At 47.2% G+C, this 93,512-nt stretch carries 76 protein-coding genes (1 of these 76 only partly in view); 9 read left to right on the forward strand and 67 right to left on the reverse strand.

What is annotated here, in order from left to right:
• The 27 genes from MUB35_RS07110 to MUB35_RS07240 all read right to left on the reverse strand — a co-directional run.
• Positions 1 to 188, reverse strand: the 5' end (the start) of a protein-coding gene (locus MUB35_RS07110) for an oxidoreductase (protein WP_033142365.1). The gene continues 1,774 nt to the left of window position 1, outside the view; the window shows 188 of its 1,962 coding nt (coding positions 1-188); its start codon is at positions 186 to 188; the stop codon falls past the left edge of the window.
• 417 nt (positions 189 to 605) lie between these two features.
• Positions 606 to 1,613, reverse strand: coding sequence for a GntR family transcriptional regulator (locus MUB35_RS07115; protein WP_033142364.1), 1,008 nt, complete (start codon positions 1,611 to 1,613; stop codon positions 606 to 608).
• Positions 1,610 to 2,608: a GntR family transcriptional regulator gene (locus MUB35_RS07120; RefSeq protein WP_197064119.1), complete on the reverse strand. Its 999-nt coding sequence runs from the start codon at positions 2,606 to 2,608 to the stop codon at positions 1,610 to 1,612. Before MUB35_RS07120 ends, MUB35_RS07115 begins: the two co-directional genes overlap by 4 nt.
• A 135-nt stretch (positions 2,609 to 2,743) precedes the next feature.
• Entirely contained in the window at positions 2,744 to 3,910 is a 1,167-nt protein-coding gene (gene dnaJ, locus MUB35_RS07125; protein ID WP_244805953.1) for a molecular chaperone DnaJ, read from the reverse strand.
• Positions 3,911 to 3,997: 87 nt separating this feature from the next.
• Entirely contained in the window at positions 3,998 to 5,869 is a 1,872-nt protein-coding gene (dnaK, locus tag MUB35_RS07130) for a molecular chaperone DnaK (RefSeq protein ID WP_033142361.1), read from the reverse strand.
• Between the two features lie 147 nt (positions 5,870 to 6,016).
• Positions 6,017 to 6,652, reverse strand: a complete 636-nt coding sequence (grpE, locus tag MUB35_RS07135; protein ID WP_033142398.1) for a nucleotide exchange factor GrpE — start codon at positions 6,650 to 6,652, stop codon at positions 6,017 to 6,019.
• Between the two features lie 47 nt (positions 6,653 to 6,699).
• The gene (gene hrcA / locus MUB35_RS07140) at positions 6,700 to 7,737 is read right to left on the reverse strand and encodes a heat-inducible transcriptional repressor HrcA (protein WP_181014503.1); all 1,038 of its coding nucleotides are present in this window, start codon (positions 7,735 to 7,737) and stop codon (positions 6,700 to 6,702) included.
• Between the two features lie 244 nt (positions 7,738 to 7,981).
• The gene (locus tag MUB35_RS07145) at positions 7,982 to 9,223 is read right to left on the reverse strand and encodes a DUF4179 domain-containing protein (RefSeq protein WP_244805954.1); all 1,242 of its coding nucleotides are present in this window, start codon (positions 9,221 to 9,223) and stop codon (positions 7,982 to 7,984) included.
• The gene (locus MUB35_RS07150) at positions 9,220 to 9,774 is read right to left on the reverse strand and encodes an RNA polymerase sigma factor (protein WP_225305378.1); all 555 of its coding nucleotides are present in this window, start codon (positions 9,772 to 9,774) and stop codon (positions 9,220 to 9,222) included. Before MUB35_RS07150 ends, MUB35_RS07145 begins: the two co-directional genes overlap by 4 nt.
• Positions 9,775 to 9,936: 162 nt before the next feature.
• The gene (locus MUB35_RS07155) at positions 9,937 to 11,448 is read right to left on the reverse strand and encodes a Na+/H+ antiporter NhaC family protein (protein WP_033142358.1); all 1,512 of its coding nucleotides are present in this window, start codon (positions 11,446 to 11,448) and stop codon (positions 9,937 to 9,939) included.
• A 266-nt stretch (positions 11,449 to 11,714) separates the two neighbouring features.
• On the reverse strand, positions 11,715 to 13,703 hold the full coding sequence (gene uvrB / locus MUB35_RS07160; protein WP_033142357.1) for an excinuclease ABC subunit UvrB: 1,989 nt from the start codon (positions 13,701 to 13,703) through the stop codon (positions 11,715 to 11,717).
• A gap of 604 nt (positions 13,704 to 14,307) precedes the next feature.
• Positions 14,308 to 15,270 carry an ABC transporter permease gene (locus MUB35_RS07165; RefSeq protein WP_033142355.1) on the reverse strand — a complete coding sequence of 321 codons (963 nt, stop codon included), beginning with the start codon at positions 15,268 to 15,270 and terminating at the stop codon, positions 14,308 to 14,310.
• Positions 15,270 to 16,784 (reverse strand): sugar ABC transporter ATP-binding protein, encoded by a 1,515-nt coding sequence (locus tag MUB35_RS07170; RefSeq protein ID WP_052099586.1) that lies wholly within the window; start codon positions 16,782 to 16,784, stop codon positions 15,270 to 15,272. The genes MUB35_RS07165 and MUB35_RS07170 overlap by 1 nt, the downstream gene beginning before the upstream one ends.
• The gene (locus MUB35_RS07175; RefSeq protein ID WP_033142354.1) at positions 16,781 to 17,752 is read right to left on the reverse strand and encodes an ABC transporter permease; all 972 of its coding nucleotides are present in this window, start codon (positions 17,750 to 17,752) and stop codon (positions 16,781 to 16,783) included. The genes MUB35_RS07170 and MUB35_RS07175 overlap by 4 nt, the downstream gene beginning before the upstream one ends.
• A gap of 15 nt (positions 17,753 to 17,767) precedes the next feature.
• A complete protein-coding gene (locus MUB35_RS07180) occupies positions 17,768 to 19,009 on the reverse strand; it encodes a sugar ABC transporter substrate-binding protein (RefSeq protein WP_033142353.1) in 1,242 nt (413 codons plus the stop codon).
• A 113-nt stretch (positions 19,010 to 19,122) separates the two neighbouring features.
• The gene (locus MUB35_RS07185; protein WP_054351926.1) at positions 19,123 to 20,700 is read right to left on the reverse strand and encodes a helix-turn-helix domain-containing protein; all 1,578 of its coding nucleotides are present in this window, start codon (positions 20,698 to 20,700) and stop codon (positions 19,123 to 19,125) included.
• A gap of 66 nt (positions 20,701 to 20,766) precedes the next feature.
• A complete protein-coding gene (locus MUB35_RS07190) occupies positions 20,767 to 22,125 on the reverse strand; it encodes an MFS transporter (RefSeq protein WP_033142351.1) in 1,359 nt (452 codons plus the stop codon).
• Between the two features lie 150 nt (positions 22,126 to 22,275).
• On the reverse strand, positions 22,276 to 23,052 hold the full coding sequence (locus tag MUB35_RS07195) for a MurR/RpiR family transcriptional regulator (protein WP_033142350.1): 777 nt from the start codon (positions 23,050 to 23,052) through the stop codon (positions 22,276 to 22,278).
• A 90-nt stretch (positions 23,053 to 23,142) separates the two neighbouring features.
• Positions 23,143 to 23,643 (reverse strand): DUF1097 domain-containing protein, encoded by a 501-nt coding sequence (locus tag MUB35_RS07200; protein ID WP_033142395.1) that lies wholly within the window; start codon positions 23,641 to 23,643, stop codon positions 23,143 to 23,145.
• A gap of 55 nt (positions 23,644 to 23,698) precedes the next feature.
• Positions 23,699 to 24,490 (reverse strand): DAPG hydrolase family protein, encoded by a 792-nt coding sequence (locus MUB35_RS07205; RefSeq protein WP_033142349.1) that lies wholly within the window; start codon positions 24,488 to 24,490, stop codon positions 23,699 to 23,701.
• 22 nt (positions 24,491 to 24,512) lie between these two features.
• On the reverse strand, positions 24,513 to 25,433 hold the full coding sequence (locus tag MUB35_RS07210; RefSeq protein ID WP_033142348.1) for a sugar phosphate isomerase/epimerase family protein: 921 nt from the start codon (positions 25,431 to 25,433) through the stop codon (positions 24,513 to 24,515).
• Between the two features lie 15 nt (positions 25,434 to 25,448).
• A complete protein-coding gene (locus MUB35_RS07215) occupies positions 25,449 to 26,558 on the reverse strand; it encodes a Gfo/Idh/MocA family protein (RefSeq protein WP_033142347.1) in 1,110 nt (369 codons plus the stop codon).
• 13 nt (positions 26,559 to 26,571) lie between these two features.
• The gene (locus tag MUB35_RS07220) at positions 26,572 to 27,537 is read right to left on the reverse strand and encodes a sugar phosphate isomerase/epimerase family protein (protein WP_033142346.1); all 966 of its coding nucleotides are present in this window, start codon (positions 27,535 to 27,537) and stop codon (positions 26,572 to 26,574) included.
• 12 nt (positions 27,538 to 27,549) lie between these two features.
• Complete coding sequence (locus tag MUB35_RS07225) at positions 27,550 to 27,966, reverse strand: C-glycoside deglycosidase beta subunit domain-containing protein (protein ID WP_033142345.1); 417 nt, start codon at positions 27,964 to 27,966, stop codon at positions 27,550 to 27,552.
• Between the two features lie 17 nt (positions 27,967 to 27,983).
• On the reverse strand, positions 27,984 to 29,045 hold the full coding sequence (locus MUB35_RS07230) for a Gfo/Idh/MocA family protein (RefSeq protein WP_033142344.1): 1,062 nt from the start codon (positions 29,043 to 29,045) through the stop codon (positions 27,984 to 27,986).
• A 9-nt stretch (positions 29,046 to 29,054) separates the two neighbouring features.
• A complete protein-coding gene (locus MUB35_RS07235) occupies positions 29,055 to 30,140 on the reverse strand; it encodes a Gfo/Idh/MocA family protein (protein WP_033142343.1) in 1,086 nt (361 codons plus the stop codon).
• A 15-nt stretch (positions 30,141 to 30,155) separates the two neighbouring features.
• Complete coding sequence (locus MUB35_RS07240) at positions 30,156 to 30,929, reverse strand: hydroxypyruvate isomerase family protein (protein ID WP_033142342.1); 774 nt, start codon at positions 30,927 to 30,929, stop codon at positions 30,156 to 30,158.
• Between the two features lie 356 nt (positions 30,930 to 31,285).
• On the opposite strand from MUB35_RS07240, the gene MUB35_RS07245 reads away from it, so the two are divergent.
• Positions 31,286 to 31,765, forward strand: coding sequence for a transposase family protein (locus MUB35_RS07245; protein WP_052099584.1), 480 nt, complete (start codon positions 31,286 to 31,288; stop codon positions 31,763 to 31,765).
• Positions 31,766 to 32,064: 299 nt separating this feature from the next.
• Here the strand turns inward: MUB35_RS07245 and MUB35_RS07250 are convergent, their stop codons facing one another.
• Positions 32,065 to 33,450, reverse strand: a complete 1,386-nt coding sequence (locus tag MUB35_RS07250; RefSeq protein ID WP_033142341.1) for an MFS transporter — start codon at positions 33,448 to 33,450, stop codon at positions 32,065 to 32,067.
• Between the two features lie 328 nt (positions 33,451 to 33,778).
• On the opposite strand from MUB35_RS07250, the gene MUB35_RS07255 reads away from it, so the two are divergent.
• The 3 genes from MUB35_RS07255 (at position 33,779) to MUB35_RS07265 (ending at position 36,322) form a co-directional block, all read left to right on the forward strand.
• Positions 33,779 to 34,744, forward strand: a complete 966-nt coding sequence (locus tag MUB35_RS07255; RefSeq protein WP_033142340.1) for a helix-turn-helix transcriptional regulator — start codon at positions 33,779 to 33,781, stop codon at positions 34,742 to 34,744.
• Positions 34,745 to 34,931: 187 nt separating this feature from the next.
• Positions 34,932 to 35,534 (forward strand): TetR/AcrR family transcriptional regulator, encoded by a 603-nt coding sequence (locus tag MUB35_RS07260; protein ID WP_033142339.1) that lies wholly within the window; start codon positions 34,932 to 34,934, stop codon positions 35,532 to 35,534.
• Positions 35,531 to 36,322: a class I SAM-dependent methyltransferase gene (locus MUB35_RS07265; protein ID WP_244805955.1), complete on the forward strand. Its 792-nt coding sequence runs from the start codon at positions 35,531 to 35,533 to the stop codon at positions 36,320 to 36,322. Before MUB35_RS07260 ends, MUB35_RS07265 begins: the two co-directional genes overlap by 4 nt.
• Positions 36,323 to 36,334: 12 nt before the next feature.
• Here MUB35_RS07265 and MUB35_RS07270 read toward each other — a convergent pair whose 3' ends face one another.
• The 12 genes from MUB35_RS07270 to MUB35_RS07325 form a co-directional block, all read right to left on the reverse strand.
• The gene (locus MUB35_RS07270) at positions 36,335 to 37,042 is read right to left on the reverse strand and encodes a hypothetical protein (RefSeq protein ID WP_033142393.1); all 708 of its coding nucleotides are present in this window, start codon (positions 37,040 to 37,042) and stop codon (positions 36,335 to 36,337) included.
• An 11-nt stretch (positions 37,043 to 37,053) separates the two neighbouring features.
• A complete protein-coding gene (locus MUB35_RS07275; RefSeq protein WP_103732829.1) occupies positions 37,054 to 37,968 on the reverse strand; it encodes an ATP-binding cassette domain-containing protein in 915 nt (304 codons plus the stop codon).
• Positions 37,969 to 38,060: 92 nt separating this feature from the next.
• Complete coding sequence (locus MUB35_RS07280) at positions 38,061 to 39,002, reverse strand: sensor histidine kinase (RefSeq protein WP_244805956.1); 942 nt, start codon at positions 39,000 to 39,002, stop codon at positions 38,061 to 38,063.
• Positions 38,999 to 39,703 carry a response regulator transcription factor gene (locus MUB35_RS07285; protein WP_304657673.1) on the reverse strand — a complete coding sequence of 235 codons (705 nt, stop codon included), beginning with the start codon at positions 39,701 to 39,703 and terminating at the stop codon, positions 38,999 to 39,001. Before MUB35_RS07285 ends, MUB35_RS07280 begins: the two co-directional genes overlap by 4 nt.
• Before the next feature lie 298 nt (positions 39,704 to 40,001).
• Positions 40,002 to 42,023: an FtsX-like permease family protein gene (locus MUB35_RS07290; RefSeq protein ID WP_244805957.1), complete on the reverse strand. Its 2,022-nt coding sequence runs from the start codon at positions 42,021 to 42,023 to the stop codon at positions 40,002 to 40,004.
• Entirely contained in the window at positions 42,013 to 42,780 is a 768-nt protein-coding gene (locus MUB35_RS07295; protein WP_244805958.1) for an ABC transporter ATP-binding protein, read from the reverse strand. Before MUB35_RS07295 ends, MUB35_RS07290 begins: the two co-directional genes overlap by 11 nt.
• A gap of 139 nt (positions 42,781 to 42,919) precedes the next feature.
• The gene (locus MUB35_RS07300) at positions 42,920 to 43,936 is read right to left on the reverse strand and encodes a sensor histidine kinase (protein WP_227210809.1); all 1,017 of its coding nucleotides are present in this window, start codon (positions 43,934 to 43,936) and stop codon (positions 42,920 to 42,922) included.
• A complete protein-coding gene (locus MUB35_RS07305) occupies positions 43,933 to 44,598 on the reverse strand; it encodes a response regulator transcription factor (protein WP_103731694.1) in 666 nt (221 codons plus the stop codon). Before MUB35_RS07305 ends, MUB35_RS07300 begins: the two co-directional genes overlap by 4 nt.
• A gap of 66 nt (positions 44,599 to 44,664) precedes the next feature.
• On the reverse strand, positions 44,665 to 45,582 hold the full coding sequence (locus MUB35_RS07310; protein ID WP_244805959.1) for a hypothetical protein: 918 nt from the start codon (positions 45,580 to 45,582) through the stop codon (positions 44,665 to 44,667).
• A 251-nt stretch (positions 45,583 to 45,833) separates the two neighbouring features.
• Complete coding sequence (locus MUB35_RS07315; RefSeq protein WP_033142330.1) at positions 45,834 to 46,787, reverse strand: calcium/sodium antiporter; 954 nt, start codon at positions 46,785 to 46,787, stop codon at positions 45,834 to 45,836.
• Positions 46,788 to 46,875: 88 nt separating this feature from the next.
• Positions 46,876 to 49,101 (reverse strand): thiamine pyrophosphate-dependent enzyme, encoded by a 2,226-nt coding sequence (locus MUB35_RS07320; RefSeq protein WP_244805960.1) that lies wholly within the window; start codon positions 49,099 to 49,101, stop codon positions 46,876 to 46,878.
• Positions 49,101 to 50,195: a 2-oxoacid:acceptor oxidoreductase family protein gene (locus MUB35_RS07325; RefSeq protein ID WP_103731693.1), complete on the reverse strand. Its 1,095-nt coding sequence runs from the start codon at positions 50,193 to 50,195 to the stop codon at positions 49,101 to 49,103. The genes MUB35_RS07320 and MUB35_RS07325 overlap by 1 nt, the downstream gene beginning before the upstream one ends.
• Before the next feature lie 217 nt (positions 50,196 to 50,412).
• On the opposite strand from MUB35_RS07325, the gene MUB35_RS07330 reads away from it, so the two are divergent.
• Entirely contained in the window at positions 50,413 to 50,802 is a 390-nt protein-coding gene (locus MUB35_RS07330) for a desulfoferrodoxin family protein (protein ID WP_033142327.1), read from the forward strand.
• Between the two features lie 110 nt (positions 50,803 to 50,912).
• Here MUB35_RS07330 and MUB35_RS07335 read toward each other — a convergent pair whose 3' ends face one another.
• From MUB35_RS07335 to rhaB, 7 genes are all read right to left on the reverse strand, one after another.
• Positions 50,913 to 51,968: a GNAT family N-acetyltransferase gene (locus tag MUB35_RS07335; protein ID WP_244805961.1), complete on the reverse strand. Its 1,056-nt coding sequence runs from the start codon at positions 51,966 to 51,968 to the stop codon at positions 50,913 to 50,915.
• A gap of 8 nt (positions 51,969 to 51,976) precedes the next feature.
• A complete protein-coding gene (locus tag MUB35_RS07340) occupies positions 51,977 to 52,906 on the reverse strand; it encodes a DUF2156 domain-containing protein (RefSeq protein ID WP_244805962.1) in 930 nt (309 codons plus the stop codon).
• Between the two features lie 140 nt (positions 52,907 to 53,046).
• Entirely contained in the window at positions 53,047 to 54,081 is a 1,035-nt protein-coding gene (locus MUB35_RS07345; protein ID WP_033142324.1) for a Gfo/Idh/MocA family protein, read from the reverse strand.
• A gap of 31 nt (positions 54,082 to 54,112) precedes the next feature.
• Complete coding sequence (locus MUB35_RS07350; protein WP_244805963.1) at positions 54,113 to 57,391, reverse strand: response regulator; 3,279 nt, start codon at positions 57,389 to 57,391, stop codon at positions 54,113 to 54,115.
• A gap of 253 nt (positions 57,392 to 57,644) precedes the next feature.
• Positions 57,645 to 58,472: a rhamnulose-1-phosphate aldolase gene (gene rhaD, locus MUB35_RS07355; protein WP_103731696.1), complete on the reverse strand. Its 828-nt coding sequence runs from the start codon at positions 58,470 to 58,472 to the stop codon at positions 57,645 to 57,647.
• Between the two features lie 79 nt (positions 58,473 to 58,551).
• On the reverse strand, positions 58,552 to 59,805 hold the full coding sequence (locus MUB35_RS07360) for an L-rhamnose isomerase (RefSeq protein ID WP_033142322.1): 1,254 nt from the start codon (positions 59,803 to 59,805) through the stop codon (positions 58,552 to 58,554).
• Between the two features lie 44 nt (positions 59,806 to 59,849).
• Positions 59,850 to 61,250, reverse strand: coding sequence for a rhamnulokinase (rhaB, locus tag MUB35_RS07365; RefSeq protein ID WP_244805964.1), 1,401 nt, complete (start codon positions 61,248 to 61,250; stop codon positions 59,850 to 59,852).
• A 162-nt stretch (positions 61,251 to 61,412) separates the two neighbouring features.
• On the opposite strand from rhaB, the gene MUB35_RS07370 reads away from it, so the two are divergent.
• On the forward strand, positions 61,413 to 62,387 hold the full coding sequence (locus MUB35_RS07370; RefSeq protein ID WP_103732494.1) for an AraC family transcriptional regulator: 975 nt from the start codon (positions 61,413 to 61,415) through the stop codon (positions 62,385 to 62,387).
• Positions 62,388 to 62,464: 77 nt separating this feature from the next.
• Here MUB35_RS07370 and MUB35_RS07375 read toward each other — a convergent pair whose 3' ends face one another.
• The 9 genes from MUB35_RS07375 to MUB35_RS07415 form a co-directional block, all read right to left on the reverse strand.
• Positions 62,465 to 63,517, reverse strand: coding sequence for an HD-GYP domain-containing protein (locus tag MUB35_RS07375; protein WP_244805965.1), 1,053 nt, complete (start codon positions 63,515 to 63,517; stop codon positions 62,465 to 62,467).
• A 234-nt stretch (positions 63,518 to 63,751) separates the two neighbouring features.
• Positions 63,752 to 64,621: a DegV family protein gene (locus MUB35_RS07380; RefSeq protein WP_148392662.1), complete on the reverse strand. Its 870-nt coding sequence runs from the start codon at positions 64,619 to 64,621 to the stop codon at positions 63,752 to 63,754.
• A gap of 70 nt (positions 64,622 to 64,691) precedes the next feature.
• On the reverse strand, positions 64,692 to 65,873 hold the full coding sequence (locus MUB35_RS07385; RefSeq protein WP_244805966.1) for a S41 family peptidase: 1,182 nt from the start codon (positions 65,871 to 65,873) through the stop codon (positions 64,692 to 64,694).
• Positions 65,874 to 65,991: 118 nt separating this feature from the next.
• Positions 65,992 to 66,903, reverse strand: a complete 912-nt coding sequence (ftsX, locus tag MUB35_RS07390; RefSeq protein ID WP_033142317.1) for a permease-like cell division protein FtsX — start codon at positions 66,901 to 66,903, stop codon at positions 65,992 to 65,994.
• Positions 66,893 to 67,579, reverse strand: coding sequence for a cell division ATP-binding protein FtsE (gene ftsE / locus MUB35_RS07395; protein WP_033142316.1), 687 nt, complete (start codon positions 67,577 to 67,579; stop codon positions 66,893 to 66,895). Before ftsE ends, ftsX begins: the two co-directional genes overlap by 11 nt.
• Before the next feature lie 40 nt (positions 67,580 to 67,619).
• A complete protein-coding gene (locus MUB35_RS07400) occupies positions 67,620 to 68,708 on the reverse strand; it encodes a PucR family transcriptional regulator (RefSeq protein WP_103732495.1) in 1,089 nt (362 codons plus the stop codon).
• Positions 68,709 to 68,901: 193 nt separating this feature from the next.
• Positions 68,902 to 69,774 (reverse strand): YitT family protein, encoded by an 873-nt coding sequence (locus tag MUB35_RS07405; RefSeq protein ID WP_244805967.1) that lies wholly within the window; start codon positions 69,772 to 69,774, stop codon positions 68,902 to 68,904.
• 1 nt (position 69,775) lies between these two features.
• Positions 69,776 to 70,477: a WecB/TagA/CpsF family glycosyltransferase gene (locus MUB35_RS07410; protein ID WP_033142388.1), complete on the reverse strand. Its 702-nt coding sequence runs from the start codon at positions 70,475 to 70,477 to the stop codon at positions 69,776 to 69,778.
• Positions 70,478 to 70,618: 141 nt separating this feature from the next.
• On the reverse strand, positions 70,619 to 71,611 hold the full coding sequence (locus MUB35_RS07415; protein WP_052099582.1) for an alpha/beta hydrolase: 993 nt from the start codon (positions 71,609 to 71,611) through the stop codon (positions 70,619 to 70,621).
• Positions 71,612 to 71,771: 160 nt separating this feature from the next.
• On the opposite strand from MUB35_RS07415, the gene MUB35_RS07420 reads away from it, so the two are divergent.
• Genes MUB35_RS07420 through MUB35_RS07430 form a run of 3 tightly spaced genes read left to right on the forward strand, consistent with a single transcriptional unit; the run spans position 71,772 to position 75,993 of the window.
• On the forward strand, positions 71,772 to 72,710 hold the full coding sequence (locus MUB35_RS07420) for an AAA family ATPase (protein ID WP_054351909.1): 939 nt from the start codon (positions 71,772 to 71,774) through the stop codon (positions 72,708 to 72,710).
• Entirely contained in the window at positions 72,707 to 73,795 is a 1,089-nt protein-coding gene (locus MUB35_RS07425) for a DUF58 domain-containing protein (RefSeq protein WP_033142313.1), read from the forward strand. The genes MUB35_RS07420 and MUB35_RS07425 overlap by 4 nt, the downstream gene beginning before the upstream one ends.
• Positions 73,792 to 75,993 (forward strand): DUF4129 domain-containing transglutaminase family protein, encoded by a 2,202-nt coding sequence (locus MUB35_RS07430; protein ID WP_244805968.1) that lies wholly within the window; start codon positions 73,792 to 73,794, stop codon positions 75,991 to 75,993. The genes MUB35_RS07425 and MUB35_RS07430 overlap by 4 nt, the downstream gene beginning before the upstream one ends.
• A gap of 18 nt (positions 75,994 to 76,011) precedes the next feature.
• Here MUB35_RS07430 and MUB35_RS07435 read toward each other — a convergent pair whose 3' ends face one another.
• From MUB35_RS07435 to rlmD, 11 genes are all read right to left on the reverse strand, one after another.
• Positions 76,012 to 78,513, reverse strand: a complete 2,502-nt coding sequence (locus MUB35_RS07435; protein WP_033142311.1) for an HD domain-containing phosphohydrolase — start codon at positions 78,511 to 78,513, stop codon at positions 76,012 to 76,014.
• Between the two features lie 123 nt (positions 78,514 to 78,636).
• The gene (locus MUB35_RS07440) at positions 78,637 to 79,272 is read right to left on the reverse strand and encodes an endonuclease III domain-containing protein (protein ID WP_244805969.1); all 636 of its coding nucleotides are present in this window, start codon (positions 79,270 to 79,272) and stop codon (positions 78,637 to 78,639) included.
• Between the two features lie 27 nt (positions 79,273 to 79,299).
• Positions 79,300 to 82,119, reverse strand: a complete 2,820-nt coding sequence (locus MUB35_RS07445) for an ATP-binding protein (protein ID WP_244805970.1) — start codon at positions 82,117 to 82,119, stop codon at positions 79,300 to 79,302.
• Between the two features lie 29 nt (positions 82,120 to 82,148).
• Positions 82,149 to 83,291, reverse strand: coding sequence for an aldo/keto reductase (locus MUB35_RS07450; protein WP_244805971.1), 1,143 nt, complete (start codon positions 83,289 to 83,291; stop codon positions 82,149 to 82,151).
• 32 nt (positions 83,292 to 83,323) lie between these two features.
• Positions 83,324 to 84,568, reverse strand: coding sequence for a GGDEF domain-containing protein (locus MUB35_RS07455; RefSeq protein ID WP_103731764.1), 1,245 nt, complete (start codon positions 84,566 to 84,568; stop codon positions 83,324 to 83,326).
• A 12-nt stretch (positions 84,569 to 84,580) separates the two neighbouring features.
• Positions 84,581 to 85,117: a V4R domain-containing protein gene (locus tag MUB35_RS07460; protein ID WP_244805972.1), complete on the reverse strand. Its 537-nt coding sequence runs from the start codon at positions 85,115 to 85,117 to the stop codon at positions 84,581 to 84,583.
• Between the two features lie 100 nt (positions 85,118 to 85,217).
• Entirely contained in the window at positions 85,218 to 86,096 is an 879-nt protein-coding gene (locus MUB35_RS07465; RefSeq protein ID WP_103732837.1) for an AraC family transcriptional regulator, read from the reverse strand.
• A 121-nt stretch (positions 86,097 to 86,217) separates the two neighbouring features.
• Complete coding sequence (locus MUB35_RS07470) at positions 86,218 to 88,629, reverse strand: ATP-binding protein (RefSeq protein ID WP_244805973.1); 2,412 nt, start codon at positions 88,627 to 88,629, stop codon at positions 86,218 to 86,220.
• Positions 88,630 to 88,751: 122 nt separating this feature from the next.
• Complete coding sequence (locus MUB35_RS07475) at positions 88,752 to 90,776, reverse strand: methyl-accepting chemotaxis protein (protein WP_244805974.1); 2,025 nt, start codon at positions 90,774 to 90,776, stop codon at positions 88,752 to 88,754.
• A gap of 286 nt (positions 90,777 to 91,062) precedes the next feature.
• On the reverse strand, positions 91,063 to 91,854 hold the full coding sequence (locus MUB35_RS07480) for an HAD family hydrolase (protein ID WP_103732445.1): 792 nt from the start codon (positions 91,852 to 91,854) through the stop codon (positions 91,063 to 91,065).
• Positions 91,855 to 92,086: 232 nt separating this feature from the next.
• The gene (rlmD, locus tag MUB35_RS07485) at positions 92,087 to 93,250 is read right to left on the reverse strand and encodes a 23S rRNA (uracil(1939)-C(5))-methyltransferase RlmD (protein ID WP_103732446.1); all 1,164 of its coding nucleotides are present in this window, start codon (positions 93,248 to 93,250) and stop codon (positions 92,087 to 92,089) included.
• Between the last annotated feature and the right edge of the window lie 262 nt (positions 93,251 to 93,512).

Below are 93,512 nucleotides of genomic sequence, written 5' to 3' on the forward strand. Positions count from 1 at the left end.
AGAGTCTCACCTCTTGTAACAATGGCTGCACCGCCTTTTGCACGGTTTTCAAATGCGGCAAGGTTCTGCTCGGATAAGAAGCCGGATGTATTAGGCTCTGATCCCATGGGAGCAGTTGCGATACGGTTTTTCAGAGTTACGTTTCCGATTCGTAACGGGCTGAATAAATGTGGATAGTTAGTTGACATAATAGCACCTCATTCCTCTTTAATTGGTATATATTAATTGTTGTAATACCTTGTCAACCTTTCCGATTGGCTTATATTGATACTAGCACAATTTATAAGTATAATCAATATTTTTTTTATTATTTCAGCATTAAAGTTAATTTTACGCTCACTAATTTGTGCATTTTTCACAGTCACAATATATTTTAAATAAAATTAATATATTCCAATTATATTTTTAATATATTCCAATTCTCCATAAAGTCTTTAGTCTATACCAAATCTATTTTATAACCGCTTATATGTCCTACAACATGTATATTCCGTAATCTCCAAAAAAGAAGACATAGAAAAAGCAGCGCGCCATAATCCGGCACACTGCCCTTCTCTCTTGCTTTCTGTTCTGTTTTTTGTATATCCCTGTATCATGTCAAATATTCAGCTATTCTCCGCAGCCATTCCCTCTTCCAGCCATCTTCTGAACACCAGCTCCCGCAGATGGAACAGGGAACCCTGGTCAGCATACTGGTGGAAAGGAAAACTGCTGATACCCTTTTTTCCGCACAAAAGCTGTATCTCCCTTATAAGCCCGTCTTTGTAGGAGAGATTCTGCGGCAGAATGACTGCCTGGTACCGGTCGTTTTTGCGTTCCAGTTCGTAAATACCGCTTTTTACAGGTATGTAGGCATAAGGGCTGACCACACCGAATTCCTTCAGGAAGCATTCCACGCTGAAACGGTACCACTCACTTCCGTAAATAACGGCAATGGGCTTTTCCCCCTGCAGCTTGGCAATATTGCTGATGGTCTCATTGGATACGGACAAGACCACCTTCTCCACCGGTATCCTGTCTCCGCCTTCCACCACATGCTTCACGGTTGCCCAGACCTCATCATGATGGTTGATGGTGGTGGCGAACAGGTCATATTTTTCTCTGTTTAATATGCCGGGCTTTTCCCTGATTTCATCTATGAGATACGCGTCCGCATGGACATTGCAGAAGTCTGCAATCTCCCGGGCTGTATCCTGCAGAAATTCCTCGCTGCAGTCTATCCAGGCAAGCTTCAGCCTCTCTCTGTCCGGGACATGCCTCCAGGCGCTTTCCATGAACATACGCTCAATCTCTTTCTGGCTTTTGCCCATGGATGCCAGCTTTTCTATGGCATCATCAATCACCCCGCATACTTTTTCGTCCATATCAGCTCTTCGGCTGGTGTCCACATAAGTACCGCTGCCTTTTTTCGTGGATGCATAGCCTTCCCTGCACAATTCCTCATATGCCTGCTTCACCGTGTTGCGGGCCACATGCAGATTCTCGCTCAGCTTCCGCTCCGGCATAAGCCGCTCCCCCTCTTTCAAGGTACCGTTCTCTATCTCTGCCATTAACTTCTGCGCGATCTGAAGATATACAGGTATCTTTCCGTTCTCTTCTAATGTCCAGCTCATATTTCGCCATTTCCCTTCTGTCTGTCCATCTTGCCTACCACTTCCACCATGTGCATCCAGGAACCCTGGTCAATCTCATATTCCATGGGAATGATCCTGCTCCTGCTTTTCCTTGCCCTTGCCACCACCTGCAGTGTCCACGCACTTGCATACTCTATGTAATCGGGAGAAATGATCAGGGGCATTCCCTGCCGGCAGCAGTTGTCAATAGCCTCACTCATCTCTTCCTCACTGGCACAGATCTGTTCATTTGTCTTGCCCAGATGCTGCAGGGTCCTCCTTGCATTCTTCAAAAATGTAGCGCTCCTGTACAAAATGCAGATGGGCTGGTCTTCCGGTATGGTGGCCAGACGCGCTATGGTCTCTCTGCTCTCCACCAGCGCAAAGGTCTCAGTGGGGATCCCCAGGGCATCCGCATACCCTATGAACTCCTGGTAATGGCTCTGGGAGATAAAGGCCAGATCACACCTGGAACTGATCACTCTGCTCCCTGAGAGCAGTTCCTCCAGCACATAGGTTTCCACCGTCAGATTGGGGATGGATTCCACCACGGGTGCAATGGAATGCAGGATCTCAATATTGCACTCCACCAGTGCTGCACAGATTTTCTGTTTTTCCTGAAAATGGCTGACCAGTTCCTGCTGTGCCAGCAGAAACACACGGTTCATGGGCAGACCGCTGGACGACACTTTTGAAAACATTTCCTCCACGATATCCGAAGGACTTTTCCCCCTGCTCTGTCCGTTTTCTGACTGCTTTTTCTGCACATAGGCACCTCCGCCGCGGATCTTCTGCACAACGCCTCTGTCCTGCAGCCAGGTATATGCTTTTTTCACCGTACCCACAGACAAACCGGAAACCTCGGCCATTCTGACCTCTGAGAGAAGCCGTTCCCCCGGAACCAGGATGTCATCCGCTGCCTGCTGCTCCAACTGCCGGGCAAGCTGAAGATACAGCGGTGTTCCGCTGTTCTTATCTATCTCTATTTTCTCCATCGCAACAACCTTAAACTTTCTTATTCTCTGATAAATCCATTGTATCATATCCCCACATCTAAAAAAAGAGACTGCCGGAGGGAAAATTTGTACATTCTCCCCGACAATCTCCTGATATGGCTGATTTCAGGCGAATCAGTCCTCAAAGGTCTCTTTCAGTTTGTCCATAAAGCCCTTTTTCTTTTTCTCTGTGCTGCCGGACGGGCGGTTGCCGCAGGCCTCATCGAATTTTCTGAGAGCCTCCTTGGCATCCTCATTCAGTTTGGTAGGTACCTGAACCACCAGTGTCACATAGTGGTCGCCGCGCACGCTTTTATTTCTGAGAGACGGCACACCTTTGCCTTTCAGACGCACTTTTGTGTCTGTCTGGATACCCGGCTTCACATCATACATTACATCTCCGTCCACTGTGCTGATGCGCACCTCGCCGCCGAGGGCAGCCTGCGCAAATGTAATAGGCGCTGTTGAGAATATGTTCATATCCTGCCTCTGGAAAATGGGATGGCGGGCAACAACAACCTCAACCAGCAGGTCTCCTCTCGGCCCGCCGTTTGTTCCCGGTTCTCCCTTATCTCTGATACGGATACTCTGTCCATTGTCAATACCTGCCGGTACAGAAACCTGGATTTTCTTTCTCTGGTTCACGTATCCGGTTCCGCGGCAGTCTGTACATTTGTCCTTGATCACCTTACCGGTACCGTGACACTCCGGACAGGTCTGTACATTTCTCACCATACCGAACATGGACTGCTGGGTATATACCACCTGGCCTTCCCCGTGGCATTTCGGACAGGTTTCCGGGGAAGTTCCCGGCTTCGCACCCGTTCCGTGACAGGTATTACAGGTCTCCTTCAGGTTCAGATCCAGCTCTTTTTCACAGCCAAAGACTGCTTCTTCAAAGGTAATGCGGACGGACGCCCTTACATTGGCACCCTTCATAGGGCCGTTGTTGGCTCTTCTTCTTCCGCCGCCGCCAAATAGATCGCCGAAAATATCGCCGAAAATATCACCCATATCGGCGCCGTCAAAACCGCCGAAGCCTCCAAAGCCTCCTGCTCCGCCGGCACCTCCGTTTTCAAAGGCCGCATGGCCGAACTGGTCATACTGTCTTCTCTTATCCGGGTCACTCAAAACGCCGTAGGCCTCTGTAGCCTCCTTGAATTTCTTCTCCGCTTCTTTGTCTCCGGGGTTTACATCAGGATGGTACTTCTTTGCCAGCTTACGGTATGCGCTTTTGATAGTGGCGTCGTCAGCGCCTTTGTCCACGCCTAAGACTTCATAGTAATCTCTTTTATCTGCCATTGGTCTTATTCCTTTCTAAACATACAGTCAGGCATGGAGTGCTGTAAACACCCCATGCCATCCAAGTCATTTACTGACAAAGCTATTTTATACTTCTCTGTAGTCTCCGTCAACCACATCATCACCGTATGCTTCATTTCCTCCCTGAGTGCCTGCGTCCGGGCCCGGACCTGCCTGTGTTCCCTGGGAAGCCTGTGCCTGCTCATACATCTTGGCGAAGAGTTTCTGTGCGCTCTCCATCAGTTTGTCTTTGCCGGCCTTGATGTCAGCCACCTGAGCATCTGTGATCTCGTCTGTATTTGCACAGCTGTTTAACAGTTCTTTTAATGCGTTCAGATCTGCTTCTACGGCAGTCTTGTCATTGGCATCCAGCTTGTCGCCTGCCTCTTCCAGAGCTTTCTCTGTCTGGAATACCATAGCGTCAGCATCATTCTTGGTGTCTACAGCTTCTTTTCTCTTCTTATCCTGTGCTTCGTACTCAGCAGCTTCTCTTACTGCTTTATCAATATCATCATCGGACATGTTGGAGCCAGCTGTGATGGTGATGTGCTGTTCTTTGCCTGTTCCCAGGTCTTTTGCAGATACATTTACGATACCGTTGGCATCAATATCAAAGGTAACCTCGATCTGCGGAACACCTCTTCTTGCAGGCGGAATTCCGTCCAGACGGAACTGTCCGAGAGATTTGTTGTCTCTTGCAAACTGTCTCTCACCCTGTACCACGTTGATATCCACTGCTGTCTGGTTGTCGGCTGCTGTGGAGAAGATCTGGCTCTTCTTGGTAGGAATCGTTGTATTTCTTTCAATCAGCCTTGTTGCGATACCGCCCATGGTCTCAATGGACAGAGACAGCGGAGTAACATCCAGAAGAAGGATATCGCCTGCGCCTGCATCGCCTGCCAGCTTACCACCCTGTACGGAAGCACCCAGAGCTACACACTCATCCGGGTTCAGAGTCTTGCTCGGCTCTTTGCCTGTGAGCTGTTTTACTTTGTCCTGTACAGCCGGGATACGTGTGGAACCACCTACTAACAGTACCTGGCCCAGTTCGGAAGAGTTCAGTCCTGCGTCAGACAGTGCGCGGCGAACCGGCTCTGCTGTTCTCTCAACCAGGTCATGTGTCAGCTCATCGAATTTGGCTCTTGTCAGGTTCATATCAAAGTGCAGAGGTCCGTTGCTGTTCATGCTGATGAACGGCAGGTTAATGTTGGTTGTGGTTGCGGAAGAAAGTTCTTTTTTCGCTTTCTCGGCAGCCTCTTTGATTCTCTGCATTGCCATTTTGTCTGCGGAAAGGTCTACACCTTCGGCTTTTTTGAATTCAGCGATCATGTAATCTGCAACTTTCTGGTCAAAGTCATCGCCGCCCAGACGGTTGTCGCCTGCTGTGGATAATACTTCGATCACTCCGTCACCGATCTCAATGATGGAAACATCGAAAGTACCGCCGCCTAAGTCGTATACCATGATCTTCTGCTCTTTTTCATTGTCCAAGCCGTAAGCAAGTGCTGCTGCTGTAGGCTCGTTGATGATACGTTTTACTTCCAGGCCTGCGATCTTACCTGCGTCTTTTGTTGCCTGACGCTGAGCATCGTTGAAGTAAGCGGGAACTGTGATAACTGCCTCTGTTACTTTCTCGCCCAGGTAGTTCTCTGCATCACTTTTCAGTTTCTGAAGGATCATTGCAGAAATTTCCTGCGGAGAATATTTTTTGTCGTCAATTGCCACTCTGTAATCCGTTCCCATATGTCTCTTAATGGAAGAGATTGTTTTATCTGCATTGGTAACGGCCTGACGTTTTGCCGGCTCACCTACCAGTCTTTCTCCTGATTTTGTAAAAGCAACTACGGACGGTGTTGTTCTTGCGCCTTCTGCATTGGCGATAACTACCGGCTGACCGCCTTCCATAACACCTACACAACTGTTTGTTGTACCTAAGTCAATACCTATAATTTTACCCATGATAAATTCCTCCTGAATTTAAAATCAATTACTTTTCCTGTTCTAAGCGGTTTAACGCTCCGCCAGAGCGTTTCATCTATGAGATATAATCCGAGCGGGCTGTCCCGCCGGAGAATTTGGGTTGCGCCTCCGGCGCACCATCTAAAACTAATTGGCAACCTTCACCATGCTGTGTCTCACTACGTGGTCTTTGTAAAGGTAACCTTTCTGAAACTCTTCTACAACTATATTCTCACCGGCTTCTTCATCCTCCACATGCATCACTGCATTGTGGTAATCCGGATTAAATTCCTGCCCTACTGCTTCGATGGCCTTTACGCCAATCTCTTCAAAAACGGTCATCATCTGCTTGTATATCTTTGTCATGCCGTCCGCAAAAGGGCTTTCCTTTTCATTTTCGGGAACTGCAGCCAAACCTCTTTCAAAGTTGTCAACCACCGGAAGAATCTTATCGATCACTTCACGCGCACCGATCTCATACATGGAAGCTTTTTCCTTCTCCGTACGCTTTCTGAAGTTGTCGAACTCTGCCATCTGGCGCTTTACCATATCGGTGAGCTCTTCTATCTTCTCATCTTTTTTATCTTTTTTCTTTTTACCGAACAGGCCCTTTTTCTCGGCTGTCTTTCCTTTTGCCTGCTCTTCTGTCTGGCCTTCTGCTGCCTCAGCAGCCTGGTCATCTTCCTCAACGGCCTCTTCGCAGGTGGCCTCCTCTGCCAGAGCCTTGTCGTCTTCCTCTAAGATTTCTTCTGCCTTCTCTTCAGAAGCCGCATCCGGCTGCATCTCTTCATATAATTCTTTTTCTTCTGACACGAATCCGTACCGCCTTTCTAGGTTTTCTTAAATATATTGTCCAACTGCGTCTTCAGCGTCTTCAAATTGTTCACAACATTCTCGTAATCCATACGCTTTGGGCCTATAATACCGATGGTTCCCTGCATACCGTCTCCCAAATCGTATGTGGCTGTCACAACGCTGCAGTCTTTCATAGTTTTAACAGGGGTTTCATTTCCAATGTATACCTGAATGCCGGTATTCTCTTCGGAATTCATAGTATCCTTTACCAGATCCACCAGCTCCTGCTTTTCTTCAAAAGCGGAAATCAGTTCACTGGCCTTGGAGGTGTCTGCCAGCTCCGGATATTTGAAAATATTCGTTGTTCCGCTGGTGTATATCTCCACCTCATCATCATCCACCGCAATGGCATTGGCCACCGCGTCAATGACGCTTCCCACAACCGCGCTGTGAATACCTGCCTGTTCTTTCATCTTAGTGATCATACCCAGATTGATCTCCTCAATGGTAAGGCCGTTTAGCTGGGTATTAAGAAGCAGGTTCAGCTTCAGCACTGTGTCATCATCCATAGGCTCCTGAAGGGTTATCATGTGATTCTTCACTATATTTCCTTCAATCACCAGAACTGCCAGAAGCTGCATCTCAGCCACTTTGGAAAGCTGGATGAATTTTAATTTGTTCCTGTGATAGGTCGGGCCGGTAATCATGGTCGCATAGTTGGTGTTGGATGCAAGAACCTTCACCACCTGTTTGAGCACCTTCTCCATTTTGTCGGTCCTCTCGATCATCAGTTCCTTGATCTCCGAAACTTCCTGTTCCTTCTCCCGCATCAGCTCATCCACATAGAGACGATAGCCCGCGTCTGAGGGAATCCGTCCTGCTGAAGTGTGGGGCTGTAAAATGTACCCCAGTTCCTCCAGGTCTGACATTTCGTTCCGGATGGTTGCAGAGCTGAGATTCAGGTCAGTGTATTTTGAAATCGTTCTCGATCCAACCGGTTCGCCGGTTTCCAGATACGTCTGGATAATGGCTTTTAATATCTTTTTCTTACGCTCATCCAGTTCACTGTCCATTATAATCTCCTTTCTGCTTCCGCATTGATGGCCCCGGATGTTGTTTCCGGTGTTGTTAGCACTCGTTTGTGTGGAGTGCTAACATCTATGTTCTTAAGATAGCACCAGCGTGTTTATTTGTCAAGGGCTTTATATTTTTTTTAGAAAGTTTCAGAATCCGCAATAATAGGAAAGAAAAGGGACGCAAAAAAAACAGAGGGGAGCCGTTCAATATTAACAGCATTCCCTCTGTTTTATTATAATATCAGTAATTTCTTCCCGCTGTCTTTTCATTTGCAGGGACTATATAAAAGTTTTCCTCTGTCAGAGGTTCTTCGTCCTCCGGAATGGATTTGAGAAATAAAAAGCTCTCAATCTGGGCAGTATCCAGTATCCTGTTGAGTCCGAATGTGTGAATATATTCTTCTCCCTCATCTGAGGAAAATCCACAGCTGCCCGGCCCGCCGTATAAATAGGAATATGTGGTGCCGTCCTTCATCTTTACACCTATCAGCTCCGGTGGTTCTTCTGTTAACTCCACATCAATCTCTTCCCCGGAGTCATTATACCCCTTCTCTTTCGTCTTGGTTCTGGGAAACCGGTATGTCACCTGCGCAGAAATCGGTGATATCTCTATCTTTTCTACCACAGCACCGGTGTCACCCAGAGCAATGTCCGGGCTGCATGCTCTTACCATGTCAGACCTTTCCAGGTTCCAGTCAAAGCTCCAGGTTCCTTCGATATTCGGTCTGTAGCCTTCCAGATACAGACCACCGAGTCCTGTCAGCTCCAGATGGATGGGCTTTTCCATAAAATAATCTTCACTCTCTGCGTTAAAAAGAACGATATTGTATTCCATACTGCCGTCTTCCAGCACATAAGAAATCTCCTGGTCTTCCGTAAAGGGCGTTCCATCCAGATTCACTGCCTTCCCATCCTCAGGACTCTGTACAATGTTATCAAAAAAATAAGATGAGAGGTTTACATAATCCTCCTCATTTTCTGCATCATCTATATTTTTCCCATCAATGGTAATCAATGTCCGGCCGAAATCAGGCTGTTCTCCCTGCGGCGGTTCATACCCCTCCACCTTTAAAGAGATGCGCAGAAAATGCTGATCCACAATTGTCTGTACCATCGTAACCGTAACCCCCTGGTCCGTCACAGACTGATCAATGGGAGCTGCCATATGGGCATCTTCCAGTTCACGCTTCTGCTCCTCCTCCACTGCCATTCCGTCGGAAAGGCTTTTGCTCCACTTCATATAAGCTGCTGCGCCCGCGGTAACCGTACCGAAGGCAAGAATGGCTGCCGCAGCCAGAATCCAAAGCTTTTTCCCCGGCATTCTGCCCCCTGTTCTTCTTTCTGCTGCTCTTTCCTCTGCCGCTCCTGCCCCAGCGTCCTTTTTTATAGAAGCAAAGGCTTCATTGGCTTTCTGCCGGACTTTATCAGGAATCTCTACCTCTTTCCTGAGTTTCTCTATCATCTCCTCTTCTTTCATGCTCATATCAATTTCCTCCTCTCTGCCTTCGGATAATACTCCTCTGACATCTTCTTTCTGGCCCTGGCAATCCTGGTCCGGACAGTTGCCTCCGGTATCTCCAGGATCTCAGCGATCTCTGACATTTTAAAGCCTTCCACATAGTACAGGATGATCACAGTTCTGTACTTCCCATCCAGCATATCAAGCGCCTCATTCCATTCCAGATTGCCGTAGCCCTCCTCTTTTACTTCCACCTCAGGCATCTCGTCTGTGAAGAAGAGGTTCTCTTTTTTCTTCCTTATGTCATTGCATTTGTTGATCAGTATTCTGGTCATCCAGGTACGGAAATACCTATCTTCCCTGAGCCGGTCTATTTTCTCCCAGCAGGTGAGGATTGTTTCAGAGATGGCGTCTGCCGCGTCCTCCTCGTTGGAAAGCAGAGAACGCGCAGCTTTGTACATGTTCTGCATCTGAGACTGCATCAGCTCCGTGAATGCGTCCGCATCCCTCTCCTTTGCTTTTTTGATCAGATTATTCATATCAGGTTCCTTTCTTCCGTACGTACGTTTCCACATGTTTTTCATGTTTCTGCTTATTAGACCTAAGGATCGCCGGAAATGTTTCAACACATTCTTAATTTCTTCCAGACCTCATTTCCAAAGCACGGCCGCCTGCTGTTATTATCTTTTATATAAAAATGGCCGGCGTCCCGTAATATCCGGTGCGCCAGCCATTTTTTATGCTGCTGCTTTTTTATTAAATACTTTATTGATCACAAATACCACAACGATCAGAGCCACAACTGCAAATCCCAATGATACAGCGCTCTTGGTCGCCCCTGCAATAATAAACGCAATAAGAGCGATCACACCGTTCACAAGCGCATAGGGCAGCTGGGTCCTCACATGTTCGACCAGATCACATTCCGCACCTGTGGAGGACAGGATCGTGGTGTCAGAGATTGGCGAGCAGTGGTCTCCGAACAGTCCTCCGGATAAAACCGCGCCTACGGCAATGGCAAACGGAATGGAGAATGCCTGCGCCATTGGTATGGCAAGAGGCATCATGATCGCAAAGGTTCCCCATGAACTTCCTGTGGAAAAGGACACGAATGCACCGAACAGAAAGATTGCCGCAGGAACCAGTGCCGCGGAAAAGCTCATGGATTTCAGCACATCCACAATAAACTGCGCCGTGCCCAGTTCACTGATCATGCTCCCCAGGGACCAGGCAAGAATCAGGGTGATTGCCACATCCGTCATCCCTTTCATACCGCCCACATACACCTTGAATGTCTCGCCGAAATTCATGACTTTGAAAAGACAGATCATTAGGATCAGAACCAGTGCCCCGAAAAAGTATCCCATAGTAAGTGCAACCCTGAACTCGTTGCCGTCCACCTTCTTAAACGGAAATCCCAGCGGTGCCAGCGTGGCAAACAAAGTGACAAATACAACTATGATGGGAAGGATCACCATGATCGGTTTTGCGTTCTTTTTGGAGTATACCCCGGTGTTTTCTTTTTCCTCCTCATGCTCTGTAAAGTTATAATCTGCCTTTTCTTTCTCTGCCTTTTGCTCCGCTTTTTTCATCTGGAAAAAATCGATCTTTGTAAATGCGATCAGCGGAATCATGATAATTGCCAGAATGGCATAAATCTGAAACGGAATGGCCTGCACAAAGGTAGTGTAATCTGATGCCTTTACGCCCAGATTGTCAAACTCTGACTGGATGAGTCCCATAATATACACACCCCAGCCGATAAACGGGATCAAAATAGCCACCGGAGAGGATGTGGAGTCCAAAATCCAGGCCAGTTTTTCCCTGGAGATTTTCAGTTTGTCAAACAAAGGCCGGAACACAGGTCCCACCAGAAGCGGGGTTCCCAGGTCGGAAAAGAAGATAATGATCCCGCCTGCCCATGCGCAGAGCTGTGCCTTTAACTTTGTGTTAACATAGCGGTATGCGCTCTGCCCGAAAGCCTGCGCGCCTCCTGACTTTTCCATCAGCTTGATAAATCCGCCGATGAACACCACCAGTACGATAACGCCCGCATTATAGCTGTCTGTAAGCTGTACGAATAAATAATCACCGATCATAGATTTCACCGCTAAGAACGGGTTACCGTGGCTGAATATCAATACACCTGTAAGTCCTCCGCAGAAAAGGGAAAGAATCACATTTCGGCTCTTGATTGCCAGGATAACAGCTATGATGGGCGGCAGTAAACTTAAAATACCGTAATTCATAGGTTTCCTCCCAATATATAATATTTTCACGCAGAAAGGGCCGTGACCGGTTATCTGAAAGCGGCCATGGTCCTGTATTTCTGCCCTTTTTATGGGCAGTCCATGAGTAATATTACATGATTCTGAATAAATTTACAAGAATTTTATTTCGTTACCGGGGAAATATATTTTCGGCAAAAGAAAACGGCGGAGTAAAATCCCCCGTAAGGGACTTTGCCTCCGCCGCTCATCTATGCTTGGGCTTGTGAAGATTAGCTTGTGAAGATTTAATTCTCTGATATCTCTTCCAGATTTTTTCTCAGCTCTATCATCTTGTCACGCAGCTCTGCTGCCATCTCGAAATTCAGATCCGCTGCTGCTGCCCGCATCTGTTTCTCCACGTCCTTTATCAGCTTCTGCAGTTCCTTTTTGTTCATGGATTCCGGGTCCTTTATCAGTTTCTTCTCCGTCTCGGCTACACTCTTGGAGATACTGATAAGGTCACGGACTGCTTTTTTGATGGTCTGCGGTGTGATGCCGTGGGCCTCGTTGTACTCCTGCTGCAGCTTACGGCGGCGCATGGTCTCGTCAATGGCAAGACGCATGGAGTCTGTTATGGTATCCCCGTACATAATAACACGTCCGTCTGAGTTACGGGCTGCACGGCCGATGGTCTGGATCAGGGATGTCTCGGAACGCAGGAATCCCTCTTTATCTGCGTCCAAAATGGCCACAAGGGTGATCTCCGGAATATCAAGCCCTTCACGGAGCAGGTTGATTCCCACCAGCACATCAAAGACATTCAAACGCATATCACGGATGATCTCCGTGCGTTCCAGGGTATCAATATCAGAGTGCAGGTATTTGACACGGATGCCCAGCTCTTTCATATAATCCGTCAAATCCTCTGCCATCCGTTTTGTCAGCGTAGTTATGAGTATCTTATTGCCTTTTTCCACTTCTTTATTGACCTCTCCCACAAGGTCATCAATCTGTCCTTCCACAGGCCGCACTTCCACCATGGGGTCCAGAAGCCCTGTGGGACGGATGATCTGCTCAGCACGAAGCAGTTCATGGTTTGCTTCGTAATCTCCCGGGGTGGCGGATACGAACATGATCTGGTCTATTTTGCTCTCAAATTCCTCAAAGTTCAGAGGACGGTTGTCAAGGGCTGACGGCAGACGAAATCCGTAGTCCACCAGAGTGCTCTTTCTGGAGCGGTCACCTGCGTACATACCACGTATCTGGGGGATGGTCTTATGGGATTCATCTACAATGATCAGATAGTCATCCCCGAAATAATCCATCAGTGTATATGGCGCCTCCCCGGGTTCCAGCCCGGAAAGATGACGGGAATAGTTCTCGATTCCGGAACAGAATCCTGTCTCCTTGAGCATCTCAATGTCAAAGTTAGTCCGCTCTGAAATCCTCTGGGCTTCCAGCAGCTTATCCTCACTGCGGAAGTATTCCACACGCTCCTTCAGCTCCTCCTCGATGCCAACAGCCGCCTTCCGTATCTGCTCAATGGGCACTACATAGTGGGAGGCCGGGAAAATAGCAATGTGATTGAGCTGAGATTTTATTTCACCGGTCAGGGTGTCAATCTGGGTGATCCGGTCAATCTCATCCCCGAAAAACTCCACCCGCACTGCCATATCTGTATAATCCGCCGGAAAGATTTCAAGAACATCCCCGCGCACACGAAACGTACCGCGGTGAAAATCCATGTCATTCCTGTCATACTGGATATCGATCAGCTCTCTCACCACATCGTCACGGTCTTTCTCCATACCCGGTCGGAGGGAGATGATCATGTTCTGGTAATCCTTCGGGCTTCCGATACCGTAGATACAGGATACACTGGAGATGATGATGACATCCTTCCGCTCACTCAGGGAGGAGGTGGCGGAGAGACGGAGTTTGTCTATCTCGTCATTGATGGATGAGTCTTTGGCGATATAGGTGTCGGATGAGGGGACATAGGCTTCGGGTTGGTAGTAGTCGTAGTAGCTGACAAAGTATTCTACTGCGTTCTCAGGGAAGAACTCTTTAAACTCACCGTAGAGCTGGGCGGCAAGGGTTTTATTGTGGGCAATGATAAGGGTCGGCTTCTGGATCTGCTGGATGACATTGGCCATGGTAAAAGTCTTTCCAGACCCCGTAACCCCTAGTAAAGTCTGGCATTGGTTGCCTTCTTTGAAGCCTTTCACGAGGGCTTCGATTGCCTGCGGCTGGTCGCCGGTGGGCTGGTATTCTGAGTGTAATTTGAACTCCATAATGTATGTTTACCTCCGTGGTGACCCAACAAAAAGTTCGCCTATAGACCAAAAATTCGTAAAACAGAGTATTCAGTACCGTGGTCTATAGGCGAACTTTTTCCATTTTACGAATAAAGGTCACCAAAACCTGTTTTGGGATACGTCGTAACACCAGATAATACCTGGTGGAAATAGTATTCTTTAAAGTCACTAAAAATTATAACATAGGCATATAAAAATGTATAGGTAAAAGCGGAACATTTGTTCTTTTTCTTTCTTTTCCCGGCTGAAAATGATGATTTTGGGCTTCGTCCTCTTATAAGATTTTGTTCCTGTAACAGGATTTATTTTAATATATCCGGAGATAACAGCCTCTTTTATAGCCAGATTCAGTATTTCCTGCCCGTTCTCTCCTGCCGATGGACTGGCTTTCGCAATACAGGCAAGCAGACTGTCCAAATATTCTACATTCGTATATTTCACTTTTACTTCTTAATAAACAAGCAGGATTTAATAGGAAGCAGACCAGATAATTTTTAAAACTTTACAAATATAAAAACCGGCATCTGCCGGCTTTTATATGTAACTTATTCTATTTTTTCGCATGCACGCTCTGCCTATGTCAATTTTCTGCTGCTGCTCTTTTTATATTCCGCATTTCATTTTTTTCTATGGCCACTCTTGTAATGATCAAAGCCAATATTAAAATAACACCTCTTATCAATTGATTTACATTTGACGTTCCACCTAATAATGTCAATCCGTTATCAAGCATGAAATAGGTCATAACACCAATGATCAATTTATAAATACGTGTACCAGAGCCTCCCTGTACCGGAATACTCGCCAAGAACATGCAGAGCATTACTTTCATCTCCACTCCTGCGCCCATTGTATTAGATGCCCCTCCAAGACGAACTACAACAAATATTCCTGCAATACCCGCAAGCAGGCCTGAAAGTGTATAAGCCACAATCTTTACAAGACTCACCGATGTCCCGGTAAATTCCATAGCAAGTTCATTTTCACCGATTGCACGTGTATATTCTCCAAAAGGCGTAAACCGGAAAATATATCCGAATATGATCAATACAACAAGGGCAATCAGCAATTTTATACCCAGGTTATCTAGCTTAAGCATCTGCTCATTGCAGATAAACACCTGAGACTGCAGCCACCAGTTTAATACAGCTCTGATTGCCAGCAGCATTGCCAGTGTACACATAAAGGAGGGAACTTTAAACTTTGATATAACAATACCATTTAGCAGACCTACTGCTGCCCCTACCAATATGGCTGCCGGAAACATGGCCCAGAAGCCAATGTTCAGAGCTGCATAAGCCCCCGCTGTTCCTGCCAGACCGATAATAGAACCACAGGTGATATCCGTTCCTCCCATAGCCACTGCAAAAATCATCCCCACTCCTGCCAAAAGATAAGGTACAGCCTGATTTATAATGTTCAGAATATTATTTACGGCAAATACCTGACCGCCTGTTAAAATGACAGCTGCTAATGTAATGACGAAAAAAATAATCAGGGGCATGACTGCGCCTATGTCAATATTCTTTTTACTCTTCTTCATCAGATCATCGCCTCCACTATTTTCTCTTCAGCAAATCCCTCATCCCTGCTCAGCATCCCAGAAACTTTTCCATCTTTCATAATGAGCACTCTGTCAGACATTCCCATCACCTCCGGAAGTTCATCGGATATCAAAAGGATTGCTCGTTTTCTTTCCTTCGCCTCTTTTTCCAGCAAATTATAGATATATGCCTTTACCCCGATATCCACTCCTCGTGTGGGACAATCCAGAATAATAAAATCCAAATCCTGGATCAGCCATCTGCTGAGATTCACCTTTTGCTTGTTTCCCCCTGACATGCTGTTTACCGGAGCATCTACACTGACACACTTTATTTCAAATCTTTTTTTTGCATCATCTGCCAGTTTTTTTAATTTTCGGGGGCTTACAAACCAGCAGGAGGATGCCATTTTGGACAGCGATGGAATCTGGATATTTGTAGAGATTTTAGCCTGCAGCATAAGCCCTTCTGAATCCCTGTCTTTTGAGAGATATGCCCCATGGTTCCCTGTAATGTCTTTTGTCCGCTTTACCGCCTTGACACCATCCTTTGAATAGATCAGAATCTCCCCGCTCCGGATATGTTCTTTGCCGTAAATAGCGCGTCCCAAATCATGAATACCGCCATCTGACAATCCGCAGACTCCAAGAATTTCTCCTCTGAACAGATCAAAACTGATACTCTGCAGCTTGTCTGTCGTTAGTTCCTTTACACTGAGCACCAATTCTCCGCTATTGGAAGCTTTTTTGTCTTCCCTGTAATAGTGGGCACTCACCTCCCGTCCAATCATGACCCGTTTTAATTCATCCAGATTAAATTCCTTCTTTTCCACAGTCATAACTGCACTTCCGTCGCGCAATACCGTAATACTGTCACAAAGTTCCAAGGTCTCTTCCAAGTCATGAGAAATCATAATGATCGAATGCCCATTCTTAACAAAGTCTGACATGATCTTATATAATTTCTGACGGTTATCATGTGACAATGCCTGTGTGATTTCATCCAATACCAAAATATCAGGCTCTATAGATAACGCTTTTACCAGTTCCACCAATTTTCTCTGTTCTATAGACAAATCCTGAGTCAATACTTTTAAAGGAATGTTCTCAAACCCGTATTTTTCCAAAATATCTGATGCAGCCTTTTCCATGGTTCTCACATTTAAAATTCCATATTTCGTAAACTGTTTTGTGTGTCCCATAAACATATTGACTGATACAGGAAGGGTTCCCAGAACTCCCAGTTCCTGTACTACCATTGCCACTTTGCAATTATTGGCATCAATCGGACTTTTAGGCGCATACTCTTTCCCGTTCAGAAACATGCGGCCGCTTGTAGGAATCTGAATCCCACAGATCTGAGAAGTCAGAGTGGATTTTCCAGACCCATTCTCTCCTATCAATCCCCTGATTTCTCCCCGCTTAAGCTGAAAATCCACATCAGCATTGGCATGGGTAACGCCATACCACTTATTTAATTTATCAATCTGTAATATCACTTTATCTGCCATCATTTCGATACTCCTTTATAATTGAGTTTTGAAATGACACCACAAAGGATAACGATCACACCAAGCAGGATATCCTGCCCTGTTCCGGAAGGTACACCGAGCAGTGTCAAACAGTTAAACAATCCGGCGATCAGCAGTGAACCAAACAATACCCCTGCCGGAACACCGATAATGGACTCAAAGGATGTGGCAAGCAAAAACACTGCCAGGGATTTAAATATCTGAGACACTGAGTTCATTCCCGTGACTGCTGTCAAATGGCCGTTAAAGCTGATATAACACATTGCGGCCACTCCGATGAACAGACCGCCGATCAACGTACCAATCAGCAGCGACTTATCTTTTTTGACCCCCATTGCGCCGGCTACTCCCGCATTACATCCCAGTGCACGTATATTCATTCCAATTGATGTATAATTATATAGAAAATAACATACTGCAAATCCGGCCAGCCAGACAATGATCATTCCCGGAATACGACCAAACCCTCTTGATGCTCCCATCTCCAGTACAGCCGTTCCCTGAGTTTTTGACATCCATTCAGAATACATTCCCATTACTGCCTCATACACCAGCGTCATTCCAAGGCCTGCGATCCATGAAGGGATTCTTGCTTTCAAACCAATGGTTACTGTCAATAATTCACAGCAGGCGGCACAGATGAGACAGCCTGCGATCAATCCTGCATAACCCAGGCCAAGTTCAGCGCTTAAGTATGCCCCCACATTCCCTGCTAAAATAACAGTAGCTCCAATTGACAGATCCACAATTCCCCCTGTCATGATAAACACCATTCCAAAACCGACTAATCCCGGAAATACTGCATGTGAAACTGTTGAAATGATATTTGTCGTGGAAAAGAATCGGTTCCCTGTCAGCACATTAGCAAGGACAAACAGCAGCGCATAACATACATAAAACACAGCCATCTTAAACCAGCGTTTGTTCTTTATTGAAGATTTCTCTGCCATAACATTCCCCTTCGCTTATTCTAATCCGGCTGCTTTCATCTCATCGGCCGAAATAGTGCCTTCCTGATACTTTGCGTTCAGTCTGTCTTCCAGAGAATAAGCGGTTACTATGTTGTCCTCAAAATCCTTTAATGACATACCAAGCATTGCCTGACATTCCTTGTCTGAATAGATACAATCCCCTGCGATATATGTATTAAACAGATCCATCTCCTCTACCGGAATACTAAAGGCAGGTACCATATCAACATAAGGCGCTGTACCATCTTCATTCAGCATAGGTGTACCATTTAATTTATTACACATCAGCGCTGAAGCATAAGAACCACACACTAAAAAATCGCCAATCAGGAATTGTACATAATCCTCATCCTTCATAGAAGAAAGAATCTTCTCATCAAAATCTGCTGTAATGATCTTCATATTCTTATCATTATATTTCTTAAGAGTTTCCAGTGCCGCAGAGCCAAATGTTGAAGCGCCTGTTGCCATAATGAAATCCGCATCCGTATGTGCAAGATACATATCTTCCGCCTGCGTCACCGCCTGGTTTGAATCATCTGTATGCTGTGTTCCCAGTATCTTTCCACCTGCCTTTTCAAAGGTATCAGTAAATCCCTCTATACGGGGAGTACCTGACGCATCTCCCACACCGGAAGCGAGGATAAAGCAGGTTTCATATCCCTGTTCAATGGCAAATTCTGCCATCTGTACACCGTAAGAATAGTTGTCCGGTGTGGTGGCACCGCAGTAGGTCTTATAGGTAGCTAATTTATCTGTGATTGCCTGATCTGTAGGAACTTTGTCTGCCAGAACAAACGGAACTCCTGCCTTTTCACAAAGCTCTGCAACCGACAGATACAGGGAATCATTTGGAATCCATAATACAAGTCCATCACAGCCAGACGCGATCATATTTTCAACATCAGTCACCAACTGATCCAGGGATCCGTTATCGCATACTCCCATTGCTTCATAGCCACAGGCTTCGATCACGTGTGACGTATTATTAGCCAGTGTATCAAGTGCATAATCACCAGCCGCAAAATAGTTGTACCCAATCTTTCCTTTTGAAGCTTCAGATTTTCCCTCCTCTGAAGCTCCGTCGGCTTCGCTCGCCGCTTTTGTTTCTTTTTTTGCTGTTGTTTCTGTTCCCGATTTGGAAGCCTCCGCCGGAGATGCCCCGCAACCTGCCAGACTCAGAAAAATTACAGATGCTACAGTTGCCGCAATTGCCTTTTTTAATCCTTTTTTCATACCGTTTTCTCCTTTTACTCTGTTAACTTGTGATCAAGTTACTTTATGACACAAAGTTTATCGAAAAACAGTATGTTTTTCAACGCACAAAACTTTTCATTTAGTGGAGAATATTATGATTTCTTGTTGCTGCATTTGCGGTAGCTTCCAGGTGAAACTCCTACATATTGCTTGAACACTCTGCTAAAATATTTCTCATCTGCATATCCGATCAGCGGAGCTATTTCATTTACTTTTAAATCTGTCTCTTCCAGAATTTCCTTTGCTCTCTCCACACGATAATAATTCATATATTGGACCAGGGTCTTCTGTGTTTTTTTCTTATAAAGGTCGCAGAGATAATTAGGTGTCAGATTAACTGCCTTTGCAATATCCTCCAGCGTGATTTCCTCTGAATAATGCTGATTGATATATTTTTGTGCCAGATATATACGTTCATCGGGACGCTGCATCAGAATCTTTATTTTACTAAGATACCGGCATGCAAAAAGATAAATCCAATCCAGCAGATCATTTAAGGTCCCATAAGAATCCTTTAATTCATAATACTCTTTGGATATCTCAGCCCATGTTTCTATGGAAATCAGATTTGACTTGTACATACGCCTTTCAAACTGTATATAAAACTCCTCCGCCATAGCATATGCAAAATCCACTGCTCCCTCTCCATACATCTGTATATTTTCCACCTTGTGTACATACCATATTCCGAACATTTCCATATCACAAACATCCAGAATATTGTTCAGTCTGCTCTTTTCCTCTACCGTATAATTATCATTCCAATGATCACTCTTATGATTCAAATCACTCCATCGAATGATCCGGTCTGTCCCAACCAAAATGCGGTTTCTGCAAATGTACAATGCTTCTTCTATATACTCGTCCAAACGGTAAATAGATGTACAGGTATGCGGAACTGTGATGGTATATTTCATTTCGGGATGTACTTCAATGACTGCTTCACATATTTTCTGTTCCATATCAAGAAATTCCTGAAAATCATATACATTATTTAGCACGACTAAAAAGTATTTTCGAAACTGATACACAGCAAACTCTCCGGCTGGTATACTGGAACTGAAAATATCCAGGATAATATGAAAAAGAACCGCGCTTGTCTCTTTTTCCTCACGCCCGTCCTTGCCATCTAATACTACCAGGCCAATATTAAACCTCCCCTCGCTCATATTCATTTCATACTCATCATTAATCTCCCATAAAAGCTTTGTCCTGAAATACGCATTGTTGCTGCTGATATTTTTAAGAAACTGCTGTTTTAGCTTATTAAGTCTCATTTCTGTAAACACTCTGAATTTCTGCTCTGCAAAGCTTTCCATACTTTCTCTTCTCAATATATTCAACAGCTTACTATCTTCAACCGGTCTGTAGATATATTCATACATCATATGATCCATTCTTCCATTATCTCTGAAAATCCCCGCATAGTCAGAGATAACAATGGTAATTATATTTTGTCTTATATTGAGTTCTTCCGCCAGTCTGTAAATTTCCCTGGCTCTTTCATCTATGATCACGACCTCCACAGATGCAGCGTCCAAAGACTCTATGGCCTTAATGACTGAATCTGTTTCATCAATAACTGCATATTCAAGCCTTTCTGAAGCAATCATTGTCTTTAGCTGTAGTATAAGCTGTGCGTCGGGCGATACGATCAACAGATTTTTCACGTTAATCCCTCCTGAGTATATGCAGCGAAAGCCAGCGCAAATACGCTGGCTTTACACACTTTGTCTTTAGTTATTGTTACTTCTCTTTTCTTCCAATTGTCTTCTGATCTCTTCACTGTCTGAATCGCTGAGGTCCCAGAAAAAGCACACCAGCGCGCCGAGGAAGAACAAAATAGCCGGAAGGAGATTGACTGTAAAGTTAATTCCCCTTAAAGTTTCTGCTGATTGCTGGATATTTGCCTGATAACCGAAGAATCCCAGAAGGAGGGCTCCTACAGCTCCGCCTACGGCATTACCTGCCTTGGTCGCCAATGTAAACATGGCATAGGATGTCCCATCCGTCCGCACTCCGCTTTTCAATTCCTGATAATCGATAGCATCTGATGTCATGGACAGTGTGATTGGAAAGGCCAGATTAAACGCTCCGAAAATAATGTGTCCAATGATCACTAATACAAGATTATCAAAGGGAGCCAGGTAAACGATCAGCAAGCCAACTCCCTGCATGGCAAGACCCGTCATCAGGGTTCTTTTCTTACCAAATTTGCGCATAAGCGGCGCCACAAAAAAGGATGCCAGCGTACCGCCTATTGCAGGAATCGTCATAATTACTGCGATCAATGTAAATGCCCCGAGACAATAGATCACATAGTAAGTTGTAATAGCAATCCTTCCCATAAAAGCAGTCATCTGAAGCAAAACAATGGCAAATACCAGAATCAAATATTTATTGCTGACGATATTCTTAATGGTCACCTTCAACGGTATTTTTTTGTCATTATTACCCGGCATGATCCTTTCTTTACATCCAAGGAAAACACACCAGAATAGAGGTACCGAAATAATACAATAAATCATTGCCGTCATGAAATAACCACGGCCTGTCGCTACTTTTGCACCATTGGAAAATGCAAGCATGATAAAGCTGGAACACACATTGATCAGTATCATACCAACACCCATACCAACTGAACGGCAGGCATTGATTTTGTTCCTCTCATCCGCATCTGTGGTCATAACGCCAGCCAAAGCGCCGTAAGGAATATTTACCAGTGTGTACAGCATACCGGCAATAATATACGTCACGGCAGCCCATGCAATTCCCTTCGTCCCATTTCCAAATGGAGCAGTAAATGTCAATATGATCGCCAGTGCCAAAAATGGACTGCCAAATGCTATGTACGGACGAAAACGTCCAAATCTGCTCTTTGTGCGTTCTGCAATCGCCCCCATCATGGGGTCATTGATTCCATCCCAGATCCGTGCGCACAGCATGATAGCAGAAACAGCAACCGGCGCGAGTCCTACAATATCCGTATAAAATATGGTAAGATACGAACCCACAAAAGTCCAGCCGAACTGGCTTGCCAAATCACCCAGTCCATAGCAGAACATACTCCATTTTGTAACCCTTTTTTCTTTCATTGCCTCATCCCTTCATCACTTTCTTAATTTTTTGATTTTAAATTGTTTTTATTGCAATTATCATAACATATTTCTCTTCATTTCGTTTTATCTGCAATATCAACATGTTGCCGGAATGAGCAAAAGTTTCTCTGCCAGAAACAAAAGAATTTACACCATTACTTTTTCTCTGAATCGGATAGACAAAAGATTAATGTACATGGCAAAACGATAGTCATCAATGATCCCCATATCACCCTCAAAACAATAAATATGATCTGCGTACTTTTTAAATTGGGGATAATAGGCATCCGTGAGCACAAACAGGGCCGCGCCCCGTTCTTTGATTTTCCTGATGATCTCGTTTACATCAACCGCATCAGATACAATGGGGGCAAGCATAATCACCATATCCTTTTCTGTCAGATTTTTGATATCCTCCAGTTGTTCCGATGCAGAATTTTTTATCTCACTCATATGGCCAGTCATGATCAAATCGCCCTGAAAACGGTATTCAGAAAACACGGTCCCATTGGTATAAAAATTAACCTTTTTACTGTTTTGGATTGAATCTATGATCTGATCCATTTTCTCAACACTGATATCCTCCCTCAGATTACTGACCTGTCTCTCCATCAATGCCAGATAAGCCACCAGGTCATCTTCATACTTTGCTTTTGCATTAAAAGAAACATATCTGTTTAGCATCTCATAGTTCTTTATCGTATTGATCAGGTTATTCTTAAAATCCTGAAACCCACGGTAACCCAGCTTTTTACTAAGTCGGCTAATGGTGGTTGGCGAAACATAGCAGAGTTCTGCCAGATCATAGATTGTGCAGTTCTTTACCTTATGAATATTTTGCAGAATGATTCCCACAACGGTATGGTAAATATCCCCATCTTTGCTATTATTATAATATACCTGCAAGCCTTCCAGTGCGTGCATATCAGACCCCTACCTTTCCTTCCATATATAACAATTCTTCTTATACCGTCCATACTACTATAAATGTCTCATAACTTCCAGCAGAAATCTCTACCTTTTTATCCTACGCAGCCGTCTTTCAAATACCGAGACACCTATTCCCACATAATACACACCAGCCGCCATTGATATCAGGATTTTAATGCTTTCTATCAGCCATCCCTCTGACATCCTTCCCAGACTACCCAGTGTCAGTGCAAAGCCGCAAAGCCAGGCCGGAAGGTATGGCTTCTCCCGGAATATCACATTTGCAAACAGGACAGCGCTCCCGCCCATAATAAACAGGACCAGAAAAAGCGCCGCATTTTCATTAAAATACTTACCCAACAATTTTATCTGCCAATCAGCCAGATTTCCCCAGATAACGCCGCCTGTAAATCCGAGCATGATCCCATTTGCTCTGCATGCCTGATTGCCCGCTGCCACATAAATTCCTGCGCACACCAATGCGATCCAGCTGCACTCAATACCGATTATTCCTCCGAGTACAGCCCATACAGGCGGCAGCAATGCAACTCCTAACGCTAAAATATATTTTTCTTTTTTTTCCATGATCTCCTCACATAAAGAAACGGCCATGTTTCCATGGCCGGCTCTTTTCATATTTCTACTGAATGTTTTGTTCTGCGTACAGCGACGGTAAAATCGATGCCAGATTTGCCATCTCACAAGCATTGTGTTCTGCCAGGCCCAAGAGTGTATCCAGTGTTTCTCTGGGTGTATCCGGTCCCATAGCACAAAATAATCCGTCAGGTCCAAACTGATACCCCTTCCAGAACCGGCTTCTCAGCTCAATCCCACTGCCGTCTGCCATTTCTCTGACAAAATGACAGACCACACCGGGCTGAGGGGCTGACAACGGTTCTGCGTCGATAGCTTTTGATATCACATTTCCTCCATCTGCCAGCAACAGGGAGGATTCCTTCGCTAATTTCCCATCAATCCCCAGATTTTCCGGGACAAGATGATCTAAAAATATCAAATCCTCCACACCTTTTCCCACATCTTCACTGGACCATCGAAATCCGGCTTTATAATGGTCCCGCGGATTCCAGATACGGTACCGCAAAGTCTGGTCCTCTTTTGACCACCAGTTATTCCAGAACTGATACATTTGAAAAGTCACTCCGGGCATTTTGTTCAGCATGGCAACGTATCCACCGCCATTTGGAAGCGTACATACTCCATACTCACACTTCATATACCCGTCCTTCAAAATATCATTCATATTGCCATTTTCTGCAAGAAGAGCATCTTCTACTGGTATTTCCTGTCTGCTTCGCAGATATTCCAGTGCCTCTTTTGCTGGTGTGGCAGGCTGCCTGTTCAAATATTTAGCATAAGGCTGACGCTTCTCTTCCTCCGTCAATTCCGGCTTTTGAATGGCTCTGCTTTTCATGGTGATTCCCCCATTTTTTCTATTATATTACATACTGTTCCATATACCGTTTACTGAGCTTCAGGCTGTTCAGAATAGCTTCTTCTGTACCCTCAAACGCCTTATCCTCTACTTCGATACAAGTATACCCATCGTATCCTATATCTGTCAATGCACTGACATATCTTCCCCAGTCTACATCCCCCAGCCCCGGTAGCTTCGGTGACATAAATTCAAGCGGATACGCCATAATCCCGGCACTGTCCAATCTGTCCTGATATATTTTGATATCCTTATAATGCACATGAAAAATTTTGTCTTTAAACTCATAAATTGGTTTTATATAATCTATCATCTGCCATACAAAATGAGATGGATCATAATTAAGTCCAAGATATTCACTTGGCAGGATTTCAAATACCTTTTTCCAGACTGCAGGAGTGGTCATCAGATTCTGCCCACCCGGCCACTGATCCGGTCCAAATAGCATGGGACAGTTTTCAATAGCAATCCTTACAGAATACTTTTCAGCCGTTTCTATGATTTCCGGCCAGATTTCCTTCACTAATTCCAGATTCTGCTCCACGTTTTTCGTCTGGTCTCTTCCTATAAATGTCGTAACCATTCCCACACCAAGTTTTGCACTTGCCTGTATCAATGCCTTTAAATGAGAGACTGCCAGGCATCTCTTTTCAGGATCAGCATCCATAGTATTGGGATAATAAGCCAAAGAAGAAATTTCTACCTTCCTCTTCCCAGCATATTCCAGAATATGCTGTGCGTAAGTATCATCCTCTATAACACGCTCTGCGTCAATATGTGACACGCCTGCATATCTTCTCTCTGCTTTTCCCTTTGGCCAGCAGGCAACCTCCACACACCCGAATCCTAATTCTGATGCTGTATCCATCATTTCTTCATAACTGCTCTGCTCTAAAATGGCAGATACAAAACCTAATTTCATGATGACACCCCCTGTTTATAATCGGATTTCCTTACCAAGTTCATCGGACTGATAAATCGCTTCCAAAATCTGTGTGACAACAAAGGCCTGTTCAGGCTTTACCAAAGGCTCTGTGTCATTCAGAACCGCATTCAGCCAATGTTCTGCTTCTATTACTCCCGGATCCCCTGCTCCGCCTTCAAAATAAGCCACATTTCCTTTTGCGGATATTTTTTCTTCCATAAGCTGACCATTCTTCCCTCGGTTATAGATCAGTTCATCTACCGGATATCCCATACCTGAACGGATTTCCGCCCCTGCCTTAGTTCCGCAAAGTGTTGTAGACGCCTCTCTGGAATCCAGCATATTGATCGCCCAGGCTGCTTCCAGATTGATCACAGAGCCATCCTTCATTTTGATAAAGCCCATGGCAGAATCTTCAACCTCATACGTGTCAGGGTCCCATGCCCCAAATTCATTTCCTTCAGTAGCTTGCTGTAAATGTCCCAGTTTATAGAAAACTTTTCCTGTTACACTCTCCGGCTCATAGTTGTCCATCATCCACAGAGTGATGTCTAATGCATGGGTTCCGATATCGATCAGCGGCCCTCCGCCCTGCAGCGCTTTATTCGGAAAAACACCCCAGGTGGGCACTGCTCTTCTTCTTACGGCATGTGCTTTTCCATAATAAATTTCACCAAGCTCTCCGCTTTCGCAGGATTTTTTCAAATTTTGGACCTCTGGTCTGAAGCGGTTCTGATAACCTATCGTAAACTTTTTACCGGATTTTTTCCATGCATCCAGCATCTTCTTTGCATCCTCTGTGTTGTGGGCCATGGGTTTTTCACACAATACATGCTTCCCCGCTTCAAAAGCCGCAACCGTGGCCGGACAATGGACCACATTTGGAGTCAGCACATGTACCACATCGATTTCCTTGTCCTTCAGCATTTCATTGTAATCTGTGTATACCTTTGCATTTTCTGTTCCGTATTCTTTGGCAGCTTTCTCTGCACGTTCTTTAATAATATCGCAAAAAGCTGTCATTTCACACTTATCGCTCTGGCTCTTCAATGCCGGCATATGCTTGTTATTGGCAATTCCGCCGCAGCCGATCAATCCAATCTGTAATTTTCCGTTCTTCATACTTATCTCCCCTTTACGAATTTAAAATCTTAGTATTCAATGCTACAAAGTGTTTCAACTGCTCTTCTGAATCAATAGTTTCATCAAAATGATGCCCCTCATACTCGCTTGCAATATAACCTTTATATCCCAGATCCCGAATTGTTGTAACAATCTCTTCAAACGGAATACATTCATCGTGTTCATCGTTATCCAGATAATAAAATTTTCCATGGATATAGAACGCACAATCAATGATATCCTTGAGCTGCTCTATTCGTGCCGGTGCACTGAATTTTGCAAACATTTCTTCGGCTGTATGTTTTTCAATTTCATTAAAATCCCCGTTTAAGATCCGGTCAAGATCTCCACCTTTTTTATGTAGTTCCGTGATTTCCTGTATCTTATCTTTTCTGCATCCAAAAGAAATCGCCTGATCAATATACAGCTGATGAGGGTATTTCTGGAAAATGCTAAAATCAGGTACAAATCCAAGCACGCCCCTTCCCTCATTCTTCATAATAGAAAAATACTCTTTCCATACAGGTACTTCCGGATGATGTGGGTGATGCATCTCAATGGTTAGTTTCATGCCCAGTTTCTTGCAGAACGGAATCATTTTTCGGAAAATATCCGGTGAAATCGCGTGCTGCGTTCTGACCATTGGAAATCCGGCTTTTTTCGCATATATTAAATCATTTTTAGTAAACTGGATGATTTCCTCTTCTGTCAGATCTCTGTCTGTCCTTATTCCCATATCAATATACGCACTCCAGCAAACAGGTTCAAGCTCATATTTTTCAAGCAGACTTTTGAACTCTGCCAGCCAATTATCCGATGGATACGGATATTCCGGGACCATCTGTGCTGCTACAATTTCAATCCCCTCATATCCCATATCCTTAGCCTTTTTCAGAACCCCTTCCAAATCCAGTTTTTCATGGATATATTCTGTTGAAAAACTATATAAAGAGATTCCCAATTTAATATCCTGCTTCATATATGTTCCCTCCTATTCCGCAATCTTTTTCTCCGTAACATCACTTTCCAACACCAGATATTGGCCGAAATAACCGGTATACGGAACTCTGTGTTTCATATATACATTCAGTTCATGAACTCCCGCTTCAAGGCCTCCATCTCTGAATACCTTTACCGTACCCTTGTCCCGCACAAACCAGTATTCTTTAAAACACTCTGAAAGTTCATCCATGAGAAATAATTTATTATTGACTTGCAGTTGAATGTCCTCTTTGGGAATCTCAATCCCATCTATTTTAAAGGTAAGTGCTTCGATACAGCTTAAAAAAGCTCCGCGATAGGACGGATATTTAATATCAAACTCATATCCTGTCTTTAAGCCATCCACGAACGTATTCCTGATATTCCCTTTGCAGATTAATATTTTATTATATGCCTGAAAATCCATAACATCTGCTCCCCTTTCTATTTTTCAAATTCCACTGCCTTTCCTGTTGCAGAAGATTTCCGCACTGCATCCATCAGGCACAATACCCGTCTTACTTCCGAAAGCCCGATTGCATCCTCTTCCAGCCCTTTTCTCGCATTAATGTAATTCACAAAGAAATCCCTATGCTCTGTATGTACTTCCGGTAATTCCTCCTCATACAGTAATCCCGGTTCCGGCTCGCCAAAGCTTCTGGTGGGGCCAGCGGAAGTCATGGTCAGTTTTCCGGGAACGCTCTCCAAAAGATGCTTTGTTCTTACAATTTTACCTTCTGTATTTCCCTGTGCCCGAAATGTTCCATCAATCACTGCACTTCCAGTGCTTCCTCCTATAAACCATGCTCTCTTAGGAGTCAGATAATAAGTACCGAGTTCGATTTCGGCAGTTATATGGTTTGCAAACTCAAAAATAATTTTAAAATAATCATCTACATTTTTATTGATGACATTTTTCAAATCAGCATATACTGTTAAAATTTTGCTGTCTACCATCTGCGCGATCTGGTCAATCAAATGAACACCCCAGTCATACAGCATTCCGCCTCCCATCTCAGGGTAAATGTGCCAGTCATGCATATTTCCATTAAATCCATATAACTGGGATTTTATAATATAGATATCCCCAAGAAGTTTCTGATCGTAAACTTCTTTCATTGTCCTGTAATCCACATCCCAACGTCTTTGCTGATGGACAGTAAAATGTACGCCCGCTTTTTCTGCTATTTCTACCATTTCGTCAAACTCTTTCACTGTCATTGCAGCCGGCTTTTCGCAGATAATATTTTTCCCGGCTGCGGCGCATTTTGTCACCATCTCAATGTGCAGTGGATTCGGGACTGAAATAATAACGGTATTGATATCTGCTTTTTCCAGCATGGTCTCCACATTCGTATAGCGTTCAACACCTTCCGGCGCATCTTCAAGCTGAGACGTATCTGTATCACAGACTGCTTTTAAACTAATCTCATCCAAAGTCTGCATCATATTGGCATGTTCATGCCCCATAAACCCAAATCCGATAATACCAAGTTTAATCTCCATATCTGTCTCCTATTCAAAAAATACTTCTTTTCCTGTTCTTGCAGATTCGTAAATTCCCTCTACGATCTGTGTCACCACCATGGCTTCCCTTGGCTTGATGAATGGCTCCGTATCCTCACGGATCGCTTTAATGAATTCCTGTGATTCACGGAACATTGGAGCCACTGGCTGTATTGCAAATGGGGCACCGGGAATACTCATATCCGGTTCCATCACGTATGGCTTTCCATGAGAAACTCCATTGATCCTGACTCCGCCTTCATTAAACATATCTACACCCGCCTCTGTTCCGCAAAGTGTTGTCTTCATATCTCCGCTCAGCATATTGATCATCCAAGCCGCCTCTACAAGAATGGTGGCTCCATTCTTCATTGTGACCAGAGCAAAACCGGAATCCTCAACCTTAAATTCCTGTTCTGTCCAGCCGCCCCAGATATTTCCTTCCGGCTTATCTATCATCTTTCTATAGGTATGTGCTTTCACACTTAACGGCTCATAATTATCCATTGCCCAGAGTGTCAGATCAAGAGAATGAGGCGCTCCATCAATCAGGACTCCTCCCCCGTTTTTGCCGGATAAATACTCTCCCCATTTTGGAACTGCTCTGTAACGGGTCGCATGGGCTTTGGCAAAATAGATTTCTCCAAGCTCGCCTTTATCACACATCTCTTTGATATACAGGGCTTCCGGGCGGTATCTCCACTGATAACCGATAGTCAGTTTCTTATCAGCTTTTTCTGCAGCTGCGATCATTTCTTCACATTCCTTTTTTGTGGTTGCCATGGGTTTTTCACATAAAACATGATTACCGTTTTCAAGGGCTGCCACTGTCATTTCACAATGCAGCGGATTGGGGGTTGCTATATGAACAATGTCTGTTTCCACTTCCGCCAGCATTTTTCTGTAGTCTGAATAGATTGCCACATCCGTCAGTTCGTACATTTTAGCAAGCCTATTTGCTTTCTCCACCGAAATATCGCACAGAGCAACAATTTCCACGTCTTTGTTTGCTTTTAATCCTGGTATATGTTTGTCCTCCGCGATCCATCCGCATCCAATCACTGCAACCTTATAAATTTCTTTATTATCTTTCATTGTTTTCTCCTTCTTCTAAATTAATATAGTTTCTCTTGCCTCTATTAACCCGGGTACCGGATCATTTTCTGTCATATATTCCAGTCCAATATATCTGTCATATCCAAGCTTATCAATCGCCTCAAATACATGCCGGTAGGCAATCTCACCTTTTGTGATTTCATTTCGGCCCGGATTTCCTGCTGCGTGAAAATGTCCGATTTTATTAATATTTTCGGTAATGTTCTGGATCAGGTTTCCCTCTGTAATCTGTTGATGATAAATATCAAACAGGATCTTCACATTGTCACTTCCAATCTTATCAATGACATCAAAGGAATCCTCTGAGGTAGACAGATGGTAACCCGGATGATTTACCAACAGATTGAGTGGCTCTATTACCAAATTCATGTTTTCTTTTTCCACAATTTCTGCCGCCTTACGCATGGTGTCTAAAAAAGTTTTCCTGTGTTCTTTTCTGGTGATTTCTTTTTGAAAGCTTTCAAATTCCCATCCTGCCTGAGCGATCAGGGTCCTGCAGTTAAGTTTTTTTGCTGTTTCAATACTTTCTTTTAATCCGTTCAGATAATCATTTTGTTTCTCTTTGTCACCCGGGTTGACAAATTTTGTACAGAAAGTTGCAATCTCCAGTCCCAGTTCTTTCCGGACTTTCGCAATTTCATCTACATCCTTATCCCACCATGTCCAAAATTCAATCGCCTCATAGCCAGCTTCTTTCACCTTTTTCATAGATTCCTTAAAACTGCCTTTGTTCATAAATACTGCATCAATACATACTGAATATTTCATCTGCACACTCCTTTCTTTTACCAAAATATTATCATGTATTCCCTGTTTTTCGCGCCTCCAGATGAAATAGTTATTCTTATATCAAAAATAAGTTTCTGTATGAGAAACTTATTGCAGGCTTTGAATCCTATCTTTATTTTACCCTACCATATCTCCCTACAATACGTCTGCAAAATGTGGTTTCAGACGTTTTAATATTTCAATACCAAAAACAAATATCATGATTGTTACAACCCAGAAATAGATTCCCTGCTTCCAATGAACAGTAAGCCATGTTTCGCAACAAACACATGAGTAAGTAAATTATAAACAAAGTCCTTTTTCCGGTATGACAAAAGAAAAATGGGGGTTTTGTTATGGAAAAACTGTTAACCGGATGGAAGATATTGAAGATGTACACCAGCACAAGTAAGGTACGCCATAAACCGAAAGATATTCTGGTGACTGCTCTGTTTGTAATACTTGCTAATGCGGACTACTGGGCAGAATTGGAACTGCTTACAAAAGAATATCCGGATTATCTCCGTAAATATATCGAACTCAAAAATGGAATTCCATCACACGATACTCTGAATCGTGTAATGGAAATGCTGTCTGTGAAGGTTCTCCAACAATTGTATGGGAAATGGCAGAAGCTCTTAAACAGAAATGAAGGAGGTGCCTTGAAAAAGGTCATCTGTATTCACGGAAGAAAGATGTGTTCCAACAAAAAAAGAAGGGAAACCTCCGCATATTGGTTCCGTATGGAGCCGGGAGGGTCAGCTCATTACGCTAGATGCAATAGGGTAGATAAGTACCAGTTTTACTCATTGCCTATTCAATCTACTGTGGTGTGACACGAACGTACCGTAGGCAGTTCAACCTGCATAAAACGATCCCTGCGAATGAGGAGCTGGTTATCAGTCTAATTAACGGACGTGAAGTCCAAGAAAGGAAGACGACATACCGATTGCTCCATCATTATAACAGCTTAAGCAACAAGATGGATAATTCCTTACTGGCTGTAAGGGATATTAACCATAAATATATTGTAGTAGAAAAAAATTTCGACACAACAAAAAACCATTATCGACAAAGTTCCTATACATATCTGATTCTTATCAGGAAAAGGCATTTTTCATAGACACGGAAATTTTTAAGCTCTCTTCCCCCTCCTGTCCAGCTCCATCCGGACATCACCATACTCCTCATCCAGCCCATACCTCCTCAGCACCAACGCCACCACTCCGCAAACCACCAAAGGTATCACCATAAATCCCAGCACCGCCAACTGTTTCCGGCCATCGGGCCGTATAGATGCCTCCACTAATCCGGAAAAATTCTGCTGATTCATGATAAACCCTGCCAAACTCTGTCTCAGAGCACCGGCCAAACCGCCCCCTATCGATACAACAGCGGCGATAAATGCTACCGGAAATACGGCGCGCGCTCTTCCGGTCATGTAGTCCACATGATCGAACACATCCGGTTCCATGGCCCACAGCATTGCCCACATAAATCCGTTTCCGATTTCTCCCAATACAAACGCCGGATAATAGACGGGCTGTATTTTCATACTCACAAGCATCAGCAAGCAGGCCGCTGCATAGATTCCTGTTCCCAAAAGGGCACACTGTTTTTTGGTAAGTTTCCTGTTCAGAAGCAGTACGGCAAAAAACGCAGCCAGGGGGATTCCATAACGAATCCCATTCATAACTGCAGCGTTTCCGGTTTCTCTTAAAATCCAGAAAGAATATTCCCCTGTAAGAGTGGCGAACACAGAGGTTCCGAACATCAGAAGGCCCCCATAAACCACCAGGATCAGAAAATACCGGTTTGTTAAAAAGGCTTTAAAATCCCCTGCACAGTTTTTCAGGCTCATGCTCTGGCTCTCCGGAATCCGGGGAATATTTATCTCTTTCAGAAGAAAACTTCCTGTTAATATGGCGATAATTATGAGAACTGTAAATACTGTCACATACCGTTTTCCTCCATCTGCCCCCATGATTCCCGGCGCGGCGAGCCGGCCCGCAGGAAACACAGCACAAATCGCCGCCAAGCTGCCTGCAATGCCCTTGACAGATGCCAGATTCCACCGCTCTGCCGTATCCGCGGTCATCCCTGCTATCAGTGCATCCGCCGGGTAAAGAAGCAGCTTTACACTGGAACTCCAGACAAATAACACAATCCCCGCATATACTAATCTCGCTCCCATGGCGTTTCCCGGAACATGCATACTCATCAGTACGCTTACCGCCAGCAGAAGAATCCCGCTGTATATCCAGAGTTTGCTGCGGCCTGATCTTTTACGGGTTCTGTCCATCACGAAACTTAAAATAAATACCGTCAGTGACGAAACGATCAGAGCAGCCATCATGATCATCCATACCCCGGAACCGGAAACCTCCATCCCCTCCAGCATATAGGACATCATACCCGATGCCGTGAGAAACGGCAGTAACCTTCTTCCAAATTCCACCGCTCCCAGGCCGCACCTCTGCTTCCGGTTAAAAGCCTTTACGCTTGCTGCAGTATTATCCATACCTTCTCCTCCCCTCTCCGAATCTCATCTTATACACTAATATACCCTAATACAATCCCGCTCACATATCATGTTTAATACCTGTCAATATTTATTTTAATTATACAATTTTCAGTCAAATCCTTCAATCCTAAACTCCGGTCCGCACCAGGCAACCGCGTATCCTCGCTTTATCATCACAGATCAATAGGGTATAATATTACTGCATAACACTATGACCTTTCCGTGTATACAGTACCCCCAAAAATTACAGCAAGTAAAATCAAGCATGCCCCCTCCATTTTCTTTATAATGCATATAGGGTGGTTGAAACGAGGTAAACTGAAAAATGTATGAATGGCAGAAACAGATTCAGATCATTGTGGATGAGATCGATCAAAGTATCAAAAATTATAATGACGAATCCCTGACACTGCACGCTCTATCCGGCAGGCTGGGTTATTCTGAATTTTATACAACAAGGAAATTCAAAGAAATATCAGGTATGCAGTTCCGGGATTATCTCCGGCACAGAAAATTGGCATTCGCGTTAAAAGAAGTCCGGGACAGCGAAAAAACGCTTATTGATATTGCTTTTGCTTACGGTTTTTCATCCCATGAAGCTTTTACCAGAGCATTTAAGACAGAATACGGCGTCACTCCAAGTGAATACAGGAAAAAACCGAAACCTGTGGTTCTCCGGACAAAAATAAACCCTTTCGACCGCTACTTTCTAGGATTAGGAGAAATTGGAATGATAAAATCTACAGATGATATCAAAATTTATTTTATAACCATTCCCGCGCATAAATACTTACACATTAAAAACTATGAGAGCAATGGGTATTGGGACTTCTGGCAGAAACAGGCTCTGATCCCCGGACAGGACCGGGAAACGATCTGCGGCCTGCTGGACAGTATCAAGGGCAAGCTGGATGATGACGGCGGCAGTGAATCAGACAGCGGCAGCGGCCAGATCACAGCTTATATCAATGATCCGGACGGCAGACTCTGTGATTGGGGTTTTCCGCGCACAGAGTGTTATGGCGCACGTCTTCCTGCTGACTACAGCGGTGAAGTTCCGCCGCAGATGCTTATGATCGACGTTCCCGAAGCAGAATATATTGTTTTTGAACATGGACCCTTCGATTATGAACAGGAAAACCGCAGCGTGGAAGAAAAGATTGAAAAGGCAATGTCCTCCTTTGATTTTACGGACACCGGTTACTGCTATGATACATCCCCGGGAAGAATCATATATCTTTATTATAATCCCGAACGTTTCTTTAAGTATGTCAGACCGGTGAGAAGATAAATATTAAGTTTAAGACGGCGGTTTTGCCATATCATTCAAAACCGCCGTTTTCACTGCGATCATGAATCTCCGAAAATCCTCCCCCTGTAAAAAATATAAAACTCTCTGTTGACATTATCCACACCTTATGCAACAATAGTTATGTAACATATGTTACCTTACAAACTTTACATAGAGAGGTTCGTACATGCCGCCCAAAGCCAAAATATCGAAAGAAATGATTTTGAATACGGTTCTGGATATCACAAGAGAATCCGGATTTGAAACGGTCAATGCCAGAAGCATTGCAAATAAACTGCAGTGTTCCACCCGGCCAATTTTTACCTGTTATGAAAACATGGAGGAATTAAAAAAAGAATTTCTTACATTCGCATATGAATATTACAAACAGTACGTGATACATTATCAAACTTCCGCCCATACCCCCTTCTGCTTATTACTTCCTCTTTCATATCTGGAATTTGCCGACAGGGAGCCGCATCTGTTTAAACTGCTGTTTGTAAATGATATGGATCTGATGATGACCGATGCAGAGGACTTTTACAGGGAAAGTGACAATGAAAGAAATGCAGAACGTTTCTCCGCGTCCATGGGATTGGAACCGGAAAACGGGAAAGTCATATTTCTGGATCTATTTCTCTATACCCACGGCATCGCCGTTCTGACCGTGACGAAAAAAACAGCTCTAAACAGAGAAACCGCTGAAAAAATGCTCAGAAATGTATTGTCTGCTTTTATAAAACAGGAAAAGCCGGATTGGGAATTTCCTGACGAAAGGGGTGCCGTATGAAAACAAATCCATACCTGACTGACTTTTACAAGCATTACGACGAGGACAGCCGGCTGATATCAAAACACGGCTCTGTTGAGTTTCTCACCACAATGCATTATATCGAAAAATATATAAAACCCTGCCACCGGGTACTGGAGATTGGTGCCGGAACCGGCCGGTACTCCCATGCATTGGCGCGTCAGGGATACACGGTAGATGCCGTGGAACTGGTTGCGCACAATATAGAGGTTTTCCGCAAAAACACCCGGGAGGAGGAACGCATATCCATCACCCATGGAAACGCCATGGATTTATCCGCCTTCCCCAACGATACCTATGACATTACGCTGCTTCTCGGCCCTCTGTACCACCTGTACAGCAGGGAGGATAAACTGCAGACACTGCGCGAAGCCATCCGTGTGACGAAAAAAGGAGGCGTGATCTTTGCCGCTTATGTGATATCTGACGGCTGTCTCCTGGATGAAGGATTCCACCGGGGCAATATCAATGTTGCGGAATATATAGAAGGGGGCCAGCTTGACCCCCATACATTTGCCGCCATATCCAAACCGAAAGATTTGTTTGAACTTGTAAGAAAGGAAAACATTGATGACCTGATGTGTGAACTTCCCGTAACCCGGCTGCATTACGTGGCAGCAGACGGTTTCGCCCTGTGTATGCGCGAAGCAGTGGACGCAATGGATGACCGTGCATTTGCGCTTTATCTGAAATACCACTTTGCCACCTGTGAACGGGAGGATCTGGCAGGTATCACAAGTCATGCGCTTGATATATTCCAAAAATAGACATCTATTCTGTCAAATCAGGTCCTTCTTCTCCGCCCCGCATACGGAAAGAAATGCAAACAGCAGGGAAATCAGTGTCAGAATTACCGGAAACACAGCATTGTCCGCCAGCGTAAAGTCGCCTACATTTGCCTGCGTCAGAAAGATCAGCAGAAATGAAGTGACGATCACTGCCTTGGAGGATTTCATAGCCAGGCCTGTGAACAGGGCGATAAAACTCATGCTGACAATAACGGCTGATTTCAGAAGCAGTTGGATATAAAACCCCAGACTCCCCATATGATAATCCAGTATAAACGATGACGCCATGAACCTGGAACCTATTAAAATAGTGCCGTAAAGCAGTAATTTTGTAAGCACCAGCGCTGTAAAATTAAAGATCCACACAGCCGCCATCTGCGAAGCAATAATCTTCTGGCGCTTAATGGGATAAGAAAACATAAGGTTCATGGTCTTATTCTTATAAGCACTGACAATAAAAGTGGACAGCATCACACTGGTAAATACAAGGAATACCATACTGGTAAACAGCTCCACCGACGCGGAGATCACTTCATTTCCGGGTGCCGCATCCGGCACCCCCGTGTCGGGATCATTGGCAATACCGAGAAAAGCCAGGGCAAACATAAAAATCCCCAACAGCACTGCTGCTGCCACAGCACCCCACAAATATTTCTTAATGTTATTTTTTCTATATTCCAGTTTTATTAATTTCCACATATCCATATTCCTCACTCCCCATCTGCCGTCAGCTTCAAAAAATAATCCTCCAGAGTCTCCATCTGTTTTCCAATAGAGATCACTTCCACTCCATTGTCATGCATGACCCTGGTGATCTCCTGTGTGGTGACACGGCTGTCATAAATACGGATTCTGTGTCCGTCCATGATCTTGAAGTTATCCAGTTCCAGTTTATCGGCCAGCACATAGGATGCCCGTTTGTTATCATTGACCTCCAGATAGATATAAGAAGTATTCATCTCCGCAACCTCTTTCATTGGCACTTCCTTCACCAGCTTACCATGGTCAATGACGCCAATAGTGTCTGCAATGCTTTCAATTTCTGATAGAATATGGGTGGATATCATAACCGTGATATGGTATTCTGCGCAGAGCATTTTAAGCAGATCGCGGATCTGTTTCATTCCTGCCGGGTCCAGGCCGTTGGTCGGCTCATCCAGAACCAGAAGTTCCGGTTTCGTGAGGATAGTCCTGGCGATTCCCAGACGCTGCTTCATGCCCAGAGAATAGCTTTTGACCGGCTTGCTCCCTGCTTCTGTTAAATGCAGCAGTTCAAGGGCATTTTCAATGCTCCCCGGATTGTGGTATCCCATGTATTCACAGTGCAGTACCAGGTTGTCATACCCGCTCATGGTTTCATAAAAAGTTGGAAATTCTATGATACTTCCCATCCGTTTCAGCACTCCATAGGATGTGGGTGTAAGTTTTTCCCCGAAGATTTCGATTTCTCCCTCTGTAGGCTTCCACAGATTAGTGATCATTTTCATAACCGTTGTCTTGCCTGCCCCATTCGGTCCCAGAAATCCGTAAATCTCTCCCTTTTTTATATGGATGTTCACATCCCGGACCAGTTCCTTCTTTCCTATAGATTTTGTCACGTGGTTCGTCTGAAGAATATATGTCATTTCTCTTCTCTCCTTCCCTTGATACTTCTTATTATAGAGAGCCCGATTTGCAAAACTCTTGCATAATTCTTACGAATTTCTTTCGCGGGATGCTAAAATGTCATTTTCCTCAGTTTTACGGTAAAGGTTGTGCTGACATCCGGTTCACTCACAAGTGTAATGTCCCCTCCCATCTTCACAGCCAGATTCCTGGCAATGGTCAGGCCCAGGCCGTTCCCCTGGATTTCCCGGTTTCTGGAGTCCTCCATGGTGAAAAGCCGCTCAAACACGGTACCGGCAAAGGCTTTCTCGATTCCCTTTCCTCTGTCCGTCACATGGATCAAGGCAAATACCCCTTCGGTACGAACAGCTATGCCCAGATACTTTCCGTCAGAACCATACCGCACGGCATTGGAAATCAGATTAAAAAGTATACGCTGAAGCGCCTCCTCATTGCCCTCAACAAACACCGGTTCCTCCGGGATCTCGATCTCCACCTGAAATTCCTTCTGGGTGAGCAGCTCATAAAAATCCAACACATTTTCCCTGCAGCACTCACTCAGATTCACACGTCCCATCTCTACTTGTGTGTCCCCGGATTCCAGCTTGGCAAGTGTGAAAAACTGGTTGATCAGCTCCATAACTTTCCGGGCCTTCTGTTCCACCTTCGCAACCATCTTGTCCTTCCCCTCCGCTTCCAGGCGCATGATTTCCAGATACCCCAGGATAACGGTCATAGGTGTCCTGATGTCATGGGAAATGTTGGAGAGCATATTTTTCGCAGAGATCTCGGACCGCCTGAAATCTGCCTGGATTCTCTGCCTGTCATCCAGAAGACGGTTGATCTGTGAGGACAGATGAATGAGAGCTTTATCATCCGTAAAGACCATAACCTTTTCGTCACTTTTTTCGTCCAGTATCTGCTCCAATGTATCTCCCATATCCCCGATTTTCTTCTGTATTCCCTTCCGAAATACGAACCGCTGGTACAGGACCACAAAAGACAGCACTGCAATAACTGCAGCCAGAAAAAATATGATCGTATCCTGACTCATTTGATCTCTCCTAACTTATAACCGATTCCCCAAACGGTTACGATATATTTCGGTATACGGGGATTATCCTCAATTTTAGTCCTCAGTCTGCTCATGTGGACGTTTACTGCGTTCTCGTCCCCACAATAGGCATCATTCCAGATAAGGGAATAGATCTGGGCCTTAGTGTATACCTTTTTCGGATTCTGCAGAAGCAGCTTCAAAATGCCGAACTCTTTTGCGGTCAGTTCCACGCTCCTGCCGTTTTTCAGCACAGTGTAATCATCGGGATTCAGTACCAGCTCTCCATATGCGATGCTGCTGTTATTGTCTTCTGATCTGCCCAGGGCCGCTGCTGCATACTGGTTGGACCTGCGCAGATTGGCTTTAATGCGGGCCAGTGCCTCAGTCACGGAAAATGGCTTTGTGATATAATCATCCGCGCCAAGGCCCAGCCCAAGAGTTTTGTCAGAATCGCTGTCTTTTGCCGAGATAATAATAACCGGAACCACACTTTTTCTTCTGATTCGCTGCAATACCTCCATACCGCTGATTTTAGGTATCATCAGATCAAGCAGCACAAGATCATAAGACACAGATTCAAACATACTGCAGGCTTCTGCCCCGTCATGGGCTGTATCAGCCTCAAAATTTTCCGTTATTAAAAAATCCTTCAGCATTTCACTGATTTCCGGATCATCTTCTACGATCAACAGTTTCATATATCTTCTCCTTCTTCTGCGGATACCTGTACCGTATGAACTACCATAGAAAAAGAAACTGCTGATACATAGAATTTCCTGTATTCTATGAGTCAACAGCTTCTCCATTTTCATTTTCTGCCAGTGTTATATTCATCCGCCCATTTGTCCGGGAAACAAATGTTAAGCCTTATCAGCCTTTCCTCCTTCGCCAAGACGGCCGGAGAAATCTGCGCTTACCTTGTTGACAAGTATTCGGTTCTTTTATTTATTATAGCATGGCAGCAGATATTTGAACACCGTTTTCGGCCCCCCTTCTTTATAATTTTAAGATTCGTTTGCTGCCTGAATACGTTGTCATGAAATAAACCGCATATATAACAATCGAAAGTCCTGCTGCAAAAAAGATATTCTGAAATGCTTCTCCTTTTGTCAGATATGGAATATTTCTATATGCTCCTGCCATAGTAAATGCCGCGTTGAGGGCCGCCAGGCTAAAGGGCAGACCAAAGTACACTTTCATCTGGGTCATAAGGGATTTTCTCATCAGCTTCTCTCCTGCGCCCATTTTAGACAGAAGAGCATAACGCTTTTCATTTTCCGCTGACTGGGTAAGCTGCTGCAGCGCCAGCACGGCTCCGGCGGTCACCAGAAATATAATACCCAGATAAATTCCCACATAGGAAGAGGTCAACTGGTCTGACATGATCTCCACATTGATGTCTTTCTGACTTATATAGATAAAGTTCTTCGCCTTATTCAGATCCGCGGTTGCCTCCTCATATGCGATATTCGCATTTCCCTTAAACATGCCATTATTTACTTTCAAATACGGTGTACCTGTTTCAGCCGTCTTCTGCGGCACCACCAGAGTCCCTATATCGCCGAAGATATTACTGTTGTACAGTGTTGTTTCATATATGCCGCCTTCCTTCAGGGTAAGCTCTTTGCCTCCTATCTTAAGCGGCTCCTTCTGCTTCCCGGCATATTCTGACAGGAGGTCTTTCGCATCCGGTTCATTGTAGGTAAATGCATATTCATTTTCTCCTAAAGTGATCGGCTCCAGCTTAAGCAGTTCTCTTACCTTATTGTAATCATCAGCACCTAGCAACAAAACAGGAGGATCCTCAAAATTTCTTCTTACTTTTGTATTCTCTGTACAGATGGCAAACAGGCTGCTTTCTGTCAGGTTTTCCTGTTCATACATGGTCAGATCCGCAGAACTTTCCAGATACTGCGGAAGTGCTGCCCCCTGCTGCTCCAGCTTCTCCAAAACAGACATCCCGTTCATCTCATCATCCGTGGAATCCCCAAAGTAATAGTACTCAACACTGATGTCATAAGGCGCTGTCTTATCCTTTTTGATGATGGCACTCTGCCCCAGCCCCATGCCTATCCCCATAACGGAAACAGACAAATACATAAGGATACTGACAACTGCAATGGATATCCCGGCTGTTTTTATACGGCTTCCAAGCTGGTTCACGTCAAAGATATGCAGCTTTCTGTAGTAAAACCCCTTTCTCTTCTTCATGATATCTGCGGCAATGCCGGCTGCTGATATAAAAAACAGGACTGTGCCGGCTGCCGCCAGGGCAGCACCTGCTGTCAGGGCTTCCAGAAATTTTGTTTCTGACAGGCAGAATATGAGCAGAAAGGCCGAGACAAAAAGCAGAATGGAGAGGATTCCCAAAAGCACATCTCTTTTCTTTGACTCCGGCACTTCCTCATTCTTTCTGTCCGCATAGAGCAGATCGATCAGCTCCATCTTCTTTAATTCCCGAACATTGAAAAAATGGACAAACGCAAAGGTCAGGCCAAAGAAAATGACAGCAGCCATAGCCGCACCGAAAGAAAATATAAAACTGTAACTGCCTAGCCCCGCCCCTGAGATTCTGGCAGTAATCATGGACAGCACCTGAGATGTGCCGATTCCCAGCAGAAGTCCGGATAGAAGAGCCGCACTGCCAATCTTCATGGTCTCTTTCATCAATAGCCTGCCCACATCTCTTCTGTCCATTCCCAAAGTAAAGTAGACACCAAACTCCTTTTTCCTTCGCTTCATCAAAAAACGGTTGGCATAGGAAACCAGAAATCCAATGATCATACAGGACACAACGGAAACCGCTGCGATCGCCCCCTGGGATGCTGCCAGATAATTGAAAGTGTCCGGGATTCCCAGAATCTCAAACTGATCTTTGATGGAGTTGAAGGTGTAAAAAAGACATACGGCAAAGGTAAGGGTAAAAAAATAGATAAAGTAATCCTTTGCACTTTTCTTCACATTTTTAGCTGCCAGCTCTTTAAATACTTTTTTTGATATTCTTTTCTTAGAACGCATGACCCTTGTCACCTCCCAGCAGGGAAACTACCTGCATAATCTTGTCAAAAAACGCTCTCCTGGAATCAGCCCCCCGGACCAGCTCATTGAATATCCTGCCGTCCTTCATAAAGAGAATGCGTTTGCAGTGGCTTGCTGTAAAAGCATCATGGGTGACCATCAGGATCGTGGCATGTCTTTCTTCATTTAAAAGTCCCAGGCTGTCCAGAAACATGCCTGCGGATCTTGAATCCAGTGCGCCTGTGGGTTCATCTGCCAGGATCAGGGAGGGGTTGGTAACAATGGCTCTGGCACAGGCAACTCTCTGCTGCTGCCCTCCCGACATCTCATAGGGATACTTCTCCAGAATCTCTCCGATCCCCAGTTCCTGGGCAATTTTGTTGATCTTACCGTCTATTTTCTTCGGATGTTCACCCAAGATTGCCAGGGCAAGCGCAATATTGTCACGGCCTGTCAGTGTGTCCAGCAGATTAAAGCTCTGGAAAATAAATCCCAGCTCCTCTCTGCGGAATCTGGCAAGGGCGGTTTCCTTCATATCCGTGACGTCCTTTCCATTTACATAAATATGGCCTGCTGTTGCATGGTCAACGGTTGATATACAGTTTAATAGAGTGGTTTTGCCGCTGCCGGAGGCACCCATGATTCCCAGGTATTCTCCTTCCTGTACCTCAAAGCTGATATGATTCACTGCCTTTGTAAGACTGCCTTTATTTTTATAAAATTTTTCAAGATTATCTACTTTTAAAATTGTTTTCATTTCTTCCTGTCTCCTTTCCTGTTCCCTTCTTTATGCACACAGTGTACCATTATTTTTCTGCCGGTAAAACGTGTTTTCATAACATTAAAATTACATTTTTGTAATATAAGAGCACAGTCAAAAAAGCTTCCCAATTCCCTTACTCAGGTATTGAGAAGCTTTTTTTTAATTGAAAGATCAGTTTTGTCCCTTCCCCCTGCTTTGACCGGATCGCCAGAGGAATGTCCATCTTGTCACAGAGTTTTTTACAGAGATACAGCCCCATTCCGGTGGATTTCTGGACCACCCTTCCATTTTCTCCGGTGAATCCTTTTTGAAATACACGGGACAGATCACATGCCGGGATGCCGATTCCGTTGTCTTCCACGGTAAATTCCACCATATCCCCCGCTGTCTCTTCGGCTCTGAAAAAAATGCAGGATTTTTTGCTGCTGTCACTGTATTTTACCGCGTTTGTGACGATCTGGCCCAGAATGAAGACCATCCATTTTGTATCGGTGAGGATTTCGTGATCCAGATTCTCCAGTCTGGGAAGTATCCCTGCTGCCACCATCATTTTCGTGTTCTTTCGGATCACTTCCATCACCATATGTTTCAGACTGGCAGGCTGAATGATGTAATCAGACTCCAGACTGCCGCTTTTTGTATAGTATAGCATCTGCTCCACATAGGACTCTATTTTTTCCACCTCTTCCTCCAGGCTGGACGTCAGAGGCCCTCTGTGGTTGTCTATGATCAGGTGTTCCACCGCGATCGGCGTTTTTATTTCATGTGCCCAGGTCTGCACATAGTTTTTGTATTCCATCATCTCAAGCTGCTGGTCCGCGATCACATCGTTTAAGTATTTGCCGTTCCTCTTAATGATCCTGTATAAAAGTCTGCCGTCATAAAAATCAGGCTCCTCTATGATCTCAGACAGATAGGATTTCTCCTCCAGTTCCTGCCAGGTACTTTCCAGATGGTCATAATACTGCTTCTTGCGGAAACAGTCATAACAGGCTGTACAGAAAAGGCCAAGAAAATACAGAACCGCCACAACAGTGATCACCAATTTATCCGTACCCATGATCCAGAGAAACTGGGCCGCTAAAAAGCAGGTTAGAAATCCTGCGCTGATGGCAAACCATTTATCCCTGACATACTCTGAGAATTTCATACCATGTACCCCTGTCCCCGTTTTGTGACCAGGTAATGATCCAGGCCCAAATCAGCCAGTTTCTTTCTGAGGCGGTTGATATTCACATTGAGGGTGCTGTCCTCCACAAATTCTTCCATTGCCCACAGACTGCAGATCAAATCTGTGCGGGAAATAATACTCCCTGCATGTTCCATCAGCATTTTCAAAATGCCCATCTCATTTTTTGTCAGATCCGCCTCTCTGCCCTGGAAAGAGATTCTGCTTTTCATAAGGTCAAGGGACAGGCCGTTGTGGGTCAGGACCATGGATGGTTTCCTTCCGTAAGCCCTATGCAGCACGGTAGCGATATGGGCCAGAAGCACATGCATATTGTAGGGTTTGGTGACAAAATCATCAGCCCCCGCGTGGAGACTCATAAGTTCATCCATATCACTGTCTGAGCTGGTGACAACGATCACAGGCACATCTGTCTGTTTTCTTACCTCCTGGCAGATATAAAATCCGTCCTGTACCGGCAGATTCAAATCCAGCAGCACCAGGTCAGGTGCTTCCCGGAGTATCTGTCCTGCCACATCTTCGAACTGCTCAGGCAGAATACAGGCATACCCCTTTTTCTCCAGGGCACTGCAAAGCTCTTCCCTTATTTTCCTGTCATCCTCCACAATCAGTATTTTTTCCATTTTGTGCCTCCCATGCATGGCCTGCCGGTCTCCGGCTGCAGAATAGGACCTATGTTCTATCGCTTCTTATAAGCCATATTCCTTTAACAGTTCTTCCTGATACGCCGAGTCCTGAACTGCCCTCAGCATATCCTCTTTCCTGTCATCCAGAAGCAGCCGGCGGTTCAGTTCGTTGATACGGTTAATACCTTCACACCGTCCTTCTTCTCGACCTTCTTCTCGACCTTCCTCCCGCAGGGTTCTGTTATGCTGTTTTCTATTATAGGTTGTCAGCAACACATTCATCACCTCCGCCCGATTCTGACTCAGGATATCTGCCAGAATATCCTGTTCGATACAAAACTGTACTGCCTGGTCAACGGCAATTTCCAAAGAGAATCCCTGATTCAGCTTATCACGCACTGCCTGAATAAAATATGCATAATCTGACAAACGTTTGCATTTATCCATAATTTCCTGATTATGTCCTTTATTGATATTCAGCACCACAGCCCTGCACTCCAGTGCGGGAGCCTCACCGGTCGTATCGTCAAAAGCATCAGACAGCAAAAGCTCTGATCTATCCGGCACATCCCGGGTTCCGTTATAAAAGATAATATACCTTGGAACAGGAAGGCTTATACGGGTGGAAGAATAGATATCCAGATCCTGCTTTTCAATATATCCCCGAAGCATATCCGCAAAGTATAACAACCCCCTCAAAGGCATATTCGGATTCCAGGTGCTCTGATGTTCATACAGGTTCAAATCACATCCGATTAAAAAAGCCACATCGTTTTTCATTCCCAGATAAATCACATCTTTCAGTGTCATAACAATCAACGCATTGGCGTCTGTATATTCCGTTCCATTCACCGCATTATACAGTGAAAGCAGCTCTTCCCTGTCATGAAAAATCATGCGGAAAAGCCGGTCCTTATATTGCCGGTAAACATGGATCCTGCGGAAAACCGTCTGTATCCCACGTACTAATTTTAATTTCATTTATCCTCCTTCATTGTAACATACACCTGTCAAATGGTACAAGAAAGATTTCAGCCCATAGGCATCACCTGCTTCTTTTCAATTATTTTTCAAGTGGAACTTTTGCAGAACTGCAAAGAACTTTCATTGGCATAGACTGCCGTCAGAATAAAAACAGTATAACACAAAGCCTCTCTTATGTCTACACATAAAAACAGCAGCAGAACCATTTTCATGACTCCGCTGCTGCCGACTCAAACGAATCCCTTTTATCACCGCATGATGATATAAGCCGTATATCCCCCATAGAGCACCAGAAGCAGTACTGCTTCTTTTCTGCTGATCTCTTCTCCCTTTTTTGCCAGGAAAAAAAGAAGGATGCTCATAACCAGCAGCACGGCTCCGTCATAGATGGACTCCATACTTATAGTCATCGGGGAGATTGCTGCTGACGCACCAAGGATCAGCAGAATATTAAATATATTGGACCCTATGACATTGCCCATAGCCAGATCATTCTCCCCCTTTGTGGAGGCAACCACAGAAGTTACAAGCTCCGGAAGGGAGGTACCGATCGCCACGATGGTCAGACCAATGAGTGTCTGGCTCATGCCGAAGGCTGCGGCAATCTCACTTGCGCTGTCAACCACCAGCTCTCCGCCTATGATGATCATGGCAATACCCAGAACCGCATATACAACACTCCTTACAGGACTGAGCTTTTTGCCGATATTCTCCTCCTCAGGCCGGATGGTGCGGGTCTTCAGTGCTGACTTGATCTGCATATACAGAAATCCCGCGAACAACAGAAGCAGAACCAGCCCCTCCAGGCGTCCGATCTGCAGAACTCCCTTTCCTCCGCCAATGGAAAACATGCAGAATAAAAGCAGCAATCCTGTGACCAGAATAGAAAAGGGCATCTCCTTTTTCAGCAGGCCGCCCTGTATTTTCATGGGGAGGACCACACCACACACGCCAATCACGGCCAGGCTGTTGAACAGGTTGGAACCAATGACATTACTGATGGCAATATCATTATTTCCTGACAGGGATGCCATGATACTGACCGATGCCTCCGGCGCGCTGGTGCCGAATGCTACAATCGTCAGACCGATGATAATGGACGGAACCCGCAGCGTCTTCGCTATGGAAGAACAGCCGTCCACAAATAAATCCGCTCCCTTTACCAGAAAGACAAAGCCGAGCAGCAGCCAAAGATACATCATATTATTTCCCTCTCTTTTTAAGTTGTAAAATTATGACACAAATTTCCATCATTTCCTATAATATGATGAATACCGCCTCCAGTCAAGTCTAAAGAAGGGGATGTTCCGCTCTGGCCTTCAGGCGTTCCCAGCGTCTGTCCACCTCTGTCTGGATTTCTTCTGCTACCCGGCTGTAGGATTCCTCCGCCAGATGACGTGTCCTGCCCATAAGCTGCAGCCAGTCTGTGACCGGAATCTTCTTCTTCCGTTTCTCCGGATCGTAGTTCAGTGTGGTAATGCCGTTCTCTATCTCATAGAGGGGGAAATAACAGCAGTTCACAGCAGCTTCAATGACCCTTCTCTCCGTGTTCGGTTTATCTCCCCAGTTCAGAGGACAGGCGGACAGTGTCTTTATATATGCTGTGCCGAAACGGGACGCATACTCCCTGGCCTTTGCCGCTTTTTTGATAAAGTCTGCCGGATTGGATTCTGCTGCCGTAGCTGCGTAAGGCAGATTGGCGGCAGCCATGATCATGGGCATATCCTTGTGGAAAAATGTCTTTCCGTACTGCTCTTTTCCAATATGGGACGTGGAACTTTTTGCGCCTTTGGGTGTTGAATAGGACAATTGGTATCCGGTATTCATATATCCCCCGTTGTCATACTCGAAAATGATCAGATGATCATTTCTGAGAGCAGTTCCAAGTGCTGACCCCATGCCGATATCCATACCGCCGTCACCGCTGACCATAACAAAGGTGATCTCCTCATCCGGCAGTTCTCCCCGCTTCCGCCTCTGCCGGAAAGCCTCCACAACTCCTGCCAGCGTGGCGGCGCCGTTCTGGAACAGATTGTGGATATAGGGAACACGGAAAGCGGTCTTTGGATAAGAGGTTGTGACTACCATACCGCAGCCTGTCTGAAACAAAAGCACCACATTTCCCTCAATGCCCTTTAAGAGCAGATTTACATTGACCGGAATGCCGCAGCCGGGGCAGGCGCCGTGTCCGGGAGCCAGACGTTTCGGCATGGCTGTGCTCTCGTTTACTCTTCCTCCCGTCACTTTTATGGTTCCATTCTCCTCCATCCGGCTGGATATATATCCCGGTGATGCATCCTCTTTGCTGATCGGGGCAAAATACTGCTGCACCTGCAGATCTTCCTCTCCGGGATAGACCCCCAGGTAATCAAAAGCTGCTGCCTGTCCGTCCAGACACTGCCGGAAGAGCTCCAGGGCGTCCTGCACATAGAAATCCCTTCCGCCCAGCCCGTAAACGCGGCTTAAAACCCTGGCTTTACTGTTGTGGTCCTTCAGAGCTGCCTTCAGCTCCAGTGTCATGTTGCCTCCTCCGGCACCGTAGCTGTCCTGCCGGTCTGCTGCCAGCACAGTCACTGCGCTTCTGCACAGCTCATACAGTTCCTTCGCAGGGAAAGGCCGCAGGGCGTGAAGGGTCACAACACCCGCCCGTATCCCCTCTTCCCGCATTCGGTCAGCCGCTGTTTTTGCTGTATGATAAGAAGAACCCAGCAGAAATAAGATCACCTCCGCATCCTCATTCCTGTAGCCTTCCGCCAGCGGGTACTTTCTCCCTGACAGGGTTTCATAATCCTCCAGCACCTGGGGGATCACCCTGCGGGCCTGTTCCATAGCAAGGTGGAGCTGGTATTTATTGTTGAGCGTATCCGGTTCATTCATATAGGAGCCAATGGACACCGGATGTTCCAAATCCAGCACGGAGTATTCGGCATCGTAAGCACCGATAAAATCCCCCACGGTTTTGTCATCCTCAAACACGTAGCATTTTTTCTTCTGGTGGCTGGTAAAGAATCCGTCAAAGGCCACGATCACCGGCAGCCTGACCGACTCGGCAATTTTAAGGGCACACAGATTCATATCATAAACCGCCTGTGGAGTATCTGCAAATAAAATGATCCAGCCTGTGTTCAGCGTATACATAATATCACTGTGGTCCCCTTTGATGGACAAGGGGCCTGAGACAGTCCTGCAGGCCACATTGAGTACCATGGGAAAACGGGTACCCGACTGTACCGGAAGCTGTTCCAGCGCGTACAGCAGCCCATTGGCACTGGTAGCATTAAAAACCCTTGCCCCTGCTGCTGACGCGCCGTAGCAGATACCTGCTGCACTGTGCTCTCCCTCCGCTGCGATCAGGGAAATATCATGTTCTCCTTCTGCCTTCATCAAATCCAGGAATTCCGCGATCTGCGTGGACGGGGTGATGGGATAATAGCCCATTACATGGTAATTGATCTGTTTTGCCGCATAAGCCGCCAGTTCATTTCCGCTTTCAAATAATATTTTCTGTCTCTCCATCAAACCAGCCCTCCATCCATTCTCCGCTCTTCCAGATAAGAATCGCTTGTCACCCAGGAATTTGCCCCTGCATCCTCAAATTCCAGATGATCCACGATCAGATCCTTGTTTCTGACAAACCATTTTTTATCCGGGTGTTCTCTCTCAATCCCCTGCACCAGAGCGTTGACAGGGCATACATCCACACACCGCAGGCATCCCTTGCAGTGATGATAGTCAAGACCTTTGTTGACCATTGCCTCTCTGCCCTTGTATTCCCCCTTCACGAACTGAAAGACCATATCAGGGCATGTGGAATCGCACAGGCCGCAGTTGATACATCTGTCCTGGATGAACAGGGGAATGTATCCTTCCCTGGACGCGGAGAGATCATTGGATACCGTACTCCCATAGCGGGTGTTTACGCCTCCGTACGGAGCATTTTTATAGCCCCACCGGTTCTGTACCTCTGTGTAGGGAACCTTTTCATATCTGCCGTCAGGAGAAAAATGTACCTCCTCCGCCGACTCATATCCCCGTTTCACACCCTCCAGATTCCGCTCCAGAAGTGCGGGATACTTCTTTCCCACCGTGTCTCTTACCAGATCATACACCCGTTCCGGCGGTATGAATCCGGCGGCTTTTACAATGGCTCCAAGCATCACCATGTTTACCCGGCTTTTGCTCTCCATGGCGATTTTCAGGGCATCCACTGCATAGACACTGCCTGCGTAAAGCTTCAGATCATCCCTGAGCGTTTCCGGTGACTCCGGGGAATTGATCACAACTTTCGTCTCCTCCAGAACACCTGCTGTGACCGGCAGTTTCCCCGCGAGGGCTTCGTGAAAGAGGCCCAGGATATGGGGCTTTTCCACCGGACTGCTGATGCGGATTTCCCTGTCCGGCGCACACCAGCGGATGAATGCCTTTACCGGTGACCCTCTCTTCTCAGAACCATAGCTGGAAAAACTGGATGCGTTGAGCCCCAGATACGATGCCCCCAATTCTCCCAAAAGCTTTCCGCACAGGTTTGCACCGAGGCCGCCTATACTCTCCAGGCGAATCTCATAGCATCCCTCTTCGTTGACAATGGGCAGATTTATTTTTTCATCCATTTGCATTCTCTCCTTCTTCTCAGTTACCACTTATTATCCATAAAATCACAAAAGTTATACCAAAAGAATGCACGGACCATGTCAAAGGAAACACATAAACATCACGTTCTGTGGGAATGACTATAAGGCATCCGGTCCATCGCGGAGCGATTTTTAATGGCCGGATGCGTAACAGTTCGGCTTGTCCGAACTATTACAGACAAGGAGGTAATAAATTATGAATGAACCGCATTTTTACAGCAGAGAAGGATGCAGCACACTGATCGAAGTCATCTGTGCAGATCCAAAAGCCAGCTTTTCCTGCTGCGGAGAAGAGCTGACGGAATTAACGGCCAACACATCCGAAGGAGCCTCAGAAAAGCATCTTCCGGTTGTGGAGCAGAACGGAAATACGGTCACCGTAAATGTCGGAAGTATTGCCCATCCCATGACAGAGGAACACAGCATCGGCTTTATCTGTCTGGAAACGGAAAAGGGCCTGCAGAGAGTTCGTTTAAAGTCAGACGGCGATCCCAAAGCCTGCTTTGCCCTCACAGAGGGGGACAAACCCGTGGCAGCCTACGCATACTGTAATCTGCACGGATTTTGGAAAACAGAGATCCATTAAAGCGCATCTTAAAAAAGCTTCGGTCCAAAGGGTGTAAAACCTTTTGAACCGGAGCTTTTTTGAAAAATGTTTTCAACAGGCCGTGCATCACTGTCTGCAGGAGTTGCGGCTTAAACCACTTCATCTAAAAACACACCCCGGATAGGACGGATAAACACGGCTTCTGCCGGAAGCTTCCCGGGCACACGGTATCCGAAAAGCCAGGCCGTCAGATCCCGGATGTGGATTTTTATGATCCCGGAGGTGTCTTTTCCGTCTTCTGCCGCAGACATACGTTCAAGAAAAGATGCAGTCCGGTCAAGGGTCCAGCGAAACACTCCCTGATTCTCCGCTAACAGCTCATCCGTTATTTCCAGACAGAAGACCAGACGTTCTGCAGGCGCTTCCTCCACCAGGCGGATCACCTTCACAAAATCAGGCAGGCTCACGATCCTTGCCATAACAGCGGGTCTGGCCCTGCCCTTTTCCCGTAACAGGGGAGGTTCTGCCAGCAGAAGGCGCTGCTCCTGCCCGTCAAGGCCCCATGTCCCCAAAAAACCGGCGGTTTTCCCCTTCTCCTGAATCTCCTCCAAAGTTCCGTTCTCACTTTCCATCTCTTTTACAAGACGCCTCATATATTCCGCATCACGTCTGGTGAAAACTTCATACCTCTTTCCAAGCCACCGTTCCATCCATCTGCCTGCGCTCTCCATAAGTTCCTCTGATGCACCACCGGTGATCTGCCGCACTGCCAGTGTGCTGTCCTGAATCCGCATTGCCGGCAGTTCCCATTCAGGCTGGTCAAAAATAAAAGTAAAACCAAAAGGAAGATAAATCTCTTTTGCCGCGGGCATGAGAAAGGAAAAGGGCATCCCCTCTGCTCTCATATCCGCCAGCGCCCGCTCCATAAGCCTGCGCATATATCCTCTTCGCCGCCCAGCCTCTGCTGTGGCAACGCCTACGATATAATCGCATTTCCACAGCCTGTCCCCTGCATAGACCTCATAGGGATTTCTGTGGAGCATGGAGAGGATTCTGCCGTTTTCCTCAAGAACCAGAATCCGGTTGTCCTTTGTCTTTTCTTCCATATAATAATCCACAAAAGATGCCGAATCCTCCGGGAATGCCTCCTCCCAGAGACTCCTGCACCTTTTTTTCTCAGAACTGTCCAGATACCGCACTTCCATGCCGCACCTCACACTTCTGCCTTGAAATCAATCTGTCTGACTTCATATTTTCTGGCAAATCCCACGGGATTGTAAGACATCTTCGCCTTTCTCAGCCCTTCGATGCCCAGGTCATCCTCGCGGTTTATAAGCTCTGCCTCCGGAAATTCAGCCAGAAGAAACTGCTGGTTAATGAACTGGTACAGTCCGCGTATCTCAGGGTTGGCCTTCTCTATATGAATCACTGCCATATTCTCCAGCGGATTATAGCTGCCAATGGTGAACGCTTCCAATTTGCCGTCAATATAGACACCGCCCATGCGGACCTGGAGATTGGAGCAGTTCTTCAGGATCTCATGTATGCCTTCCACCTCGTAGTCCAGGTGTTCTTCCACTTCCTCCCCCTTCTGCTCTCTCCAGTGGTCCAGGAATTTCCACACATCCCCTCTGTCGGAACAGCAGAGACGGCGGTATTCATACCTGCCCTCATATGCCCTCTTAAATCCGTTGAGATGATTTTTTTTCTTATGCAGCTTCTTTCCGGACAATCTCCTCATAGCATCCCCGTCATACAGATAATCCTTCAAATCCTCCTGCTCTGTCACAAGAAATCTGTCTTTCTGCTCCATAAGCCCAAGAGCCATCACTGCCTCCTCATCGGCAAGATGGATGTATAAAGGTTTCTTCAGCACTGTATTAAAATACTCCACAATCTCACCAAAGTAATGTTCCAGATCTTCCTGACCGCAGATCGGCATAGCTGTCCCTGTAATGCCGTCGTTCTCCATCAGCCACTGAATCGCCCTGCCGTCACTGACTGCAAAACGGACACCGTAAAGTTTGCTCCAGATGAAGCTGTCCAGAAACACGCTGTCACACGTTTTATTCGGCCGCCTGCAAAAAAGAGGGGTGAGTCTGTCTATATCTTCTGCTTCTACCGGTTTAAAATGTAAATCCATTCTGTCCTCCATATCTGAAAATCATAGTATCTGTCCAACAGGCCTGCGCACTTACTGCGCTGACCGTATATGTTTATCTATAACATTTTTTTCAGATTATATACTATATTCAGAAATATGAAAAGGGACTTCGTCACATTTTAATCGTAATGCACCTCCACCGGCATGCCTTTTTCTGCTGATTCCATAATAGCCAAAATGGCGATGGCGGTTCTTCTGGCATCCTCCATGGAGACACGGAACTCTCTGCCGTCCACCAGGCGGTCAATAAAATCGCGGATACTTTCATAGGAAAGTCCCTTGCAGCGGTCAAAGACCCGGTTGGATACCAGGATATCCGGCGTGCTGGCTTTCTCCTCCGTCACCTCCTGGATCAGGTTATGACTGGACAGATCCATATTGATCATGCCTTTTGTGCAGAGAACGCTGAATTTGTAATCATTCACATTAGTATTTCCATTGGGGGTGATCCATCCGTTTTCCATATGGGCGATGCCGCCGTGCTCAAACTCTATGGTGGTCAGGTAGATATCATCGGTATCCACGCCCATTTCCTCCAGGATTCCTTTCCGCTTCACAGCGTAGACACGTTTTACCTCATCCTGGAAGATCCAGCGCAGAGTGTCAAGGCTGTGGCTGCCCAGAAACCAGAGGATTGAGGACCTGGAAGCCCAGGAAAGCATATCGGTCGCCACCCATTTTACATCGCTGTGGCGAATATAGCCTGTGTAAGGTGTTCCCAGTTTTCCCGACTCCACCTCCTGCTTGGCTGTGTTGAAGGGAGGATTCCACCGGTTGTGCAGGTCCACCATGCAGCGCACATGGTTCTCCCGCACGGCCTTGCAGATCCTCTCAATGTCCTCCCTGGTGGTTGCCAGTGGTTTTTCGATCAAAATATCCTTGCCCGCATTTGCCATTGCCACCGCAATGTCCGCATGGGCAAAGTCCGGCGTTACAATGGCTACCGCGTCCACATCCGGGTCTGCTGCCAGACTGTGATAGTCTGTGTACACCTTCCCGATCCCGTATTTATCCGCGATCTCTCTGGCGCGCTCCTCCCTGCTGTCACAGATAGCTACGGGATCAGCGCAGATATGCTCCGCATAGATAGATGCGTGTGTCTGTCCCCAGGTGCCTGCCCCCACAATACCCATTCTGATTTTCTTCAACTCCATAAAAATTCCCTCCTGTAAAAACGATTCTCTCTTACTGCCAGATTGCCTGCAGCTCCTCCAAAAGTGCCTTTACCTCCAGCGGCTTCACCAGATATCCCGTCATTCCCGCCTCATAGGCCTGCGCCTTGTCCTCATCAAACGCATTTGCCGTCATGGCCAGAATCGGGACCATTCCCCCTTTGTGTTTTTCCAGATCCCGTATTCTTCTGCAAGCCTCCAGACCGTTCATGACCGGCATACGGATATCCATCAGTACCGCTGAATAATACCCTTTCGGTGCCTTTTCAAATGCCGCTACAGCCTCAGCACCGTTTTCGGCTGTATCTGTCTGTATTCCATGCATCTCCAGAAGAGACTGGGCGATCTCCCGGTTCAGGTCATTGTCTTCCACCAGAAGAACGCGGCGGTCCCCAAAATCCTGTTTTTCCATCTCCGCTTCCCTGCTCACCCCGCACGCTGTCCCCAGCCTGGAGAACGTATCAAAAATAGTGGAACGGAAAAGTGGCTTTGCGATAAAGAAATTGGCCCCTGCCTGTCTGGCCTCCTCCTCTATGCTGCTCCAGTCGTATGCAGATATGATGATGATCATGGTCTCTGTCCCGGTCAGTGCCCGGATGCGGCGTGTTGTCTCAACACCGTCCATATCCGGCATCCTCCAGTCAATCATGGCCACATCTATGGTCCTTCCCTCTGAAACGGCATCACTGACCTGCTTTACAGCCTCACGGCCGGAAGTCACCCAGATGGAGTGGGCGCCTATCTCCTCCAGAATGGCGGATGTCTGCTCACACACCAGCTCATCGTCATCCACCACCAGAACCTCCACATCTTTCATAAGCTCTCTGGTCTTCCGTCTGTACTCTTCCTCCTCATCGTCCTCCACCAGACCGAGAGGAAGGCATACCGTAAATCTGCTTCCCTCGCCCTTACGGCTCTCCGCCCGGATACTGCCGCCCATAAGCTGGACCAGATTATAGACAATGGAAAGCCCAAGGCCGCTGCCCACATTGTTTCTGGCGCTCTCTGAACTCTCCTGCTCAAAGGGCTGGAAAATGCGCTTCATAAATTCCTCCGACATACCAATGCCGTTATCCTCAACCATAAGGCATACATAGGCATGTCCATTGGTACGTTTTTCCTCCCGGGTACACACAAGGATCTTTCCCCCTGCCGGTGTGAACTTCAGGGCATTGGACAGCAGATTCATAAGTATCTGTTTGATCCTCAGGGCATCCCCCACATAGTAATGTTCAATGGGTTCGATCTGCCGGGCCTCAAAATCTATCATTGCCTCCACAGCCTGGGGATAGATAATGGAGGAGATTTCTTCGTACAGCTCAGCGAAATTAAATTTTCTGCTGTTGATCTCCATTTTTCCGGTCTCTATCCTGGACATATCCAGAATATCGTTAATCAGGGACAGCAGATATCTGGATGAAGCGTCAATTTTCCGGAAACAGTCCTGGACTCTGGGTGTTTCCTCAATTTTCATCTGTCCGATGGTGCTCATGCCGATAATGGCGTTCATGGGAGTTCTGATATCATGGCTCATTCTGGACAGGAAGTCCGATTTGGCGCTGTTTGCCGCTTTGGCTGCTGCCAGTGCATCACGTAAGAGCTGCTCCTGTCTGGCCTGCTCTGCTCTCTGGCTGTCAAGCACCTTCACCAGCTCTATGGCCAGTACATCTGTCCCTACAGGATTGTCCACGCAGATAAGCTGTATGGATATCCAGTGGTATTTTCCGTCGTGGCCCTTTTCCTGCATTTCCATGTAAAGCTCCCGCTCGCCGTTTTTAAACCGTTTCAGAACGGATTCCCTTCCGGAAAATTTCTCAAAATCTTCTCTGTAAGAGGGATAGATATCCTCCAGCGTCCGTTTCTGCATCTCTTCATAATTCCCGGTCCTGGCAAACGGGCAGTACTGTTCCTCAATAAAACAGTTGTAAGTATTCTTGGTCAGGTTAACACTCATGATCAGAGGATATGCCGTGCAGGTAGCTGCCCGCAGGGACTGGTTTTCAATTCTCTGCTCCAGCTCCTGCGCTGCCTGCAGAAGATGCATCCGCGTAATATCCGTAAAGATAGCCTGCACAACATCCACGCCGTCCGCATTGACCAGACGTTCCATGATCACACTGATCCATATAGGCGCCCCGTCTTTTCTTCTTGCCTGTCTTGTGTAGGTCACGGTACCGCCCCCCACACGCAGGCTGAGGATCTTCTTTTCTATTTTCTTCCTCTCGTCTTCCAGAACCATCAGAAGCGGACTATAGTATTTTTCTCTGTACTCCTTCTCAGATTCATAGCCGTAAGATTCCCAGACTCTCCGGTTGACATTGACGATGCGGTACGGCGGCTCCGGTTCAAACTGCAGAATACCGCAGGGTATGGAATCATAAAGCTGCATGAGAAAACGTGTCTGCCGGGCAGCTTCTCTTCCCGCCAGTTCAGCCTGGAGTTCTCTCTCCTTCTTCTCTGATATATCCGCGATGAAGCAGTAGATCACTTCCTCCCCGTCCTCATCCCACACACGTTTCCCCATGTCCGATGCCCAGAACCAGCTTCCGTCCTTTTTCATGACACGGTATTCCACATAATAGAGATCACTCTTTGCCAGACTTTCTTCTGCCATCCTCCTCATACCGCTGTAATCTTCCGGCAGTATAAAGCCCCTGCAGCAGTTTTTAGTACACTCGCTGAATTCCTCAGGCCCCACATAGCCCATGAGACTGCACAAATTATCACTGATCCACTTGGCAGAATACACCTCATCCCTGCGGCAGATCATCATTCCGCCGGGAAGCTGAGACAGCATCAGCTCTATCTGCCTGTCCTTATCCGCCAGCTTTTCTTCCAGCTTTCTGTAAGCATCCCTGCCCGCCTGAACCGGAAACAGCTCTCCCTCCTGGATATCTGAAAAATCCACGGAATTATGGATATGAACCGTCTTCAGCTCATCCCCCACTAACCGGAAGATAAATGTAATCCTCTGATGCGTCTTAAAATACAGCCCGGTATCCTCTCCCGGCTGAATCCAGCTGTCCCCCTCACAGAGAAAGCAATCCCCGGAAAGCGCCCTTGTCACATACCGCTCCCCGTACATATAACAGCGCGCCAGATCTTCCCTGCCCTCCAGAAAACAGGCTGCCACAGCCTCCTTCCCCTCTGCCCGCTGCTGCGGCCCGGCCCCCAGCCAGACAATATCGTCATCAAACGTAGATATCAGAAACTCCACATCCGACTCACAAAAATATCTTCTCAAAATCAGCGAAGCAAACCCCTCTACTCTCTCCTGCATCTCATCATACATACGATTATCTCCTTACAAACCGTCACCCCGGCCGTTCCCATTTCCCTAATGATACTATTGTATCATTTAATCCGGCAGGATTCCATAAAAAATCCCTCCCATCCTCCATATTTAAGAAACTCAAAAAAATCCCTCCTCTTCTCATCTCACTTACCGCCCTATAAAACCAGGTGAAAGGGGTACGGCAGAAGGCGGCTGGCAGAGGGGCCCAAAAAAGAGGCCCCTCCGGTCCCCCAGAGTAAGCCTCTTCCCTCTATTTTTCAAACAAAAATCTCTCCGGCAGCTCCACCTTAAAATCCACCGCCAAATCCCTGAAATTCTCCGCAGTGATCGTCTGCAGCTTATCCGGCCTCATAGACAGCATCTTCACCAGAATCTCCGCCGACTTTTCAACTGTATGCATCAGCCCAAAAGTCAGATCAAAATCCTCCCCTGAGCAAAACATCCCATGGTGCGCCCAAACAGCCACATCATACTTTTTCATCAGTTCGCTGGTAGCAACCGCTATCTCTCTTCCGCCCGGTACCATCCAGCCCACAACGCCGATTCCATCCGGGAATACCACAGGACACTCGGTTGCCATTTCCCACAGCTCCCTGGTAAACACTTCATCCTTCAACGGCAGAACAAATGTAAGTGCGATCACATTTGTAGTATGCGCATGGTAGATCACCCTGTGCTTCCCGCCGGTCGCCTGCATCTTTACCTCATGATTCATCAGATGGGACGGCAGTTCACTGGTAGGTCTTCCCCCGTTCACCAGCCCCCAGCAGATGCGGTAATTTTCACCCTTGTCATCCAGCTCGATCACGGCAATAGAATCCTCCGGGTCGCTCATAACATTGCGGAAGTACTTCCCGCTCCCTGTCACCAGAAAATACTCCCCGGCCAGTGCGGGAACCGCTGTCCCGATCTCCTTCCACTCTCCATCCTCTGACAGCTCTTCCCTTATGGACTCTGCTTCCTCTTTTTTTATACGGTAAGTCAGATTTCCGCCGTTTCTCTCATGCCATCCCTGGTTCCAGCCGTCATCTGCCATTCTCATAAAGCCCTGTACAAATTTTGCTTCTAATACTCTCATTTTTCCTGTTCCTTTCTTTCTCCTCTGCGGATAACCATGCCTTTTGCCGGACATGTTTCCCTGCAGCCGCTGCGGTCTGCTATGCGCGTTTGCTGAGCACCTCATTTTCATACTGCTGCACTTCTTTAAACCAGTCCTCTTTTTCCGGAACGCTGCACTGTCCGCAGAAATAATTCCAGACATCCCCAAACGGATACAGCTTCAGCTCTTCCTGGAGCATCATAAGCTCTGTGAATTCACCGTTATTCTGCAGTTCTTTCAGCTTATCATTGGGCTGGAGCAGTGCAAACAGAAACGCTTTCTGCATATTCCGCATTCCCACTACCCATGCACTGATACGGTTGATACTGGCGTCAAAGAAATCCAGTCCTAAAAATACGCGGTCAAGCGCATCATTCCTCACGATCTCTTTTGCGATCTCTTTTGTCTCATCGTCAAACAGCACTACATGGTCAGAATCCCAGCGCACCGGCCTTGTCACATGAAGGGCAAGCTTCTCATTAAATAAAAGCATGGCCGGAATCTTATCGGAAACCACTTCTGTGGGATGATAATGCCCGTTGTCCATCAGACTTAAGATCCCATTGTTGGCTGCATAATTGATGCAGAACTCACTGGACCCCACCGTATAGGATTCCATACCGATGCCGAACACCTTGGATTCCAGGCATACATAGACCTTTGACCTGTCATAGTCAATGGATAAGATCTGGTCCAGAGAATCCTTAAATCTGGCCCTGGGAGACAGACGGTCAGCCGGTACGTCCTTATAGCCGTCCGGAATCCAGATATTCATCACGCAGGGCTGGCCCAGTTCCTCTGCAAAATACTGGGAAATGCGGATGCAGGCCTGTCCGTGGCGGATCCAGAACTGGCGGATCTCCTCATCCGGGCTTGAAAGTGTAAAGCTCTCTGCCTTCTCATGGGAGAAAAATGTGGGATTGAAGTCAAGTCCCATGCCTCTTTCTTTTGCAAACTCCACCCATTTCCGAAAATGTTTTGGCTCCAGGGCATCCCTGTCCACGAACTCCCCATCCTCAAAGACAGCGTAATTGGCATGCAGATTCAGCTTGTGCTTTCCCGGGATCAGGCTCAGTGCCTTGTCAATGTCATCCATAAGTTCCTGGGGTGTAGCTGCCTTTCCCGGGTAGTTGCCTGTTGTCTGGATACCGCCGGATAATGGCCCTTCATGGTCAAATCCCTGCACATCATCCCCCTGCCAGCAATGCATGGAAATGTGGATGTTCTTCAGTGTCTCCACTGCCCTGTCTGTATCAACTCCTATATTTTTATAAATCTCTCTGGCGGATTCATATCTCTGTTCTGTCGTCATATTGTTTTCCTCCTGACTTTCCTGTTATTTTTAAAATACTGTTTTCACGGCTCATATATTTTCATCTCAAAAGAATCATAGACACACTGTCTGGCTGCTTTTAAATCTGCCAGAACTCCCTTTGCCATCATCTGCACCATCAGGTTGCCGATAGCAGTTGCCTCCGTAGGACCTGCCAGTACCGTTTTTCCGGTGCTGGCTGCAGTGAGCCGGTTCAGATACCCGGCATTGGCACCGCCGCCTACCACGTGGAGCTTCTTATAATGCACCCCTGTCATTTCCTCTATCTCCCTCACGGTTTTTCCGTAACACTGCGCAAGGCTTCTGTAAATGACACACGCAAGCTGTCCCGGTGTCTTCGGAATCTGCTGTCCCGTCTCCTCACAGTATTCCTGTACGGCCTTGATCATAGATTCCGGTGCCAGAAAACGGCTGTCGTTGCAGTCCACCAGGGAGGAAATCGTCTCCCCGGATGCCATTTCGCACAGCCCGGCAAAGGAATAGGCGTCCTGCAGTTCTTTTTTGAGAGACTGGATCATCCACAGCCCCATGATATTTTTCAGATAACGGAACCTGTGATCATAGCCGCCCTCATTGGTAAAATTCAGCCCTCGGCTTTTCTCCGAACAGTCCGCTTCCTTTCGCTCCACTCCCATCAAGGACCAGGTGCCTGAGCTTATGTACAAAGTTTTATCCTCATTGGAAGGCACAGCCAGAACTGCGGACCCCGTATCATGGGTAGCGGGCAGAATGACCTGACAGTCAAATCCCACTTCCCTTTGTATCTCCTCCGTAAAATTCCCCAGTACCGTGCCCGGCTTTACCACAGGCTGAAAAATCCGCCGGGGATATCCCAGCATATCAATCAGCTCAAAATCCCAGTCCTTTGTCTTTGGACTCACAAGCTGGGTTGTGGTGGCATTGGTGTACTCAGACGCCTTTCTGCCTGTGAGCAGAAACTGGAAATAGTCGGGCACCAGGAGCATGGCAGATGCCTTTTCCAGACATTCCGGATGTTTTTTCTTCACAGCCATGAGCTGATAGATCGTGTTAAAGATCTGTTTCTGGATTCCTGTCCTTCCATACAGCTCCTGCTCCGGAAGTACCTCATAGACAAGCCTGTCCATGCCCTCTGTCCTTTTATCCCGGTATCCCACTGCGTTTCCCAGAACCTTGTCCGTATCATCTAAAAGCACAAAGTCCACAGCCCAGGTGTCGATTCCCATACTCACAGGTATCTTCCCGGCCTCCCTGCATTTTTTAAGTCCTGTCTTGATTTCCTCAAATAACTGATCCAGGTCCCAGCAGGCTTCCCCGTCCTTCACGGTGAGCCCGTTATAGAAACGGTGCATTTCCTCCATCACCATACGTCCCTGCTCCATATGGCCCAGAATGTGGCGTCCGCTGGACGCCCCGATGTCCACCGCCAGATAATATTCTGTCATCCTTTCCGACCTCCTTATGCTCCCATTTTATCGGAAATAACACAAAAGAAAAAGTACACGGTTTGCATAATTTTATAACCTTATTTGCAGTCTGCGGATTGCATTTTTTTCTCCTGCATATTACTATAGATACAGAAGGATTCCATAGGAGGGAGGAAGGCCATGAACCAGGAATTGTTAAAAGAACTGAAAAAGATAACACCGGAGGAGCAGGCACTGCTCAACGGGCAGAAGGGAATCAATCCCTCCCTCTACAATCTTGAGCATTCCATGACCATTGACAATAAAAAGCTGCTGGAGCACGGGAAACTGCTGCAGATCCGCCCTCATACCCGCTTTGTCCATTTCCCGAAACATAACCACAATTACGTGGAGATGATCTATATGTGTTCCGGCAGCACCCGCCACCTGATAAACGGCTCGGAGGTTCTTCTCGGCACCGGGGAACTGCTCTTTTTAAGTCAGACTGCCACCCAGGAAATATTTCCTGCAGGATATGACGACATTGCCGTCAATTTTATCATACTGCCTGAGTTCTTCGGCCAGCCTCTTGATATGATCGGTACGGAGGATAATATGCTGCGGACATTCATCATCGAATGCCTGAAAAACGGCAGCCAGAATGTCCATTATCTCCACTTTAAGGTGGCAGATATTCTGCCTATCCAGAACCTTGTGGAAAATCTTATCTGGACCCTGCACAACAAGCAGCCCAACAAAAGAAGCTCCAACCAGGTCACCATGGGTCTGCTCTTTCTGCAGCTCATGAACTATATCGACAAAGCGGAGATCGGACGGGAGAATTATGAACAGGAACTGCTGCTCACTGTCTTTCAGTATATCGAGGAACATTACAGCGATGGGGAATTGTCTGAGCTTGCACAGGAACTGGGCTATGACCTCTACTGGCTCAGCCGTATCATCAAGCGCCATACAGGAAAAAATTACAAGGACCTGCTCCAGGAAAAGCGGCTGAACCAGGCAGCCTATCTGCTCCAGAACACATCCCTGTCCGTGACGGATATCGGTCTGAATGTGGGATACCACAACTTCAGCTATTTCTATAAGATATTTAAGGCCCGCTTCGGCATGTCTCCCCGCTGCTACCGTCTTTCCAGGGAACCGGAATCCCGCTGAGTTTCCTGCACCGGGCAGAACAGTCAAAAAGGCGCATCTCCCGGCGTCCGTTCAAACGCCGGTGCAGATGCACCTTTCTACTTTACTCTCTTATAGAGCGCTTTCATCTTATCTTTTGCCCTGCTCAGTCCCTCCATCAGAAGGGGGCTGAAGCAGCCGCATTCCCCGTTGCGTATCATCTTATATGCAGTCTCATGGGAATATGCCTTTTTGTATACACGGTCGCTGACTAAAGCGTCATAGACATCCGCTACAGATACTACCTGCGCCTGGATGGATATCTCATTTTCTTTCAGCCCGTCCGGATATCCCCGTCCGTCCCACCTCTCATGGTGATGCCGGCAGATATCATACGCGTATTTGTACACAGGGTTCTCACGGAACCGTGGTACACTGTCCAGAAGCTCGCATCCCCGTATGGTATGCGTCTTCATGATCTCAAATTCTTCTGCTGTAAGCCTGCCCGGTTTATTGAGAATTCCGTCGGGAATGGCTATTTTGCCCACATCGTGCATGACTGCAGCATCTGCTATCATCGGCAGGTCATTCTCCTCAATACTGCAGGAGGGGTCCAGATCCTTGATAACATGCAGGAGAATCAGTGTCAGATCCCGGATTCTTGTAACATGCTCGCCGGATTCACAGTCCCGGAACTCAATCGCTGTGGAAAGTGTCTCGATGATAGAGCTGTTCAGTTCCCGAATCTCCTGGGCCTGTTCCCGGAGCAGGGCTTCCTGCTCATTCACAATGTTATTGAGCCGTATCACATTACCGATCCTTCGGCGGATAAAGAAGGGAATGATTGGTTTTCCGATAATATCCACAACGCCCAGCTCATACCCTCTTTTCAATACTTCCTGAGAGTTCTCTGCAGTTATCAGAAAGACAGGGATCTTATGCGTAAGCTCCAGCTTCTGCATCTCTTCCAGCACTTCAAATCCATCCATAACAGGCATAATTACGTCAAGCAGTATGGCGGCAAGCCTGTCCTGCTGCTCCATGATAAGCTCCATGGCCTGCTTTCCGTTCTCAGCTTCTAAGATTCTGTAGTCTTCCGAAAAGGTGGCATCCAAAATCGCACGGTTCATTTCCACATCATCTACGATCAGAATTGTCTGTCTGCTGTTCATAAACGCCCCAATGCCTCCTCCCGAAAACCTTCAGAAGAACTCCCACATCTATTGTCCATCGTGCATTAATCCTTTCATACACTTTTTCCTTGGTAAATCCTTCACTTCTATCAGTTTAACTTCTCTTGCTGAAAACTGTCAAGCGCTATATCCTATAATATAAAAAATTCAGTATGTTATCCGATTACTGTGCAAACGCGAAACGCACTGCCGGATACCAGCGGACAGCAGCCGTTATCTGTAATCACCAAGGAAAAACAGAGCTACGGTACCGGGGCCGGCATGGGCACCGATGGTAGCGCCTATGGGGTTCATCATAACGTGGGTTATGCCGAATTTCTCTTCCACAAGCTTTGCCACATACGCGGCGTCTTCCTCACAGTCCCCGTGACTGATCATGATCATCTCATTCTTGCTTTGGTAAGCGCCGACCCGCTCCTCCATCATGGAGACCAGCGTTGCCAGGGATTTCTTCCGGCCTCTCACCTTTCCCACAGGTATCAGCTTGCCCTCATTATCCACGTGGAGCATGGGCTTGATATTTGCCAGTGTCCCCAGAACTGCTGTGGCTTTGGAGACACGTCCGCCCCGGTAGAGATGATTCAGGTCATCCACAGTGAAGACGTGGCAGGTATGAAGAATGTTCTCCCTAACCCACTGTACTACTTCCTCCATGGACCTGCCCTCTGCCTTCATCTTCGCGGCATACCATACAAGCAGGCCTTCCCCCATGGACGCAGCCAGGGTGTCGATCACCTCTATCCTTCTGTCCGGGTAAGACTCCCTGAGCTCCTCCGCGGCAACACGACAGCTGTTGTATGTTCCGCTGAGGCCGGATGAGAACGCCAGATATAAAACATCCTTCCCCTCTTTGAGCACCGACTCAAAAATCTCCTCCGCCGCTGTGGGGTTTACCTGGGATGTGGTGGGCATGGAACCTGCTCTCATGCGCCTGTAAAATTCTTTATCGTCAATGACATGTTCCTTATCATATATTTCCCCATCCATGTTGCAGGACAGGCAGAGATAATCCACCTGGTTTTCCTGAAACCATGACAAGGGCATATCCACTGTATTATCTGTCATAATTACATATTCACTCATACGCTGTCTCCCTCTCTTTCCGTTTTAAACAGTTTACCACGGATTGCCCGTCTCTTCAACTGCATTTCCCCTACATTCCCCTGACCACCTCTATGGCTTTCTGAAGCTGGTTATCCTCAGACTTCTCTATGGTAACCTGCTGGCGGAGACTGTCATCCAGCTCTGCCTCCACATCCGGCTCAATCCCCGTTCCGTGGATATTCCGCCCGTTTGGGGTGTAGTATTTGGCGATGGTGAGTTTTACCGCGCTTCCGTCTGTAAGGGGAATGGGCATCTGTACGATTCCCTTTCCGTAAGTGGTGGTTCCCACCAGCTTGCCGATCCCATAATCCTGCACTGCACCTGAGAAAATTTCTGACGCACTGGCACTGTTTTCATTCACGAGAACCGCCAGGGGGATCTGCAGTTCATTTTCCCCGTCGCAGGTGTATTCTTTTTTGTTCCCGTTCTTATCTTCCGTATACACGATCAGGCCCTTGGGCAGAATCTGCTCCAGAATATCACACACGGAGAGCAAAAGTCCGCCGGGATTATCGCGCAGATCCACGATCAGGCGTTCCATCCCCTGGCTCTGCAGGTCCTGAAAAGCAGACTCATACTGGGCAGTTGTCACCTCCGCAAATTCGTAGATCTGGATATATCCGATATGGTCCTCCAGCATCTCATGCTCCACCATGGGAACCTCCACATGCTCCAGAGGGATATCCAGGCTCAGATAATCACTCTCCCCCTCCCTGGCGATCTCCAGGTGGGCTGTTTTATCCTCTGAACCCTTGATGATCTTCACCACCTCTGTCAGTTCCTTGTCCATGACAGCCTCCCCGTTTACCTTATAGATCACATCCCCGGGCAGAAGCCCCGCCTTAGCTCCCGGCGCGCCCTCATAACATCTGGTGATGGTTACGATTCCCGTTCTCGCATCCTGCTGCAGCACCACTCCCACGCCAAGGTACTCACCGTCTGTGCTCTCATTCAGCTTAGCGTACTCCTCTGAGGTGTAATATCCGGAATAGGGGTCCCCGAGACCTGCCACCAGACCTTTGTACAGATAATCCTCCAGTTCCTCCTCGTCTATATCCTCCAGATAATATTCATCTATGATCCCCTCGATCACCTTTGCCTTCTTCACTGTGGAGGCATTCAGCACACCCTTCTGATCCTGCTGCCACAGGTATCCCAGCACACCGCCTCCCATCAAAACCGTGCAGAGAACACCCAGCAGAAACCCTTTGATATATTTCTTTCTGTCCACTTTTCCAGTTCCTTTCCTGTAATCTATTATAAAATAAAAAAGAAGACACTGCCAAACAGCCCTCCCGCACGGCGGGAGGCAGCATCCATTTGGCAGCATCTCTTCTGTACTTTATCATTTATACCCTTAAATGTTTCCTTACGGATATCATACTTCCAATGAAACCGATACCGATACCAAGACCCACACCTACCGGAAGCAGAATGCGGAATACATGGGATACATCCAAAAACTGCAGGAATCCTGACAAAAGATGGAATTTTGTCATAACGAATTCGATCACCTTATTGTAGAGCACATAAAGGATTCCCATAGGAATGGCCGCGCCCACAATACCCAGCAGGATACCTTCGATGACGAACGGTGCCCTTACAAAGAAGTCCGTGGCTCCGATCAGCTTCATGATCCCAATCTCTTCCTGCCGCACGGAAATACCCATGGTGATGGTATTGCTGATCAGGAAGAACGCAACTGCCAGCAGTATGAATACAATGGCCAGGGACACGTATCCGATCAATTTATTAAATGTGGACAGTGTCTTCTCCGCTGACTGTGACTGACTGACACTGCGCACACCGTCCAGAGACTGGATATACTCTACAAGCTGGCTCTGTTCCTCAACGTTTTTCAGATACACCTGATAGTTCGCTGAGTTGGCAAGAGGATTATCCTGATTTCTGAATCCCTCTGCCAGCGCCTCGTCACCGCCCAGATAGTCATCACGGAACTCTTCCCACGCCTGGTCGGCAGAGATGTATTTTACTTCCGCAACCTCTTCCCGGGCCTGTATCTTCTGGCCGATCTCATCGATCTGCTCCTGTTTTGTTCCCTCGTTAAAATATACAACAACCGCTACGCCTTCCTCCGCTGTGTGGACGATATATCTGAAGTTCATAACCAGTGCAAGAAACAGTCCAAACAGGAATATACATGCGGACATGGTGGCAATAGAAGCAAGGGAGAATCTTAAATTTCTCCAGATGTTCTTCACACCCTGTTTTAATATGTATGCTATTGTACTAATTCTCATACTGATATCCACCTTCTTGTTCGTCGCTTACAATGACGCCTTTCTTCATGGTAATCACTCGCTTCTTGAATGCGTTTACGATTTCCCTGTTGTGTGTAACGACAAGAACGGTTGTACCGCGCTCGTTGATCTCTTCCAGCAGTTTCATGATCTCAAAAGAGTTCTTAGGGTCCAGGTTACCTGTCGGCTCATCCGCAAGCAGGATGCTTGGACGGTTTACCAGTGCCCTTGCCAGGGCAACCCTCTGCTGCTCACCGCCGGATAACTGGTCCGGACGTGATTTGTATTTTTCAGCCAGGCCCACTAAGGTGAGGACCTCAGGCACGCGCTTTTTGATGACACGTGTGGGACGCTCAATGACCCGCTGTGCAAATGCTACATTTTCATAAACATTCCTGTCACGAAGCAGACGGAAATCCTGGAATACAACACCGACTCCCCTGCGGTATTTCGCCACTTTTCTCCGTCTTAACTTGTCCAGGCGCTGTCCGTTTACCGTAATGGTTCCGCTTGTGGGGTCCAGTTCCTTCAACAGCAGCTTTATCAGAGTGGATTTACCTGAACCGCTGTTGCCCACGATAAAAACAAATTCACCCTTCTCTACGTGAAGCGACACATTGTTAAGCGCCGGCTGGCCCTTACTGTATGCTTTACTCACGCCCTTTAAATCAATCATAAATATCCTCCTGTGTTCCTGATGCCCGCTTCCCCGGATATCAGTAATCAAGTGTCTCCATATACTTCATATATTTCACCACCATCAGGGCTATCTTAAATGTTATGGCATCTTCAAACACACGCAGGTCAAGGCCGGTACTCTTCTGGAGCTTATCCAGACGGTATACCAGGGTATTCCTGTGTATGTACAGCTGTCTTGATGTCTCTGAGACATTCAGGCTGTTTTCAAAGAATTTATTGATGGTGGTCAGTGTCTCCTCATCAAAATCATCCGGAGATTTCCCATCGAAAATTTCCCGGATAAACATTTTGCAGAGAGGAATCGGCAGCTGGTAGATCAATCGGCCGATGCCCAGGGAACTGTAAGCGATCACTTCTCTGTCTCCAAAGAAAATCTTACCAACGTCCAGAGCCATGCGGGCCTCCTTGTAGGAGCGCGATACTTCCTTTAACTCCTTCACAATGGTGCCGTACGCAATGTGCGTCCTGCCATCCTTCTCAATCCCCAGTGTGGTCAGAATCATATTTGCAATCTTATCCACCTGCGGATAATTATCCGTGACAGTCAGCTCTTTTACAATGATAATGCTCTTCTCATCCACAGCAGTGACAAAATCCCCTGTTTTGCCGCCCAATAGATTTTTAATATTTTCCAGAGAGCCGTAATCCTTATCCTGGTTGGTTTCCAGAATAAATACAACTCTGCGCACATCCACTTCGATGTGCAGCTTTTTGGCCCGGTTATGGATATCCACTAAAAGCAGATTGTCCAAAAGCAGGTTCTTAATAAAGTTGTCCTTATTAAACCGCTCTTTGTATGCGGTCAGCAGTCCCTGAATCTGGAAAACCACAAGCTTTCCCAGTGTATAGACATCGTCTCCGGCGCTATTGATAACCAGCACATACTCAAGCTGATGGTCATCGTAAATCTTAAAGAACTGATACCCTTTGATCACCTGACTGTCCGCCTGGGAATTTGCAAAAGCTAGGACTTCCTCCTGTGCACAGACGTTCTCAGAAAAAGTAGATGCCATCACTTTCCCTTCCATGTCCGTGATGTAGAAGTCTGTTCTGGATATGCTTTTCAGCCCGTCCAGAGTGTTTTGTAGTACCTGGTTTGATATCATTCTCTTTCCTTCTTTCATTATATAGTATACTTCCTTGTTTCCATCCCATAAAAACAAAAAACCCTACACTATATACTAATACATAATCGAAAAAAAATAAAGAGAAAATGTTAAATATTACATCTTTTTTTCAAAATGTAACATTTTGTTCACATTTTCCCTTTTCTTTTTACGATTCAGACAGAGGAAAAAATCACATTTCCTCGCCGCTGTGGAAACCTTCTCCAATGACCTCACGGGCATCTGTCACGATCACAAATGCCTTGGGATCGGTCCTGGTCACCAGCTCTTTTAACCGCACGATCTGCTTCTTTCCAACCACACAGAAGAGCATGGTCTTCTCCTCACCGGAATACATACCCCTGGCGGAGATCCCGGTCAGCCCTCTCTCCAGCTCCTCCATAAGACTCTTTGCCAGCTCGTCGTGCAGGTCTGTAATGATGAAGGCGATCTTGGCAAACTTCATACCTTCCAGGAACCCGTCCGTCACTTTTGTGGTGACAAAGATAGCGATCACCACATAGAGCGCCCTCTGCAGCCCAAAGGTAAAGACACCTAAAATGACAATGGCCCCATCCACCACCTGCAGGATCTGGGCAATAGAATAATGGCGCATCTTATGCTGAATCAAGGCAGACACCATATCCGTTCCGCCTGTAGTTCCCTGTCCCATGAAGATAAAGCCAATGCCCACCCCCATGATCACACCGCCGAACAGGGCTGCCAGCAGCATATCGTCCGGTATGATGGGAAGCTCCGGTATGAGAAAGAGCCAGAGCGACAGGGCAAGGGCACCGAAGATGGACTTCTTGGTAAATCCCCATCCCTTGATGCTCACCCCGAGGAAGAACAGCGGAATATTTAAGACCGCATTGGTCAGCCACAGGGGGATTCCGCCGGGCATCAGATTCTCTGTCAGGGATTTGATAATGATGGCCAGACCGGAAAATCCTCCGGTCACCATCTGCATATGGTCGTAAATGGAAGTGATTGAGACGGCCATGACAGCCGTCCCGATCAGTATATACACATATGCCCGCCAATTTCCTTTTTTCTCAGCAAGCATGCTATTCTTCTCCTTTTCCCGTATCCTCATTCTCCTCATTATACTGTGATACCAGTTTTTTGAATGTACTCTTTTCCAGAAGTTTTCCCAGCCAGCCCTTTTTTAATCCTGTTTCCTGCTGAATTTCCTGACGCTCCCCCAGGCAGAACAGGATCTTTGTGTTCATCATTTTCCTGTTATCCGCCACAAAGCGCTCAATCCCCATATTCCTGGAGCATGTGAGCACTGCCTGGGGACTGAAAGAGTTGATCTCATTGATGACCCTGTCGATCTGGTCAGCATGAGCCTCCTGCAGGCTGTCTTTTCCCACGATCACAATATCCGGATACTTTTCCTCCACAAAATGACAGAAGGCCTCCGTATCCTCCTCTGTCTCGCCGAGGAGAAACACCTGGTTCTTATAATGGGATAAAAACCAGAACAGCGTGGAAAAGAAACCGTGCCTTGAAGCCTCCTCCTCAAGTCTTTTGTCCTCCACCCCTGCCGCTTTTAGAACCTCCGGTTCATCCACCACGGCCTTGTCCAGAATGCTGATATATTTCTTGAGCTTCTCGTCCTCCTGGGCAGCCATCAGCAGTTTCATGTTGATCACTCCATAGGTGGACAGCGCTTCTTTAAACCAGTTCTCATTGACGCACTCCATCACGTCCTCTACATAGCATTTCTCCACGGAAATGCCAAGTACCTCTATTTTTTCATGCATAATATTTCTCCAGTAATCCCGTACCGCACCCTGTTCAGCACCGCACATACGCTTTATCTTCCTACTATAGCAGACAGACAGAGATTTTTCAAGCCGCACATCCAAGGATTCTTTTCTGCTTTGTTCCTACACTTTGTATTTTCAGCCAAAAACGCCCATTCCATGCGTCTCCAAAAAAGAAAATACCGTATTGTAATACACTCCCGGCGCCTTGTCCGGTGCCTGTGCATGTCCGGCGCCCTCCACGATCAGAATTTCCTTTTCACAGTCTGCCGCATCGTACAGCTCATAAGCCATCTCCACCGGCACAAACACATCTTCCTGCCCATGAATGATCAGAACAGGGCGTGTGCTTTTCTTCACTGCCTCCAGAGCAGAGGCTTTTTTCAGACTGTATCCCCCGCGCATCTGCAGCATCAGGCCTGCCCCGTCCACCAGGGGAAAGCCCGGAAGATGAAACCAGTCCCTGAGCTGTTTTTTGAAAATACTGTATGCATCCGTGTACGCGCTGTCCGATACCACTGCCTTAACACAGTTCGGAAGTTCTTCCCCTGTCATCATCAGGGCACAGGCGCCTCCCATGGACTGTCCGTGAATGACGATCTGTGCATCCGCGTCCTTTTCCAGTATGGTCTGCAGCCACAGCAGATTGTCCTTCCTGTCTGTCCAGCCCATGCCGATAAAGTCGCCTTCACTGTCCCCGCTGCAGCGCATATCCGGCACCAGGACCTGATATCCTCTTCTCGCATACTCATACGCAATCGGGTACATCTCCTCTTTCCATCCTGTATAGCCGTGCAGAAGCAGAACCCAGTTGTGACTCTCACTCTCCTGGTAAAAGGCCATTCCCTTCAGCAGATAACCATCCGCAGTTGTCACAGACAACGCTTCGCTGTCAGCAGTCTCGGCCCACCTGTTTGTCTTCTCCAGACTGGACATTCTGTTCTGCTCAATATCATCTGTCTGGACCAAGGCTTCATAGCTGTCCTCCGTGATATCTTCAAACGCCTGGGTCTGTTCCATCTTCTCCGGGACCAGTGCCAGGTCCACCACGATATTGGATGCCAGTACGAACAGAATGAGGAGTACCACCAGTGCCGCAGCCAGTCTTTTTAACCATTTTTTCTTCCGCATAAATTTACTGTCACCTTGTAGTTTTTTGTCATATTTTATACATTATACCTGCTTTTCTTTCACTGCGCAATAATTGGCAGATAAAAGCCTTTTTGAACATTTACACTGCTGTCCTGCTTTGTTATTATAATACTATATGAAATAGTAAGGGGGGTCTTATATGCCTCAGTCGGAAACACTGAACATGATCATTGAAAATATGGAGTCCGTGATCGTAGGGAAACGAAAGGCCATCGAGCTGGCACTCATCACCCTGCTCTCTGACGGACACCTTCTCCTGGAGGACGTGCCGGGGGTCGGCAAGACAACGCTTGGGAAAGCCCTTGCCCAGTCTATCCAGTGCAGCTTTGCAAGAATCCAGTTTACCCCTGATACCCTTCCCGGGGATGTGATCGGCATGTCCATGTACCAGATGCAGACCGGAGAATTTTCCTACATTCCCGGCGCTGTGATGAATGATATTCTCCTGGCAGATGAGATCAACCGTACCTCACCCAAGACCCAGGCAAGCCTTCTGGAAGCCATGGAGGAACAGCAGGTCACGGTGGACGGCACCACCTATGCCCTTCCCGGGCTTTTCATGGTCATTGCCACCCAGAACCCTGTGGAGCAGCTGGGCACCTATCGTCTGCCGGAGGCACAGCTGGACCGTTTTCTGATGAAGATATCCATGGGATATCCCGAGACACCAGGGGACGAGGCAGACATTGTCCGCCGTATGGTCAACGGGGAACCCCTGAAAAAACTGGGTCCGGTCACCACCAGGGAGGACATCCTGAAGATAAAGGAAGAGATCAAAACCGTGGCTGTGCATGATGATGTGATGGCCTACGCAGTTGAGATCGCCAGAAATACCAGAAAAAGCAGATATTTATCCCTGGGCGCAAGCCCCAGAGCCGCCATTGCTCTGGTGCGTGCCGCCAAAAGCCGCGCCTATCTGGAGGGCCGCATGTACACCACACCGGAAGATATTGCCGCTCTGGCTCCTCCGGTGCTGCTGCACAGGCTTATTTTGTCCTCCGAAGCACGGCTGGAGGGAAAAAAAGAAAAGGAAATGCTGCAGGAAGCCATGCGGGCAGCTCATGTCCCTGTCTTATGAAAAAAGCCGTCTGTCTGCTCTTCCTCATAGGCAGCACTGTGCTGGTCAGCTTTCAGGGCAAGGCGGTTTCTTATCTGCTCTTCTACTTTGCCCTGCTGCTGCCCCTGCTGGCTCTGCTCTACTCCCTGTACGTTTATTTTCGTTTTAAGATCGTACAGAATGTCTCGCACCTTGTAGTGAAAGGGCAGAAAGTCCCCTATCAGCTCATTCTGGGCAATGAAGACTTTCTGCCCTTTACGGATATTACCCTGCACTTTTATACCGATATGGTCAGCATGCAGCATGACAGCGCAGACCGGGAACTGCAGCATCTCTGTCTCCTTCCCCATGCCCAGAAGCAGGTGGAGACAAAAATGTACTGCAGACACAGAGGCACTTACCCCGTCGGCGTGAAAAGCGTCACAGTCACAGACTTTCTGGGGCTTTTTACCATCACCTACCCCATGATGTCCCAGGTCCGCCTCACAGCCAAGCCCCGCATCCTTCCGCTGGAACGTCTCAGCCTGGCACTGCAGAAAAAGGACCCCAAAAACACACTGTTTCCCACTTCACGTCTCCAGAATCTGCCCGATTACGAAGTCCGGCGTTATCAGAGCGGAGACCCCAAGAAATATATTCACTGGAAAAATTCTGCCAGGACCGGGGAACTTCTCGTGCGCAGACAGATGCCGGAGGAGCTTTTTGAGACCATCCTCATGCTGGATCTAAGTCCTGTACAGGGAGATACGGAAAAACGGCTGCAGACAGAGGACAATATCCTGGAAGCAGCCCTCTCCTATCTGCAGGACTGTTATCTGAAAAAAATCCCTGTGCGGGTAGTCTATATGGATTCGGAAATCCGGGAGATCCTCATAGATGTATGTACCGGGTTTGAAGCTTTTTATGAAAAATGTGCAGATATCTCCTTTGAATCCGCGCTTCCTCTTGAGAAGGTATGGCGCCGGTACACCAGCCGTCTGGCAGGCACCAGAGCCTACATCCTCATTACCTCCTCCCAGACCCCTGCGCTTACAGAGACCATAGAGGAGAGCCGGCTTCTCGGAAATGAAGTGCTGTGCATCTATGCAGGAGAGTTGAATTTATGAAAAAATACCGGGAATTTATTGGCAAATATTATGAGAGCATCCACGGGGCCTGTCTCTGCACAGGTCTGCTTCTGCTGGCTGACTCTTTCTGGGTGCTGCACTGGCCTGCCCTTCTTTTAAGTGCCGGTGCCGTGCTCTTTTCCCTGCTTCTCCACTATGCGGTCCAGAAAAACATTGTCATTCCCGCAGGCTGTATTCTGCTGATCCTGCATGTGATACTTCTCATTTTCTTTTTCATGACCGGCAGGGATCTGTATACTATCCTTCCCTACATACAGATGGAAGCTGCCTGTATCGGAGGGTCTGTGCTGTGCCTCTTTGCGGTCCGGCATCTGTTCCTGACCTTTCCCATCCTGCTTGCGGAGATCACCTGCCTTTTTTATTACGGGGCAGTGGGGGTTCCCCTGTCCAAATGGAATATCTGCCTGATATTCTTCTGCTGCCTGCTGTTTCTGGCAGAGGCTGCAGGAAAGAAAAGAGGCATCGGAAAACAGGAAGTCTTTTTTCTGTCCCCCCTGTTTCTCGCATGCCTTATTCTCATCTGTCTGCTCCCTGTCAAAAGCACGCCCATCCGCTGGGAAACCGTTCGGAAAGCCGCAGGGGCTGTACAGGAAAAAGCAAACGCACTGCTGGTAAATCTGGATTATCTCTTTTCCGGTGCTTCAAACATATACGCCCTGTCCGAAACGGGATACGGTTCAGAGGGCGCGCTGGGCGGAAGCCTGATCCGGTCAGATAAACCACAGATTTCCGTCACCGGCACCATGACCAAATCCCCTCTTTATCTGGCAGGGACCATCTATGACACCTATGACGGGACCTCCTGGAAACCGGAAGAACCCACCGGGCAGGAGCGGGGAAAAGAATATCAGGAGCAATACAGGACGATCAACGAAACACTGTCCGTTTCCGGGCTGACGGACACGGAGATTCGTTCCCTGACACATGTGTGCTCCATAGAAATAAAATTTGAAGGCCTCAAAACACAAAGCCTGTTCCACGCCCCCAACACCTGGAAATTCCAGCTTCCTTCCTCTCTGAAGCCGGAGGCTCACGGCGGCAATCTTCTGCTTCCAAAACCCAAAGGCGTCGGCTTTGTCTACGGCCTGCAGTATGTGGAGCTTAACTATAAAAGTGAGAATTTCCAAAAACTTCTGGCTGTACGTGGTGATTTTGACAGAGACAATACCCGCCGCTCCCGCATTTTTGAGGACTGCACTTTACTGCCGGAGGATCTTCCCCCCAGGGTATATGAACTTGCCGATGAGATCACCCGGGACTGTGAGACGCCCTATGAGGAGCTGGAGGCGATTCGTACCTATCTGCTGGGTTACAGCTATTCCACCACAACTGAGGTTTTGGAGGAAGGACGTGATTTTGCTGACTGTTTCCTTTTTGACACCAAATCCGGATACTGTACCTCCTTTGCCACTGCCATGGCGGTGCTGGGGCGCTGCCGGGGCATCCCCACCCGCTATGTGGAGGGATTTGCCACAGATCAGACATGCAGCGTGGAGGATACGGAAATCCATCTGGGCGGTTCCAGTGCGCACGCATGGGCGGAAGCCTATCTGGAACCTGTGGGCTGGATTCCCTTTGACTCCACCCCCGGATACTCTGCAAACACGGCATCCCCCTGGGAGGATGAAACCTCCAAAGATTCTTCTCTCCCCGCACCTGCAGACCCCGAAAACAGTAGTCCCCATATGGAGACAGAGGATAACGGAAACACTGCCTCTGTCCGGGATACCGAGACAGAAGAGCCTTTTTATAAAAGCTTTCTGCTGATACTGCTGAAGCTTCTTCCTCTCCTCCTCCTTCTTACGGCTGCCTGCATTCTGGCCGGCGCTGTGCTCCTGTTCCGGAAATTCATGCAGCGAAGAGCCTATGCTGCCATGGACAGCTACGGGAAAATGCTCTTCCTCATGGATAAACTCTTCCTGCTCGGCCGGCTGTCAGGTATCCCCTTTGAGGATGGGGAAACTCTGCTTCAATACGAAGAAAAGGCTGCCGGCACACTGGATGTGCCCGGAACAGCCTTAACTGAAATCTTCCGTATGTTCCGGGAAATCCGCTACGGCGGCAGGGAATCCGGACCGGAAACCATACTATATTTAAACAACTATATCCACGCCCTGGAGATTCAGTATCTCCAAGGCTGCTCCCGCACAAAACGCCTGCTGTACCGCCTTAAGTAAACGGCGGTCTGTCCGGCGTCAGCGGATTGCGATTCGGCCCTCCCTGATATTTCTGACAAATACAGGAACCAGTTTTGGGTCAAACTGCCTGCCCGCATCCTCTTCCAGATTGTGAAGGGCTTCCTCCACCTCTATGCTGGGCTTGTAGCTGCGGGCAGTTACCATGGCATCAAAGGAATCCGCCACACACAGGATTCTGGCCATCAGCGGGATTTCCTCCCCCCGGATGCCTCTGGGATATCCTTTTCCGTCATATCTCTCATGATGGCCGATCACGGCCGGGATCACATAGTCCAGGGAGGGAAGATGCCGGATAATGCCGATGGACAGCTCCACATGGGATTTCACGATCTCGTATTCCTCATCTGTGAGCTTTCCCGGCTTGTTCAGAATGTTCTCCTCAATCCCGATCTTACCGATATCGTGGAGAAGCCCCGCCTCATATATGATCTTCAACCCCTCCTCATTCATACCGTACGCTCTTGCCAGCTCCCTTGCATAGTAAGCCACATTCTCCGAATGGCTGAAGGTATAGTGGTCTTTCGCGTCAATGGCTGCCGTCAGCGCATAAATAGTAGGCGCATAATCGGAATACACCCCCGGCTGGTAGGACAGCTCAGAAGGGCGTTCCCCGCCATTTCCTTCCTTATAGATGACCGTCCTGTTTTTCCCGGCTTTCTTGGCATAGTAGACAGCCGTATCCGCATGTTCGATCAGTTCATGAAAATCATGGATGGGGCAGACACCCAGGGCGATACCGCAGCTTACGGTCAGCACCTTCATGGCATTTTCCCCGGACGCTTTATTCATCTCCCGCACCAGATCCGATATACGACCCGCCAGTGCCTCCGCTTCACTCTCCGTGACCCCCGGAAGAAGGATTGTAAAGACCTTGCCGGAATATCTGGCTACAATTCCCTTCTCACCCACCTCTCCCCGGATCATCTCAGCGATCCGCTTCAGTGCACCATCACCTGCTTCTGTGCCGTAGAGCTGATTATACAGCTTGAAATCATCCACGTCGATCATCACAAGGGAACCAAAATCATAAGCCTCACTGTCACAGCACTGTTCCAGCACTTCATAGAAATACCTGCGGTTGGCTACACCGGTCAGATAATCTCTCCTGGCCTCCTCACAGGCCTTCTCATACAGCCTGGAGTTCTGTATGGCAATAAAGGCCACAGAACTGAGAGATTCAAAGAAGCTCAGATCCCCGGGTGTATATCTCTCCCCGTTCTTCTTTCCGGCCAGAAAGATAAGTCCCTGATACTGCTCATCGTCCCTGATCCCGGCTATGCACTCAATCTTATATTTTGGCAGTTGTATGCGCATATCGGCAATGAATTTCTTATATACCGGCACGCTTTTGTATTCCCTCGTAAAAATACACCCGCCGGATTCCCTCAGCAGGTCAAAAACCTTCTCGTCCTTTGATATGACACAGGACAGTCCCTCTGTCTTCCCGCTTCCCAGAGTCAGTCTATAGTCCCCGCTCTCATCCTTGAGAAAAATAAGGACAGCCTCAGCCGGAACTGCTTCCTCTATGGTCTGCATCATCTGTTCCAGAATTCCATCCACATTCGTCAGGTAGGAAACCCCGCTGCTGAATTCTCCGATACTTCTGGACTGCATGATCTCATCTTTTTCAAATACCGTATCAAGGGCTGCCTTGATGATCAGATAGATCACCACTGCCGCAAGCACCATGCTGAAGGAAACCGCCATGGTAAGCTGTGTCTCCTCAAAACCGAAATGCTTTTCCAGAAGGGCGTTATAGTCAGGGATAAAACTGTAAAACAGCAGCATGGAGATCAAAAATGCCGCCACATAGCAGTTGGCCTTTGAAACCAGAAGATTCAGACGGAACAGACGCTTCCGGTACAATGCGTAATATACACACACAGACATGACAATACCGGAACAGATATCAATGGGAAATCCACTGAAGGCCGGAAATGCGATGCATATCTGTCCCAATGCCAGGGCACCGATGCCATACCACACAGGCCTGAGGCTTTTTCCCGCAAATTTATTTTCCCTGCGGTTCTCATAGACCATACGCCCGCAGGCAGACAGGGCGCCGCCCTCCACCAGAAACGGTATCACTGCCTGCCAGTGCATATGATAAACATAGGCATTGCCGCCGTTCTCCAATCGGAGGACCTGGGGTGCCTGCACAAAAATCTCGTATTTGTAATTCACCAGCAGCATAAGGACAATGGCTGCAGTCCAGAAATAAATACGGTATGTCTTCTCAACACACAGAAATTTCTGCAGAAAATGAAAAAATATAAGCGGAATCATAAAAAGCCCGGTGAGTGACACATGAAACCAGAACCCCACAGAGGGCCAATAGGCAAGTCTCATAAAGAGGGAACCGCTGGCCCATATGACCATGGTCAGCAGAAGTTCCATAAAAGCATAGATCGCCGCATCCTTTTTTGCCGCCAAAAAGGATACCAGCAAAAATATATAACAGATCAGTGCAATAATAGGCACAATTGTAAAGCTGCTCATCTTTCGTTATTTCCTGTCATTTTATTTACCTTTTTACAGATAGTACCTTTTTATAATAGTACAGATTTCCCTGTTGTTCAAGTTTTTACGGTAATCCATTCCTGTATGGGAGGAAGCTCCGGATCACACGCCGTTTTTGGGGCAGATATCCTGCAGGCAGCACTTGCAGCATCGGGGCTTTGTCCTGGCTGTGCACACATCCCTGCCATGAAATACCAGTCTGTGGCAGAAATCACTGCCCTCTTTGGGAGGAATCAGTTTCCACAGAGCCATCTCCACCTTTTTCGGTTCTTTTATACCGTCCACCAGACCTATGCGGTTGACCAGGCGGATGCAGTGCGTATCTGTCACAATGGCAGGTTCCCCGAACACGTCTCCCATAATCAGGTTGGCGCTTTTTCTTCCCACGCCAGGAAGCTTCAGTAAGGCGTTAAAATCATCGGGTACTCTGCCGCCATACGCATCCCGCAGGATTTTCATACAGGCGCTGATATCCCTGGCCTTGCTCTTTCCAAGGCCGCATGGCCTGACGATCCGTTCTATATCCTCCACATCCGCGTCAGCCAAAGCGCTCACATCCGGATACTTTTCATACAGATCCTGTACCACAACATTGACTCTGGCATCCGTACACTGGGCCGCCAGCCGGACGCTTACAAGCAGCTTCCAGGCCTGGTCATAATCCAGGGTACAGCCCACATCCGGATATTCTTTTTTCAATCTGTCCACCACTTCCAGGGCCAGTTCTTCTTTTGTCATAATCTATTTCCTTTCGCAATTCTCTATTCAAAGGGAATCTTTATTTGACGCTGCCGCTTTCTGCAGGACCTGATACAGATATTCCGCATCCACCGGTTTTGTCACAAAACCATCCATGCCTGCCGCTGCCGCCGCATCCACATCCTCCTTAAAGGAGTTGGCTGTCATGGCGATAATGGGAATGGACACTGCGTCCTCCCTTCCCAGTTTTCTTATGGCACGGGCCGCCTCAAGCCCGTTCATAACCGGCATCTGGATATCCATGAGAACTGCCCGAATCTCTTTTGGCCTGCTTTTTTCAAACATTTCCACTGCTTCTTTTCCGTTTCTGGCGCGCTGTATAACGGCGCCCTGCATCTTCAGCAGTTCCTGGGCTATCTCCGCATTCAGGTCATTGTCCTCAGCCAGAAGAATGTGATAATCCAAAAGGCACGGACCTTCTCTTTCCTCAGAGGTTTCCTCCTGTATATCCTCCGCATTTCCCACAGGCATTTCTATGGTAAAATAAAACTCACTGCCCTGTCCCGGCTCGCTTTTCAGCTTCAGTTCTCCCCCCATAAGCTTTACAATAGTCCTGCTGATAGCAAGCCCCAGCCCGTTTCCCTGACTCTTGGCAGAACTGGTCCCCGCCTGTTCAAAGGCTTCAAAAATGCGCTGCTGGTTCTCCTTTGATATCCCTGTTCCGTTATCAGCCACACGGAACTCATATACTGCCTTTCCATCTCTGTTTCCGGTCTGCTCTGCGTAGAGCTGTACAAGACCTCCGGCCGGAGTAAATTTAAAGGCATTGGAGATCAGATTCATGAGTACCTGCTTCAAACGCACGGCATCCCCTGCCAGGATATCGTCTTTGATCTTTTTGTGTATCTCAAATTCCAGATCGTATTTGCGGGCCTCTGATGCCATGATATTCTGTACTTCATCCACAAGCCGCACAGCAGAAAACGGTTCGGAAGTAATTGTCATCATTCCGCTGTCAATTCTGCTCATATCCAGTATATCACTGATCAGCCTCAGCAGATAATGGGAGGATTCCCTTATCTTTATCAGATTGCTGCTCACATCCTCCGGCACATCCTTCAGCATACAGGTCAGGTCACTCAGTCCCACAATCGCATTCATAGGCGTACGGATCTCATGGCTCATTCTGGAGAGAAATTCACCTTTTGCTTTGTTTTCCGCCTCCGCCTTCTCCAGGCTGGCCTGCATCTTTGCAGAGCGCACACGGGAACGGGCGGCCATAAGGACAAGAAATACGACCAGCAGAAATACACCCGCGATCACAGTGATAAACAGGATCGGATTGGCATACAGCAGATCCACTGCGGTCAGTGAACTCATCCCCACAGATATCATATTCTGATTCACCAGGGTATCCTTCTCCTCACTGCTCATACTGTTGATGGCCTTATTCATAACCGTCAGCAGATCAGTCTCTGCAGGGCTCTTCATGGCAAACACGATATCATTTGCATTGTTGACCAGGGTGTTCGGCACCACCTTCGTATAATGATGCCTCTGGATCTCCTCCTCCATGTTGGCTGACAGGCCATAGAAAAAATCTGCCTCCCCGCGGTTTACAGCGGACAGAGCATCCGCCGCGTTGGGGTAATAAAGCACCTCTTCCGTCTTTATACCTGCGGGCATCTGCAGCCCCTCCACCACGGCGCCCACCAGTCCCTCAGAGGGAAAGCTGACGGATTTGTTCCTGGCTATAATATCATTCAGGGTACCGTAGGTCTGCGTCAGGGCCAGATTCATCTCTGCCCCCTGCTCCTCGTTTCCCAAAAAAGCCCCCATCATGTCGGCTTTTCCCTCCTGCACCAGCTTCAGGGCATCCGCATAGGACTCGGCATATACATAGGTAAATTCTAGACCGGTAAACTTCTTAACCTCCTCAAGTACATCCGGGATCAGACCGTTGTGCAGTCCCTCCGCATATTCAATGCAGAAAAGAGGATGCCAGTTCTCCACTACCGCGATGGAGACCGTTTTCTTCTGCTCAATATAGGCTCTCTCCTCATCATTGATATATATACTGGCTGTACCGCTGTCAGGAAAGTTTGCCTGGTAACACTCCTCCGCAAAATTCGGATTGGAGTCCGCTATTTTTTCCAGCGCCATATTCAATCCTTCCAGCACATCCTGATTGTCCGGTGTGGTCACAATGTAATGGGGCTGGGAGTCAAACGTGGCGACCGGACGGAAAACCTCCGTATCATCCGCAATATTGCCCAGCAGCATATCAATCTCCCCGCTCTCCAGATAGGGATACAGATTTCCGTTAAAGAGCTGGTCCTTGTTATAATATTTGATGGTACAGTCAATGGCATTGCTCTCTATGAACTGTTTCAGCCTGCGGATATTTTCCCTGGCATTTTCATATACGCCGATGGTCTTGCCGTTCATGCTCTTCCAGTCATATGTTCTGATGCTGCTGTCATTCCTGCGTGCCAGGATCAGAGACTTACCGTAACCGGCATTATAATCCGGATAGGAAAAGTACTCCTCCATCCCTTCCAGATAGTAGGTGCCCCCCATCAGATCATATTCACCGGCCATGAAATTATCTATCATTTCTTCGCCGGTCACATTGATATATTCATATTTCCATCCGGTATATTTTGCAATTTCATTCAGATAGTCTACCACAATTCCGTGGCGTGTTCCGTCCGTATCTGTCTCGGTGAACCCATCCACCTCCGGAAATGCCACCTTCAGAACCCTCTTCTCCGTATCTTCCCCCGCCCAAACCGTATCGCATGGCAGAAGAAACACCAAAAATAACAGAGCCAGCATTACCGGCACACTGACGCCTTTACCCGGCACCTGTGATCTTTCTCTCATATCAGAAACTCCTTTTAACCCGGCAGACTTTATCTGAAAAGTATTTCCGCCTTTTTCATTTTTTCCGTAATGACTACGCCAAAGGGACAGTTATCTTCACAGTTTTTACATTCCACGCAGTCCCCGCCGTTTGCGGACAGCCCGTCATAGTGGGCTTTTAAAGATGCCGGTACCTCAGGCTGCATCACTGCCAGGTCATACAGTTTATTGACCATTGCAATGTCGATCCCTGAGGGACATGGCGCACAATGTCCGCAGTAGGTACACTGCCCGTAATAGGCATGGGCCGGGGCATTGGCGAGAACTGTGGCATAGTCTTTCTCCTCCTCGGAGGCAGTTTCATAGGCCACAGCCTGATCCACATGTTCCGGTGTGTCATATCCTGCCAGCACACTGGCAACTGCAGGACGCGTCAGGGCATAGTGCAGACACTGTACCGGCGTCAGCGCAGTTTTGAATGGGGAAGTCTCAGCAGAAAACAACCGTCCCCCGGCATATCCCTTCATAACCGTGATCCCCACACCGTTTTTCTCACAGATTTTGTACAGCTCTGCCCGTTCAGGCGCAATACCTCCCAGCTCTTCCTCATAGTCTTCCTTAAAATATTCCGTTATATCCTCACTGGCAGGAAGCATGTCAAAGGCAGGATTAATGCTGAACAGAATCATCTCGATCCTTCCGCTCTCAGCTGCCATCTTTGCAACCGCAGGATTGTGGGTGCTCATTCCGATGTGCCGGATCGTTCCCTTCTCCTTCAATTCCCCGGCATACGCATAGAATTCCCCCTCCATGATGCGGTGGAATTCCTCCTCCTCATCCACAAAATGAATCATGCCCAAATCTATGTAATCCGTTCCCAGACGCTTCAGCAGATCATCAAAGGCGGCGGCTGCCTGTTCTATGTCACGTGTTTTTACATACTGTCCGCCCTGCCAGGTGGACCCCAGATGTCCCTGGATGATCCAACGCTCTCTTCTGCCTTTGATGGCTGCCCCGATATTTGACCTTACATTCGGCTCTGACATCCAGCAGTCCAGAATATTGATTCCCGCTTCCTCACAGTGTAAAATCACCTCACTAACCTCCCGGGCGCTGTGGCGCTCCAGCCACTCTGCCCCCAGTCCGATCTCGCTGACCTTCAGCCCTGTCTTTCCAAGCGCTCTGTATCTCATCTTTTCTACACCTTTCCATATCTGTCGGAACCTTATATGTTCCTGTGATATTGTTCTTTATTTATTTTCTTGCATTCATACATTCTGGCATCTGCCATGGTGACAATCTCTTTTAGGCCAAGGCTGTTTTTCTTCCCCTCTATCTCCACCACACCGTAGCTGAAGCTCACCGGATATGGTCTGGTATTCGTCTTGACAAAATCCTTAAGCAGATCAGCCAGCCTTTTTTCCGCCGCCCTTTTCTCGCCTTCTGACATGACGATACAGAACTCATCCCCACCGATCCGTACAAAGACATCCATACTTCTGAAAGATTTCTGGACTGCTTCCACAAAACTGTGGATATAGGCGTCCCCCTCGCTGTGGCCAAATCTGTCATTGACATATTTCAGTCCGTCCAAATCCATATAGCACAGGACAATATCCCGCTTTTCCTCCAGCACCTTTTCCATATATTCCACAAAAAACAGCCGGTTCTGTATTCCCGTTCCCGGATCACAGTAGGCCTTGCTCGTCAGCTTGTCGGCTGCCTTCTTGTCATCCGTGATATCCACCACAATGTGGGCATAGGCATTTCTTCCCTGCCACTCTATGAGAAATGTAGTGATGCGGTAGAAACCCTGCTCCTCATCTCCCATCTCCCAGACCTTGTACTGACCGCTTTCCTGCCAGTTCAGGATCTTATTTCTGAAGGACAGCCTGTGCTGGCAGATATGGCAGAATTCCGGATCTATCTTCTTTTCATCTTTTCTCTTATTGCAGTATACAATATCCCTGCTGTTTGCGTCCACCACCAGTATCCACTCATTCCTTTTTGTGGTCAGTTCCACCAGCAGTTCATTGTACCCCTCTATGACTTCCGCGCGCTTCTGCACTCTGGCAGTCTCTTCCTTCAACAGCGCCTCCCGTTCCTTCAGCTGGGCAGTCATGGTATTGAAGGCTTCTGAGAACTCTCCCAGGTAGGAGACATGCTGGGAATAATCACCCGCCGCCACCTCCTTTGCCTGCCATGTCAGATGGTTAAGATTGGCATGCAGATTCTTCAGATTGGCACACAGAAAATTATCCCTGGCCGGGAATTCCCCTGACAGGTTTCCCTGGGACAGGTCTTTTGTATATGCCTGCATCTCCTCCACGGCCTTCTGCAGATACTGAAGCCCAAGTCCCAGTTTTCGGTACGGGGCATCCAGCTCCTCCACATGCAGAGGCCGAATGGGTGAATCGTAAAGTATGCTTTTCAAATATTCAAAAAGCATTTCACAGTTATCCTTTTCCATGCCCGCACCTCATCATTCTTTTGGACCGGCACTGAACCTGCACACTCTGTCCCCGGTAGCCCAGCAGTCAATCTCCACAGCCGAATACTCTTTTCCCATATAGGCAGACAGGATTCCTGAGATAAATCCCTCATCATAATTGCACACGGTCTCCCCCAGAAGCGGCAGCCCGGAGCAATCCGCGTCCTCTGAGACTGTGAGCACGATCTTTCCTGTCTCCTTGTCCAGCTTCTCCACACGAAGCACCCCTATTTTCAATTCCTCCATGCGTCTTTGAAGCCCTGCTATAAACTCATTCAAAGACAGAGAAGTGTCCAGCATATTTTCTGCAAAATACACCCCGGCACGGTACCCTGCTTTTCTGAATATCTGTATCTGCTCCTCACTGCCAAGCTGCTCCATCAGCTGCTCGCGGAGTGAAAATTCCATCAGCCGGTATACAGCCAGCGGTATGTCATCGCCCAGATTCCCCCGGCCCTGTACATTAAAGTTCATATAATCGGATAACTCCGGTTTTTTACTGTTTTTCAGAAAAATATTATCTCCCATTTTCCATCCTCTTCCGGTATCAGTCATTATTCCTTTTATTATAACACAAAATAATGCAGTCATCCCATAATTCCGAAAAATCATGTAATGACTGCATTATTTATTTTTTCCTGACCGGTATCCAGATTGCGCTTTCATAATCCTGGGAACTGCAGTCTCCCATGGAATACCATTCCAGATTGATTCCCGCCGCGATCTCATAATCCGGGTTGCCGGGAAGCCATTCGTGGAATATTTTTGTATTGATCGTCTGCAGTGCTCCCGGGAGAGGACCGGTACAGCAGAACTTTGCCCACTCCATAGCAGGGATCTCCAGCACTTTCATCCCCTCCGGGATTTCCCCGCCGTCATATCTGCCGGCTATCAGATACTTAAATTCGCTGCCCTTGTCCTCTGTCTCCATGCAGATACCGAATTCCCCGATGCCGCATCGCTCTACTGTCCGGCTGGCTGCACTTTCTTCTCTGCCGGATGAGCAGTAATCCCTGCTGAATATATCCCACAGCTTCGGAATTTCCTGATAGGAACTGTCATAACGCACTGCGCACTCCAGGCCGATGACCTGCATGCGTTCCATCTTTTCAACCGTGTAATCCATGTTGTCTCCTCCTTGTATGGTCACTGTGATTTTCAGAGGAAGAAACACCTTCATTTTCCCGGCACTGCCCTTGAGCTGCATAGGCGGCACTCCGTGAAATCTGCTGAATGCTTTGGTAAAGCTCTCCGGCGTACTGTAGCCGTATTTGTATGCCAGATCTATCACCTTTTCCTGTCCGGCCAGCACATCCAGCGCTGCCAGATACAGGCGTCTCTGCCGGATATATTCACCGACTGAATAGCCTGTCATAATGCTGAACCCCTTCTGGAAATAAAAAGGGGACATATATACAGCAGCTGCCACGTCCTTAACCTCTATCTCCTCAAGCAGATGGGCTTCTATAAACTTTACTGCCCCTTTCAGACATTCCGTCCATTCCATGCTTCCACCTCCTGTCTATACTCTAATACATCCAGGAGATTCCGTCCTGTCATTTTATGCTTTCTGCTGTCCGGACCGCCGTGTCTTTCGTATACCTGTTGTTGAAAACCTTGTTTCCGGATCAATTGGTTTCCTCCGTATCTCCCCACTGATTCTTCTTTTTCCATATAAAACAGTTTGCCAGAGCTTTCTTTAACTGTTCCATGGAAATCGGTTTTGCCAGATGGCCATTCATGCCTGCCAGCCGTGCGCTTTTGATATCTTCCGCAAAGGCGTCCGCTGTCATGGCGAGAATGGGAAGCTCGATAATCCGTTCCATGCCGGAATTCCGGATCTCCCGGGCAGCCTCATATCCGTTTTTCACCGGCATCTGTATATCCATGAAGACAATATCATAGTAAAGAGGTGGATGGCTGCAGACAGCTTCCACTGCCTGCTGTCCGTCCTTCGCAGCCTCCACCTGTACACCCAGAAGTTCCAGCATCTCCACAGCGATCTGTCGGTTCAGCTCATTGTCCTCCACAAGCAGCGCTCGCAGAGCAGAAAACACGGAGATATCCTCCATCTGTCCCTCCACAGGAACCGTGACGGTGCCGTAACATTTTGTCATACACAGTGTGACCAGGAATCTGGAACCTTTTCCATATACACTCTCCACATCAATGGTCCCATCCATCATGGAAACCAGGTTCTTCACGATCGTCATGCCCAGTCCGGTACCCGTAACCTTGCTGGTCCGGCTGTCCTCCGCTCTGCTGAAAGGCTCGAATATATGTTCCAGATACTCAGGCTTCATACCGATGCCATTATCCTCGATCAGGAACTGGTATGTTCCGGCTCCCTGTTCCTCCTTCTGTGTCTCCCGGACAAGAAGAGAGATCTGTCCTCCTCGGTCCGTATATTTTGATGCATTTTCCAGAATATTCACCAGCACCTGTTTCAGCCTTCTGGCATCACCCAGCACCTGGGTATGTGTGCCTTCCTCCACCGAAGCTGAGAATATCTGCTTCTTCTTTTCAAGGGACATGCGCACCATCTCTGAAACCTCTTTTACCAGACTGTCCAGGTCAAATTCCCTCTCCTCGATCTCAACCGTGCCGCTCTCTATCTTGCTGACATCCAGGATCTCATTGATCAATCCGAGCAGATGGGCGCCGGAGCTTTGAATCTTCGTGAAATAATCCTTTAATTTTTCTGTTTCTTCCAAATGAAGCTGCGCCAGTTCTGTCATTCCCACAATAGCGTTCAGCGGCGTACGGATATCATGGCTCATTCTGGACAAAAAATCACTTTTTGCCTGGCTGGCTTTCTCCGCTTTTCTCAGTGCATCCTCCAAAAGCTGCTTTGCGCGCCTCTCCTTCTCCAGCGTTTCCTGCTGCGCCCTGCGCTCTCCGTCAATATTTCGTGAAAGCGTGATCTCGATCAGATCATCGGAGTAGGGACTGTCCACACGCACTACCTGTGTAAAATACCAGTGATACTTTCCGTCTTCCCCCTGATGTGGCACCTCCATGGAGACAATCCGCTCTCCTCTGGAAAACGCATGGACCAGGGAAAAATAGGAAAACTTCTCACGAAATTCCTCCCGGTGATCCGGGTGGACAGTGGCAAGCTCGGCTTCAATCAAGTCATCAAAATTCCCCTCCGTCCCGGGGCGGACAACAGGATAGCGCTCATATTCCAGCATGTGATAAGTCTTCTTCGTCAGGTTAATGGATATGAGCATCTGATATGCAAACCCTGCCGCTGTGGCAAGCTGTGTGATTTCCAGATTGCGCTGCTGTTCCTGCAGAAATTCGTCCTGTATATCACGGAATACCAGAATACACCAGCACTCCTTTTCCCCCAGTTCATCCACCCTGGCTGCCGTAAATTCCACCATATGATAAGTGCCGTCCGCGGTAAGACGGCGCATACGCCTGGAAATCTGCTTTTTCCCTTCACCGAACAGACGTAGCATGGCCTCCCTGGAAAAGTTCTCATTGAAAAGCTCCAGGTCATCCGGGTGCAGTACCTTTTGGGAATACTTCTGATTTTCCGCTTCGAAATTGCCCTGCTCCGGTATATCCGTCCACATGGCATCTTTCTGACAATTCATATAATAATCCCCGGTCAGATTCGCTATGATACATTCATCGAAAATGGTCACCAGGCTCTGGGCGTACATCTGCTCAATATTCTGAATCCACTGCTTTTCCTCAAAGCTCGGGCGGTGAGGGGAGGATGTGACCACCACAGCCGGAATACGGCCATCCCAGTTTATCCGGTCCGCCGTCACATCAACTGTGGTCTTCAGCAGCGGATCATGACACACCGTATGGCTGGAACCGCTGTCTCCCATAGCTTCCACAGGACAATTAGCACATAACTCAGGCCAGATCTCATGGCATTTTGCCCCCTGCACAGCCCTGCCGCGGCCTGTCTCCCTGCACCGCCGGTTAACATATAAAAGCCGGTGACTCTTCTCCTCTATGACATAAATGCTTGTTTCACGCAAAGAATCCAGCAGATTCATCAAATTATCCATGGACATGCATTTCCCTCCTCCTTCCGGTTATGTAACACATGATTAGCTGCCTACCTGCTGCAATAAGAAAAAAGAGAGGCATTTACGAACCTGGTAAGTATCGTAATGCCTCCCGGCTCCGTTTTTATTTATCTGTTTTTCAACCGAAATTTTCCAATCAGCTCTTTTAAAAGCTGTGCCTGTGCGGAAAGCTCCTCACTGGCAGCTGCGCTTTCCTCCGCTGTGCCGGAATTCACCTGAACCACACTGGAAATCTGCTCAATTCCCTGCGCCACCTGCTCTGCAGAGCGGGCCTGTTCATCCGATGCCTCGGAAATCCTGTTGATGGTCTCAGCCACCCCGCTGACCCCTTCCGTCACACGTCTTAATGTCTTCGCCGTTTCCTCCGCAAGCGCAGCGCCATTTTCCACTGCCCTGAGTGAGCTCTCGATCAGTGCTGTAGTGTTTCTGGATGCCTCCGCGCTCTTGGTTGCAAGGTTTCTCACCTCACCTGCGACCACGGCAAACCCTCTGCCGCTCTCCCCGGCCCTGGCTGCCTCCACGGCAGCGTTTAATGCCAGTATGTTCGTCTGGAACGCGATATCCTCAATGGTCTTCACTATATTGCCTATTTCGCGCGAACTCTCTCTGAGTTCCTGCATTGCGGCCAGCATTTCCTGCATACGGCTGTCACTCCTGGCCGCCTCCCTGCCCACTTCGGCTACTCTGCTGTTGGCATCAGCGACGCTGTCCGCGTTTGCCGCCACCTGTCCGGATATCTCTCCAATACTCTCCGCCAGCTCCTCCACAGCTCCGGCCTGCTCCGATGCCCCCTGGGCAAGGGACTGCGCACCCTCTGATACCTGTTCGGAACCGCAGGATACCTGTTCCGCGGAAACATTGATCTGGCCCAGAGTCAAATTCAGTGACTCTATGATCTGTTCCAGTGCCTCCCGGATGAACCGGAAATCACCGATATAATTATCTTTCACCGTCAGGTCCAGATTCCCCTTTGAGATTTCACTCAAAATATGGGAAATATCATGTATCATCTCTTTCAAAGTGCTGACTGAAGAGCGAATACTGGCTCCCAGACGCCCGATCTCATCATTTCCATACTCCTTGATGTTCACTTCCAGATTGCCTCTGGAAAATTCCTGCATACCGCTGCTGATTTCCGCAAGTGGTTTCATTATCCTGCGGGTGATCACCATGACGATCGCAGTGAGAAGTCCAAGTACAACAACTGACAGAACAGCGAGTACCGCGATCAGATGATTGCGTGTGGCATTCACTTCTGACAGGGGCAGCGTGGCAATTGCCAGCCATCCGGTTGTCTCACAGTTTTTAAACATGGAGGTATAGGCAGTATCTCTGTAGTCAAAATTGAAGACACCGCTGTAATTGTCTTCCACTTTTTCTTTATATTCATTTGTTATGTCCAGTTCCCTGACATTTTTCCCCATTGCCGTGGAATCATCACTGTATATGTAATCTGAGCTGTTGGACAACACCTCCAGATATCCGTGTTCACCCACTTTTATCTCCGAGAGAAGCTTTGACAGGCTGCTTACATAAAGGTCAAACCCGAAAAATCCCAAAACGTCTGTATTGTCCTCAGAAAAAACAGGGGACACCACGGAAACTATGGATTCTCCTGTGGCCGGGTCCAGGTAGGGCTCAGACACCACGGTCTTCTTCCCTTCAAGCAACGGCTGGCGCCAGACCACATCTGCCAGATTCGCATCCACCACATTCCCGTCAGCCAGCAGATAGCTGTCTGTCTTTTCATCTGCGATCCATACCTGCAGAACCATTTCCCCGGCCATCCGTTCCAACGCGCCGGACAGTTCTTTTAAGACCACATCCTTTTCCTTATAACTGTCAATATCCTCAGCTCTATGCACAGCTTTAAAATAAGACTGGAGGTCATCACTCTCCTCAAACATACTGACTGCTGTCACCTTACTGCTGAAAAAATCATCTACAATGGAAACTGCGTAATCCGTCTGTACCTCCAGAAGATCATCATTCAGATCTGAAATGGTACTTGCCGCCATGATACAGGAAATGCCGATCAATATGACCAGTGACGGAACCAGGACGATCAGCAGACTCCCGGTTATTCTTGTGGATATGGACTTTTTTCTTTCCCTGTTCAAAATCTTTGACATTCTTTACCCCCGCTGTCATGGCATTGGCCTGTCCAGACAGACAGCAGCCCAATTCCACTCAAATTTTTTATCTTACATAAAAAATATTATACCATATGCCGGAGAAAAGGAAAAGAAAATCATACCCCTGTTGTCTGCAGAACAGGGGTGTTTTTCTCCATGGTTTACCGGTATGCGGCGGGTAAAATTATCATTTGCTGCAAGCTCAAACAATTGCCTTCCGCTACCCTGTATCTGATGCACTGCATTTGCAAAAAATAATGCAATGTGGCTGTCAGTGCAGTTTTTAGATAGGTAGTTCATTTTTTTCCAGTATATATTTTTCCAGATATTTGGCTGCTCCGTCGTTATCGTTGCTGTCCGTTATGGCATCGGCGGCCTGTTTTACTTCCTCAATGGCATTGCCCATGGCAACTCCCCTGCCGCATATTTGAAGCATTCCCATATCTGCGTAGTCATCTCCAAAAGATATGATTTCATCCAGTGTGAGGTGCCGCATCCCGGAAACCTTACGCAGTGCATTCGCCTTGGTGGCGCTGGCCTTTGTGAACTTATACCAGTCACCGTCTGAAAATCTGGCAAAATCACAATCTCCGATACTCTCGGCAATTTTCTCGGCTGTTTTTCGGTCAGTGGTTTCCACACAAATTTTAAGGGCCTCTCCGTGAAAATCTTTATAATCCGTATAGATCACTTCCCCCCAGTCAGGATATATCTCGTGTGGGTCTGTTTTATAATTCCAGTAATGACTTGTTCTCGTATCAACGGTAATTTCACTCTGTCCGTTTGTAAGAATTCCGACAGTGTCTATAATCCTTTTTGTCTCCTCAGGAGAAAAGGCCGCCGCGTAAACGAACTTCCCTCTGCAGCTAATCAAAGCTCCGCCGCTGGAAATAATGATGTCGGGATTTACTCTTGAAATAAAATTCTTGGCGTTCGTCTCCCCACGGGCAGTAGCGATGCCGATCAGGATACCCCGGGCTTTGCATTTTTCCAGGATATGAAGGGTGTATGGGGAGATGGATTTGTCCGTATGGAGAAGGGTGCCGTCCAAGTCCAGAATGATTAATTTGTACATAGTGTTTGCTCTTTATATAGATATTTGCTGCTACACAGAAAAATCCATATCCAACGCTGGTTTCAGGATCTGTTCATGTTTTTCGGTAATATACTGCTTATTAAAAATCCTATTCCATAATGCTTCACGGTGTAAATTTAAAATTGAAACACTGCTGCATTCACAGAATCTTCATTTTCAGTGTTTGCTTCCTAGAACCCTCATCTATCTATGGATGTAGGCAGCCTTTATATTAATAAGCTTTTGGCGTGAGAAGGCAAACAGTTTCCACATGCTCCGTCCAAGCAAACATATCATACGGTACCGCCCTCACCGCTTCATACCCTTTCTTAACCAAATATCTCAGGTCCCTTGCCAGCGTCTCCGGATTGCAGGAAATGTATACTACCTTTTTCGGTCCCAGCTTCACGACGGATGAGAGGAAAGCCTCATCACTGCCTGCCCTTGGAGGGTCCATGAAAACTACATCTGCCTGTTCTCCCGCTTCGGCCATCTGCACCATGAATGCGCCGGCGTCCCCCTGAAATGCCCGGAAATTTTTGCTGCCGTTTCTCTTTGCATTGATGCCCGCGTCGCGCACTGCGTCCTTATTTAACTCCACGCCGATCACTTCTTTTGCGTGTTTCGACGCAATGAGGCCAATGGTTCCGATGCCGCAGTATGCGTCGATCACGCGCTCTTTCCCTGTAAGCCCGGCAAATTCCACGGCTTTTCCATATAATTTTTCCGTCTGCACGGGGTTTACCTGGTAAAAGGAGGAAGGAGAAATGCGGAAAATACATCCGCACAGCTCGTCCTCAATATAGCCCTTCCCGTAAATGGTGATATTCCGCTCCCCAAGCACCATGCTGGTCCTCTTGTCATTTACATTGAGGATCACGGTCGTGATCTCGGGATGGAGCTTTCTAAGGGCCTTTACAAAATTATTCTTTGATGGGAAAATAGGAGAAGCCAATACCAGAACCACCATGATCTCCCCGCTTCTGAATCCCCTGCGCACCATAACATGCCGCAGAAGCCCGAATCCGCTGTCCTCATTATAAATCTTGATCTTAAAAGATTTTAAAAGTCCCCTGATATCTCTCACAATGGCATCTGCCTTTTCATCCTCAATCAGGCAGTCATCCACAGGCACCACTCTGTGCGTCCCCTCCGCATACTTTCCGGAAACTATACTGCCGTCCCGGAGGCGGGCAAAGGAGGCATGTATCTTGTTCCTGTAATGATAGGGATTCTCCATACCTATGATCGGCTCTACTTTACAGATTCCCTTTAAAAGCTTCCTCACCTTCTTTTCCTTGATATCAGTCTCTTCTTTATAGGAAATGCCTCTGCAGCCGCACCCTCCGCATTTTTTTACCACAGGACATTTTTTTGATTCCAGTTTGTTTTCCATATATAACAACCTTTCTTTTTCGCTCTTTTTTAACCCGGCAGCTCTCTTCCCCACTGCTTTTCATCTATTATATCCGTTAAACCCGCCCGCGTCTATAAGAAAGAAAAGATAATAAAACAACGGCAGATTCCTCCGTATCACCGTGATATGATACCTCTTAAGTAGACAATGGAAATAACCAAAAGCTACTTAGGAGGTATTTTTATGTCCAAATCACCACATACAGTAGAATTCCGTGCAAAGGTTTCACAGGAGTACCTTG

This window comes from Blautia sp. NSJ-175, assembly GCF_022867815.1.
GTDB lineage: Bacteria > Bacillota > Clostridia > Lachnospirales > Lachnospiraceae > Blautia > Blautia celeris.

What these genes read in the sequence shown, in the direction of transcription:
- MUB35_RS07115 (WP_033142364.1), bottom strand. Translation starts at nt 1,613, where the DNA reads ATGAGCTGGACATTAGAAGAGAACGGAAAGATACCTGTATATCTTCAG.
- MUB35_RS07120 (WP_197064119.1), bottom strand. Translation starts at nt 2,608, where the DNA reads ATGGAGAAAATAGAGATAGATAAGAACAGCGGAACACCGCTGTATCTT.
- dnaJ (WP_244805953.1), bottom strand. Translation starts at nt 3,910, where the DNA reads ATGGCAGATAAAAGAGATTACTATGAAGTCTTAGGCGTGGACAAAGGC.
- dnaK (WP_033142361.1), bottom strand. Translation starts at nt 5,869, where the DNA reads ATGGGTAAAATTATAGGTATTGACTTAGGTACAACAAACAGTTGTGTA.
- grpE (WP_033142398.1), bottom strand. Translation starts at nt 6,652, where the DNA reads ATGCAGCCGGATGCGGCTTCTGAAGAGAAGGCAGAAGAAATCTTAGAG.
- hrcA (WP_181014503.1), bottom strand. Translation starts at nt 7,737, where the DNA reads ATGGACAGTGAACTGGATGAGCGTAAGAAAAAGATATTAAAAGCCATT.
- MUB35_RS07145 (WP_244805954.1), bottom strand. Translation starts at nt 9,223, where the DNA reads ATGAGCATGAAAGAAGAGGAGATGATAGAGAAACTCAGGAAAGAGGTA.
- MUB35_RS07150 (WP_225305378.1), bottom strand. Translation starts at nt 9,774, where the DNA reads ATGTGGAAACGTACGTACGGAAGAAAGGAACCTGATATGAATAATCTG.
- MUB35_RS07155 (WP_033142358.1), bottom strand. Translation starts at nt 11,448, where the DNA reads ATGAATTACGGTATTTTAAGTTTACTGCCGCCCATCATAGCTGTTATC.
- uvrB (WP_033142357.1), bottom strand. Translation starts at nt 13,703, where the DNA reads ATGGAGTTCAAATTACACTCAGAATACCAGCCCACCGGCGACCAGCCG.
- MUB35_RS07165 (WP_033142355.1), bottom strand. Translation starts at nt 15,270, where the DNA reads ATGAAGAAGAGTAAAAAGAATATTGACATAGGCGCAGTCATGCCCCTG.
- MUB35_RS07170 (WP_052099586.1), bottom strand. Translation starts at nt 16,784, where the DNA reads ATGATGGCAGATAAAGTGATATTACAGATTGATAAATTAAATAAGTGG.
- MUB35_RS07175 (WP_033142354.1), bottom strand. Translation starts at nt 17,752, where the DNA reads ATGGCAGAGAAATCTTCAATAAAGAACAAACGCTGGTTTAAGATGGCT.
- MUB35_RS07180 (WP_033142353.1), bottom strand. Translation starts at nt 19,009, where the DNA reads ATGAAAAAAGGATTAAAAAAGGCAATTGCGGCAACTGTAGCATCTGTA.
- MUB35_RS07190 (WP_033142351.1), bottom strand. Translation starts at nt 22,125, where the DNA reads ATGAAAGAAAAAAGGGTTACAAAATGGAGTATGTTCTGCTATGGACTG.
- MUB35_RS07195 (WP_033142350.1), bottom strand. Translation starts at nt 23,052, where the DNA reads ATGCACGCACTGGAAGGCTTGCAGGTATATTATAATAATAGCAAAGAT.
- MUB35_RS07200 (WP_033142395.1), bottom strand. Translation starts at nt 23,643, where the DNA reads ATGGAAAAAAAAGAAAAATATATTTTAGCGTTAGGAGTTGCATTGCTG.
- MUB35_RS07205 (WP_033142349.1), bottom strand. Translation starts at nt 24,490, where the DNA reads ATGAAAAGCAGAGCCATTCAAAAGCCGGAATTGACGGAGGAAGAGAAG.
- MUB35_RS07210 (WP_033142348.1), bottom strand. Translation starts at nt 25,433, where the DNA reads ATGAAATTAGGTTTTGTATCTGCCATTTTAGAGCAGAGCAGTTATGAA.
- MUB35_RS07215 (WP_033142347.1), bottom strand. Translation starts at nt 26,558, where the DNA reads ATGAAGAACGGAAAATTACAGATTGGATTGATCGGCTGCGGCGGAATT.
- MUB35_RS07220 (WP_033142346.1), bottom strand. Translation starts at nt 27,537, where the DNA reads ATGAAGCAGGATATTAAATTGGGAATCTCTTTATATAGTTTTTCAACA.
- MUB35_RS07225 (WP_033142345.1), bottom strand. Translation starts at nt 27,966, where the DNA reads ATGGATTTTCAGGCATATAATAAAATATTAATCTGCAAAGGGAATATC.
- MUB35_RS07230 (WP_033142344.1), bottom strand. Translation starts at nt 29,045, where the DNA reads ATGGAGATTAAACTTGGTATTATCGGATTTGGGTTTATGGGGCATGAA.
- MUB35_RS07235 (WP_033142343.1), bottom strand. Translation starts at nt 30,140, where the DNA reads ATGAAAGATAATAAAGAAATTTATAAGGTTGCAGTGATTGGATGCGGA.
- MUB35_RS07240 (WP_033142342.1), bottom strand. Translation starts at nt 30,929, where the DNA reads ATGAAATATTCAGTATGTATTGATGCAGTATTTATGAACAAAGGCAGT.
- MUB35_RS07245 (WP_052099584.1), top strand. Translation starts at nt 31,286, where the DNA reads ATGGAAAAACTGTTAACCGGATGGAAGATATTGAAGATGTACACCAGC.
- MUB35_RS07250 (WP_033142341.1), bottom strand. Translation starts at nt 33,450, where the DNA reads ATGGATAATACTGCAGCAAGCGTAAAGGCTTTTAACCGGAAGCAGAGG.
- MUB35_RS07255 (WP_033142340.1), top strand. Translation starts at nt 33,779, where the DNA reads ATGTATGAATGGCAGAAACAGATTCAGATCATTGTGGATGAGATCGAT.
- MUB35_RS07260 (WP_033142339.1), top strand. Translation starts at nt 34,932, where the DNA reads ATGCCGCCCAAAGCCAAAATATCGAAAGAAATGATTTTGAATACGGTT.
- MUB35_RS07265 (WP_244805955.1), top strand. Translation starts at nt 35,531, where the DNA reads ATGAAAACAAATCCATACCTGACTGACTTTTACAAGCATTACGACGAG.
- MUB35_RS07270 (WP_033142393.1), bottom strand. Translation starts at nt 37,042, where the DNA reads ATGTGGAAATTAATAAAACTGGAATATAGAAAAAATAACATTAAGAAA.
- MUB35_RS07275 (WP_103732829.1), bottom strand. Translation starts at nt 37,968, where the DNA reads ATGACATATATTCTTCAGACGAACCACGTGACAAAATCTATAGGAAAG.
- MUB35_RS07280 (WP_244805956.1), bottom strand. Translation starts at nt 39,002, where the DNA reads ATGAGTCAGGATACGATCATATTTTTTCTGGCTGCAGTTATTGCAGTG.
- MUB35_RS07285 (WP_304657673.1), bottom strand. Translation starts at nt 39,703, where the DNA reads ATGAAACTGTTGATCGTAGAAGATGATCCGGAAATCAGTGAAATGCTG.
- MUB35_RS07290 (WP_244805957.1), bottom strand. Translation starts at nt 42,023, where the DNA reads ATGCGTTCTAAGAAAAGAATATCAAAAAAAGTATTTAAAGAGCTGGCA.
- MUB35_RS07295 (WP_244805958.1), bottom strand. Translation starts at nt 42,780, where the DNA reads ATGAAAACAATTTTAAAAGTAGATAATCTTGAAAAATTTTATAAAAAT.
- MUB35_RS07300 (WP_227210809.1), bottom strand. Translation starts at nt 43,936, where the DNA reads ATGAAATTCTCAGAGTATGTCAGGGATAAATGGTTTGCCATCAGCGCA.
- MUB35_RS07305 (WP_103731694.1), bottom strand. Translation starts at nt 44,598, where the DNA reads ATGGAAAAAATACTGATTGTGGAGGATGACAGGAAAATAAGGGAAGAG.
- MUB35_RS07310 (WP_244805959.1), bottom strand. Translation starts at nt 45,582, where the DNA reads ATGAAATTAAAATTAGTACGTGGGATACAGACGGTTTTCCGCAGGATC.
- MUB35_RS07315 (WP_033142330.1), bottom strand. Translation starts at nt 46,787, where the DNA reads ATGATGTATCTTTGGCTGCTGCTCGGCTTTGTCTTTCTGGTAAAGGGA.
- MUB35_RS07320 (WP_244805960.1), bottom strand. Translation starts at nt 49,101, where the DNA reads ATGGAGAGACAGAAAATATTATTTGAAAGCGGAAATGAACTGGCGGCT.
- MUB35_RS07325 (WP_103731693.1), bottom strand. Translation starts at nt 50,195, where the DNA reads ATGGATGAAAAAATAAATCTGCCCATTGTCAACGAAGAGGGATGCTAT.
- MUB35_RS07330 (WP_033142327.1), top strand. Translation starts at nt 50,413, where the DNA reads ATGAATGAACCGCATTTTTACAGCAGAGAAGGATGCAGCACACTGATC.
- MUB35_RS07335 (WP_244805961.1), bottom strand. Translation starts at nt 51,968, where the DNA reads ATGGAAGTGCGGTATCTGGACAGTTCTGAGAAAAAAAGGTGCAGGAGT.
- MUB35_RS07340 (WP_244805962.1), bottom strand. Translation starts at nt 52,906, where the DNA reads ATGGATTTACATTTTAAACCGGTAGAAGCAGAAGATATAGACAGACTC.
- MUB35_RS07345 (WP_033142324.1), bottom strand. Translation starts at nt 54,081, where the DNA reads ATGGAGTTGAAGAAAATCAGAATGGGTATTGTGGGGGCAGGCACCTGG.
- MUB35_RS07350 (WP_244805963.1), bottom strand. Translation starts at nt 57,391, where the DNA reads ATGTATGATGAGATGCAGGAGAGAGTAGAGGGGTTTGCTTCGCTGATT.
- rhaD (WP_103731696.1), bottom strand. Translation starts at nt 58,472, where the DNA reads ATGAGAGTATTAGAAGCAAAATTTGTACAGGGCTTTATGAGAATGGCA.
- MUB35_RS07360 (WP_033142322.1), bottom strand. Translation starts at nt 59,805, where the DNA reads ATGACGACAGAACAGAGATATGAATCCGCCAGAGAGATTTATAAAAAT.
- rhaB (WP_244805964.1), bottom strand. Translation starts at nt 61,250, where the DNA reads ATGACAGAATATTATCTGGCGGTGGACATCGGGGCGTCCAGCGGACGC.
- MUB35_RS07370 (WP_103732494.1), top strand. Translation starts at nt 61,413, where the DNA reads ATGAACCAGGAATTGTTAAAAGAACTGAAAAAGATAACACCGGAGGAG.
- MUB35_RS07375 (WP_244805965.1), bottom strand. Translation starts at nt 63,517, where the DNA reads ATGAACAGCAGACAGACAATTCTGATCGTAGATGATGTGGAAATGAAC.
- MUB35_RS07380 (WP_148392662.1), bottom strand. Translation starts at nt 64,621, where the DNA reads ATGAGTGAATATGTAATTATGACAGATAATACAGTGGATATGCCCTTG.
- ftsX (WP_033142317.1), bottom strand. Translation starts at nt 66,903, where the DNA reads ATGAGAATTAGTACAATAGCATACATATTAAAACAGGGTGTGAAGAAC.
- ftsE (WP_033142316.1), bottom strand. Translation starts at nt 67,579, where the DNA reads ATGATTGATTTAAAGGGCGTGAGTAAAGCATACAGTAAGGGCCAGCCG.
- MUB35_RS07400 (WP_103732495.1), bottom strand. Translation starts at nt 68,708, where the DNA reads ATGATATCAAACCAGGTACTACAAAACACTCTGGACGGGCTGAAAAGC.
- MUB35_RS07405 (WP_244805967.1), bottom strand. Translation starts at nt 69,774, where the DNA reads ATGCTTGCTGAGAAAAAAGGAAATTGGCGGGCATATGTGTATATACTG.
- MUB35_RS07410 (WP_033142388.1), bottom strand. Translation starts at nt 70,477, where the DNA reads ATGCATGAAAAAATAGAGGTACTTGGCATTTCCGTGGAGAAATGCTAT.
- MUB35_RS07415 (WP_052099582.1), bottom strand. Translation starts at nt 71,611, where the DNA reads ATGCGGAAGAAAAAATGGTTAAAAAGACTGGCTGCGGCACTGGTGGTA.
- MUB35_RS07420 (WP_054351909.1), top strand. Translation starts at nt 71,772, where the DNA reads ATGCCTCAGTCGGAAACACTGAACATGATCATTGAAAATATGGAGTCC.
- MUB35_RS07425 (WP_033142313.1), top strand. Translation starts at nt 72,707, where the DNA reads ATGAAAAAAGCCGTCTGTCTGCTCTTCCTCATAGGCAGCACTGTGCTG.
- MUB35_RS07430 (WP_244805968.1), top strand. Translation starts at nt 73,792, where the DNA reads ATGAAAAAATACCGGGAATTTATTGGCAAATATTATGAGAGCATCCAC.
- MUB35_RS07435 (WP_033142311.1), bottom strand. Translation starts at nt 78,513, where the DNA reads ATGAGCAGCTTTACAATTGTGCCTATTATTGCACTGATCTGTTATATA.
- MUB35_RS07440 (WP_244805969.1), bottom strand. Translation starts at nt 79,272, where the DNA reads ATGACAAAAGAAGAACTGGCCCTGGAAGTGGTGGACAGATTGAAAAAA.
- MUB35_RS07445 (WP_244805970.1), bottom strand. Translation starts at nt 82,119, where the DNA reads ATGAGAGAAAGATCACAGGTGCCGGGTAAAGGCGTCAGTGTGCCGGTA.
- MUB35_RS07450 (WP_244805971.1), bottom strand. Translation starts at nt 83,291, where the DNA reads ATGAGATACAGAGCGCTTGGAAAGACAGGGCTGAAGGTCAGCGAGATC.
- MUB35_RS07455 (WP_103731764.1), bottom strand. Translation starts at nt 84,568, where the DNA reads ATGGAAAAGGATAACTGTGAAATGCTTTTTGAATATTTGAAAAGCATA.
- MUB35_RS07460 (WP_244805972.1), bottom strand. Translation starts at nt 85,117, where the DNA reads ATGGGAGATAATATTTTTCTGAAAAACAGTAAAAAACCGGAGTTATCC.
- MUB35_RS07465 (WP_103732837.1), bottom strand. Translation starts at nt 86,096, where the DNA reads ATGGAATGGACGGAATGTCTGAAAGGGGCAGTAAAGTTTATAGAAGCC.
- MUB35_RS07470 (WP_244805973.1), bottom strand. Translation starts at nt 88,629, where the DNA reads ATGTCCATGGATAATTTGATGAATCTGCTGGATTCTTTGCGTGAAACA.
- MUB35_RS07475 (WP_244805974.1), bottom strand. Translation starts at nt 90,776, where the DNA reads ATGTCAAAGATTTTGAACAGGGAAAGAAAAAAGTCCATATCCACAAGA.
- MUB35_RS07480 (WP_103732445.1), bottom strand. Translation starts at nt 91,854, where the DNA reads ATGTACAAATTAATCATTCTGGACTTGGACGGCACCCTTCTCCATACG.
- rlmD (WP_103732446.1), bottom strand. Translation starts at nt 93,250, where the DNA reads ATGGAAAACAAACTGGAATCAAAAAAATGTCCTGTGGTAAAAAAATGC.